The sequence below is a fragment of the Litoreibacter sp. genome (genome assembly GCF_058136045.1).
Map to the genome: position 1 here is coordinate 365545 of NZ_JBYVDD010000003.1, position 114976 is coordinate 480520.

General features: G+C 54.7%; 113 protein-coding genes, 1 tRNA gene, 1 other RNA gene and 1 pseudogene (1 of these 116 cut by a window edge). 56 read left to right on the forward strand and 60 right to left on the reverse strand.

All coding sequences use genetic code 11. The features are described from left to right. A partial coding sequence (locus AC3Y7R_RS03115; RefSeq protein ID WP_490040542.1) for a GcvT family protein occupies positions 1-2354 on the forward strand: 2354 nt, incomplete at its 5' end. Here AC3Y7R_RS03115 and AC3Y7R_RS03120 read toward each other — a convergent pair. The 9 genes from AC3Y7R_RS03120 to AC3Y7R_RS03160 all read right to left on the reverse strand — a co-directional run bounded on the left by AC3Y7R_RS03120 (position 2351) and on the right by AC3Y7R_RS03160 (position 11417). Continuing rightward, a complete protein-coding gene (locus AC3Y7R_RS03120; protein ID WP_490040543.1) occupies positions 2351-2713 on the reverse strand; it encodes a DUF1304 domain-containing protein in 363 nt (120 codons plus the stop codon). The two genes, AC3Y7R_RS03115 and AC3Y7R_RS03120, sit on opposite strands and share 4 nt — an antisense overlap. Before the next feature lie 71 nt (positions 2714-2784). Then, a complete protein-coding gene (locus tag AC3Y7R_RS03125) occupies positions 2785-4083 on the reverse strand; it encodes a branched-chain amino acid ABC transporter permease (RefSeq protein ID WP_490040544.1) in 1299 nt (432 codons plus the stop codon). 2 nt (positions 4084-4085) lie between these two features. Then, positions 4086-5096 (reverse strand): branched-chain amino acid ABC transporter permease, encoded by a 1011-nt coding sequence (locus AC3Y7R_RS03130; RefSeq protein ID WP_490040545.1) that lies wholly within the window; start codon positions 5094-5096, stop codon positions 4086-4088. Between the two features lie 55 nt (positions 5097-5151). Beyond that, the gene (locus AC3Y7R_RS03135) at positions 5152-5835 is read right to left on the reverse strand and encodes an ABC transporter ATP-binding protein (protein WP_490040972.1); all 684 of its coding nucleotides are present in this window, start codon (positions 5833-5835) and stop codon (positions 5152-5154) included. Between the two features lie 149 nt (positions 5836-5984). Next, positions 5985-6764, reverse strand: a complete 780-nt coding sequence (locus AC3Y7R_RS03140) for an ABC transporter ATP-binding protein (RefSeq protein WP_490040546.1) — start codon at positions 6762-6764, stop codon at positions 5985-5987. Between the two features lie 68 nt (positions 6765-6832). Then, entirely contained in the window at positions 6833-8014 is a 1182-nt protein-coding gene (locus AC3Y7R_RS03145) for an ABC transporter substrate-binding protein (RefSeq protein ID WP_490040547.1), read from the reverse strand. Positions 8015-8292: 278 nt separating this feature from the next. Beyond that, positions 8293-9678 (reverse strand): TRAP transporter large permease, encoded by a 1386-nt coding sequence (locus AC3Y7R_RS03150; protein ID WP_490040973.1) that lies wholly within the window; start codon positions 9676-9678, stop codon positions 8293-8295. Between the two features lie 22 nt (positions 9679-9700). After that, positions 9701-10342: a TRAP transporter small permease subunit gene (locus AC3Y7R_RS03155; protein WP_490040548.1), complete on the reverse strand. Its 642-nt coding sequence runs from the start codon at positions 10340-10342 to the stop codon at positions 9701-9703. A 58-nt stretch (positions 10343-10400) separates the two neighbouring features. Then, positions 10401-11417, reverse strand: a complete 1017-nt coding sequence (locus AC3Y7R_RS03160) for a C4-dicarboxylate TRAP transporter substrate-binding protein (RefSeq protein ID WP_490040549.1) — start codon at positions 11415-11417, stop codon at positions 10401-10403. Between the two features lie 100 nt (positions 11418-11517). Here AC3Y7R_RS03160 and AC3Y7R_RS03165 point away from each other — a divergent pair, with 100 nt between their 5' ends. Together AC3Y7R_RS03165 and gloB are read left to right on the forward strand one after the other, a co-directional pair. After that, positions 11518-12264: an HpcH/HpaI aldolase family protein gene (locus AC3Y7R_RS03165; protein ID WP_490040550.1), complete on the forward strand. Its 747-nt coding sequence runs from the start codon at positions 11518-11520 to the stop codon at positions 12262-12264. Between the two features lie 62 nt (positions 12265-12326). Beyond that, on the forward strand, positions 12327-13082 hold the full coding sequence (gene gloB / locus AC3Y7R_RS03170; RefSeq protein ID WP_490040551.1) for a hydroxyacylglutathione hydrolase: 756 nt from the start codon (positions 12327-12329) through the stop codon (positions 13080-13082). Positions 13083-13094: 12 nt separating this feature from the next. Here the strand turns inward: gloB and AC3Y7R_RS03175 are convergent, their stop codons facing one another. Continuing rightward, positions 13095-14294: an NnrS family protein gene (locus AC3Y7R_RS03175; protein WP_490040552.1), complete on the reverse strand. Its 1200-nt coding sequence runs from the start codon at positions 14292-14294 to the stop codon at positions 13095-13097. 1 nt (position 14295) lies between these two features. Further along, positions 14296-14742, reverse strand: a complete 447-nt coding sequence (locus tag AC3Y7R_RS03180; protein ID WP_490040553.1) for an Rrf2 family transcriptional regulator — start codon at positions 14740-14742, stop codon at positions 14296-14298. 92 nt (positions 14743-14834) lie between these two features. Between AC3Y7R_RS03180 and AC3Y7R_RS03185 the strand changes: the two genes are divergently transcribed. The 4 genes from AC3Y7R_RS03185 to AC3Y7R_RS03200 all read left to right on the forward strand — a co-directional run bounded on the left by AC3Y7R_RS03185 (position 14835) and on the right by AC3Y7R_RS03200 (position 18546). Then, entirely contained in the window at positions 14835-15266 is a 432-nt protein-coding gene (locus AC3Y7R_RS03185; RefSeq protein ID WP_490040554.1) for a YbaN family protein, read from the forward strand. 152 nt (positions 15267-15418) lie between these two features. Continuing rightward, the gene (locus tag AC3Y7R_RS03190; RefSeq protein ID WP_490040555.1) at positions 15419-16483 is read left to right on the forward strand and encodes a DUF4123 domain-containing protein; all 1065 of its coding nucleotides are present in this window, start codon (positions 15419-15421) and stop codon (positions 16481-16483) included. Positions 16484-16513: 30 nt separating this feature from the next. After that, positions 16514-17818 (forward strand): type I phosphoribosyltransferase, encoded by a 1305-nt coding sequence (locus tag AC3Y7R_RS03195; protein WP_490040556.1) that lies wholly within the window; start codon positions 16514-16516, stop codon positions 17816-17818. After that, on the forward strand, positions 17815-18546 hold the full coding sequence (locus AC3Y7R_RS03200) for a hypothetical protein (protein WP_490040557.1): 732 nt from the start codon (positions 17815-17817) through the stop codon (positions 18544-18546). The genes AC3Y7R_RS03195 and AC3Y7R_RS03200 overlap by 4 nt, the downstream gene beginning before the upstream one ends. A 103-nt stretch (positions 18547-18649) precedes the next feature. Here AC3Y7R_RS03200 and AC3Y7R_RS03205 read toward each other — a convergent pair whose 3' ends face one another. From AC3Y7R_RS03205 to dctP, 7 genes are all read right to left on the reverse strand, one after another. Continuing rightward, complete coding sequence (locus AC3Y7R_RS03205; RefSeq protein ID WP_490040558.1) at positions 18650-20158, reverse strand: aldehyde dehydrogenase (NADP(+)); 1509 nt, start codon at positions 20156-20158, stop codon at positions 18650-18652. 10 nt (positions 20159-20168) lie between these two features. After that, the gene (locus AC3Y7R_RS03210) at positions 20169-20894 is read right to left on the reverse strand and encodes a ribonuclease activity regulator RraA (RefSeq protein WP_490040559.1); all 726 of its coding nucleotides are present in this window, start codon (positions 20892-20894) and stop codon (positions 20169-20171) included. A gap of 9 nt (positions 20895-20903) precedes the next feature. Next, positions 20904-22637, reverse strand: a complete 1734-nt coding sequence (gene araD / locus AC3Y7R_RS03215) for an L-arabinonate dehydratase (protein WP_490040560.1) — start codon at positions 22635-22637, stop codon at positions 20904-20906. Between the two features lie 4 nt (positions 22638-22641). After that, positions 22642-22803: a hypothetical protein gene (locus tag AC3Y7R_RS03220; RefSeq protein ID WP_490040561.1), complete on the reverse strand. Its 162-nt coding sequence runs from the start codon at positions 22801-22803 to the stop codon at positions 22642-22644. A gap of 11 nt (positions 22804-22814) precedes the next feature. Then, on the reverse strand, positions 22815-24131 hold the full coding sequence (locus AC3Y7R_RS03225; protein ID WP_490040562.1) for a TRAP transporter large permease: 1317 nt from the start codon (positions 24129-24131) through the stop codon (positions 22815-22817). Then, positions 24121-24642, reverse strand: a complete 522-nt coding sequence (locus AC3Y7R_RS03230; protein ID WP_490040563.1) for a TRAP transporter small permease subunit — start codon at positions 24640-24642, stop codon at positions 24121-24123. Before AC3Y7R_RS03230 ends, AC3Y7R_RS03225 begins: the two co-directional genes overlap by 11 nt. Before the next feature lie 69 nt (positions 24643-24711). Next, on the reverse strand, positions 24712-25737 hold the full coding sequence (gene dctP, locus AC3Y7R_RS03235; protein WP_490040564.1) for a TRAP transporter substrate-binding protein DctP: 1026 nt from the start codon (positions 25735-25737) through the stop codon (positions 24712-24714). Positions 25738-25867: 130 nt separating this feature from the next. Between dctP and AC3Y7R_RS03240 the strand changes: the two genes are divergently transcribed. Then, positions 25868-26593, forward strand: coding sequence for a GntR family transcriptional regulator (locus AC3Y7R_RS03240; protein WP_490040565.1), 726 nt, complete (start codon positions 25868-25870; stop codon positions 26591-26593). Between the two features lie 19 nt (positions 26594-26612). On the opposite strand, the pseudogene AC3Y7R_RS03245 reads toward AC3Y7R_RS03240, so the two are convergent. The 8 genes and pseudogenes from AC3Y7R_RS03245 to AC3Y7R_RS03280 form a co-directional block, all read right to left on the reverse strand. After that, positions 26613-27064 (reverse strand): annotated as a pseudogene (locus tag AC3Y7R_RS03245) (IS30 family transposase); the annotation flags it as partial. Positions 27065-27374: 310 nt separating this feature from the next. After that, a complete protein-coding gene (gene phoB, locus AC3Y7R_RS03250; RefSeq protein WP_490040566.1) occupies positions 27375-28061 on the reverse strand; it encodes a phosphate regulon transcriptional regulator PhoB in 687 nt (228 codons plus the stop codon). 1 nt (position 28062) lies between these two features. Beyond that, the gene (gene phoU / locus AC3Y7R_RS03255; protein WP_490040567.1) at positions 28063-28782 is read right to left on the reverse strand and encodes a phosphate signaling complex protein PhoU; all 720 of its coding nucleotides are present in this window, start codon (positions 28780-28782) and stop codon (positions 28063-28065) included. Positions 28783-28793: 11 nt separating this feature from the next. After that, positions 28794-29588 carry a phosphate ABC transporter ATP-binding protein PstB gene (pstB, locus tag AC3Y7R_RS03260; RefSeq protein ID WP_490040568.1) on the reverse strand — a complete coding sequence of 265 codons (795 nt, stop codon included), beginning with the start codon at positions 29586-29588 and terminating at the stop codon, positions 28794-28796. 12 nt (positions 29589-29600) lie between these two features. Beyond that, on the reverse strand, positions 29601-31370 hold the full coding sequence (gene pstA / locus AC3Y7R_RS03265; RefSeq protein ID WP_490040569.1) for a phosphate ABC transporter permease PstA: 1770 nt from the start codon (positions 31368-31370) through the stop codon (positions 29601-29603). Positions 31371-31391: 21 nt separating this feature from the next. Beyond that, positions 31392-32768: a phosphate ABC transporter permease subunit PstC gene (gene pstC / locus AC3Y7R_RS03270; protein ID WP_490040570.1), complete on the reverse strand. Its 1377-nt coding sequence runs from the start codon at positions 32766-32768 to the stop codon at positions 31392-31394. A gap of 110 nt (positions 32769-32878) precedes the next feature. After that, complete coding sequence (locus tag AC3Y7R_RS03275; RefSeq protein WP_490040571.1) at positions 32879-33880, reverse strand: substrate-binding domain-containing protein; 1002 nt, start codon at positions 33878-33880, stop codon at positions 32879-32881. A gap of 127 nt (positions 33881-34007) precedes the next feature. Then, positions 34008-35045, reverse strand: a complete 1038-nt coding sequence (locus AC3Y7R_RS03280; protein WP_490040572.1) for an ATP-binding protein — start codon at positions 35043-35045, stop codon at positions 34008-34010. 153 nt (positions 35046-35198) lie between these two features. Here AC3Y7R_RS03280 and AC3Y7R_RS03285 point away from each other — a divergent pair, with 153 nt between their 5' ends. Beyond that, a complete protein-coding gene (locus AC3Y7R_RS03285) occupies positions 35199-35618 on the forward strand; it encodes a hypothetical protein (RefSeq protein WP_490040573.1) in 420 nt (139 codons plus the stop codon). A gap of 38 nt (positions 35619-35656) precedes the next feature. On the opposite strand, the gene AC3Y7R_RS03290 is transcribed toward AC3Y7R_RS03285, so the two are convergent. From AC3Y7R_RS03290 to AC3Y7R_RS03325, 8 genes are all read right to left on the reverse strand, one after another. Next, positions 35657-36925, reverse strand: a complete 1269-nt coding sequence (locus AC3Y7R_RS03290) for a glutamate-5-semialdehyde dehydrogenase (protein ID WP_490040574.1) — start codon at positions 36923-36925, stop codon at positions 35657-35659. Positions 36926-36958: 33 nt separating this feature from the next. After that, a complete protein-coding gene (gene proB / locus AC3Y7R_RS03295; protein ID WP_490040575.1) occupies positions 36959-38086 on the reverse strand; it encodes a glutamate 5-kinase in 1128 nt (375 codons plus the stop codon). Further along, complete coding sequence (obgE, locus tag AC3Y7R_RS03300) at positions 38074-39111, reverse strand: GTPase ObgE (protein WP_490040576.1); 1038 nt, start codon at positions 39109-39111, stop codon at positions 38074-38076. Before obgE ends, proB begins: the two co-directional genes overlap by 13 nt. Positions 39112-39166: 55 nt before the next feature. Further along, complete coding sequence (locus AC3Y7R_RS03305; RefSeq protein WP_490040577.1) at positions 39167-39703, reverse strand: GNAT family N-acetyltransferase; 537 nt, start codon at positions 39701-39703, stop codon at positions 39167-39169. Continuing rightward, positions 39703-40302, reverse strand: coding sequence for a LysE family translocator (locus AC3Y7R_RS03310; RefSeq protein WP_490040578.1), 600 nt, complete (start codon positions 40300-40302; stop codon positions 39703-39705). The genes AC3Y7R_RS03305 and AC3Y7R_RS03310 overlap by 1 nt, the downstream gene beginning before the upstream one ends. Then, on the reverse strand, positions 40299-41711 hold the full coding sequence (locus AC3Y7R_RS03315; protein WP_490040579.1) for an RtcB family protein: 1413 nt from the start codon (positions 41709-41711) through the stop codon (positions 40299-40301). The genes AC3Y7R_RS03310 and AC3Y7R_RS03315 overlap by 4 nt, the downstream gene beginning before the upstream one ends. 148 nt (positions 41712-41859) lie before the next feature. After that, the gene (rpmA, locus tag AC3Y7R_RS03320) at positions 41860-42129 is read right to left on the reverse strand and encodes a 50S ribosomal protein L27 (RefSeq protein ID WP_490040580.1); all 270 of its coding nucleotides are present in this window, start codon (positions 42127-42129) and stop codon (positions 41860-41862) included. A gap of 11 nt (positions 42130-42140) precedes the next feature. After that, a complete protein-coding gene (locus AC3Y7R_RS03325; RefSeq protein WP_490040581.1) occupies positions 42141-42848 on the reverse strand; it encodes a 50S ribosomal protein L21 in 708 nt (235 codons plus the stop codon). 141 nt (positions 42849-42989) lie between these two features. On the opposite strand from AC3Y7R_RS03325, the gene AC3Y7R_RS03330 reads away from it, so the two are divergent. Further along, positions 42990-43382 (forward strand): hypothetical protein, encoded by a 393-nt coding sequence (locus AC3Y7R_RS03330; RefSeq protein WP_490040582.1) that lies wholly within the window; start codon positions 42990-42992, stop codon positions 43380-43382. Position 43383: 1 nt separating this feature from the next. Here AC3Y7R_RS03330 and AC3Y7R_RS03335 read toward each other — a convergent pair whose 3' ends face one another. Further along, positions 43384-44205 (reverse strand): hypothetical protein, encoded by an 822-nt coding sequence (locus tag AC3Y7R_RS03335; RefSeq protein WP_490040583.1) that lies wholly within the window; start codon positions 44203-44205, stop codon positions 43384-43386. 181 nt (positions 44206-44386) lie between these two features. On the opposite strand from AC3Y7R_RS03335, the gene AC3Y7R_RS03340 reads away from it, so the two are divergent. The 7 genes from AC3Y7R_RS03340 (at position 44387) to AC3Y7R_RS03370 (ending at position 50412) form a co-directional block, all read left to right on the forward strand. Further along, positions 44387-44476 (forward strand) — tRNA-Ser (locus AC3Y7R_RS03340). A 161-nt stretch (positions 44477-44637) separates the two neighbouring features. Further along, positions 44638-45084, forward strand: coding sequence for a DpnI domain-containing protein (locus AC3Y7R_RS03345; RefSeq protein WP_490040584.1), 447 nt, complete (start codon positions 44638-44640; stop codon positions 45082-45084). Between the two features lie 10 nt (positions 45085-45094). Further along, on the forward strand, positions 45095-46264 hold the full coding sequence (locus AC3Y7R_RS03350; protein ID WP_490040585.1) for a tyrosine-type recombinase/integrase: 1170 nt from the start codon (positions 45095-45097) through the stop codon (positions 46262-46264). A 28-nt stretch (positions 46265-46292) separates the two neighbouring features. Then, positions 46293-47027 carry a hypothetical protein gene (locus AC3Y7R_RS03355; protein ID WP_490040586.1) on the forward strand — a complete coding sequence of 245 codons (735 nt, stop codon included), beginning with the start codon at positions 46293-46295 and terminating at the stop codon, positions 47025-47027. Between the two features lie 422 nt (positions 47028-47449). Next, positions 47450-48277 (forward strand): hypothetical protein, encoded by an 828-nt coding sequence (locus AC3Y7R_RS03360; RefSeq protein WP_490040587.1) that lies wholly within the window; start codon positions 47450-47452, stop codon positions 48275-48277. Between the two features lie 141 nt (positions 48278-48418). Then, positions 48419-48769, forward strand: coding sequence for a plasmid mobilization protein (locus tag AC3Y7R_RS03365; protein ID WP_490040588.1), 351 nt, complete (start codon positions 48419-48421; stop codon positions 48767-48769). Then, positions 48766-50412, forward strand: coding sequence for a hypothetical protein (locus AC3Y7R_RS03370; protein ID WP_490040589.1), 1647 nt, complete (start codon positions 48766-48768; stop codon positions 50410-50412). Before AC3Y7R_RS03365 ends, AC3Y7R_RS03370 begins: the two co-directional genes overlap by 4 nt. A 59-nt stretch (positions 50413-50471) precedes the next feature. Here the strand turns inward: AC3Y7R_RS03370 and AC3Y7R_RS03375 are convergent, their stop codons facing one another. Together AC3Y7R_RS03375 and AC3Y7R_RS03380 are read right to left on the reverse strand one after the other, a co-directional pair. Then, positions 50472-51032, reverse strand: a complete 561-nt coding sequence (locus AC3Y7R_RS03375; protein ID WP_490040590.1) for a metallophosphoesterase — start codon at positions 51030-51032, stop codon at positions 50472-50474. A 50-nt stretch (positions 51033-51082) separates the two neighbouring features. Further along, on the reverse strand, positions 51083-51478 hold the full coding sequence (locus AC3Y7R_RS03380; protein WP_490040592.1) for a hypothetical protein: 396 nt from the start codon (positions 51476-51478) through the stop codon (positions 51083-51085). An 86-nt stretch (positions 51479-51564) separates the two neighbouring features. Between AC3Y7R_RS03380 and AC3Y7R_RS03385 the strand changes: the two genes are divergently transcribed. Beyond that, the gene (locus AC3Y7R_RS03385; RefSeq protein ID WP_490040593.1) at positions 51565-51786 is read left to right on the forward strand and encodes a helix-turn-helix domain-containing protein; all 222 of its coding nucleotides are present in this window, start codon (positions 51565-51567) and stop codon (positions 51784-51786) included. Positions 51787-51812: 26 nt separating this feature from the next. Here AC3Y7R_RS03385 and AC3Y7R_RS03390 read toward each other — a convergent pair whose 3' ends face one another. Then, the gene (locus AC3Y7R_RS03390; protein WP_490040594.1) at positions 51813-52031 is read right to left on the reverse strand and encodes a helix-turn-helix domain-containing protein; all 219 of its coding nucleotides are present in this window, start codon (positions 52029-52031) and stop codon (positions 51813-51815) included. A gap of 126 nt (positions 52032-52157) precedes the next feature. On the opposite strand from AC3Y7R_RS03390, the gene hsdR reads away from it, so the two are divergent. From hsdR to AC3Y7R_RS03415, 5 genes are all read left to right on the forward strand, one after another. Further along, positions 52158-54512, forward strand: a complete 2355-nt coding sequence (gene hsdR / locus AC3Y7R_RS03395; RefSeq protein WP_490040595.1) for an EcoAI/FtnUII family type I restriction enzme subunit R — start codon at positions 52158-52160, stop codon at positions 54510-54512. Next, a complete protein-coding gene (locus AC3Y7R_RS03400; protein WP_490040596.1) occupies positions 54512-55990 on the forward strand; it encodes a type I restriction-modification system subunit M in 1479 nt (492 codons plus the stop codon). The genes hsdR and AC3Y7R_RS03400 overlap by 1 nt, the downstream gene beginning before the upstream one ends. Next, complete coding sequence (locus AC3Y7R_RS03405; protein WP_490040597.1) at positions 55987-57690, forward strand: restriction endonuclease subunit S; 1704 nt, start codon at positions 55987-55989, stop codon at positions 57688-57690. The genes AC3Y7R_RS03400 and AC3Y7R_RS03405 overlap by 4 nt, the downstream gene beginning before the upstream one ends. A gap of 6 nt (positions 57691-57696) precedes the next feature. After that, positions 57697-59559: an AAA family ATPase gene (locus AC3Y7R_RS03410; protein WP_490040598.1), complete on the forward strand. Its 1863-nt coding sequence runs from the start codon at positions 57697-57699 to the stop codon at positions 59557-59559. A 437-nt stretch (positions 59560-59996) separates the two neighbouring features. Continuing rightward, positions 59997-61367 (forward strand): ParB N-terminal domain-containing protein, encoded by a 1371-nt coding sequence (locus AC3Y7R_RS03415; protein ID WP_490040599.1) that lies wholly within the window; start codon positions 59997-59999, stop codon positions 61365-61367. 132 nt (positions 61368-61499) lie between these two features. Here the strand turns inward: AC3Y7R_RS03415 and AC3Y7R_RS03420 are convergent, their stop codons facing one another. From AC3Y7R_RS03420 to AC3Y7R_RS03440, 5 genes are all read right to left on the reverse strand, one after another. After that, positions 61500-61826: a hypothetical protein gene (locus AC3Y7R_RS03420; RefSeq protein WP_490040601.1), complete on the reverse strand. Its 327-nt coding sequence runs from the start codon at positions 61824-61826 to the stop codon at positions 61500-61502. A gap of 3 nt (positions 61827-61829) precedes the next feature. Then, on the reverse strand, positions 61830-63392 hold the full coding sequence (locus AC3Y7R_RS03425; RefSeq protein ID WP_490040602.1) for a lipase family protein: 1563 nt from the start codon (positions 63390-63392) through the stop codon (positions 61830-61832). An 11-nt stretch (positions 63393-63403) separates the two neighbouring features. Next, entirely contained in the window at positions 63404-64342 is a 939-nt protein-coding gene (locus tag AC3Y7R_RS03430) for a hypothetical protein (protein ID WP_490040603.1), read from the reverse strand. Next, the gene (locus AC3Y7R_RS03435) at positions 64332-65069 is read right to left on the reverse strand and encodes a DUF4123 domain-containing protein (protein WP_490040604.1); all 738 of its coding nucleotides are present in this window, start codon (positions 65067-65069) and stop codon (positions 64332-64334) included. The genes AC3Y7R_RS03430 and AC3Y7R_RS03435 overlap by 11 nt, the downstream gene beginning before the upstream one ends. Before the next feature lie 178 nt (positions 65070-65247). Continuing rightward, on the reverse strand, positions 65248-65679 hold the full coding sequence (locus AC3Y7R_RS03440; RefSeq protein WP_490040974.1) for a MarR family winged helix-turn-helix transcriptional regulator: 432 nt from the start codon (positions 65677-65679) through the stop codon (positions 65248-65250). Between the two features lie 69 nt (positions 65680-65748). Between AC3Y7R_RS03440 and hmgA the strand changes: the two genes are divergently transcribed. The 7 genes from hmgA (at position 65749) to AC3Y7R_RS03475 (ending at position 72135) form a co-directional block, all read left to right on the forward strand. Further along, positions 65749-67110: a homogentisate 1,2-dioxygenase gene (gene hmgA / locus AC3Y7R_RS03445; protein WP_490040605.1), complete on the forward strand. Its 1362-nt coding sequence runs from the start codon at positions 65749-65751 to the stop codon at positions 67108-67110. Beyond that, positions 67107-68060 carry a fumarylacetoacetate hydrolase family protein gene (locus AC3Y7R_RS03450; protein WP_490040606.1) on the forward strand — a complete coding sequence of 318 codons (954 nt, stop codon included), beginning with the start codon at positions 67107-67109 and terminating at the stop codon, positions 68058-68060. Before hmgA ends, AC3Y7R_RS03450 begins: the two co-directional genes overlap by 4 nt. Further along, complete coding sequence (locus AC3Y7R_RS03455; RefSeq protein WP_490040608.1) at positions 68057-69007, forward strand: MBL fold metallo-hydrolase; 951 nt, start codon at positions 68057-68059, stop codon at positions 69005-69007. Before AC3Y7R_RS03450 ends, AC3Y7R_RS03455 begins: the two co-directional genes overlap by 4 nt. Positions 69008-69010: 3 nt before the next feature. Next, positions 69011-70636: an FAD-dependent oxidoreductase gene (locus tag AC3Y7R_RS03460; RefSeq protein WP_490040609.1), complete on the forward strand. Its 1626-nt coding sequence runs from the start codon at positions 69011-69013 to the stop codon at positions 70634-70636. Continuing rightward, positions 70633-70818, forward strand: a complete 186-nt coding sequence (locus AC3Y7R_RS03465) for a DUF2783 domain-containing protein (protein WP_490040610.1) — start codon at positions 70633-70635, stop codon at positions 70816-70818. The genes AC3Y7R_RS03460 and AC3Y7R_RS03465 overlap by 4 nt, the downstream gene beginning before the upstream one ends. 121 nt (positions 70819-70939) lie before the next feature. Further along, complete coding sequence (gene aroQ / locus AC3Y7R_RS03470) at positions 70940-71383, forward strand: type II 3-dehydroquinate dehydratase (RefSeq protein WP_490040611.1); 444 nt, start codon at positions 70940-70942, stop codon at positions 71381-71383. After that, positions 71380-72135: a LuxR family transcriptional regulator gene (locus AC3Y7R_RS03475; protein ID WP_490040612.1), complete on the forward strand. Its 756-nt coding sequence runs from the start codon at positions 71380-71382 to the stop codon at positions 72133-72135. Before aroQ ends, AC3Y7R_RS03475 begins: the two co-directional genes overlap by 4 nt. Before the next feature lie 418 nt (positions 72136-72553). On the opposite strand, the gene tsf is transcribed toward AC3Y7R_RS03475, so the two are convergent. Then, the gene (gene tsf / locus AC3Y7R_RS03480) at positions 72554-73429 is read right to left on the reverse strand and encodes a translation elongation factor Ts (protein WP_490040613.1); all 876 of its coding nucleotides are present in this window, start codon (positions 73427-73429) and stop codon (positions 72554-72556) included. A 77-nt stretch (positions 73430-73506) separates the two neighbouring features. After that, entirely contained in the window at positions 73507-74280 is a 774-nt protein-coding gene (gene rpsB / locus AC3Y7R_RS03485) for a 30S ribosomal protein S2 (RefSeq protein ID WP_490040614.1), read from the reverse strand. Between the two features lie 284 nt (positions 74281-74564). Here rpsB and AC3Y7R_RS03490 point away from each other — a divergent pair, with 284 nt between their 5' ends. The 5 genes from AC3Y7R_RS03490 to AC3Y7R_RS03510 all read left to right on the forward strand — a co-directional run bounded on the left by AC3Y7R_RS03490 (position 74565) and on the right by AC3Y7R_RS03510 (position 78348). After that, positions 74565-74999, forward strand: a complete 435-nt coding sequence (locus AC3Y7R_RS03490; protein ID WP_490040616.1) for a hypothetical protein — start codon at positions 74565-74567, stop codon at positions 74997-74999. A gap of 155 nt (positions 75000-75154) precedes the next feature. After that, on the forward strand, positions 75155-75718 hold the full coding sequence (locus AC3Y7R_RS03495) for a hypothetical protein (RefSeq protein WP_490040618.1): 564 nt from the start codon (positions 75155-75157) through the stop codon (positions 75716-75718). Positions 75719-75774: 56 nt separating this feature from the next. Next, entirely contained in the window at positions 75775-76650 is an 876-nt protein-coding gene (locus tag AC3Y7R_RS03500; protein WP_490040619.1) for a PfkB family carbohydrate kinase, read from the forward strand. Further along, positions 76647-77552, forward strand: a complete 906-nt coding sequence (locus AC3Y7R_RS03505) for a pseudouridine-5'-phosphate glycosidase (RefSeq protein WP_490040620.1) — start codon at positions 76647-76649, stop codon at positions 77550-77552. Before AC3Y7R_RS03500 ends, AC3Y7R_RS03505 begins: the two co-directional genes overlap by 4 nt. A gap of 160 nt (positions 77553-77712) precedes the next feature. Then, a complete protein-coding gene (locus AC3Y7R_RS03510) occupies positions 77713-78348 on the forward strand; it encodes a DUF502 domain-containing protein (protein WP_490040975.1) in 636 nt (211 codons plus the stop codon). Positions 78349-78426: 78 nt separating this feature from the next. Here the strand turns inward: AC3Y7R_RS03510 and AC3Y7R_RS03515 are convergent, their stop codons facing one another. Further along, the gene (locus AC3Y7R_RS03515; protein WP_490040621.1) at positions 78427-80247 is read right to left on the reverse strand and encodes an extracellular solute-binding protein; all 1821 of its coding nucleotides are present in this window, start codon (positions 80245-80247) and stop codon (positions 78427-78429) included. 306 nt (positions 80248-80553) lie between these two features. Between AC3Y7R_RS03515 and AC3Y7R_RS03520 the strand changes: the two genes are divergently transcribed. Genes AC3Y7R_RS03520 through AC3Y7R_RS03535 form a run of 4 tightly spaced genes read left to right on the forward strand, consistent with a single transcriptional unit; the run spans position 80554 to position 83588 of the window. Then, the gene (locus AC3Y7R_RS03520) at positions 80554-81339 is read left to right on the forward strand and encodes a 3-hydroxybutyrate dehydrogenase (protein ID WP_490040622.1); all 786 of its coding nucleotides are present in this window, start codon (positions 80554-80556) and stop codon (positions 81337-81339) included. A 48-nt stretch (positions 81340-81387) separates the two neighbouring features. Then, positions 81388-82416, forward strand: coding sequence for a patatin-like phospholipase family protein (locus tag AC3Y7R_RS03525; protein ID WP_490040623.1), 1029 nt, complete (start codon positions 81388-81390; stop codon positions 82414-82416). Positions 82417-82476: 60 nt separating this feature from the next. Continuing rightward, complete coding sequence (locus tag AC3Y7R_RS03530) at positions 82477-82935, forward strand: arsenate reductase ArsC (RefSeq protein ID WP_490040624.1); 459 nt, start codon at positions 82477-82479, stop codon at positions 82933-82935. Then, a complete protein-coding gene (locus tag AC3Y7R_RS03535; RefSeq protein ID WP_490040625.1) occupies positions 82932-83588 on the forward strand; it encodes an aquaporin in 657 nt (218 codons plus the stop codon). Before AC3Y7R_RS03530 ends, AC3Y7R_RS03535 begins: the two co-directional genes overlap by 4 nt. A 4-nt stretch (positions 83589-83592) precedes the next feature. Here the strand turns inward: AC3Y7R_RS03535 and AC3Y7R_RS03540 are convergent, their stop codons facing one another. Beyond that, entirely contained in the window at positions 83593-84216 is a 624-nt protein-coding gene (locus tag AC3Y7R_RS03540; RefSeq protein WP_490040626.1) for a helix-turn-helix domain-containing protein, read from the reverse strand. 54 nt (positions 84217-84270) lie between these two features. On the opposite strand from AC3Y7R_RS03540, the gene AC3Y7R_RS03545 reads away from it, so the two are divergent. The 4 genes from AC3Y7R_RS03545 to AC3Y7R_RS03560 are packed head-to-tail and all read left to right on the forward strand — an operon-like array spanning position 84271 to position 88070. Next, a complete protein-coding gene (locus AC3Y7R_RS03545) occupies positions 84271-85767 on the forward strand; it encodes a class I adenylate-forming enzyme family protein (RefSeq protein WP_490040627.1) in 1497 nt (498 codons plus the stop codon). After that, positions 85760-86410, forward strand: coding sequence for a DsbA family oxidoreductase (locus AC3Y7R_RS03550; RefSeq protein WP_490040628.1), 651 nt, complete (start codon positions 85760-85762; stop codon positions 86408-86410). The genes AC3Y7R_RS03545 and AC3Y7R_RS03550 overlap by 8 nt, the downstream gene beginning before the upstream one ends. Continuing rightward, a complete protein-coding gene (locus AC3Y7R_RS03555; RefSeq protein ID WP_490040629.1) occupies positions 86407-86883 on the forward strand; it encodes a metal-dependent hydrolase in 477 nt (158 codons plus the stop codon). The genes AC3Y7R_RS03550 and AC3Y7R_RS03555 overlap by 4 nt, the downstream gene beginning before the upstream one ends. After that, positions 86880-88070, forward strand: a complete 1191-nt coding sequence (locus AC3Y7R_RS03560) for a multidrug effflux MFS transporter (RefSeq protein ID WP_490040630.1) — start codon at positions 86880-86882, stop codon at positions 88068-88070. The genes AC3Y7R_RS03555 and AC3Y7R_RS03560 overlap by 4 nt, the downstream gene beginning before the upstream one ends. Here the strand turns inward: AC3Y7R_RS03560 and AC3Y7R_RS03565 are convergent. Genes AC3Y7R_RS03565 through AC3Y7R_RS03580 form a run of 4 tightly spaced genes read right to left on the reverse strand, consistent with a single transcriptional unit; the run spans position 88067 to position 93129 of the window. Continuing rightward, complete coding sequence (locus tag AC3Y7R_RS03565; RefSeq protein WP_490040631.1) at positions 88067-90463, reverse strand: DUF3772 domain-containing protein; 2397 nt, start codon at positions 90461-90463, stop codon at positions 88067-88069. The two genes, AC3Y7R_RS03560 and AC3Y7R_RS03565, sit on opposite strands and share 4 nt — an antisense overlap. After that, the gene (locus tag AC3Y7R_RS03570; RefSeq protein WP_490040632.1) at positions 90464-91492 is read right to left on the reverse strand and encodes a cysteine synthase A; all 1029 of its coding nucleotides are present in this window, start codon (positions 91490-91492) and stop codon (positions 90464-90466) included. Positions 91493-91547: 55 nt separating this feature from the next. Beyond that, positions 91548-92684 carry an NUDIX domain-containing protein gene (locus AC3Y7R_RS03575; RefSeq protein WP_490040633.1) on the reverse strand — a complete coding sequence of 379 codons (1137 nt, stop codon included), beginning with the start codon at positions 92682-92684 and terminating at the stop codon, positions 91548-91550. Between the two features lie 4 nt (positions 92685-92688). Further along, the gene (locus AC3Y7R_RS03580; protein WP_490040634.1) at positions 92689-93129 is read right to left on the reverse strand and encodes a TrgA family protein; all 441 of its coding nucleotides are present in this window, start codon (positions 93127-93129) and stop codon (positions 92689-92691) included. Between the two features lie 353 nt (positions 93130-93482). On the opposite strand from AC3Y7R_RS03580, the gene AC3Y7R_RS03585 reads away from it, so the two are divergent. Further along, complete coding sequence (locus AC3Y7R_RS03585; protein WP_490040635.1) at positions 93483-95306, forward strand: BCCT family transporter; 1824 nt, start codon at positions 93483-93485, stop codon at positions 95304-95306. Positions 95307-95378: 72 nt separating this feature from the next. Here AC3Y7R_RS03585 and acuI read toward each other — a convergent pair whose 3' ends face one another. The 4 genes from acuI to AC3Y7R_RS03605 are packed head-to-tail and all read right to left on the reverse strand — an operon-like array spanning position 95379 to position 98310. After that, positions 95379-96362: an acryloyl-CoA reductase gene (gene acuI / locus AC3Y7R_RS03590; RefSeq protein ID WP_490040636.1), complete on the reverse strand. Its 984-nt coding sequence runs from the start codon at positions 96360-96362 to the stop codon at positions 95379-95381. 36 nt (positions 96363-96398) lie between these two features. Further along, a complete protein-coding gene (locus AC3Y7R_RS03595) occupies positions 96399-96878 on the reverse strand; it encodes a DinB family protein (RefSeq protein ID WP_490040637.1) in 480 nt (159 codons plus the stop codon). Between the two features lie 23 nt (positions 96879-96901). After that, a complete protein-coding gene (locus AC3Y7R_RS03600) occupies positions 96902-97543 on the reverse strand; it encodes a DUF1326 domain-containing protein (protein WP_490040638.1) in 642 nt (213 codons plus the stop codon). A 29-nt stretch (positions 97544-97572) separates the two neighbouring features. Further along, positions 97573-98310: a DUF2182 domain-containing protein gene (locus AC3Y7R_RS03605; RefSeq protein ID WP_490040639.1), complete on the reverse strand. Its 738-nt coding sequence runs from the start codon at positions 98308-98310 to the stop codon at positions 97573-97575. A gap of 118 nt (positions 98311-98428) precedes the next feature. On the opposite strand from AC3Y7R_RS03605, the gene AC3Y7R_RS03610 reads away from it, so the two are divergent. From AC3Y7R_RS03610 to AC3Y7R_RS03655, 10 genes are all read left to right on the forward strand, one after another. Continuing rightward, positions 98429-99154, forward strand: coding sequence for a FadR/GntR family transcriptional regulator (locus tag AC3Y7R_RS03610; RefSeq protein ID WP_490040640.1), 726 nt, complete (start codon positions 98429-98431; stop codon positions 99152-99154). Between the two features lie 120 nt (positions 99155-99274). Continuing rightward, positions 99275-100324, forward strand: a complete 1050-nt coding sequence (locus tag AC3Y7R_RS03615) for an ABC transporter substrate-binding protein (RefSeq protein ID WP_490040641.1) — start codon at positions 99275-99277, stop codon at positions 100322-100324. 279 nt (positions 100325-100603) lie between these two features. Further along, positions 100604-101236 carry a hypothetical protein gene (locus AC3Y7R_RS03620; RefSeq protein WP_490040642.1) on the forward strand — a complete coding sequence of 211 codons (633 nt, stop codon included), beginning with the start codon at positions 100604-100606 and terminating at the stop codon, positions 101234-101236. 259 nt (positions 101237-101495) lie between these two features. Beyond that, positions 101496-101848, forward strand: a transfer-messenger RNA (tmRNA) gene (gene ssrA, locus AC3Y7R_RS03625). 939 nt (positions 101849-102787) lie between these two features. Beyond that, complete coding sequence (locus AC3Y7R_RS03630) at positions 102788-103573, forward strand: chromate resistance protein ChrB domain-containing protein (RefSeq protein ID WP_490040643.1); 786 nt, start codon at positions 102788-102790, stop codon at positions 103571-103573. Next, the gene (gene chrA / locus AC3Y7R_RS03635) at positions 103570-104775 is read left to right on the forward strand and encodes a chromate efflux transporter (protein WP_490040644.1); all 1206 of its coding nucleotides are present in this window, start codon (positions 103570-103572) and stop codon (positions 104773-104775) included. The genes AC3Y7R_RS03630 and chrA overlap by 4 nt, the downstream gene beginning before the upstream one ends. 65 nt (positions 104776-104840) lie before the next feature. Continuing rightward, positions 104841-105362 (forward strand): SspB family protein, encoded by a 522-nt coding sequence (locus tag AC3Y7R_RS03640; RefSeq protein ID WP_490040645.1) that lies wholly within the window; start codon positions 104841-104843, stop codon positions 105360-105362. 96 nt (positions 105363-105458) lie between these two features. Beyond that, complete coding sequence (fumC, locus tag AC3Y7R_RS03645; protein WP_490040646.1) at positions 105459-106850, forward strand: class II fumarate hydratase; 1392 nt, start codon at positions 105459-105461, stop codon at positions 106848-106850. Beyond that, on the forward strand, positions 106847-107020 hold the full coding sequence (locus tag AC3Y7R_RS03650) for a DUF4169 family protein (RefSeq protein WP_490040647.1): 174 nt from the start codon (positions 106847-106849) through the stop codon (positions 107018-107020). The genes fumC and AC3Y7R_RS03650 overlap by 4 nt, the downstream gene beginning before the upstream one ends. After that, entirely contained in the window at positions 107017-107241 is a 225-nt protein-coding gene (locus AC3Y7R_RS03655) for a ribbon-helix-helix domain-containing protein (RefSeq protein WP_490040648.1), read from the forward strand. The genes AC3Y7R_RS03650 and AC3Y7R_RS03655 overlap by 4 nt, the downstream gene beginning before the upstream one ends. Before the next feature lie 12 nt (positions 107242-107253). On the opposite strand, the gene AC3Y7R_RS03660 is transcribed toward AC3Y7R_RS03655, so the two are convergent. The 4 genes from AC3Y7R_RS03660 to AC3Y7R_RS03675 all read right to left on the reverse strand — a co-directional run bounded on the left by AC3Y7R_RS03660 (position 107254) and on the right by AC3Y7R_RS03675 (position 111011). Continuing rightward, positions 107254-107766, reverse strand: a complete 513-nt coding sequence (locus AC3Y7R_RS03660; RefSeq protein WP_490040649.1) for a hypothetical protein — start codon at positions 107764-107766, stop codon at positions 107254-107256. Positions 107767-107903: 137 nt separating this feature from the next. Further along, entirely contained in the window at positions 107904-108392 is a 489-nt protein-coding gene (locus AC3Y7R_RS03665) for a DUF3592 domain-containing protein (RefSeq protein ID WP_490040650.1), read from the reverse strand. After that, positions 108385-109746, reverse strand: a complete 1362-nt coding sequence (locus AC3Y7R_RS03670; protein ID WP_490040651.1) for a cytochrome P450 — start codon at positions 109744-109746, stop codon at positions 108385-108387. Before AC3Y7R_RS03670 ends, AC3Y7R_RS03665 begins: the two co-directional genes overlap by 8 nt. Then, on the reverse strand, positions 109743-111011 hold the full coding sequence (locus AC3Y7R_RS03675) for a hypothetical protein (protein WP_490040652.1): 1269 nt from the start codon (positions 111009-111011) through the stop codon (positions 109743-109745). The genes AC3Y7R_RS03670 and AC3Y7R_RS03675 overlap by 4 nt, the downstream gene beginning before the upstream one ends. Before the next feature lie 82 nt (positions 111012-111093). On the opposite strand from AC3Y7R_RS03675, the gene AC3Y7R_RS03680 reads away from it, so the two are divergent. After that, on the forward strand, positions 111094-111321 hold the full coding sequence (locus AC3Y7R_RS03680) for a sulfurtransferase TusA family protein (protein WP_490040653.1): 228 nt from the start codon (positions 111094-111096) through the stop codon (positions 111319-111321). A 13-nt stretch (positions 111322-111334) separates the two neighbouring features. On the opposite strand, the gene AC3Y7R_RS03685 is transcribed toward AC3Y7R_RS03680, so the two are convergent. Continuing rightward, complete coding sequence (locus AC3Y7R_RS03685; RefSeq protein WP_490040654.1) at positions 111335-114721, reverse strand: indolepyruvate ferredoxin oxidoreductase family protein; 3387 nt, start codon at positions 114719-114721, stop codon at positions 111335-111337. 148 nt (positions 114722-114869) lie between these two features. Between AC3Y7R_RS03685 and AC3Y7R_RS03690 the strand changes: the two genes are divergently transcribed. After that, positions 114870-114976 carry the beginning of a LysR family transcriptional regulator gene (locus AC3Y7R_RS03690; protein ID WP_490040655.1) on the forward strand. The gene runs 799 nt beyond the window's last position, so only the first 107 of its 906 coding nucleotides appear in the window; the start codon lies at positions 114870-114872; its stop codon lies off the right edge, out of view.

A 114976-nucleotide genomic window follows, 5' to 3' on the forward strand; every position in this document is an offset into this window, starting at 1 on the left:
TGTATCACCTCACAAAACTAGGTTGGTCTGATGTCGTCTTGCTGGAGCGTGACGAGCTGACGTCCGGCTCTACATGGCACGCGGCGGCCAATATTCATGGGTTGCATGACAACAATAATATCACGCGCATTCAAAACTATACCATGGATTTATACAATGCGCTGGAGGCCGAAACCGGGCAGTCCTGCGGCGTGTTTCAGCCCGGGTCACTGTATTTGGCCCAAAGCGAAGCGCGCGAGCACCAGCTTCGCCTGCAAGCCGCCAAGGCCAAGTATTACGGGCTGAATTTCTACGAGGTGGACCGCGCCGAGGCGGAACGCTTGCATCCTTTGGTGGATTACGACGGCATTCGCTGCATAATGTTCGAGCCCTCGGGCGGCAATGTGGACCCGTCGGGCGTGACCAATGCCTATGCCTCTGGGGCGCGCCAAAACGGGGCGAAAATTTATCGTTTTACGCCGGTGACCGCGACGGATCAGCAATCGGATGGCGCATGGGTAGTGAAGACGCCGAAGGGCGATATCGTGACGCCCGTGGTGGTGAACGCCGCCGGATTATGGGGCCGCGAGGTCGCGGCGATGGCGGGGATTGAGCTGCCTTTACTGCCGACAGAGCACCAGTATTTTGTAACAGAAACTATTCCTGAGATTGCAGCGCTGCCTGATCGTTTGCCCTCGGTCGCGGACCGTGACGGTGAGTATTATCTGCGCCAAGAGGGCAACGGGTTACTGGTCGGGGCTTACGAGAAGGACGTCCGGTTCTGGGCCGAAGATGGCACGCCACAAGGTTTCGGGCATGAGTTGTTCGCGGATGATCTGGAGCGTATCGAGGACAATATGATGCGCGCGATTGACCGCGTGCCAGTGGTCGGCACGGCGGGGATCAAGCGGGTCATCAACGGGCCGATGATCTGGACACCGGACGCGAATGCGCTGTTCGGGCCGGTGCCAGAATTGAAGGGGTACTTCTGTTGTAACGGCATCATTCCGGGGTTCTCGCAATCCGGTGGGCTTGGCTCGCTCACGGCGGAATGGATCGTCACCGGCGAGGCGCATCTGGACATGTTCCCCTGGGATATGGCCCGATTTGGCGCATGGGCCGACAAGAAATTCACCAAAGCGCGGGTTGGCGACCAATACGCCAACCGCTTCTCTATCCACTTCCCCAATGAGGAGCGCTCGGCAGGGCGTCCGGCCCGTGTGCGCCCGATCTACGAGACACAAAATGCCATGGGCGCGGTGTTTGGCCTGAACTACGGCTGGGAGCATCCGTTGTGGTTTTCCGGCACGCAAGGCACACAAGACACCAATGGCTTCACCCGCCAAAACTGGTTTGAGCCGGTGGGCGAGGAATGCCGGATGCTGCGCGAGCGGGCTGGCATCATCGACATCTCGAACTTCGCCAAATATTCGGTGCGCGGGGCAGGGGCCTCGGACTGGTTGAACGCCATCTTTGCCAATAATATGCCAAAGGCTGTGGGGCGGTCCTGCCTGACACCTTTGATCGGGGTGCGGGGTGGCATTGCTGGCGATTTCACCGTCACGAAACTAGACGACGAGGATTTCCTGATCATCGGGTCAGGCATGGCGGAGCGCTATCATTTGCGGTTTTTCAACGCAGTGGTGCGCCCCAAGACGGTCACTTTCGAGAGCAAAACCGAGGCGATGTGTGGCTTCAACGTGGCCGGCCCAGACAGTCGCGCCATGCTGGAACGCTTAACCAACGTGTCACTGGCGACGGAGGATTTCCCATTTATGCGCTCGCAACAGATCACTTTGGCGGGCGTTGATCTGGTCGCTTTACGTGTGTCTTTCACCGGTGATCTGGGCTGGGAATTGCATTGCAAAACCGAAGATCAGCACCGTCTGTATGAGGCGTTGATCGAGACAGGTCGCGAATTTGGTGCGGGGCCGGTAGGGTCTCGGGCGTTGATGTCTTTGCGCATTGAGAAGGGCTACGGGTCTTGGTCACGCGAATACAGCCCTGAATATTGGCCACAGGAAGTGGGGCTGTCTGGGCTGATCAAAATGGGGAAGGATTTCTTGAACAAAGATGCCTACGCCGCACTGATGGACAATCCGCCCCGCGAGGTTTTAAGCATCATAGAGGTGCTAGAGGTCGACCGCGCGGACGCAACTGGCGGCGAGCCGATTTTCTTGCCCGATGGCACGCCAGTCGGGCGCGTCACCTCCGGCGCTTATGGCTACAGCGTGGGTAAATCACTGGCTTTGGGGTTTTTGAAAGGCGTCGAGCCGGGGACAGAGGTTGACGTGATGATCCTTGGCCGACCGCACCGCAGCGTGGTTTTGGCAGAGCCGCCGTTTGATCCTTCGGGTGAAAAATTACGCGCTTAGGTCAAATAGAGGGCCAGTAATGCAATGCTTGCTGGAATTGTTTGAACATACAATATCCGCCGTGCCGCTGTCGCCGCGCCATAAAGGCCCGCGATGGCGATGCACAGGAGGAAAAAACTTGCGACATTCGTGGCCCAAACTGGTGTTTGAATGACCAATGACCAGATCAAACCCGCGGCGAGAAACCCGTTATAGAGGCCCTGATTGGCGGCAAGCCCTTGGGTCGGCTCGAATAAATCTTTGGGGAAACTTCGAAATATTTTTGGCCCGCGCGTTGTCCATGCAAACATTTCGAACCACATAATATAGAAATGAAGCGCGGCAATCAGCGCGATTAAAATCATTGCGGTTATCGACATTTGACGTCCCCTTTTTTACCTCATGCAGAGCCGCCATCCCCCGCGTTCGAGAGCGGCGACCCCTTTGGTTTCTACCGCTCCGGGATTAAGCCTTTCGGGCTGAACCTGAGCACCAGCAACAAAACCACACCCATGGTCAGCAAGCGCATGTGTGCTGCGCTGTCGATGAGGTGGGATTTCAACGCGGATCCTTCGGCCATGCCGTAGGTGATACCTTGCATCAGCAGCAGGCCCATTGGCTCGACTTGAACCCAGAGGAACCAGATCAGGAAACCGCCCAAAACAGAGCCGAAATTGTTGCCCGATCCGCCGACAATAACCATCACCCAGATCAGAAAAGTATAGCGTAGTGGCTGGTAGCTGGTGGGCGTCAATTGGCCGTCCAGCGTGGTCATCATCGCGCCCGCAATACCGCAAATGGCAGAGCCAAGTATGAACACTTGCAAGTGGCGCGCGGTGACATCCTTGCCCATGGCCTCGGCTGCGACTTCGTTGTCGCGAATGGCACGCATCATCCGCCCCCAAGGAGAACTGAGTGCCTTTTGCGACAGCCACAGCAAGATAACCAAAACGATCGTGAACAGGATCGTGTAACCCAGTTTTACATAGAGCGTGGAAGCCGTTGCAGGGTCCATTCCCAAACTGGCCGCGCGCTCAACAAAGCTGGGCGTGTTTTGCAGGTCAATCTCGTAGGGCACGCCAGTGGGGCGTTTCAAGCCGACCACGTTTTTCACGCCACGCGACAGCCAGTCTTCATTTTTCATCAGGTAAATGATGATTTCGGCAATGCCCAAGGTTGCAATCGCCAGATAATCAGAGCGCAGCCCGAGGGCTGTTTTGCCGATGATCCAAGCTGCGCCAGCCGCAAGTAAGCCGCCAACAGGCCATGCGAATAAGATCGGCAAGCCAAGCCCACCAAGATAGCCAGTGGAGGCGGGGTTGATCGCCTCAACGGCCTCGACGCCTGCGTCAAAAACATAACGAAACAGGAAGAAACCGCCGATAAGCACAGCCAGCATTGTTAATGTGCGCGTACGCCCCTTGGGCACCCGTTGGTTGACCATGATCGCGGCAACGACTGTCCCTGCGCCCAGTAAAAGCCCTGCGACAATTTGCAAACCGCCTGCGGACCATTCTTCGGAATTGGCAGGCATGGAGGTGATAACTGTCGCCAAACCACCCAAGGCCACAAAGCCCATAATGCCAACGTTAAACAGCCCCGCGAGGCCCCATTGCAGGTTTACGCCCAAGGCCATGATGGCAGAGATCAGCCCCATATTAAGAATGGTGAAGGCTAAATTCCATGACTGAAAAAAGCCGGTAGCTACGATCAGCAGGGCGACGAAGACAAAGAGGAGAGTGTCACGCATTGTCATACGGATTGTCCTTTAAACAGGCCCGTGGGCTTGAACAGCAACACGATAATGAGGATCGAGAACGAGATGGCAAACTTGTAATCCGTGCTAACCAATTGGACGAGCCCGTCGGGTGCCATGGCATCTGGCAGCACGTAAGTTGCGACCTTTTTGAAGGCGTAGGTTACCGTCACCTCAGAGAATGCGATCACGAACCCGCCCGCGATGGCCCCCAATGGATTGCCTAAACCACCGACGATGGCGGCGGCAAAAATTGGTAGTAAGAGTTGGAAATAAGTGAACGGTTTGAATGACTTGTCTAGCCCGTACAGTGTGCCTGCAATGGTTGCCAAAGCCGCAACGATTAACCACGTATAAAGCACCACGCGCTCGGGGTTGATGCCTGATAGCAGCGCTAAATCCTCATTGTCCGAGAACGCCCGCATGGATTTCCCGGTGCGGGTTTTGTTGAGAAACCAGAACAGCACGATCACCACAATAACGGCCGTGACTAGGGTGATACCTTGGGTAGTTTTAATCGCCAAACCCTCTTTCAGGCCCGTCAACTCTTTGAAGTGGCGCGCCGAAATGATAAAGCGCTCCCCATCCGAAAACCGTTGGTCATCAGGTCCGATGATAAAGCGGGTCAACCCGTTCATGATGAACATAACGCCCAAAGATACCATGACCATGACCACAGGTTTCACTTTGCGTTCTCGGTAGAATTTATAGACGACTTTATCGGTCCCAATCAGCACCAGCCCCATCAGCATAATGCCAAAGGGCAGGGCGAGCAGGGCGGTCGGCAAGGGGCCAAAACTGATGCCCATGCTCTGGAACCCCCAGGTGATCAGGATCACAAACATGGTGCCAAAAGCCATGGTGTCGCCATGGGCGAAATTGGAGAACCGCAAGATGCCGTAAATCAGCGTCACCCCAAGTGCGCCAAGCGCCAATTGTGCGCCATAGGCGGTGCCGGGGACGACAACGAAGTTTAAGAAAGCCACGAGGGCGTTGAGATAGTCCATCAGGTTTTCACCTCATATTTGCGCGCGGTCAGCGGGAAGGGTGCAGCTTTCATACTCACCCTCCCAAAAAGCTTTTGCGGACTTCGGGATCGTTCAGCAAAGCCTGCCCAGTGTCAGTGAAGCGGTTTTTACCTTGAACCAAAACGTATCCTTTATCTGCAACTTCAAGGGCTTGGCGGGCATTTTGCTCTACCATGAGAATTGACACCCCGGTGCGGGCGATCTCGATAATGCGGTCAAACAACTCGTCCATAACGATTGGTGAGACCCCCGCGGTTGGCTCGTCCAGCATTAAAACTTGCGGTTGGGTCATCAAGGCGCGCCCGACTGCCACTTGTTGGCGTTGCCCGCCTGACAGCTCTCCGGCGGGTTGGTTGCGCTTGTCCCCGAGGATGGGAAACAACTCGTAAATCTGGGCGATAGTCTCAGACAAATCATCACGGCGCAGGAAGCCGCCCATCTCTAGGTTTTCCTCAACCGTCATCGTTGTGAAGATATTTGATGTTTGCGGCACAAAGGCCATGCCCTTGGCCACGCGGGCTTGCGGGGATAGCGATGTGATATCCTCGCCGCCCAACCGCACCGCGCCTTGGCGCACGTTCAACATGCCAAACACGGCCTTCATCGCGGTGGACTTGCCGGCGCCGTTTGGGCCGACAATCACGGCGATCTCGCCCTTGTTCACCGCGATCGTACAGTCGTGCAAAATGTCAGGGCCTTGGCCGTAACCGCCCGACATGGTGTCGCCAATTAGATATGGCTCGTTAGCGGTGCCAGTGGTGGGTGATAGCTTGGTTTTTTGTGTCTCAATCGCGCCGCCGACGGCTTTGGTCGGGTTTTTGCCCAAGGACGCATCCTTGTTGCCGCGCGTTGTGTAAGGATCGCTGCTCATGCGTTCACCACCTTGTTTTTCAGGCCCGTGCCTAGGTAGGCCTCGATCACCTGCTCGTTGGCTTTGATCTCGTCCAACGTGCCTTGAGCCAGAACTTTGCCCTCGGCCATGCAGATCACCGGATCACACAGGCGGCCGATGAAATCCATGTCATGTTCAATCACGACGAAGGTATAACCGCGCTCTTGATTGAGGCGGATAATCGCGTCGCCGATGGTGTTGAGCAGGGTGCGGTTCACACCTGCGCCCACCTCGTCGAGAAACACAATCTTGGCGTCGACCATCATGGTGCGCCCCAATTCCAGCAGCTTTTTCTGGCCACCAGAGATATTGCCCGCGCGTTCGTCGCGAATATGGTCGATGGTCAAGAATTCCAACACCTCATCGGCTTTCGCCGCTAGCGCGCGTTCCTCATCAGCGATGCGTTTGCGGCCAAACCATGTATTCCACAGCTTCTCGCCCGATTGATCGCCGGGAACCATCATCAGGTTCTCGCGCAGCGTCATCGAGGAAAATTCATGGGCAATTTGGAAGGTTCGCAGCAATCCTTTGGAAAACAACGTATGTGGCGGCAGGCCCGTGATATCTTCACCACCCATGGTAACACGCCCAGAAGTTGGTTTAAGAACGCCCGCGATCACGTTGAAAAGAGTCGTTTTTCCGGCACCGTTTGGGCCGATAAGTCCAGTGATTGAGCCCTGCTCGATCGTTAAACTTGCCCCGTCAACGGCATGGAAGCCGCCGAAATGTTTATGTAGGTCGTCTACGACGATCATTGTTATCTCCCCCTAGCAAAACAGCCCGGATGTGCTCCGGGCTGTTTGCAGATTTTCAAAAGCGTGGCTTAGCGGTACTTGACCACGTCCAGCTTGCCATCGGTGAAGGTAACTTGGCGATAGTTGCCAGCGGACTCGCCGCCACCAATCAGCTCAACAGCCGAGGCGCCAACATAGTCGATCTCTTTGCCCGCTTTAAGCAATTCCAGCCCTTTGGCCAGCTCGCCGGGGAAGATTTGCTCGCCCGGCGCATTGGCCACGTCCATGACTTTGTCTTTCAGCGCAGCCGAATCCGAGGATCCAGCAGCCTGCATCGCCAACATGATAAGCGCTGCCGCGTCATAGCTTTCAGCCGAGAAAGGCGAAGTTGCGTTGAACGCGTCGCCGATCAGCTCTTGGTACTTTTGCGCACCCGGGCTGTCTGTGCCGGGGTTTTGACCGGTAGAGCCGTTGATTTCCGCGCCGAAGTTCTCGACCAATTTGTCAGAAATCATGCCGTCAGGGAAGTGGAACGTATCGAATGCACCGGAATCCAGTGCTGCGCGAACAATGCCCGAGCCGCCTTGGTCAACATAGCCCGCAACAACCAAACGGTCGCCACCTGCCGATGCCAATGCACCTACTTCTGCCGAGTAGTCTGCTTTGCCGTCTTCGTGGCCTGCGGAGATGGTGATCGTGCCACCAGCAGCCTCGTAGGCGGATTGGAACGCATCGGCCAAACCTTTGCCGTAGTCGTTGTTGGTGTAGGTTAGGGCAACCGATTTGATGCCTTCTTCCAACAGCACTTCGGTCATCACCACGCCTTGGCGCGCATCAGACGGGGCGGTGCGGAAGAACAAGCCGTTGTCTTCGGCGGTGGACAGGCCGGGTGAAGTCGCGGAGGGCGAGATCATTACCGTGCCGTTGGCCAGCGCCACATTGGACAAAATAGCGCCCGTTACACCGGAGCAATCAGCGCCCATGATAGCGTTTACTTTGTCGGAAGTGACCAGACGCTCGGCGGCAGACGTCGCCGCAGCCGCGTCAACGCATGTGCTGTCTGCGCGAATGCCTGTGACGGTCGCGCCGTCCAGCAGCTTGCCGGATTCAGTGACTTCTTTGATAGCAGCTTCAGCGCCACCAGCCATTTGTTGAGCCAGTGACTCTAGCGGGCCAGTGAAGCCCAAAATGATGCCGATTTTAATGTCTTCAGCGAAAGCAGAGCCGGCCATCATGGCGGTTGCAGTGGTTGCAAGCAGCAGTTGTTTCATTTTTTGATCTCCCTGATCATCTATTTTTATGGCGCGATAGTACGCAGCGTTTCCCTAAAAGAAAAGGGACAAGCGCGCCTAAGTCAGGGTGCAAACTGCACCCCCCATGCCCGTTTTTGCAATGCCAATGCTACGCGCAACTGCGCCTGAATGGCCAGAAAGGATTTTCCTGAAATATATCTGCTATGCAGGGTTTATGGTTGGAAAGCGCAAGTATAGCCGATCAAATCGCGGCTCAACACGAATTGAGTAACCAATATGGCTATGTCGCCATCGTTCTACATAAGCGATGGCAACCACAACACGATGCCCGGAAAGGCAATCAACACGGCCACGGTCACGACATCTGCGGCGAAGAATGGTGACGCGCCACGGAACACATCTTGCACGGTGATGGGTAACTTTGCGTCTTGCGCCACTCCCGCTACGACAAAGCAGTTCAAGCCAATGGGCGGTGTAATCAAACACAGCTCGGCCATTTTAACCACGATAATGCCAAACCAGATTGCGCATTCATCACTGGTCATGCCCAACTCGCCCACGCCACTATCTCCAGCCCCGTTTAGGGCAATGACAGCGGGGAAGGTGACGGGCAGGGTCAAGATCAACATGCCGATCGCATCCATGAACATGCCCAAGATCACATAGGCCCCGAGGATGCACAAAAGCGTGACATAGGCCGGTTGCTCCAAGCCCGCGATGAAGGTGGCGAAGGCTTCGGGCAGCTTGGCAAAGCCCAAGAAGCGCACATAGATCAGCACGCCCCAGATCATGGTGAAGATCATCACTGTCAGCTTGGCGGCCTCCATCAAAGCGTTGGATAAATCGCCCCATTTCATGCCACGCCACAACGCCATGGCAAGCACCACAAAGGCACCCAATGCGCCGGCCTCGGTGGGGGTCGCCCAGCCGAAATAGATCGAGTAGACGATGATGAATACAACCAACAGGATTGGCGCGGCACCGGGCAGGCATTCAAAACGCTGCTTCCATGAGAACCCGGTCACAGGCGGGCCTAAATCCTTGCGCCACTTGGCCAATCCAACCACCAGTCCGGCATAGATCACGGCAGAAACCGCCCCCGGTATGAAGCCTGCCAGCAGCAGTTTCCCCACCGATTGCTCGACGATGATCGCGTAAATAACCAAGATGGCGGAGGGCGGGATCAGCGAGGCCAACGTGCCACCCGCCGCCACAACACCCGCGGCAAAGCGTTTGTCATAGCCCAGTTTTAACATCTCGGGGATGGCGATGCGCGCGAACACGGCCGAGGTCGCAACGGACGCGCCAGACACGGCAGCAAACCCTGCCGTAGCGAACACCGTCGCCACACCAAGCCCACCCGGCATCCAGCCAACCCAGCGTTTTGCCGCTTCGAATAAGGCCTGCGTTAAACCGGCGTAATAAGCCAGATAACCGATTAAAATGAAGGTCGGGATCAGCGACAGTGCATATGTGGTCGATTTGGAATGCGGCACCTGACCCGCCAGCTTCATTGCTGTGATAAGACCTTTGTCAAAGCCTTGTTTTTGCATGAAAAATAGGCACAGGCCAAGGAAGCCGATAAAGGCCGTGGCAAAGGCCACGCGCACGCCGATCAGCACGAACACCACCATCAGCCCCGACAGCCAGAGTGATACGGTGAAGATATCAACGCCCTCCATCAGGGCTTTCATGTCGATAATACTATCCATTTTGGCGGGCTTTCTGCTCTTCCAAGGCATCCGCCTCGCGTTTTGCTTGGGCGAGGGCATCCTCGATAATTGGCACCGCTACGGGGCGGGTCGCATTGGTGCGAAACGCGCGCCCGAACCCCCAGAGTTGCACCCAAAGTCGCATCCACAAAAGCGTGAGCGCCACAGGCACGATCAATTTTGCGGGCCAAAGGGGCAGGGCGATGTCGATCGAGCTATCGCGTGACCACATCGGCGCGGCAAAATCAAAGCTGCGCAGGAAGTGAAACCATGTGCCGTAAATTAACACAGTGATTAACAAAAGCATGAAGGTGGTAGATAAAAATTCGGCCAGCCACAGCATACGACCCCGCAGCGCGCCGACAAAGATATCCATACGAATATGCCCGCCCTCGCGTTGGCAATAGGCCACGCCAAGGAAGGCAAAGGCGGCCATGAATTGTTCGGTCCAGTCTACATATCCCGGCACTGGTGAATTGAATAACTTACGCCCGAACACGTTGTAGCAGGCCAGCAAAACCAGTGCGAAAATGATAATGCCCGAGGCAAGGTTGAGCACCTTCTCAAAGCGTAAAACAAGTCGGTCGATCCGTGACAGCAGACTGTCATCGGTTAGGACTGATGATGAAGACATAGAGGCAAGCCTTTGAAATTAAAGCGCCTCGGCAAGATATGCCGAGGCGCGAAACCGCTTAGTTTCCTGCGCGGTGCTTTTCCAACGTGCTGACCACAAGGTCATATAGCTCTTGGCCCGGAATGCCTTGAGCTTCCATATCCTTGATCCATTGGTCACGAATTGGGTCGGCCGCCTTGGCGCGGAACTCGGCAATGGTGGCATCAGAAACGGTTACTTTCTTGACGCCTTTTTCCTCTAGCACAGTGTCCCATTTTTTGAGCAACTCGCCGTAGTTGGACAGGTAGTGCGCAATCGCCTCGGGGATTGAGCTGTCGAGCGCTTCACGTTCCGCATCCGATAGCGCGTCATAGGCATCAGTATTAACCACAACAGGGCAATTCACGGTGCCGGGGTTAAGGTTTTCAGTCCACCATTCCGCGATATCAATCGTGCGGAAGGCCAAATGCGCGTGTTGAGCAAAGGCAACCGTGTCGACAACGCCCGATTCCATGGCGTTATAGGCCTCGGTCGCGGTCACGGATGTCGGAACGGCGCCAACGGCCTCAAACGCTTTGCCCAAACCACCGGTTGCACGCACGCGCATACCGGCAAATTCCGCCAGCTCATCGCGTATATCGCCGGTGCCAACGATGTTATATTGTGGCATCGGGCTGGTCATCAAAAGCTTTGCATTCCAGCGCGCCAGATCTTTAGTCGCAGCAGGGTGGGCGTAGACCGCACGCGCAACGGCGACTTCTTCCTCAAGGGTGCTGACGCCCAGGAAAGGCAGCTCCAGCACGGTGACGGTTGGGTTTTTATCGCGGTGATAGCCCGCGCAGAACTGCGCCATCTCAAACGCGCCAATGGAAATCCCATCAAGGTTTTCGCGGTTCTTGGAGAGGCCGCCATAGCTGACATTCATGGTGAATTCGCCATTGGTCTTGGCCGAGACCAACTCGGCCAGCTTCTCCACATGCTCGGTAAAGGCACGGCGTTTGCCCCAGACCGAGACATTCCATTCCGTCGCCGCAGCTTGGCCAACAAAGGCAAAGCTCAGCGCGACCACAGCCGTGGTTTTTAGTAGATTGTTCATATTGTCCTCCCAGACAGGATGTGCATCATCCAGTGTTATTGGCCGGAGCATGTGAGTATTCTCCAGCAGTTTCAACCATTTTGATCGGAAAGGCACGTTCATGTCATCTTTGAAAGAGCTATTAGTCGCAGGCAAAGCATTACGCGGGGTCTGGCTGGGCCTAGGAAGTGCTGCCAGTGCTGAAATGGCGATGGGCGCAGGGTTCGATTGGGGGCTGATTGATGGTGAACACGCCCCCTATGATATTGCGGTAATTGCCGATCAGGCGCGTGTGTTGGGGCCAAATGCCTGCGTGCGCATTCCAAAAGCCCGCGACTGGATGATCAAACAAGTGCTCGATTTAGGGCTGCATACCGTGGTCGTACCGATGGTGGACACGCCCGAGCAGGCCCGCGAGATGGCGCAAGCGATGCGTTATCCGACGCAGGGTTTCCCCCAAGGAACGCGCGGCATTGCGCCCGCCATAGTGCGCGCCTCGGGCTATAATCAAGACCAAAGTTATCTGGCAAATGCCAATGATCGCGTGTGTCTGATGGTGCAGGCCGAGAGCGTGACTGCACTTGAAAACCTAGAGGATATTTGTGCCGTGGAGGGCGTGGACGGGGTGTTCATCGGACCTGCGGATCTGGCCGGCTCCATGGGGTTTTCGCATGATTTAGACGCGACTGTGGTGCAAGAGGCCATTGATGACGCCATCACGCGGATCGTCAAGGCGGGCAAAATCGCCGGGTGCATCAGTTTTGATCCGACCCGTGCAGAGCATTATCTGGAAATGGGGGCCACAATGGTCGCTGTGGCCTCTGACGTGAATTTGCTTGGCACAGCGATGCGTGGGGCGATGCGTTAAGGTTGCGATAAACTGATACGCAGTTTACGCCTATGGCAAAACTTGGATGACAAAGGCGTAAAATGTTACAAATCCACCAGTTCCCGCATCCTCCACTGGAAAACTACGGCGTCTTAATCCACGATCCAGATAGCGGCGAGACAGCGGCGATAGATGCAGGTCACAGCCCATCCTATCTGGCCGCTATCGCGCAAACTGGCTGGAAGATTACCCAGATTTGGATCACTCACCACCACGATGATCACGTCACGGGGTTGGCCGATGTGAAGGCCAGCTCCGGGGCGCGGGTTTTTGGCCCCGCAGGCATTGCGGGGGTCGATCAGGTGATGGCGGGGGGCGACAGTTTTCAGTTCGCGGGGCGCGAGGTGTCAGTGCTGCACACACCGGGTCACACTATGGATATGTTGAACTTTCACCTCGCCTCGGAAGCTATTGTTTTTACAGGGGATAGCTTGTTTGTTATGGGCTGTGGCCGGCTGTTTGAAGGTGATCCTGTGACCATGTGGGACAGCCTGCAAAAGCTGATGGCATTGCCGCCAGAAACGCAGGTGTATTGTGCGCATGAATACACCCTGTCAAACACCGCTTTTGCCGTCTCGGTGGACCCGGATAACATGGCGCTAAAGGCGCGTGCAATTGAGGTCGAGCAGCTTCGCGAGCAGGGTGATCCAACGGTGCCCTCAACCATAGGGGCAGAGCTGGCGACGAACCCGTTCCTGCGCTCCTCGGACGCAGGTATCCGGGCGCATTTGGGGATGGAAGATGCCACGGATGCAGAGGTTTTCACCAAGTTGCGGCACCTTAAAGACAACTTCTAACCTACGTCCATGTCACGATTTTTCAGGCTTGGGCAGCAGGAGCATTGGCCCGTAGAGAGCTGCAAAACCGCCAAAGCTGGCGATCCAGCAAATGGCGGATATGGAATAAAGCGTCATCAGCGCGTCTGGGAATAGACCCGCCATTAATCGCGCAAAGACCGCCACGATAAAGATCAGATAAATCGCGGTGGTGGCGGCATTTGCGTGAAGCTCGCGCCCTGAATGGCCCAATGTCGCGCGCGTCATCACCGCCAATGTCATCAAGCCAATCGCGCCCGCCATCCAGACATGCTGTGCAGAGGTTGAGCCGATCAGCTCTGGGAAAAAGATGCTGCCCCCCGCGATCAATGCCCCCAAGGGGACAAAACTATAGCCTGCGTGCAGCACCCAGACCAAAGGTTGTGCGGTCGTGTGTTGGCCTTTCCAGCGGATCAGGCGGGCAGTTTGCAGCACCCCCATGAGCAGAACCAACAGTCCGGTCATTGACGCTTCGGGCCAAGTAACCCAAACTGCAAGCGCTGCGAGTGTGCTTAATAATGTTATCTTATCAAAGCGTTGCATGGGTGGGGCAGGGCGAATATCGCTGCCTACCTTGACCAACCAGTTGCGCGTAAACGAGGGCACAACCCGTCCGCCAATCACCGATACCATCATCAAGGCCGCCGCCAGTCCCAACCGCAAGCCTATGCCCTGTGCGGCATAGTCGCCGCGCGCGGCCTCTAGGTGGAAGATGCCATTCGCGATGGTCAGTACCACCAACATTGCCAGCACAATTAGGTTTTTCCAGTTTTTGCCCGCCACGATTTCGCGCAAAATAACGCCGCCAAGCGCTAGCAAAAAGGCAAGGTCCGTTAGTGCCACCAAAGCTGGCGATAGGTATTCTGAGGTGGCAACCGCAATGCGCCCCAACCCCCAAACCCCAACCAACGCGCCAAGTTTCCAGCCCACGACAGGCAAGCGCCCGGTCCAATTTGGCACCGCCGTTAGTAAAAACCCTGCAACGATGGCCCCTAAATAGCCAAACAGGAACTCATGTGCGTGCCATGAGACAGGATCAAATTGTGTTGGTAAAAACGGCCCGCCGGACAACATGGATATCCACATTATCATTGAGGCAGCGGCCCAAATGGCCCCGAACAAGAAAAAGGGGCGAAACCCGTAAGACAAGAGTGCCGGACCAGACCATGCGCGAATTTGCTCTGAGGAGGTCATATTATATAGCCTTATTCTTGGTGGGGGTGATGAAATCCGGCACGCGCGCGGGCAGGGTGCAATCGGCTAGGGAGCAGGTGTCCAGCGATGCCATAAATGCCTCTTCGGCCCGCCCTAGGTGGTCTTTCAGGCGACAGCTCGGCGTGATTGCGCAGGTGTTTCCAGTGGCTTGATTACACTCGACCAAGACTTGGTCGCGCTCCAGCAGGCGTATGATTTCGCCCAGTTTTATGTGCTTTGCAGGGCGCGCCAAAGTGGCGCCGCCGCCGCCGCCACGCCGCGTCGTCACATAGCCCGCATTGGCCAGCAGCGCGATGGCTTTGGTCAGGTGGTGGCGCGAAATATCGAACTCATCGGCGATCTCGGCGGTGCTCCATGCGCGCTCGGTGTCGCTGGCAATCCGCATCAATGCCCGAAGGCCGTAATCTGTGAAACTCGTCAGGCGCATATCCACCCCGGTGACATATGTTATGGTTTACTCTAGCTGTTGAATGTCTAAAACAGTATTGCAAATACCAATTCAAGGGGCAAAGGGTCGCAATGAGCGCCGAGCAACACTCAAAGCAGGTCACGGCGACCGCGTTAGGGCGAATGGCCCGCTTGGGCTGGCTGATTGTTGGGGGGCTGGCTTTAGTGTTGGGCGTTATTGGTGTTGTTTTGCCGCTACTTCCCACAACGCCCTTTGTTTTGTTGGCCGCCTTTGCTTTTGCAAAAAGCTCACCACGGCTGCGCCGCTGGTTGGAGGAGAACAGGGTTTTCGGCCCGATCATTACAGAATGGGAAGCGCATGGGGCGATTGCGCGGCGCTATAAGGTGTTGGCGTGCAGTCTTATGGTGTGCGTTTTGGGGGCAAGTCTTTTGGCCGGGGTGCCGCGTACCGTGCTGGTCGTGCAGCTTGTGTTTATGGGGGCGGGGGCTGCGTATATTCTGACGCGGCCGGATGCTGTCTCTGGGCCGCAGTCCGGAAAGTAGCGCCGTTTTAGCTTTGTGCAATGTTTAGCCGAAGCACAACACTTGGCCATAATTTAGATGTAAATCAATAATATAGCTTGAGCTTCGCATTGGATGTTGCGAGCCATCATTGAGTTGGGTTGCCTCAAGGTGCGTTGAGTTTAGGTATGAGTATGAACGAACTATCAGATCCATGGGCCTTGCCTGGAAATCATGGTGTCCCCACTGGGGCGACCCCTGTTTTCAACCAAGCCGAGGGGCCCGCATCACCCGTACAGGTGGATGTGATTTCAGACATCACTCCGCTTGGGCCGCGCCCCGGGCCAGATGCAGAACACGCCGCGCCCGCCCCGTTGCACCCTGTCCTTTTTGGGCCAGATGCCGCGCTTTATACAATTCTGGACGCCTCTCGAATTGCCAATTTGGACACGATCCTGGCGGCGTCTGGCCTAGAGCATAAGTGCCTTTTCCAAGGGGATGCTAAGGATGAGCTGGGCGAAGTTGCCCCATGGCTGGTGCGGCTGGAGGAGGGGGCAGCCCTGACCCGCCGCCTTTTTGTGCGTCACCCCGAAGGCAAGATCACTCCGTTTCATCTTTGGGATGCACATGTGGGTATTTTCATTCGGGCTGAGGCCTCACTTGACGAGGTGTGGCGCCATTTTCGCCGCTTTACCCGTGTCCCTGACGAAACTGGCGCGTGGTTTTACTTTCGCTTTTGGGAGCCAGAGGTGGCGGCGCTATATTTCCCGTCCATCGGGGCGGATTTGGGGCGGGCGCAGCATTGGCTACGTGGGCCAAATGAGTGCGCTATCCAAATTATTTCCTGTCGGCCTCGACTGTCAGATGCCGTGTCTGTCAAGCCCAGTGCGGCCCTGCCAATGGGGCGTCCGAATGCGCCTTTTGTGATTGGCCCGATAGAGCGTGACGTTTTCCACCGCGTGGCGTTAGGAAAATTTCAACGCGATTTAAATGATCACATGCACGCGGCGCTGCCGGAGTGGGAGCGTGGCACCGAGGTTGAGCAAAGGTTAGCCCAACTCCGCGCCTTGATCCGCGAGGCTAAAGGGGCCGGTTTGGGTGTCGAGCAAGCGACCGTGTTTTACTGTGAGGCCGCTTTGCGCATGGGGCGAAGTCCAATGCATGATCCGATCACGGCGCGTATCTTGCAAAAAGATCAACACCCGGTGGATGCAGCCCGGGCGCTACTTGCACACGCCCAAAGTTTAACGGCAAGATAAGACCATATTTTAGTAAAGGCATTTATACCTATGAACCAGTTTTCTACGTCCCAAGAGGCCGGTGGCTATTGCGCCATTTGCGAACAAGGCAACCTGTTTTATCTCGGCAATCCGTCCAATATGAGTTGCCCTGCCATTCGTGGTTCGGTCAATGGGCTGTCCACGCCTGCGCTTCCTATGTGTACGGTCGAGACGTTGCAAAATACCGCATCGGGGACTAGCGGGCAGCTTTGTCTGAGCGTGGGCGGGGAAGAGCGCATTTTGATTGATAACCTGTTGAGTTTTGGCAATGTTACAATGCCTGAGCAGCTGACAGTGAATGTGGGCATTGCTCCGGTTCCAACCCCGCGTATGAGCACACCTGCGCCTTGGGTGCCAACGGAACAGATGATGTCGCGTGCGCGCGGCGAGGGGGCGCCGATGGTGCCGATTGGGCAATATTCTTCGGCTAGGATGCCGGGGCAATTCGGCTCTATTTCACCGGGTCATGAAATGAATGGGCTCGATGTTATGGCGGAACTAAATGCGCATAACTACCCGGCCTATAATCCCCAAGGCGAAGAACATCCGGTGACGATTGTGGAGGTTGACGCCGAGCATGGCTCACCGCCCGGTGGCGAGGGGCTCAAGGATGTGGACACCATGTCCGATGCGGAAGCCGTGTGGGCGGGGACTGTGATTTCCGGCTACGCAAAGACGGTCGCAGGCCTTGGGCTTCGGACATATTACACCCTAGGTCCTGCAGAGCATCGGGCGTTTCTCAAAGAGGTCGGCCTACAAAGAATGAAGTTTTGGCGCATGAGCAATGGCACCATGATGATTGCTTTTAAAGGTAGCAACCGCTTGCGCACCATGATCACTGCGACGAGTTACGGCATGGGCGGCTTGAACGGCAAGAGTGTGACATTGCTTGATACTGCGTTTCGCGGCCCGGCTGGAAATGCAGCAGCAGGGGCAGGGCGGTTTGCCAAGGCAGGGGGCTGGGTCGGGGTTGTGATCGTCTCGGTCATCGATACCGCGACCTATTTCGCCAACCCGGACGAGAGCAAAGAATTGACTGATTTGTTTGTCGATTTGGGGATCAACATTCCCATTGCCATGCTGAGTGTGATGGCAGGCACCATTGCCACGGGGTTTGCTATCGGCGTTGCTGCAACCATCGGGGCACCCGTTATTTTGGCGATAGGCCTAGGATTTTTAGCCGGTGTTATCGTTGGCTTGGTCATTAGCAAGGCTGTCGAAGCTACAGGATTGAGGCAGGGCATGAAGGACGCTTTGCGCAATTCAGACGCCCCTAGAGATGAGCTTTATCAATCCATGATGACGGCCCCATGAGCAGAACTGGGCAACCCGTGATTACTTTGGCCAAACTGCCAAAACATGGGTTTGAGGCAAAAGTGATGTATGGATATGGGCTGGGAATACGCTTGATCATGTTGCATCCTGCTTGGCTCTGGTTGTCCTTTGAGTATGGTTTTTTGCTGGTTGGGGCTGTTTGCTCTGCTACTTTGGAGCTTGTGCTGTGGTTCGGTGTGCGTCAGCGCTCCATGCGGGGCAATGGCGTGGCGTTTTATGTGGGCACGGCTTTTAGCTTAAGCACGTTTCTATTTGGGGCAGTTGCCGCGATGCTGCTCGCGATCAGCTCGTGGGCATCGCCTGTGGGCTTTGCCCTTATCGCCGCAGTCATCGTGGTGGTTGAGATTGGGTCGTGGTGGCGGGCTAAATTGCTGGATATGCCAGCGATTTTTATCAAAGCGAAGCGTAAAAAGGTACTTGTGCCTGACGGTGATGGGTGGGTTTTCAACTTGTGGGATACGGACTTACTGACTGTGGGGTATAAGAGCGAAACGCTGTTATCTAAGATGTACCGCTACTGGTTGCCGGTCGCTGCCTTACTGCTGATCCCAGCCGCAAATATTCAAATATATAGCGAACACAATCTTGATCTCACCGCGGGAATTGCAGCAGTCTTGTGCCTCGCACTTGGCGTTGCAAGTCAGAACGGCACCTACTTCGTTCATGCCACACGAGCTTTGTTTGCCGAAGTTCGCAAACAAAGCTGAGAGCGGGAGTGAAGCATTGAGTAGGGTTCCTTCATGGCCTCTGTTTGCTTCGTTTGACCTGCTCCTTTTGCGAAAACTGAACCGTGCGGTCGCCAAACATTAATCAACCAGTTGGCACCAGGCCTTCAGGGATATTCTGATAACATACAGGCCGCAGAAAACGACGAATTGCCATGGTGCCAACAGATGTTGCCCCGAAGTTCGTAGAAGCCGGGTATGGGCCTCCGTGCACCATAGTATCACTCACTTCGACGCCCGTGGGAAAGCCATTGGCGAGGATGCGGCCTGCTTTACGCTCTAGTACGGGGAGGATTTTTTGTGCATGTGAGGCGTCATCCTCATCCATGTGAATCGTGCAGGTCAATTGTCCCTGAAGCGACTTGGCCACCTGTACCATCTCCGCAAAATCGGCCACTTTCACGATAAGTCCAAGGGGCCCAAAAACTTCTTCGCCAAGTGCGTGATTGGAGAGCCATGCCTGCCCTGTTGTGGCAAAAAGGCTGGGCGTTGCGTTGCGCAACGAGCAGGTGGATGTCAGCACGTCTTGCACGCCAGCGGTCGCGGCAATCCGGTCACGACCACTGCGATACGCTTCCGCCATCCCGTCAGTCAGCATCGTTTGGGCCGCGATTGGAGCCAAGGCCTTGGTTGCAGCGGTGACAAATGCATCTGCGTCAGGCCCTTCAATTACAATGGAGATTCCGGGGTTGGTACAAAACTGCCCTGCGCCCATTGTAAGAGATCCTGCCCAGCCTGCGGCAATTTCAGTGCCGCGCGAAGCAAGGGCCGAGGGGAGGAAAAACATCGGATTTACAGATCCGAGCTCGCCAAAAAATGGGATCGGTTCATCACGTTGCGCGCAGAGATCGAACAAGGCGCGCCCGCCGCCGAGTGAGCCTGTGAAGCCAACAGCTTTGATCAGCGGATGCTGCACAAGGCTCTGGCCAACATCGTGTTTTCCGCCTTGGATAAAGGAGAACACACCTGCATCTAGATTGCATTTTTTGATCGCGGCGTGAATGGCTTCAGCGACGATTTCGCCTGTACCGGGATGGGCCGAATGACCTCTGACAACCACAGGGCAGCCAGCAGCTAATGCCGCTGCCGTATCGCCTCCCGCAGTTGAGAAGGCGAGCGGAAAATTTGATGCGCCAAACACCGCGACAGGGCCAATCGGGCGCTGCATCAATTTCAGTTCTGGGCGCGCCAAAGGCTGGCGATCTGGCAGTGCAGCGTCAAAACGGCGGTCCAGATAGGCTCCCTCTCGGATGTGGCTTGCGAACAGGCGAAGCTGGCCCACGGTGCGGCCTCGTTCACCTTGTAGACGCGCTTCTGGAAGGCCCGTTTCGGCGCTACCAATCTCAGTTACTTGCCCGCCGCGTGCGTCGATCTCATCTGCAATGGTGTCGAGAAACACGGCCCGTTTTTCGCTGGATGTATACCCATAGGTCCAAAACGCATCTTCGGCAGCCTTAGCCGCCTGATCAACGAGCGCGGACGTGCCCGTGGAAAATGCAAATGCCTCGCCGCGCGCAGGAGCAGATAAAAACATCTGCTCGGTGCCAATCCATACACCCGCAATGAGGTGTTTTCCGTGTGGGGTAAATGTCATGTTGTTCTCCTCAGCGGCCGGTTTTCACGCGCCATGCATCAAATTTCTTTTGGTTTTCTTCTGTGGTACAGGGATAAAGGCCGATGATCGATGTGCCCCCCATGACCTCCTCCAAAACAAAATCCTCAAAGCTCTCCATGCCCGAGCAGACCTCAGCGATCTCATCCGCAAGATGGGCGGGGATTACCATCACACCGTCCCGGTCGCCGACGATCACATCGCCGGGGAAGACAGCGACATCGCCGCAGGCAATTGGGCCATTAATCTCAATCGCCTCATGCAATGTCAGGTTGGTGGGGGCCGATGCACCTGCACAAAAGGCAGGCATCGCAAGCTGTCCAATGCCGTGGGCATCCCGAAAGCCGCCGTCAGACACCACGCCTGCACAACCACGTACTGCAAGCCGTGTTACGAGGATAGACCCTGCTGTCGCCGCACGTGCGTTTTTGCGGCCATCCATTACCAGCACATGCCCTACTGGGCAGGTCTCGACGGCGACGCGCTGCGGATGATCTTCATTGCGAAACACTTCCAACGGATTGCGATCTTCGCGTGCAGGAATGTAGCGCAGGGTAAACGCTTGCCCCACCATGTTTTTATCTTTTGGCGACACGGGCGTCACGCCCTGAATGAATTGATTGCGCAAATCGCGCTTGTATAGCTGGGTTGCAATGGAGGCAGTCGAGACGCGCATCAGCTTGGCGCGGGTCTTCTCAGAGAGAACATAATCGGTCATGGCAGGCCCTTAGAAAATGTCAGGTTCGCCGGCACTGTGCCCGAACCCTGTTTCAAGAAAATCAAAATCGCAGCCTTTATCGGCCTGCGTCACGTGCTTGGCGTAGAGATATCCATAGCCGCGCTCAAAGCGCCCCTCGGGCGCGCTCCATGCGGCGCGGCGGAGAGCGAGCTCATCCTCATTCACCAGCATATCAAGGCGACGCGTGTCGAGATCGAGCCGCACGATATCACCTGTCTTAAGTAAAGAGAGCGGACCGCCGATATAGCTTTCGGGTGCAACATGTAACACGCAGGCGCCGTAAGATGTGCCTGACATACGTGCGTCAGAAATGCGCAGCATGTCACGGTATCCCTTATTTATCAGTGCCTTAGGGATCGGGAGCATCCCCCATTCAGGCATCCCCGGTCCCCCCTGTGGCCCTGCATTGCGCAACACCATCACCGTGTCTGGAGTGATGTCTAGATCTTCATCATCGACGGCCTTTTTCATTTCCGTGTAACTGTCAAACACCAAGGCAGGGCCTTCATGATTGTAGTATTTTGGATCACAGGCTGCAGGTTTTATCACTGCTCCATCCGGGCAAAGGTTACCGCGCAATACCGCGAGAGAGCCCTCTTTGTAGACCGGATTATCCAGCGGACGGATCACATCATCATTGTAGACTTGCGCGCCTTCAAGGTTCTCGCCCATGGTCTTGCCCGTCACGGTCAGGCACGATGTATCCAACATATCCTCGATCTGTTTCATCAGCGCGCGCAGGCCGCCCGCATAATAGAAATCTTCCATCAGGAAATCTTTTCCCGAAGGCCGCACATTGGCGATCAACGGAGTGATACGGCCCAATTCATCCAAGTCATCCAGCGTGAGATTAACGCCAGCGCGGCGTGCCATGGCGATCAAATGCACCACCGCATTCGTCGAACAGCCCGTGGCCATCGCAACCACCGCCGCGTTACGGCAGGCTGGTCCTGTAATGATTTTATCAGGCGTGAGGTCTTCCCAGACCATATCCACAATGCGCCGCCCGCAGGCCGAACTCATGCGTTGATGTCCGGCATCCACCGCAGGAATAGAGGAGGCGCCGGGCAGCGTAATCCCCATCGCATCGGCAATAGCCGTCATGGTGGAGGCCGTACCCATCGTCATGCATGTGCCTGCAGAGCGCGCGATACCGCCTTGCACGCCGCTCCAGTCCTCATCGCTGATATTGCCAGCGCGGCGCTCGTCCCAGTATTTCCAAGCATCCGACCCAGAACCCAAAATACGCCCCGCATAATTACCGCGCAGCATTGGCCCCGCAGGCAGGTAAATCAGCGGAACACCCGCAGAAATAGCGCCCATCACTAGCCCCGGAGTCGTCTTGTCACAGCCCCCCATCAGTACCACGCCGTCTAGCGGATGCGAGCGGATCATCTCTTCGGTCTCCATCGCTAGCATGTTGCGATAGAGCATGGATGTCGGTTTGGTAAAACTCTCATCGACCGAGAGCGACGGCATCTCAACGCCAATGCCCCCCGCCTGCAAAACGCCACGTTTCACATCCTGCGCGCGCTCGCGAAAATGCGAATGGCAGGTGTTAAGCTCGGACCAGGTATTGAGAATGCCGATCATCGGCTTTCCACGAAACTCGTCTTCGTCGTAGCCAAGCTGCATCATTCTTGAGAGATGCCCAAATGTGCGCAAATCGTCAGGTGCAAACCAGCGTGCCGAGCGAAGATCGGAGGGTAATTTTCGGGCCATAGATTTATCCAATTAATGCGAAGATAAGCCATAAAAGAAAGGCGGTAAGCAGCAAGCCGAAAGCTTCTGGCCAGTTGCCATGATCAATGCCGCCTTCTGTTTCTTCTTCAAGAAACTCGGGCGCAGAGATGTCTTCGTCTTGTTTGGTCAGCTTTGAATCACTCATAATTTACGTCCTTAATCCATCTTTGAGGGCAACCAGAGCGCCAGGTCTGGGATAAACAGCACCAGAAACAGACCAACGGCTTGGAGGGCGATGAAGGGAAGCACGGCGACGAAAATATCCTGTAATTCTATCCCTTTTGGGGCGACAGATTTCAGGAAGAAACAGGCGGGGCCAAAGGGCGGCGAGAGATAATAGATTTGGATATTCATCGCAAACAGCACCCCAAACCAGATCGGATCAAATCCAAGATCAATAACCACAGGCGCGAAAATCGGCACGGTAATAAAGATGATTGCAATCCATTCAAGGAAGGTACCAAGCAGCATGATAATCAGCATCATCACCACAATCACCATCAGTGGCGCCACATCGAGGCCGGTCAGAATGCCGCGCAGGAATTCACCGCCGCCAATGCGATTATAAATACCGATAAGCGACACAGCCCCAAGCACCAGCCAAATGATAGAGCCGACGGTTAGTACCGTCTGACGCATCGCATCGCGCGCCATTTTCCACCGCAACTCGCCCTGAATGGCCGCAATGATAAGCGCGCCGACAGCCCCGATCGCCGCGGCCTCTGTCACGGTTGCCACTCCAGAATAAATCACCCCAAGCACCGTGCCAATCAGCAGCGCAGGCAGAATAACGCCCTTCATGTATTTTAAGCGCTGCAAAAACGGCAAGCCCGTTTCGGGGATGTCATAGATCGGTGCGAGCGAGGGATTTATCCGTACCCGCACAAGGATATAGATGATGTAGAGCGTGGCAAGAATGGCCCCGGGCACCGCGGAAGCGGCAAAGAGTTTGGTGATCGACACCTGTGCGGCCAGCCCGTAAATGATCAGCACAACCGAGGGTGGGATCAGCGTCGCCAACGCGCCTGCCGCGCAAATAATCCCGATTGAGAGTTTTTTATCATAGCCAAGGCGCAACATCTGCGGCAGCGCTATAAGGCCGAGCATGACTATCTCGCCGCCCATGATCCCAGACATCGCCGCCAGCACGACCGCAACGAGACAGGTCTGCACCCCGACCGAGCCACGAAAGCGCCCCCCGAGGATTGCCATCGAGTCAAACAGTGCTTTGGCGATCCCCGATCGCTCTAACACATTGGCCATAAAGACGAAGAACGGCACCGCGATTAGCTCATATTTATGCAGCACTTCACTGACATTAGCGGCTACAATGAAAAAACCAGCCCGCACGCCAAAATAGAGGATCGCCGTTGCCAGCGAGACGGTAAGTGTGGTGATGCCGAGCGGAACGCCAAGCGCCATCAGCCCTAAAAGCGATACGACGATCAGCAGTGTGATGATTTCAATTCCCACCGGAAATATCCTCTTGTTCTTCTTGGGCCCAGCGAATGATATTCGCAGCAAGTTGGGCCAAATATAAAATGCATCCAATCACGATCATCACTTTAAAAATCGTTGGTTGGATCGAGTTGAGCGCTGTACCTGAATATTCAGTGCGCCCAATAACTTTCATCGCGGGTTTCCATAGAGCGAGCGTCAGCACCAAGATCGCACCAAAGGCGATAAGCTGTTGCAACAGGCGGAACATGCGCCAAACGCGCGGCCCTACAATCATCTCAAGCATGGTGATTGAGATGTGGCGATCCCGCTGCGTGACATAGCCGACAGACATAACCCAAGCGGTCGCGCAAAGCGTCATGGCCAGCTCGGTTGACCACACAGAGGGGCGGTCAAATCCATATCGCATCACGACCTCAAGGGTCGAAATTGCGATACATGCAAAATATAGTACTGAGCAGCTATGGCCGATAAAGACACTGATGTGGCTTATGAAATCAGCATAGCGGGCAAGCAAGCGTTTCATCGCGCCCCCGTCTGGAAATGATAAACACGCCGCCCCACCTAGAATTGACGGAGCGGCGTCTGGTGAAGATTACTCAGAGAACAAACCGATTTTGGTCATGTAAGCAAGGTGAGCGTCCAGTGCTTCTTGAGCGAGATCAGATTTTTGAGCGAACTCTTCCCATTGTGCACGCGCCACAACACGCAACTGATCGCGATCTTCTTGCGCCCAGTTGATCACTTCGATGCCCTCAGATGCGTCGTCGCGCGCTGCCAATTCTGCGTCCAGCTTGGACACTTCTTCGGTCATTGCAGACATTGCATCATACCACCAACTGCGCAAAATCACCTGATCTTCGGCAGACAATGTCTCCCACTTTACAGTGCTTACGGTAAACTGCATTGATGGCATGGAGTGGATACCCGGATAGAGTGGGAACGGTGCCACATCTTGCAGGCCTACGCGATCATTGTTCACGTATGCAGATGCGTCAGCGGCGTCCACGATGCCTTTTTCAAGCGCGCCGAAAACTTCGGAGAACGGGATTGAAACAGGGGATGCGCCCGCAGCTTGGAAAACAGCAGCCGCGAGGCCTTCTGGGGAGCGAATTTTGATCCCTTTAAGGTCTTCAAACGTGCGAATTGGCTTGGCAGCCGCAAGAGCTTCACGTGAGTAGGGCCCACAGGCAACCACATGCACTTCGCCGCCTGTGATCTCGTCAGCAGCCTTTTGCATGATGGCCTCGCCGCCACCGTCACGGCAGAAGCCGAGCATTTGTTGTGGTGTGTCATAGCCAGAGATCAAGTCGCCCATAATGGCGAATGCAGGCTCGAGGCCTGAGAAGTAGCTTACAGCGGTGAAATCTCCGTCAAGCACACCAGCAGCAACAGCCTCAGGTGTTTCACGCGCAGGAACGACAGAGCCGTTTGGCGTAAAGACGACGTCAACACGTCCGTCTGTCAGTTCGGAGATTTTTGGCAGCCAGTTTTCGGTAAGGTACTGCGTCGAAAAATCACCCGCATTGAATGATGTCTGAATGGTCAGTGTTTCTGCGCCAGCAATACACGCCGTTACAGATACGGACGCCGCCAGAAGCGCGGTTTTAGTAAATTTCATGGTTTCCTCCCAATGGATACATGTGAGTACCTAGCACTCGACTCATACATTAATATATTAGTGTATTAAGTGCAACAATGTTCTATGTTGATCTTATAGCAAGTGAACAAACTAGTGATGGCCCCTTAATATGAACGAAAATACCCTGACGATTAATGCGATGCTCACAAGCGCCAATCCCCTTGCACCACGAGGGCAGCTACGCAAAACCTCGGTAAGCCAGCAAATATACGACGCGCTACGGATGAGAGTGTTGTCGCTCGAGCTGGTGCCTGGGGAAAATCTGTCTCGTGCAGAAATTGCAGGGTACTACGGTGTCAGCCAAACGCCAGTCCGCGACGCCATGCTAAAGCTGGAAGAGGAGGGCCTTCTGGTCATCTTCCCACAATCCAAAACGGAAGTCTCACGGATCGACGTCACCCAAGCGCGCGAAACGCAGTTCTTGCGTATGTCCCTCGAAATTGAGGTTGCCAAACAACTCGCCACCTATGCCGTCAATGGGGCTACTGATACAGCGCGTGCGATCCTGATGCGCCAAAAATCGGCCCATGACGCCCATGACCTTAATTATTTTGAAGAGCTGGATCGCGATTTTCATAGCGCGCTGTTTGAAACGGCTGGCTTAAGAAATCTATGGGGGCTTATTTCGGAAAGATCTGGGCAAATTGACCGATTGCGTAAACTCAATCTCCCCGTCACAGGAAAGGCAGCGGAAGTAATTGAATCGCATAGCTCCATCCTTGATGCGATCCAAGATGGGAATGTCAGCGAAGCCGAAAACCAAGTGCGGGCTCACTTATCAGGCACACTGGCGCAAGTGGACCAGATCGTTGCCCGCAACCCAAGTTTTTTCTAATGCCATCATTTTGAGACGTTTACAGTGGCGTTATGAACTGGAGCTGAACCTGCGTTTCCTCACTCATCTTTTCGCGGAAGACCTCGGCTGGCGCCTTCCATCCAAGGCATTTGCGCGGCGTATTATTGAGCCAGTCGCAGATCTCCTTCATGTCCTGATCCGTCATCGCGCGGATGTCACGCTTGCGCGGAAGCCAGCGCCTGGCGCGGCGATGGGTGTTCTCGACGGTTCCTTTTTGCCAAGGCGACGACGGATCGCAGAACCACGTTTGAGTGCCAGTTTCGGCCTGAAGGTGTGGCCAGTTCATAGACTCTGAACCTCGATCAAACGTAATTGATCTGCGCGCGATATGGGGCAGGTCGCCGATCTCTTTGATGATCTTACCCATGACTAGCTTGGTGCGTTTGTTGGGTTCTTCAAGATGACGGTGAAGCGGCTTACACGTTCAACCAGAGTTGTGACATTCGTGCGGCACCATAGTATCCATCGCATTTGGGCATGCACTTGTTGCTGAAATGATTGCGCTTCAAAACACGCGCCATCTCATCGACAGGGGCCTTTACGTGTCTCCAGCGTTCAATTCGGTGTCGCTCTGTGTTACTGAGTTGCTTGAGATAAACTACTGTTTTCTAACAAGAGTCGCAGTTGGGGGTGGCGCGGGCCAAAAGCGAGATTGTTTCCGATAATTGGTATTATGTAAATATTTGAGTTGCGTCACGTTTGAACGGAACTTCTATTTCAGTGCAGCTTATGGCTTTAGGTATCTGAAATATAACTAAATTTACCCCAAAGAATAGCCAGACCCTCGTACGGTTCTCAAAACGTCACCACCGCCAAGTGAGCACAAAACTTTGCGCAGCCGGCCAACGTGCACGTCAACGGTTCTTGTGTCGACGTAGATGTCGCGCCCCCAGACACGATCGAGTAGCAGCTCGCGTGACCAAACTCTGCCGGGACGTTCCATGAATGTTGCCAGTAACCGGAACTCGGTCGGCCCCAGTTTTAATGGCACATCATTTCGAAAAACCCGGTGCTCTTCGATGTCCATGATGATATCTTGGTACTCTAGTCGCTGCCCCACGGATGCTGGGCGTGTTCGTCGCAGTTGGGTTCGAATGCGGGCCAGTAACTCCGCGACAGAGTACGGCTTCACAACGTAGTCGTCCGCGCCGGTCTCCAAGCCACGGACGCGGTCGGTTTCTTCCGAACGCGCTGACAGCATGATAACGGGAATACGGCTGGTCTGCGGCACTGTTTTCAACTGTCGGCAAATTTCGATGCCCGACACATTGGGCAGCATCCAATCCAGCACCACTAGATCAGGCGGGTTTTCGTGGACCTTCAATAAGGCTTCATCGCCAGTCTCGGCAATGTCCACCAAATAACCCTCGGCGGCAATGTTGTAGGATAAAATCTCCCGTTGTGAGTGGTCATCTTCTACAATTAAAACAAGAGGTTGAATGGACATGCTAAACCTCTCCGATCCCAGCGTCAAACGAGGTTCTATCTTGCTTGTCGCGGTCATCATCGGGCATTTCTCCGGTAACCAGATAGATGACTTGTTCGCAGATCGAGGTCACATGATCCCCCATGCGCTCTACGTTTTTGGCAATGAAATGCAGGTGCATGCAGGCGGTGATTTTATGCGGATCTTCCATCATATGGGTTAAGAATTCACGAAACAGCGCATTGTACATCTGGTCCACATCGGTGTCGCGGTGACGGACATCTTCTGCTAATTCCACGTCGCGCTGAACATAGGCGTCGAGCGCATCTTTCAACATTACATTCACCAGTTGCGTCATCCGGCGCATGGCCCCGCCAGAGCCGCTGATTGCAGGCATTTGGGACAGTATCGACGTGCGTTTTCCTAGGTTTTTGGCGTAATCCCCGATCCGCTCCAAATTCGCGGATATTTTTAGCACCGCGAGGACAGAACGCAGGTCCCCCGCCGTCGGGGATCGCGTCGCAATAACCCGTGCGACGGAGGCGACGATTTCTTCCTCTAACGCATCAATTAACTTGTCATTACGGCGCACTTGCTCGCCCAACTCGGTGTCGCGCATTTCCAGTGCGCGGGCGGCGTCGGCCATGGCGGTTTCCACCATGCCCCCCATTTTCATGATCTGCGCCTGAATGCCCTCAAGGTCGCGGTCAAAGGCCGATGCGATATGTATTTGGTCTGTCATAGCTATGCTCCCTACCCGATCCGGCCGGTAATGTAACTCTCGGTGCGGCTGTCTTCGGGGTTGGTGAAAATCTTATCAGTATCGCCGTATTCGACAACATGGCCGAGGTGAAAAAACGCTGTCTTCTGGCTGACCCGTGCGGCTTGTTGCATCGAATGGGTCACGATTATCACGGTGTAATTGGCCCGCAGCTCGTCGATCAGCTCTTCTACCTGAGCCGAAGCAATCGGGTCCAGCGCCGAGCATGGCTCGTCCATGAGTAAAACTTCTGGTGCGGTGGCAATGGCGCGCCCGATGCACAGGCGTTGTTGCTGGCCACCGGATAGACCCGTTCCCGGCTGATGCAGGCGGTCCTTTACCTCGTCCCAGATGGCAGCACGGCGCAGGGATTGCTCGACGATCTCGTCAAGCTCGCCCTTATTGCGCGCCAACCCGTGGATCGTCGGGCCATAAGCCACATTGTCGTAGATCGACTTTGGAAACGGGTTTGGCTTTTGGAACACCATGCCGACGCGGGCGCGCAATTGCACGGGGTCCACAGTTTTGGCGTAAATATCTTGGCCTTCGAGTAAAATATCACCGGTGACCCGACAGTTATCAATCGTGTCATTCATCCGGTTGATGCACCGCAGAAAAGTGGATTTGCCACACCCAGACGGGCCAATGAAGGCGGTGACAGCCTTGTCTTCAATCTCTACATCCACGCCCTTGATTGCATGGGTGTCGCCATAGAATACGTCCACGCCTTTGGCACTAATCTTGATGTCATTTGACATGGTTTGCTCCGGTTGAATTTGTTGCGTCATATCGAGCATGGTCTACCACCGCCTCTCAAAGCGTTTGCGCAGAAGGACGGCGATCAAATTCATCGCCACAAGGAACAGCAGCAACACGCAAATGGCGGCTGCGGTGCGGGCTTCAAAAGCGCGCTCGGGGAAGTCGGACCAGCGGTAGACCTGCACGGGCAACACGCTGGCGCTGTCGGTGATCGAGCCGGGAATATCGACGATAAACGCCACCATGCCGATCATGATCAGCGGCGCGGTCTCGCCCAAGGCCTGCGCCATGCCAATGATGGTCCCGGTTAAAATGCCGGGCATCGCCATCGGAAAGACATGGTGAAAAGTGGACTGCAACGGCGAGGCGCCAAGGCCCACGGCGGCGTCGCGGATTGAGGGCGGAACAGCGCGGATGGCGGCCCGCGAGGCGATGATAATTGTTGGTAAAGTCATCAGTGCCAACACGATCCCCCCCGCCAATGGGGCGGAGCGCGGCACGCCAAAGACGCCAAGGAACACAGACAAACCCAACAGGCCGAACACGATCGAGGGCACCGCGGCGAGGTTGTTGATATTGACCTCCACGAAGTCGGTGAATTTGTTCTTTGGGGCAAATTCCTCAAGGTAGATGGCCGACATAACGCCAATGGGAAAGGCCAGTGAAAACGTCACCAACATCGTCCAAAATGACCCCGCCGCCGCGCCCCAGATACCGGCTAATTCAGGCTCGCGACTGTCACTGGCTGTAAAGAATCGGGTGTTGAATACCACGTCCACCCTGCCCTGAGATTTAAGCTGTTCGATCCAGATGATTTGATGGTCGGACACTTTGCGCGAGGCCTGTGGCAACTCGGTCGAATACAGGCTCCACGCCTCGGCCTTGGTTACCGTTTGGCTTAGCGGGACCACGGCTTCTGCTCTGCCGCCATTTGGGGTGATTGAGGTCATTTTCAGCCACCCGCCGCCGGTTTTGATCAGGATTGAGCGGTTATCTTCACTCAAGGGTTCATTGCCGCCTGACGCTTCGGCGCGCGTGACCAACTCCTGCGCCTCTGACAGCAAGGCATCGCGCTTGGTGGCGCGGGCCGTGGCCAGATTTAGGTTTTCTTGCCGCGCGCTGTCAGTCGTGGCAGCCTTGGCGCGGCGGGTGAACTCCACCACGCCGTTGTGTTGCAGATCAGCAAGGCCGCGCTTGCGCTTTGCCTCGATCAGAAGCCCTTGCTTAACCCGCTCTAAAGGCTGCGAAAAGTCATTACTGGCAGAGCTTACAATGTAGTCATCGCCGTCGCGTGTCAGGGTTAATTTGCCATGGGCTTGCTGCTCTGTAAGGCCGCCATACGCGCCCTTTAGGTAGAGGTCGGTCACGTCAGAGGCGAGGAACCGATACTCGATTTCTTGCCCCACCAGAGACGGATCAGCCGCGACTTTATCGGCCAATTCAAACGGTGCGCCCGAAGATGTTAGGTCGTAAAGCTGGCGGCGCAATTTTCGTCCTTTGGCGTTGGGGAATTGCATTTTCAGCATGTCCTTGGTCAGCCCGGTGAAATCTGCGCGGCGGATAATCTTGGAATCCTTCGTGCCGTCAGGATCAATTTGAGCAGCGTCCAAGGTGATCGGTAACATCAGATATGTCTCGCTCATGGCCCCGCCAACTTTGGTGAAAACCGAGCCTAGCAAAGCCACCAACGCGCCAGCAGCAAAGAGCAAGGCAACGATGCCGTACAGCTTTAGCCGCATCTCGGCAGCGCGCCGTTTGCGGATGCGCTTGTCCGAGGCCTTGCCCGAATGTCGCGCTGTTAAGTCTGCCATATCAACCATTTATCCAGCCCCCTAGTCGTAGAGTTCGCGGTATTTGCGCACCACACGTTGCGCTGCGATATTCATCAAAAGTGTCATGCAAAACAGGGTGAACCCCAAGGTGAAAGCTGGTCCTGCCGCCGTCGATGCCTCGGTGTCGCCGGTGATCAACATTACGATTTGCACAGTCACAGTGGTTACAGCCTCCAGCGGGTTGCCGGTCAAATTGGCCCCCTGCCCTGCGGCCATCACCACGATCATGGTCTCACCCACAGCGCGCGATATGCCCAGTAAGACCGCCGATACAATCCCCGGCAATGCGGCGGGCAACACCACTTGGCGGATGGTTTCCGCCTTGGTCGCGCCCAACCCGTAAGAGCCATCGCGCAAGGATTGCGGCACCGCGTTGATCACGTCATCAGACAGTGACGAGATGAAGGGAATAATCATGATCCCCATGACAATGCCCGCCGCTAATGCGCTCTCGGAGGCGATGTTCAGCCCGATGGCCTCGCCGGAGTTTCGCAACAGTGGCGCCAGTGTAATGGCGGCGAAAAAGCCGTAAACCACGGTCGGAATTCCCGCCAATAGCTCCAACATAGGTTTGGCCCATGCGCGGACCCGGTGGCTGGCAAAATCCGACAGATATATCGCCGCCAGCAGGCCCGTCGGCACGGCCACCAGCATTGCAATTACGGTGATCATCAAGGTGCCGGCAAATAGCGGGATCGCGCCCACTTTGTCGGGGTCCAACTTGCCTGCTTGTACACCGGATAAGGGCGACCAAGTGGTGCCGAACAGGAATTTATGTATCTGCCATTCGATGTTGTTAAAGAAATTGACCGTCTCGAAAACCAGTGACAGCACGATGCCCACAGTCGTCAGCACCGCAATCGCGGCAGTGGCCATGAGGATGACACGAATGATGGCCTCGGAGCGGTTGCGCGCGCGCCACTCTGGCGTGATGTTCTGCAACGCCCAAAGGCCGCCTAAACAGGCCACGAGTACGGAAACAGCGACCGTGCCCCAATCGTGCAACAGGCCCTTTTGGGTAACCTGCGCGGCGATCTCAAGGCGCAATTCATCGGTCTTGGAGGCGATGCCACCGTCCGCCAGCGCCCGTGCGTCTGACAAGATCAAATCGGCCTCAATCGGGGATAAATCCGGGCTGGTCGCGTTGATTCGCGCCATCAGGCTGCTCTCGACCCAGATGCCCCAAACCGTGCCAAGCGCTATCAATATTGCGACGCCCCCGATCGCTGTGACCAAGAATGCCAATGCCCCGTGGGAGCCAGGTCGCGAATGAAGGTGCCGCGTCTCACCGCCGACCACCGCAACCGCACGACGGCGGGCCAGCAGAAAAAAGGCCAATGCGAGCAGCAAGATCGCGAAGAAGGTGAGTGTCAGCATTCGTCCCTCAAAAGAGTTGTGACTGAAGGGGCTGGCCCCTCAATTCTATGGGTAGGCAAGGGCCGTATTTTGCGCCGCCCCTGCCCTGTTTCTTAGCTAATCCTGCCGGATTATTTCCACGCGTCACCTGTCATCTTGATCAGGGATTTGACGTCGCCGGAGATCACTTTGAAGTCATCTTCTGGCAATGGAATCAGACCCTTGTCGACCAGATAGCCCTCTTCTCCAGCAGCACCTTCAGAGAGGAATTCATTGGCGTAGTCCTGCAAGCCGGGGATCACACCGACGTGGGCGTTCTTGATGTAGAAATACAGCGAACGCGACACCGGATAATCGCCAGATGCGATGTTGTCGAACTCAGGCGCTACGCCATCGACCACTGCGCCTTGCAACTTGTCGGAGTTCTGATCGAGGAACGAGAAGCCGAATACGCCAACCGCGTCAGGGTTCGCTTCCAGCTTGGAGACGATCAAGTTGTCGTTCTCGCCAGCCTCGATATAGGCGCCATCCTCGCGAATATGCGCGCCTTCTTTTTTGCAGTATTTCTTATCGCCAGCTTCAGCGCTTTTGCACCCTTTTTGCATGACCAGCTCCTCGAAGGCATCGCGCGTGCCCGATGATGGTGGCGGGCCAAGCACTTCGATTTTGATCGCTGGCAAGGACGGGTCAACATCGGACCAATTGGTGGGCTTTGGACCCTCAGCGGCCAAGGCTTGCCATAGCTGCGCGCGCGAGATTGAGAACTCAGGACCGCCCTTTGCATTGGCGATGACAATGCCGTCAAAGCCCACAACGGCCTCGGTGATTTCGGTCACACCGTTCTCGGCGCAAAGCTTGAATTCCTTTTCTTTCATCCGGCGCGAAGCATTGGTGATGTCAGGGTGCGCGGTGCCAACGCCTGCGCAAAACAGCTTCATGCCGCCGCCGGATCCGGTCGATTCAACGACAGGGGTCTTGAAATCTGTCGAGCGGCCGAATTGCTCGGCAACAGCGGTGGAGAATGGAAACACGGTGGACGATCCGACGATGCGGATTTGGTCCCGCGCATCGGCAGCAGTTGCAGCAGCGACAGCAAGAATTACGGCAGATGCCACGGTTTTAATGAACGACATGAGGTCACTCCTTTGATGTCATTGACGCGCCCCACCCCTTGGTGGCAGCGCATGACAGAGGATTTACGCACCTCATGCTGTGCTTTTGTGAACCTTTCGTAACAGTTTCATGACAAGGGCGAATTTCTCATAGATTTATCTGCTCACCATTGGGAAAAATCACTGAGAAACAACTCCCAACACCTTGGGTAGATTGAATTTTTAACCTCCCACGATGGCGATTAACTATATGCTTAACAATCGCTAGGCCCAATCCCGTTCCGCCCTGATCCCGACTGCGATGATCGTCAACACGGTAAAATCTCTCGGTCAGGCGTGGCAAATGGATGGCGTTGATGCCCTCGCCCTCGTCGCGCACATCAACTCTGAGCGCCGCTTGGCGCAGGGTTGGATCACGTTTAATGGCCGATATTTCTACATATATCGTTTTGGAGGACCCGCCGTATTTGAGTGCGTTCTCAATCAGGTTCAAAAACAACTGGGTGAGCTGATCCCGATCGCCAAGGATCATGCGGCCCTTAGAAAATCCGGTGGCTTCGATCACCACCTGCGCCTCGGCCAGTTTCCCCTCCAGCGTTGCCAGTGCAGAGCGCAGGACAGCGGCCAAATCAACAAGGTTGCGCGGACGTACCCGCTCGTCGATTTCAACGCGGCTCAGGGACAAAAGATCACTGACCATACGGCTCATGCGCTGCGCCTCTTGCTCCATGATCGCCAAAAACCGATCTTGCGCCTCGACATCCCCGCGCGCAGGCCCACGTAAGGTCTCGATGAACCCCATGAGGCCGGTGAGCGGCGTGCGCAGCTCGTGGCTGATGTTGGATACGAAATCGCGGTGCATGGTTTCTTTTTGATCGCGCAGAGAGTGGTCCTCAAAGCTCAAAACCGCCCCGCCGTTTTCTAATGGGTGGGCCTGAAACGAATAGTTAACCTCGCCCATAGCCCCCGACAGCAAAAACCGCGACGTCTCCACCTGCCCTTGGGTGAGACAGGCCTCCATCGCGGCCAGTACGGGTGGTTGACGTAGCAACAAATTGGCGTTCACTCCGGTGACATCGCGCCCGAACATCTCGGTGGCGGGTATGTTTGCCATGGTGATCCGATGCTCGGCATCAATCACCAAAATTGGGAGTGGAACGCCCTCCAAGATTGCTAAGACTGTCATCATTTCCCCTCAACTGGCGAGTAATTGCCCCTCGCCCGATAGCTTAAAACGCCGATGCAAGACAGGGAAACCTGTCTTGTCCGGTATTTCTGGGCTGATAGTCTGCAACTGTAACGTAACGATAAACTTCAATGAACCCGCAGGTGATTGGCCTTGGGCCCGAAATATACACGATCAACGTCTGACGGCGTGATGCCGGTACCGGATGCGGCCTGCAATGCTGTGCCGGATGCTTTGACGTCTGTGACTTTGATCTTGGGGTTCACGCATTACGACCTGCCCCGCCTGCCCCATGAAGCGATCCCGAAAGGCACGACGGTATATTTTTCCAACATGCCTGCGATCTCGTCCGAGGTGTTGTCGGATATTGAGCCGGATATGATCATCTCTCCGCTCATCGTTCCCGAATTTGATGCCGTGGATATTGCCAAGAAGCTGGCTGAGTTGCGCTATCGTGGCACCTACCGTGTGTTGAGCCAGCGGCTGCCAAATACCAAGATGGTTTGCCGCGAAATCTCTAACTGCGGACACGATCTTAGGATTGAATTTATGGAGCTGGCGTCACAAAGTTAGCGCGCTCCCTGCCCCGCCGACCGCCTCTTGGCCCTGACTTAATCGCGGACGGTGCCATCACCGATGACGATATACTTGAAACTGGTTAACTGCTCGGCGCCAACGGGGCCGCGCGCGTGCATCTTTCCTGTGGCGATGCCAATTTCCGCCCCCATGCCAAATTCCCCACCGTCAGCAAACTGGGTCGAGGCATTGTGCATCAAAATCGCGCTATCAAGGCGCGACAGAAACATATCCGCCGTGGCTTGGTCCTCGGTCATGATGCAATCGGTGTGGTTCGAGCCGAATTCGCGGATATGCGCCATGGCATCCTCCACGCTATCGACCACTTTGGCGGCAATTTCCATGTCTAGGAACTCACGTCCCCAATGCTCAGGCGCGGCGGGCGAGGTGCCGTCAATTTCAGCCAGTTTCATATCCGCATCCACGGTCACGCCCTTGTCTAACAGCGCGCGGATCACGCCCTGCCCGATGGTGTCGGCCACGTCTTTGTGGATCAGTAGGCATTCCGCCGCGCCACATATGCCAGTACGCCGGGTCTTGGAATTTAGCACCACATTGAGCGTTTTCACCGGATCCGCCGCCTTGTCGATGTAGATGTGCACGATGCCTTCCAGATGGGCAAAAACCGGCACGCGGGCCTCGCGCTGCACAAGGCCAACCAACCCTTTGCCGCCGCGCGGAACAATCACGTCGATATAGTCGATCATCGTTAACATTTCGGAGACCGCCGCGCGGTCGCGCGTTGGCACCAGTTGAATAGCCGTCTCTGGCAGGTTCGCGTCGCGCAGCCCTTGCACAAGGCATGCATGGATCGCACTTGCCGAATTGAAGCTCTCGGAGCCGCCGCGCAAGATCACCGCATTGCCAGCCTTCAGGCACAAAGCCCCTGCGTCCGCGGTGACATTGGGGCGGCTCTCGTAGATCACGCCAATCACGCCCAAAGGTGTGCGCACCCGTTTGATATGCAGGCCCGATGCCATGTCCCACTCCGTAATCACTTCGCCCACGGGATCGCGTTGCTTAGCTACCGCGCGTAACCCGTCGGCCATGGCGCGGATACGGTCGTCATCCAGCATCAAGCGGTCCATCATCGCAGGGGACAGGCCTTTTTTACGGCCGAATTCCATGTCGAGCTTGTTGGCCTTGATAATCTGGGCGCGCTGCTCCCAAACCGCATCGGCGGCGCTGATCAGGGCCGCGTGTTTCCGCTCGGCAGAGGCAAAAGACAGCTCCGCCGCAGCCGCGCAGGCGTTCTGGCCGATTTGAGCCATCAGGGCGGGAATGTCTGTCACATCATCGGTCATACTACTGGGCCTTATATGTAAATTCTTATGTGTTTAGAGCACCATGTCATCGCGGTGCACAAGGGCAGCGCGCCCCGGATAGCCGAGGATCAGAGAAATTTCACCGGATTGGTGGCCTTTCAATTGCTCGGCTTCTTCAGCGGTATAGCGCGATAAACCAAGGCCGATGCTGGTGCCATCTGGGCGCTGTAGCGACACCGGATCACCGCGATGAAACTGCCCGATTACTTGTGTAACCCCCGCCGGTAGCAGGGATTTCCCGCGCCCAAGGGCTGCAACCGCGCCGTCATCTAAGACCAGTACACCTTGCGGCTTCATCGCGGATATCCAGCGTTTTCTAGCCAATTGCGGGTCGGTTTGTGGCACAAACCAGCTGGCGTTCGCCCCCTCTTCCAAGGCGCGCAACGGGGACAGTGCGCTGCCTTCCGAGATCACCAAAGCAGCCCCGCCCGCCATGGCGGTCTTTGCGGCCATAACCTTGGTTTTCATCCCGCCCTTGGACAGGCCAGAGCCCGCATCTCCGGCCATGGCCTCGATCTCGGGGGTAATCTCTGTGATCCGGTCCAGCCGTGTGGCCGTGGTATCCTCATTCGGGTTGGCGGTGTAAAGCCCGTCCACATCGGACAGCAACACCACCAAATCGGCGCCAATAGTTACCGCCACCTGAGCCGCCAAACGGTCGTTGTCGCCATAGCGGATCTCGTCGGTGGCGATGGTGTCATTCTCGTTCACAATAGGCACGACATCCATGCTTAGAAGCTGTGCCATCGTGGCGCGTGAATTGAGGTAGCGGCGACGGTCACGACTGTCTTCTAATGTCACTAAGACCTGCGCGGTGGTGATCGCATGCGGCGCAAGGGCCTCTTCATAGGCGCGCGCCAGCCGGATTTGACCGACGGCAGCGGCGGCCTGCGATTTTTCCAGTGGCAAAGCCCCGTTCCCAAGGTCCAGCACCCCACGCCCAAGCGCGATGGAGCCAGATGAGACCAACACCACGTCCTGCCCGCGCTTTTTCATGCGCGACACATCTAGGGCCAAGGCATGCAGCCAGTCTTCGCGCAATGCGCCGGATTGGCGGTCCACCAACAGGGCCGAGCCAATTTTGACAACAACCCGTCGGGCGGACTTAAAGGTGTCGCTGATGGGGGTTACGGGCGCCATACTTGAGGTTCCTCCTCCTCGGCGGCGATGCGTAGGCGGTCCTCCTGAATCTGGGCGCGCACGGCTCGAAGCACTTCAATCAACCCCTCACGTGACACGCCGGACATCATCATCACGGGGCCACCACAGGCGGCTTCCAACTCGGCCTGTCGCTCGGCCCGCTCGTCGTCGTCCAAGGCGTCAATTTTATTGAGCGCGGTCACGCGGGGCTTGTCCGCCAACGCGCCGCCATAGGCTTCTAGCTCGCCAATAATCGTGCGGTAATCGTCTGCGACGGTCTCGGAACTGCCGTCAACCAAATGCAACAACACGGCGCAGCGCTCAACGTGGCCAAGGAAGCGGTCGCCAATGCCCTTGCCCTCAGACGCGCCCGCAATCAGGCCCGGAATATCGGCCATAACAAATTCGGCGTTGTCCACACCCACGACGCCAAGGTTCGGGTGTAGCGTGGTAAACGGGTAGTCTGCAATTTTCGGGCGGGCATTGGAGGTTGCCGCAAGAAAGGTGGATTTCCCCGCATTCGGCAGCCCCAACAGGCCGGAATCTGCAATCAGTTTCAGGCGCAGCCATAGCGTGCGCTCGACCCCGGGCTGGCCCGGATTGGCACGACGCGGTGCGCGGTTGGTGGCTGATTTGAAGTGCAGGTTGCCCCAGCCGCCGTTGCCGCCCTGTGCCAGCACAATGCGTTGGCCAATTTCGGTCACATCGGCGATCACGGTTTCCTCATCCTCGTCAAGGATCTCGGTGCCAACAGGCACGCGCAGAATGATGTCGTCGCCCCCATGCCCCGTGCGTTGCTGGCCCATGCCGTATTGGCCGGATTTGGCAAAGAAATGCTGCTGGTAGCGGAAGTCGATCAAAGTGTTCAACCCTTCGACCCCTTCGGCAATCACGTCGCCGCCTTTGCCGCCATCGCCGCCATCCGGGCCGCCATATTCAATGTGTTTCTCGCGCCGGAAGCTGATGCTGCCTGCGCCACCGCCGCCGGAGCGGACAAATACCTTGGTGAGGTCGAGAAATTTCATAGTCGTAGGCCTTTCAACGCGGGTAGTTCTGCCTTAACGCAACGCCTTGCTGCGCTCAATCCAGCTTCTTAATATAGGTCCAAGTTTGTACCAATGCATCACGTGCAACCGAGAAGATTTCCGCGTCACCGATATACTTGAAACCTGCGTTGGTCAAAACCCGTGCCGAGGCGGGGTTGTCTTGGAAGACCGAGCCAAACAATGTCCGGCAAGCCTGCGGGTTAGCCGCCACCAAGGCCTCGACCGCCTTGGAGGCCAGCCCGTTGTTCCACAATTGTGGTGCGACCCAATAGCCGATCTCGGACTGCTCGCGGTCCATACGGGTCAACCCAATCACACCCAAAACTTGGCTGCCATCGTCCGAGGGGTCGATAACCCACACGTCCTCGGCCCGCTCATCCGCCAGGCTGCGCTTGATAAATGCCTCGGTGGTGCCGGGTGGCAATGGATGCGGGATCGAGGACGTCGCTTTGGCGATCCGCTCATCCGCCGTATAAAGTGCAAGCTGGCCCGCGTCGGCCTCAATCAAGGGGCGCAGCACGAAGCCGTCCGCTTTGATGGTGGGTTGGGTGTAGGTTTCTTCAAAACTCATTATTTGCCTCCCGCAAATAGAACGAACAGGACGCTTGCAACGGTCAGCGCTGCCAGTGTCCACATTAAATATTTCTCCGCTGGGGTGCCTGCTACGCTGCGTGCAATGCGCTCCCCACCGTAGGTCCAGATTGGGTGCAAAACGGTTTGCACCCCCAAAAGTATAGCAGCGATCGTTGCCGTTGCTTCAAGGCTGGGTGTTCCGGGCACCGTAAATGCCGTAAACCCAGCCGTTATCATCGCCCATGCTTTGGGGTTCAGCGGATGCACGATCAAACCAGCCGCAAAGCCCGGTGCCTTGGCTTCTATATTGGTGCTCAGGCGCATATTTGCCACCCGCCATGCGAGCCAAATAATATAAAGTGCCGAGACCCATTTCAGGGCCTCGAACACCCAAGGTGCGCTTTGTGCTAGCTGCATTAAGCCAAAGCCCACGGGCCAGATCACCAACTGCTTGCCAAGGGCGACGCCTGCCACAAAGGGCAGTGCCGCGCGCAGGCCATAGCGCGCTCCTGTGGCCAAAAGCGCCATGTTTGCGGGCCCAGGTGTTCCCACCTGAGAGGCCGCAAACACGGCAAAAGAGAGCACCGCGACGCTCACCTTGTGGCCTGATGCAGCGCGCGCTGCTTTTGAGCATATTTGGCCTGAGCTTTCAGGCGCCAAGGCGCGTCACGTTCCCAATCGCCAGACATGATCGAGCCATAGGGCGTGATCTCATCGACCACCTCCGCCAGCTTGAACTTGGCCATCTGCGCGCGCACCGTATCCGCAGGTTTATAGGCTGATGGCAGCTCCGAGACGTCGATATTGCCCGAGAAGAACCGCGCATCAATATGTGCGGTTTCACGATCAAAAATAGCCTGATCAGTCTCGCCAGCCAGCGATCGTTTATGCGCTGTGCGCGAGAAATTACGCCCTGCCCCATGTGGTGCAAAACCAAGGTTATTCTCGCGGGTCTCGCCACGGATCAACAACACAGGTTGCCCCATATTCAGCGGTACAATTTGGGTGCCGTTGGTGTCAGGCATGAACTCGGCATCCACCGGGGTAGCCCCTTTGGCATGGTAGTACAGATCACCCTTGCGGAAGACGAAGTTATGCTCGTTCCAGAACCGATCCAGCATTTTAGCACCGGCAAAGACGGTTGCGGCTTGGTGCAGGCAGTTATGGTTGGCCTTGGTCCATTTGCGGATCAATTGCAGGGCTTCCCAATAGGATTGCCCCTCGTCGCTATCGGCTGGAATCCACGCGTTCTGCTTTAGAACCCCTGTCGACAAACGCTTGCGCCAAATCTCGGCCGCCTTCATGCCCAACTTGTACAACCCGGCCCCCGGCCCCCGCGAGCCGTGATGGGTGACAAGACAGGTCGTGCCGCGGGCCTTGGAGACCCCGACATAGGCAAAATGATTGCCATCGCCTTGCGTGCCCATGTGCTCTTGCGCGGCTTGCAAGATTTTCTTGTCCGACAAGAAGCTGTTCTCGCGGAACCCATCATAGAGAGTTGGCGACAAAGTATAGCGCTGCCCGTTTGGACGCCCACCGGGTCCAAAATGCGTCGCCTTATGGACGGCATCAAGCATCGCTTTAGGCTCCGCGTCCTCGAACTCTGTGACCATGACCGAGCAACAAATATCGGCCGAATGCATGCCGGGATGGATCGCGTTTTGCGCCGCAACAACAGCCCCCACAGGGATCGTGCCTTTAGGACCCGCGGGACAGGCATCAGGCATAACCGCACCGGCGCGGATTGTTGGCGTGCGCATCAAAACATCCATGGTCGCGCGGACATCATCAACGTTTTGTTGCTCTAGCTCATTCTCGGCTTCGATATTTAAGTGATATCCGGGGTTGTCTTGCAGCCCTATGCGCGGTGCTGGCTTGTTTGCCTCCACCCATGCGCTTAGCGCAGCGCGATCAAAGCCCTGCCCGTTCACATAATCCAAGGCTTTGCCAAAGGCTGGCCCTTGTTCAAAACCTAGATCAATCAGATCTTTGCCGGAAATAATCATTGTCTTAGTCCATTCTTCCTCGTGTCTAGAATGCATCCTTGAAATCGGGATGCGCTATGTGACCGGGTCCTGAACTTTTTCAACATCGAAAAAGAAAAGGGACCGGCCGTTAAAGCCGATCCCTAAAATGTTTAACCTTGGGAAAGGCTTATTCTGCTGCCTCGGCTACCGGTAATACGGATACAAAGGTACGGCCTTTGAGGCCCTTGTGGAATTTCACGTTACCTTCGACTTTTGCAAAGATAGTGTGATCGCGGCCCATGCCAACGCCTTCGCCCGGCCACTTAACTGTGCCGCGCTGACGAATGATGATGTTGCCGGGTATGACAAGCTCGCCGCCATACTTTTTCACGCCAAGACGACGACCCGCTGAGTCGCGACCGTTCCGGGATGAACCACCTGCTTTTTTATGTGCCATTGTGCTTCTCCTTAACCTTTAGCGAATTCAGTAGCCTGCTCGAGCCAGTTATCCCGGTCGATGCGGCCTTTGAAATTCAGTTTCTCGTCCATATCAGCGATGTCCTCTGGGGTCCATGCTGCGATTTGGGCGAATGTTGTGACGTCCAAGCCGTGAAGCTTCTTGACGATAACCGGGCCAACGCCGCTGATGCGCGACAGATCGTCGGCGCCATCAGCCTTAGCAGCAGCCTTTTTAGGAGCAGCAGCCTTCTTAGGCGCGGCTTCTTTTTTAGCAGCAGCTTTTGGTGCGGCAGCTTTTTCAGCTTTCGCAGCAGGCTTGGCTTTGGCTTTCTTAGCCGGAGCAGCAGCATCGAGTGCAGCGAAAGATACGCCAGCACCGTTGATTGCAGCTTTAACACCGGACTTACCTGCGCCTTTGGCGAGGATGTCAGTTACGCGAAGCAACGTCAGTTGTTGACGGTGGCCCTTGGTGCGTTTGGACGAGTGCTTACGACGACGCTTAACGAAGTTGATCGTTTTAACACCTTTGATTTGGTCGATGACTTCGGCTTGAACGCCAGCATCTTCAACAAATGGTGCACCAATAGTGCTACCAACCATCAGAATTTCATTGAATTGGATTGTCTCGCCAGCGGCGGCATCCAGTTTCTCGACACGCAGAATATCGCCAGAGGCGACCTTGTACTGCTTGCCGCCGGTTTTTAGAACCGCGAACATATCGCATACCCTTTTATCTTTCGCGTCCTGTGGCCCCGCTTTCGCGGCGTTCATGGGCTCTGTGTGAGCCACCTCGGACAGCGCGCCCCCGGATCGGGACGTCATTGCAAAAACCTACGCATCATGCGCAGATGGCGGCTTATGTTGGAATTATGCACCTCTGTCAACAGGCTAAGCCCGCTAAAGCACGCTAAACTTGTGGCGACGTTGCTGGCGCTTGTCGGATGCAGCCCCGATACGGCTTCGCATGTGCCAAACCCGCTGTTGTTGCCCGGCTATGCCTTGGGGAATGTGGTCGGCAATGCCAGCTATAATGCACGCCGCGCGCGGGTGAAACACTATATTACGGCCAATTTTGACGCGCTTCTTTTGGACATCAAACTTGGCGGGGGGGCGACCCTGACGCAGGCCAGTGATTTGGCCCGCATCCCCCAAGGCAAGCGTCCTGCCCTTATTGCCGTATTGGCCCAAGAGCCGAACCTGTCGCGTGATCCCGAGGCTCTGAGCGTCACGCTAATGGTTCACGGCCCATAAATCAGGTGTCTTCGCCGATCAGAAACTCTGCCGTGGCCCGACCTAACTCAAAGCTTTGCGCCTCAAACATCTGGTCAAACCCCGCAAACAGCACCGAATTCAGCCGTTGCCCTGCGGGCGTCTTGGAGATGTCGATGTAGCGTTGCAACTCGGCTTTGCTCAGCGTGCTATAGGCCATCGAGGAGAAGTTCATCGTCCATTCCTGCATTTCTTTGCGGATGTCCGGCTCCTGCTCCCAGACCGAATTCAACATGAAACTCTCGGTGATCCCTTCGGCGTATTGCTCATTGGTGGCCATGCCGCGATAGAATGCCAGATTGGAGTTCAGCGCCCCGGCCACATTGCTTTCCACCAGATCGTTTACCTTAATGAACTCTTGATACATCAGATATAGCGCGGGATCGTCCTTGCGCAGCTGTGCAACGGTGAGCGTTGCGGCATCTTCGCCCCCATCAGCGCTTAAGGCGCGGCGGGCGTCGATCTCGATCTGAACAATGCGCGCGCCCAGCTCCCCCTCAAAGAATGCCAGCGCGGCCTCCGAGCCCTCAATGTCCTTAATGCTGCGCATCCCCTCGCCAAACAACTTCTTGGCGTTTTCACTGCCATAAATGCGCTCCAGCCGGGCGGTCCATGCAGGTGACGGCGTAACCCCGCCATCCTCTGGCACATCTTGGCCGGCGGCCACGCCCTCTTCGCGCAACACCTCAAAGACTGTATCCATGTCCAAGGCCACATAGTAGCGCTCGATCATTGACGAGGTTTGCGCCGACACAAGTCCGGCAGTCAGCATAAGGGCGGCAAAGGTGGCGGTCAGCAGGCGCATGGCAAATCCTTCAAGGGCGGTCCAGCCCCTAAGATATGCCCCGATCCGCTGCGTCACAATGGTGAAGGTGCTGAATTTGTTGTGTTGTGCGGCTGGTTGAGACGAAAACCGCCATAGTTGGGCTTGCAGCGCATGAGTTGTGCCGCTAAACCGCGCCCACCTGATCACACATCAGCCTTGCGGAGAGGTGCCGGAGTGGTCGAACGGGACGGTTTCGAAAACCGTTGAGCTCGAGAGGGTTCCCAGGGTTCGAATCCCTGTCTCTCCGCCAGCCACCATTTTTTCTCAATTACGTTGGCACTCATTCAATCCCTTATGGGGCTGTTTTTGTTGATTTATCCGCATTCGTTGTTGCTTTTGGTTTCTCTTCGATTAGACTCGTTTCTATTCATTGCGTGGTAGAAATTGTGGTATTTTAAGTGAGGACTCATCGTGAGCGAAAAGATTGAACTGGGGAATTGGGGTGAGGAGTTGGTGGCGAAGAATGCCAGTTGTCCCAAATGCAAAAATGATCGCACTCTCAAGAAACTTGTCCAAAATTTCAAGTGTGCAGACCTCATCTGTGATTTTTGTGGTTTCATTGCGCAAGTTAAGACGGCACGCGTTTCCGACATTGAGACTATGCCTAAGACGATTTTAGGAGCTGCGTGGGGACCACAGAAAGCAAGAATGGACGCCGGAATTTACACAAGCCTTTTTGTTGTATTGCGATCCAAAAAGGACAAATCTTTTAGTATTTCGTTCTTGGCGTCTGAGCTTCAAACGCCAGAAATGTTCGTTCCGCGCAAGCCTCTCTCGGAAAATGCTAAACGCGCGGGATGGCAAGGTTTCCTGATCGATACGTCAGCGGTCGCTGATCGTTTCGTTAGATTCCATTGAGGTGTCAAAGATGGCAGCCATTTCAGGAAAACTGACAAAGAATTTGGTCCGAACCCTCGGTGCCGGTCGTCATGGCGACGGGAGCGGCTTGTATCTTGTGGTCGATCCATCGGGTGCGAGACGCTGGATCGTACGCGTCACGGTGAAGGGGCAACGCAACCGTGAAGGCAAGCCCCTGCGAACTGACTTCGGCCTTGGTGGTGCTGATGTTGTGACGTTGAATGAGGCGCGTGACCGAGCTTTGGAATATCGACGTTTGGCGAAGCGAGGCATCAATCCGCGCTATAACGGGCGACAGGAAATTCCGTGTTTCGAGGAGATCGCACGACAAGTCCATATTGAGCGCCTGCCGACATGGAAGAATCCGAAGCATGGTCAGCAGTGGATCAACACTCTGGCTGAATATGCCTTTCCTAAGATAGGTCGCCTGCCAGTTTCTGAAGTAGGTCAGCCCGAAGTGTTGCAGGTGCTTCTTCCAGTTTGGACTGTAAAGCACGAGACAGCAAAGCGGCTGGCTCAACGGATGAAGGCCGTGTTGGATGTGGCAAAGTCAAAGGGTTTTCGCGAAGGAGAAAACCCAGTCACCACCATTCGCGATGCTCGCGTATTGCCGCAAGTCAAACAGAAGGTGCAGCACCACAAGGCAATGCACTGGAAGGTCGTGCCTACCTTTTATGCTGAACTAGCCACCAAAGATGCGATGGCGGCGAAGGCACTAATGTTTACGTGCCTGACAGCCAGTCGGACCAGTGAAACGTTGAACGCGCGGTGGGAAGAGTTTGACTTTGACCAACGTCTTTGGACAGTTCCAGCAGAGCGTATGAAGGCTGATCAAGAACATCGTGTCCCTCTGACGCTGGCTATGATTGCCATAATCGAACCACTCAAGAACCTAAGATCGGAGGTTGTTTTCGAAGGTCAGAAACGCCACAGACCGATGTCAAATATGGCGATGCTGATGCTCCTAAGGCGCATGAAAGTTGAAGGCATTACAGTGCATGGATTTCGTTCAACCTTTCGAGATTGGGCGTCAGAACAACCCGGGTTCAGCCGCGAGCTTGCTGAGATGAGTTTGGCGCATCAGGTTGGTTCTGACGTTGAGCGCGCATACGCAAGATCCGACCAATTGGAAAAAAGACGCGAACTTCTTGAAGATTGGTCAGTTTATGTCGTCGGATGAATTTTCAAAGCCGACAGGGCGTGTCTTCTTGAAAAGCGACGATCGGGATGTGATGCACTTTATGCGGCGTCTTCACGAGGTGCTTGATTGTACTACTGAAGTTCTTTGTCATCACCTGGATCGAAGTTTCGACGGTGACGCTCAATACGTGCCAGCAACGCTAATCTTTAATCCATTGGTGCCAGATCATGCGTTTTGGATTAACCTAGGCAACGGTTATGGAAAGACCATGACCAAGGATGCTTTAGAAGAGTTGAAGCGGTTTGAAAGGTGGCTGCTTAAGCGCGAATTTTTGGATATTCCCTTTGATAAGCAAACGAAGATCACAACGCGGTTACCAATCTTGTCAGGGCCATTGTTCTATTTTGTCGCCGATGCCATTCAGTCGGTGGAAACCAACCGACTGTTGTCAGCAATAGGATTGGTCATTGAGCATCTGGAGCAATGTGTTTCAGCGGAGGTCGGCGTTGGAGGCGATTACCGCGCATTTAGGACCGCAATGGCGTTAAGAGCGATATTTGAAACTTACAGCGACTTAACGGCTCGTTCGGGGGACAAGGACGGCAATCCCACGGGGCCATTTTGCAAGAGCCTCGAGGAGATTTTTAAGATTGGGGGCATTAAAGGCGGGTTTCGTCACTTTGCTGCCAAGGCTCAGAAGCGACCACCCTGCGATCCGTTGTTGGTTTACCTCAAACAAGAGCTACAGGACGGGCCTGCACGAGTAGCAGCCCAAAAAACGTCGAGTTTTACTGCCCAATAGTTTCGACATTCTTATTCACTTGGTCTCAATTGGTGGAAGTTGGTTTCTCTAGGAGACAAAGATGAACATTGAACCGTTTAAGCCCGCCATTTTCTACGATGATACGGATAAGGAGCTCGATCTCATTGCTACTCGTGCGATGCGCGCGCAATGGAGACACAGACGTGTCGGCCCAAAATATACAAAATTTGGTCGGAGGGTGAAGTATCGCGGCTTCGATCTAAATTCTTGGATAGAAAAGAGAACGGTCCAGACAAACGAACTCGCCTAAAACAACAAAACCCCGCTTTCGCAGGGCTTCGCTTAGTTGATTTGAATACTCTGACGATAGCAAATATCCCCCTGCGTTTCAATAAAAATTTGGCCTTTAAGGCTCGTTTTTCCCCGAGTTCCCCCTCGGGCAAACGGAGGAGATGTGACGCATGCCCAAGAAAGATTTCGTAATGATTGGAACTGATATCCTTGAGTGGGAGCCGTTTCGAAATTTGAAGTCGTGCTGTGAGAGAAACGCCTACTTGACTGTTAATTTGAGCAGCCCAGCCAACTACATTGGAACATTCCGGCACCCACTAATTCTGTTTTCTCGCGAAGCTAACATTCCAGTAAATGATTTGCTGTCTGTGATTGAGTTGCTGGAGGCAGCGGAGCTTATCGAATATGACAAAAAGGAGGAGTATGTTCGGCTCTCCGAGTGGTTCTACTCCTCAAATATGACAATTAGTTTGAACACTGTGAAAGGTGTTGCACGTGATTTTTTGAAGCGGGGCGTGCCTAAGATAGAGATGGTTTCAAGATCGATTGCCGAATTTGTTGTTGCCTCGCTCTTGGGCGTGAAGGCCTATCGCGAAGATAGCGAACACGGACCTAAAGTCACCGAAGAACTAAGGGAATTCGTATTCGAAGCAATGCTGTCATTTCCGAAACTTGAACAATGCCTTTACAATGAAATGCTGCGCAAAGGATCGCCGGTCAAAGTCTCATACAGTGAAGTTTTTATGGGCGTCACTATGGGGGACGCTGTTGATGGAAGACGTGTGGATTCCACTTGGGAAAATCCGTCTCCAGGGGGCTTAGGAACCCCTTCGAAGCACAAAACTAAACCTTACCTTACCCAAACCTATTCGAATCTTGAACCTGCGGTTGCTGGTCCATCGTCGACCACGAAGGACAAGCATGAAAAGGTTCAGTCTGGGCCGATGCAGTCAACGTTGAATAGCGAGTTAGTGCGTAAATCAAAGAAGCAGGGATGATCGTGATGGATATATTTTCTGGGAGCAAGGTTACGCTTGTGGCTACGCCACCGCAACTTGTGAAGGAAGGGATGCTGCGCCCCTTCCCCTCAACCCCAACCCAAATTCACGTTGCCCAAAGCACTCCAAAGGGGGTGACCAATGAGCGGAGCTAACATCCAAGAACCGCGTGACTTGTCGCTGCACGTGAAATGCTCGCGGAAAGAACGGGAGCGTTGGGGTGCCAAGGCGAGATCCCATGGCCTTAGTTTGTCAGATTACCTTCGGGAGTTCCTTGAGGCATCACGGTCGTCGCGGCGTAGGACAGCTCCGGCAGTCAACCCTCAGCTCATGGATCAGATTGGGCTGACGGGGAATAACATGAACCAAATCGCCAAAGCGGTTAATGGCACCCTTCGTTTTGGAGACGAGATTGATACGCTCGCAATCCACGCAGAGCTTGTCACCATTGAGCGTGCTCTCAAGCTCTTTCAGCGCGAGCATAGCAAATGATTGTGCGGTTCTTTCACCATGGCGACGGTAGCGGACAATCGGCTGTCGACTACCTGATGGCTGAAGAGGTTCCAGAATTCGACGAGAACCGCAACCGCATCAAAGGCGCAACTGTTAAACGTGACCCGCTACCCGAGTGCCTTGATGGCGATCCTGAACAGATGGCCTTGTTGATTGATAGCGATCATCGCAAATGGCGCTACACGTCACTGGTCGTTGCCTTCGCTGACGATGATGCGCCGTCTGATGATGAACAGCGGGAAGTTATGGCATCCTTTGAGACCGCAGCATTTGCTGGCCTCGCCCCAGATCAGCCGAAGACATTGTGGGTTAGGCACACTCATATGGGCAACGTCGAGTTGCACTGCCTAGTGCTTCGCCGAGAGCTACACAATGGACGTGCCCTGAATATCGCGCCGCCAGGTGCTGAGCGGTATTTTAATGCTTGGCGCGACTATTGGAACGCAAATATGGGTTGGGCTGATCCTGAAGCTGTAGAGCACCACCGACCGCTTCGGGACGTCATCGAAGGCAAAGATAGAAAAATGCTCCGCGACCATATCAATGGACTTGTTATCGGCGAGATCGAAAATGGTACGATCAGAGATCACGCTGATGTTCGCGCGTATCTTCAGACGCTTGAAGAAGATGGTTTGGAAATCAAGCCTCTGACCGAAAAGCAAATCGCAAGACGAGCCAAGAAAGAGGCGCTGGCTAAAGCCGAAGGAAAATTAAGACCGCCAGACAAGCGGATTACAATGCGCCAAATGGGGTTGTCGACATCGGCTGGAACCTTTCGACTAGAGGATCGGATTTATCATGAGCAATGGACTGCCGCAGAATACTTTGCTGGACAGGCTGCAAAAGAAAGCCACAGCGCAGGCCAACGAAAGCCAAGAGCAACTTCAGAACGCATTGAACAACTTCGATGCACAATGGAGCGCGCAATTGACAACCGTGCTGCGAAAAACCGTGAACGATATGGAGAGCCTGCATCAAACGGCAGAGCATTTGTACAAACGGACGAAAACACAGATCGAGGCAGAAATGTCCGACTTGTCGGAAACGACACAGAAAGCGGGCAAGGCTTTGAGCTTCACACTTTGGAAGACGGCGATGCTGAGCGGCGCATCATTGACCTTGGGGGCCTGCGCCGTAGCGCTCGGCGGCTTCGTAACCTATGGCGCGATGACGCTGGAGCCACCTCCGAGGGTCATTCCACAGATACCACTCGCGCTGAACGAAAGTACGGTCATGCGTGGCATCAGCGGCCTTGGGACCATCGTTCTCCTACCAAACGGCGTAGAGATAACAGTTTGTCCGATCGGAACGCCGCCCAATCGCATTTGCATCAAGAAAAGATAAAGGAGCAGATAGATGAGCAATGGCCTGACACCGTTAGAGAGAGAATTATTACGCTGCGTCGAAGATTCGCTAACGCGGATAGAGCAATTGGACAAACGCTTGAAGAGCTTTGGCGACGAGCTGAAGCTCTTAGAGAACGGATTACCGAAGCCTTCAAAGAAAGCTCTATGATCGTGACCGCTGGTCGTTCATCGATGAAGCCAAACGAACAATCTTTAGAGGGCAAACTTTTGGTTCAACGAAGGCACCTGTACCCAGGTAATGAACCTGAGATCTAGAGCCATAAAGCCCATCCATCCCTTGCCATATCAGGGGCGATGTCAGGAGGGGCTTTAAGCTAGTGCTGTTTGCGCTCAACATCACCCCAATGCTTATTTACGGGCAAACTTCGAGCGCGGCGCTCAATGTCTTCAAAGTGTACCGGTGAAAACCCCCAAACATCCACACCAACATTCACTGAGTTTTGGCTGCCACGCCAATTGTTATGGACGTGGCCAAAAAGCTGGAGCGCGCCTCGGCGTGCGTGATTCCACGTGATCATTGGATAATGGCACAAAGTGTTATTTTGTTTAAGCGATCCATCACGCACTTCCGCTAGGTTGCTAACGGAATTCCAAGGCAATTCCAACGTCAGTGGGCCATCATGGTTTCCAACGACGAGATGTTTGGATGCACTAGGGAGTTGTTCGAAAATTTTACGCAAATATGTTTCGTCCTTTGATGACGGGCCAAACGCGAAGTCACCGATGATCCAAAGATCATCCTCGGGCTTAACTAACGTCCACATGTTTTCAATCAGCGCCCCGTCCATGTGTGATGCTGATTTAAAGGGTCTTTTGCAAAAACTAATTACGTTCTCGTGACCGAAATGCGTGTCCGCAGTATACCAAATTGTCATTTTGAGCTTTCATTGACGTCCTAAGCGAACAGAAATTACTGCGCATAGTGTTACAGTATTCCGAAACGATGACGTTCGTGATAGGGAATTTCGCGTCCAGTTCGAGGATCTACCAATTTGCCCGAGCTTATATACCACTTACGCGCCTTTTCGTTTATCTCTGCGATGCTTCCTGGAATTGGCACAGGTTCTTCACTACAATTATTATTAGCCGGATCATTACGAACCCAGACTTCAAGCATGGAGCCGTTCCGTCGAATGGCCCAGCCGTAAAACGACAAAAGCGTATTGAGCGCTGAAAAAGAGACATGCTTACTTAGTTTTGCAATTAACCCGCTGCCACTGCGACGTTGAATGGCGTCTAAGTGAACTCGGGCGATTTTACACATCTTTTTGTGGTCGTCGGTTCCGTCAAGTACTTTTCCCGTGGGTATGCCATCAAACATATATTTATCCTCATTTAGCTTCGGTGTTCGCCATGTGATACGATAAGTCCGTAGACGATTAAACATCTTTCTTGCCCAAAGGGAAGATGGAAACCAACTTCACAGTTATAGATTTCGGCAAAAATTTGAGAGCAGCCCGCAAAGCGCAAGGCTATTCTCAAGAAGGCTTTGCGCATATCGTTGACTTGGATCGCACCTATATTGGAGGGATCGAGCGAGGAGAGCGAAACCCTGGTCTTAAAACAATTGTACGGATTGCCGATGCGCTTGATATTAGCGTGGTAAAATTATTTTCAAAGCAAACCTGACGAAGAGCTAAGTTTAGTCAGATTTATTATTGCCTAGGGCGAACTAGCAATTCTAGATTATGGGCTTCCAAAAGCGACAGAACCGTTTCCAGCCGAATGCCTTGATCCCCGCTTTCAACTTTGGAAATTGTAGCCTGCCTCAAATTCGCCTTTTCGGCCACTTCAGCTTGGGTTTTTTCGGCGAGTTTCCTGGCGTCAACCAGTACCAGTGCAAGATTTTCAACGCTCGAAATCAGAGTTTCCATGGCCAGTCCTCTCGAGATAAAGATCGCACTTTGAATTATACGCTTTTGCGTATAAACGTAAAGCTAAGCTATTGTGAACCCTGCATCTAAAATGCAGAAACAAATTATACGGAGTGTAAGCGCTCAATGTCATTGCCCCCTGAAGAGAAAAAGAAGCTCAGCGAGTCTGACATTTGCGACCTGTATATCACACCCGCAATAAAGGACGCCGGTTGGGACCCTTTCACACAAATCAGACGAGAAGTGACACTTACGCCTGGACCGATAATTGTACGAGGCAATTTATCGTCGCGAAACAAAAAGAAGAAAAAGTTTGCTGACTACGTATTGTCTTGGGAGCCAGCACTGCCTGTTGCGGTGATAGAAGCAAAGGACAACAACCATTCCGTTGGGCATGGAATGCAGCAAGCTCTTGGATATTCTGAGATAATGCAAGTTCCAACCGCATTCAGCTCAAATGGCGATGGTTTTGAACAGCACAATAAGTATCCTGCGTCTAGCGAGGAGACCGAGACTTCGCTTGCTTTAGATCAACTGCCCTCGCCTAGTGATCTTTGGAAGCGGTACAAGGCGTTTCGAGGGATCGAAGACGACGAACAAGAGTTGTTGATGCAACCGTATCATGATGACGGTTCGGGTAAAGAGCCTCGATATTATCAAGCTGAGGCAATTAACCGAACGATTGAAGCTGTATCAAAAGGTAAAAACCGCGTGTTGCTGGTTATGGCCACGGGAACGGGTAAAACCTATACAACTTTCCAAATCATTTGGCGTCTGTGGAAAGCGGGCGCTGCAAAGCGTATTCTTTTTCTAGCTGATCGCAATATTTTGATTGATCAGACGTTGGTCAACGATTTCAAGCCGTTTGGATCCGTGATGACGAAGGTTGGCGGCCGCAAAATCGATCCGTCCTACGAAATCCATCTTGCCTTGTATCAATCGCTCACTGGTAAAGAAGAAGCGGACAAAACCTTTAAATCGGTTTCTCCCGATTTTTTCGACCTAATTGTCGTGGATGAATGCCATCGAGGTAGCGCATCAGAAAATTCTGAATGGCGTGAAATTTTGGAATATTTCGGAGGTGCTACCCAGATTGGCCTTACAGCTACCCCTAAAGAAACAAAGGATGTTTCAAGTAGTACCTACTTTGGAGAGCCCGCCTACACCTACACCTTAAAACAAGGAATCGAAGACGGTTTTCTTGCACCGTACAAGGTGGTCAGGATTGATATCGATAAGGATGTTGAGGGCTGGACACCGCCACCGGGTGCCGTCGACGATTTGGGAAACCCTCTTGAAGATCGACAATATAATCAAAAAGACATGGACAGAATTCTCGTCTTAAATCGACGTACAAAGTTGGTTGCGGCAAGAGTAATGCAGCTCCTCAATGCAACCGATCCCTACAGCAAAACCATCATTTTTTGCGAAGATATCGATCATGCTGAAAGAATGCGTAAAGCCATCGTAAACGCTGCCGGACAGCTCGCGATTGATCATCCCCAGTACGTTAGACGAATAACGGGTGATACGAAGGAAGATGGGAAAATAGACCTAGACAATTTCATCGACCCTGAAAGCAAGTTCCCCGTTATCGCCACAACATCCGAAATGCTGACGACTGGAGTTGATGCAAAAACCTGTAAGCTGATTGTCTTGGATAAAAACATCTCTTCAATGACGTCGTTTAAGCAAATAATCGGTCGCGGTACCCGTGTAGATGAGGAGCATGGCAAATGGTACTTCACAATCATGGATTTTAAGAAGGCTACTGAGCTTTTTAACGATCCCGATTTTGATGGTGAAGCAGTGGTCATATATGAACCTGACGATGATGAACCACCAGAGCCACCCGACCCGCCAATCGATCCAGAAGATGATGATGACGATAGCCCTGAAACACCTGGGGTAACCAAGCTGGTAGTAAGCGGCGTAGAGGTTCAGATCATAGCCGAGCGTGTCAGTTTCATAGGGCCTGACGGCGCATTGATCACTGAGTCGTACAAAGAATTTGCTCGGAAGCAGATGCTTATAGAGTTTTCATCTCTCGACGATTTTATCCGAAAGTGGAACGAAGCCGACAAAAAAGAGGCGATCATTAGCGAACTTGAGGAATATGGTGTTCTACTCGAAAACTTGGCAGAGGAAGTGGGCAAAGACTTTGGTGACTTCGACCTCCTGTGCCACATCGCCTACGATCAGCCGCCCCTAACGCGAGCTGAACGCGCTAACAATGTGAAAAAGCGTAACTATTTTACCAAGTATGGCGAACAAGCACGACAGGTTTTAACGGCTCTTCTCGATAAATACGCCGATGAAGGCATTCGCTCCATTGAAGACGCCCGTGTTTTGCGACTACATCCCTTCGATGACATCGGCACCCCCGTTGAGATCATCAAAGATGTATTCGGCGGCAAGCAAAAATACGAACAAGCCATCAGAGAGCTTGAAGAACAACTTTACAAACAGGCGGACGGCTAATGGGAGACATCTCAGGTATAATCAAAGCAATTCAGGACATCATGCGCAAAGACGTGGGTGTTGACGGCGATGCGCAGCGCATCGGCCAGATGGTTTGGATGTTCTTTCTTAAAATTCTCGATGACCGTGAAGAAGAGCTCGAGCTCATTGATGACAACTTCAAGTCTGCGCTGCCAGAGCATCTGCGCTGGCGGAATTGGGCAGCTCACCGCGAAGGCCTGACCGGCGAAGGCCTATACGACTTTGTTCAGGACACGCTTTTTCCAAAGTTAAAACTGTCTGTCCAAGTACAGGGCCCACAGCGTGAGCAAGCTTTGATCATCCAGCGCGTTTTCGCAGATGCTTACAACTACATGAAATCTGGCACGCTTCTGCGCCAAGTTATCAACAAGATAAACGAGGTCAATTTTAACAATAAAGATGACCGACACACTTTTGGCGATATCTACGAACAGATACTTCGCGACCTACAAAGCGCTGGAAACGCGGGTGAATTCTACACGCCTCGTGCTTTGACCAAATTCATCGTGAACCGTGTGGACCCCAAGCTAGACGAAATAGTCTTTGACCCAGCCTGCGGCACAGGCGGCTTTCTTACCTGTACGATTGACCATAAAAAAGAACATTACGCTAAGACCAGCGCAGAGCGTAAAAAGCTCAACAAGACTATCCGAGGCGTCGAGAAAAAGCCGCTTCCATTCATGCTGTGCATGACCAACATGATCCTACACGGGATCGATTCACCATCGAATATCAAGCTCGATAATACGCTCGCGAGACCCTACAAAGACTACGGCGATAAGGACCGCGTTCACTGCATCATTACCAATCCGCCATTTGGCGGCATGGAAGAAGACGGCATTGAGCAGAACTTTCCGGCAGGGCTGCGCACACGCGAGACCGCCGATTTGTTCATGGCTGTGATTATCAAGCTTCTTAAAAAACATGGGCGGGCCGCTGTGGTGCTTCCAGACGGCTTCCTGTTTGGCGAAGGTAAAAAGACCGCGTTAAAAGAAATGCTTCTCTATGAATGCAACCTTCACACCATCGTCCGCCTGCCGAACGGTGTCTTTGCCCCCTACACGGGCATCAAGACCAACATCTTGTTCTTCACTAAAGGCGAGCCAACCAAGGATGTTTGGTTCTACGAACACCCCTATCCAAAAGGTATAAAAACCTACAACAAATCTAAACCGATGCGGTTTGAAGAATTTCAACCCGAAATTGACTGGTGGGGCGACGAGGCCGATGGTTTCAAAGCACGAAAAGAAACCAATCAGGCGTGGAAGCGAAGCGTCGAATACCTTGAGGGGCGTGATTTCAACTTTGATGACAAGAACCCATATGAGGCGCAGAAGAAGGACCTGAACCCTGACGACCTGTTGCAGGAGTATCAGAGCGCCCAAGACGACATTCAAAAGCTGCGCGACCAACTCAAGACGATCCTATCAGATGCGCTAAACGGGGGGCGCCCGTGACGGATGTGAATCAGCTCATCACCGATCATCTGGATATCTGGACTTCGGCTACTGAGAAAACGTCTAGCGCAGGGCGTGGAAACGCTGGTGCCATCCGCCTCTATGGCATCAAAAAGCTGCGAGGCTTGATCATGGATCTTGCTGTGCGAGGGAAACTTGTAGCGCAGGATGAAAACGAGGGAACTGGCATGACGCTCGTTGATATGTCGTTTCGCGAGCGCACCAGAGCAGTCCGGGAGAAAAAAACCCGGAAACAGAAAACTCTTCCTGAAATAGAAAAAACTGAATTGATGCATTCTATCCCAGATTCTTGGGCTTACATCCGTCTCGGCGACCTCACAAATTATGGCATAACGGACAAGGCCGAGGCCTTCAATGCAACGGAAGATACATGGATCTTAGAATTAGAGGATGTAGAAAAAGAAAGTTCGAAACTTCTACAGAAGGTATTTTTCTCAGAAAGGCGTTTTAAAAGTTCAAAAAATCGCTTTCGAGAAGGTGATGTTATTTACGGAAAGCTTCGGCCATACTTGGACAAAGCACTAGTCGCAGACCTTGAAGGAGTTTGTACCACTGAAATGATTCCGATGAGACCATATGCCGATGTTTCCTCCAAGTTTCTGCGGCTTGTGCTCAAATCCCCTGAATTCATTCGATATGCAAATGACTCAACGCACGGTATGAATCTGCCACGTCTTGGAACTGAAAAAGCTCGTATGGCTGTCGTGCCTCTTCCCCCAACCGCTGAGCAACACCGCATCGTGGCCAAGGTGGATGAGCTAATGGGGATTTGCGATGCGTTGGAGGCGCAGGCCGAAGGCAGCCTCAAGGCGCACCAAACCCTCGTCGAAACCTGCCTCGCCACCCTCACCAACAGCCAAACCCCCGAAGACCTCACCCAAAACTGGACCCGCCTTGAGGCCCACTTCGATACGCTATTTACGACCGAGGCGAGCGTTGTTTGCCTGAAAGAAGTCATGCTGCAACTAGGCGTACGCGGAAAATTGCTTCCACAGAACGAAGACGACGAAGTTGCATCTGTTTTGTTGCAAAAATTGTTGCGTGGGAAGTCGCATAAAAAGAAGAGAGGACGTGGAGCTGTTGGTGAAAGTACTGCAACTGAGCCACCGTGTTCGCTGCCGGAAAGCTGGATTTGGCACCGGTTTGGTGATCTTGTCGAGTTTCAATCAGAACTCGTTAAGCCAGATGGGTACCAAGATTTTTTACAGATCGCCCCCGATATAATTGAAAAAGGCACAGGTAGACTTGTTGATCAAAGAACTGTTGGCGAGTCAGGAATCCGTGGCCCAAACAATCGCTTTTATGCTGGGCAGATACTCTACTCCAAAATTCGCCCTTCACTGTCGAAGGCTGTCATCGCTCCTTACGATGGATTGTGCAGTGCAGATATGTATCCTTTAAAGTCATTGATCGACCCTGACTTCCTTCTGCTTTCTATTTTGTCAGAGGACTTCTTAGTTCAGGTTCGCAAACTCGAAAATCGCATAAAGATGCCAAAATTAAATGTCGGTAGCCTTTCTAGCATTTATGTGGCGGTGCCGCCGCTGTCCGAACAGCCTAGAATCGTTGAAAAGGTCAAAAGTATGTTCGGGATATGTGATCAGATAAGAGCAAACATCGAAAAATCCCGACAATCTAATATTCAAATTGCCGACACCCTTACCTCCAAAATTCATTGAGAAATCATGCGCCTTAAATCTGTCTGGATCAGCGAATACAAAAACCTTCGTGACTTCACCCTCACCTTTGAGGGCGAGAGTTTCCTCGACATCTTTGTCGGTAAAAACGGGACTGGCAAGTCCAACTTCTTCGAAGCACTTGTCGAGATTTTCAGACACATCTTTGATAGCCGCGACGCGCAGGACCAAATCTCGTTCAGCTACGAAGTGACCTATGAAATCGCGAGTAAAGAGACGGTTATCCGCTTTGAAAATGAACTTTTCACAATCAACGGACGCGAGCAGAAGACGGTTGGCCAAGCGCCAGTGCCTGACAATGTCCTAGTCTACTATTCAGGGCACAATGCTAACATAAACCGAACGGTTTCACGGTATGAGAAGCGTTTTGCTGATCAGAGCAAAAACTGGCAAGCTGACGCTGCACGGAGATTTGTTGGTATACGATCTGATTATAAGGAGATGCTGCTCTCTATCCTTCTTATGCAGGGCGATGAATGCATGGCCAGGCAATACCTGTGCGAAAAGCTGCAGATTGATGTCGTGCCGCGTGAGGCATTTGTACTCACTTTGAAACGCCCATCTTTTGCCTCGCGCATTGACGTTGATGTAGCCGTTGCTGAAACATTTCTTTGGGGTGCAGTTGGTACGGCGCGCGCCTTCTTGGATGAGTTGACAGGCTGCATTACTGGGGGATTCACCTTTGGCGATATCTACGATCGAGATAAAGACCAATATGAGATCAAGATTGACCTTGGTCGATTTCAGGAACGATTTGGTGGGAGAAGCGCTTCGGAGCTTTTCAGAAGCTTTGATCGGCTTAAAGCCATCGACATGTTTGCCGGGCTTTCTATCCCACTAAGACTGACGAACGGTGATGTCGCAAAGGTTGGGGATTTCAGTGATGGCCAGTTCCAATCGGTTTACATCTTCGCTATTTCTGAGCTGTTTAAAGACCGCAACTGCATCACACTACTGGACGAGCCTGACTCATTTCTTCATCCAGAATGGCAGTTTGGATTTTTGAAACAAGTCGCCGACATTACTGGGACAGACGCTGCCAAAACCAACCATGTTTTGTTGAGTAGCCACAGCGCATCGACCATAGCCAGGTCGAATGAATCTGAGATCCGGATGTTTGAATTTGGAGCCAATGGCGTGAATGTCGTAATGCGAGACAAGGCCAGCATCGTGAAATCCTTATCGGCAGGATTGATCACTTTTTCAGAGAAAGAAGCCAAGCTGAGTATTGATGAAGTTCTAGAAAACACGACTGATGCCGTGCTTTTCACGGAAGGGATGAGCGACCAAATAATCTTGGACGCCGCAATCGAAAAACTCTTTCCCGAAGAAAAAAATGGGCTTGTTGTTCAAGGTGCTTTCGACAGAATTTTCTTGCGGAATTTGTTCTCACGAGAGGAACTTCGCAAAAACTACAGGGGGCGAAAGATGTTTGCCCTTTTCGACTTCGATGAAGCGTACAACGATTGGGACGGCCTGAAACACTCGGAACTGTTGGAACAAGACCCGCATCGAGGTCTAAGTAAAAGGCTCGTGCATAAATCTCATTGTGCTTTTCTGCTGCCAGTGCCTCAGCGCGAGTCTCTAAGAAAGCAGGCACTGTCTGGCGACGGCCAGCCATTCAAGGATGGCAGTGCGTGTATTCCGATAGAGCTTATGTTTTGTGATGCTGAAGGACTTGCAGATTATTTTGAGTCCAAAGAAGTTATGGGAGGGGGCGAGGTTGTTCAGTTTGTTGGTGACAAGGTTGCGTTCGCCAAGAACGTTGCAGACACATTGCCGCCCAATGCATTTGAGTGGTTCCGTCCAATTTTGGAATTTATCAGAGCTGAGGTTGCTACAGCAAAGTAGCGTTCATTTTCACCTTTGTGTGGTGTGAATTGTGGTATGAGTTAAAATATTATTGTAATTAATGCTTAATATCAATGTATTGTAGCGTTAATTGGTAAGACTGTCTCTCCGCCATTTTACATCTTTCTATGAAGTTCCCACCTAACCTCTTGAATAGAAAAGTAGTTTTGGGGTCCGAAGCCTTTCATCCCTGCCCCCTGCAATACGCTTAAAAATGGCCAACCTCAGCATTAATCGTCCAAGCGTTAACGGATCAGATATCTATAGCCAGCATGGGTTTGCGAGGAAACTGGTGGCGAGTTCGAACGATCATCAAAGCTATGTTCTATTGCGAGAAGCAAAACAGTAAAAAACCTAACGTGCACTGCAAGCTGTGTTTTGTATTACAAAACGCTTAAGGGGTGCTATGCTCCGTTGCATCCCTTTAGAACGAAGTAGTGGAAAACTACTTTAAGTTGACCCGCCCTCTTTGTGTATGGCACGTTGTTGTGAATTGGGAAAAAATTATGAGATTAGAACAAATAAAAATTTGTGACTTACAAATAAATCGGGCAAACGATCGCCACGGAGAGCTTGAAAACGAAACGGCAGCGATATCCTGGCTGTTTAATACACGCAGAACTCATATGAAGAACCTCGCGAAAGACATAGTCGATGAGGGGAGAATATTTGAGCCGCCGCTGGTGACACAAGAAGGCAGTGTCTATTTAGTTTTTGATGGTAATCGACGGGTGACATGTTTGAAGTTGCTTGAAAAGCCAGAGAGAGCTCCAACTGTCCAGTTGCAAGATCATTTTAAATTGCTGCGAGGAAATTGGGAAGGCAATTTCCCCAGCACTATTCTTTGCCAAGTGGAAGAAAACCGAGATGACGTAGATAGCATCCTATATCGTAGGCACACAGGAACACAAAATGGTGTTGGTCAATCCAATTGGGATGACCGAATGAAAGACAATTTTGTCGCTCGATCAGGAAAAGCAGCAGGCTTTAATTTGGCAGATGAAATTGAGCAGCGATTGAAGGCTGCCGAATTGCTTCCTGAAAAGAAAATCCCTCGATCCAATCTAAATCGGTTTTTGTCTTCCGAAGCTATTCGGAACCGTATTGGTATTAGTGGCAAGAATAAGGAATTTAGCTACACACATAAACCGGAAGTTGTTCTTGAAACTCTCCGAGATATCACAGAGGATTTTGCCAACGGGCGCGTTGTCCTTGGCGATATATGGGATAATTCTGGCAAGCTTTCATACCTTGAAAGGTTAGAGGACAGCGAGAAACTCCCAAGAGATGAAGATATTTTAGATACAGATGGCAACAACTCACCTAGCAAAGCAAAAGCAAAAGCAAAACCAAAGGCAAAACCAAAACCTACAAGGCGAATAACTCTTATTCCACAAAAAGAGTTTGGCATTCTCTGGACAGGTAAGCAGCAACGACACCATGCCATTTGGGAAGAGCTTCAATTCCACCTGAATACCGAAAAGCATCCAAATGCGGTGTCGGTGTTATTTCGAGTGCTTTTAGAGCTATCCATTGATTATTATGTAGATGAACACAGTGTTCAATTGCAAGAAAATGACAAGCTTGCGCGCCGTGTCGAAAAGGTTGGTGCGGCACTTTTTAGCCACGACAAAATCGGTAAAAAACAATTAGATGCTACAAAGAAGTTTTCTCAAAGTTATCAACTTGTGTCAGCAGACACGTTAAATCGGTATGTACACTCAAATAGTTTCGCACCTTCGCCAAAGGACTTGGAGGCTTTGTGGGATACAATGGCTGATTTGATAGTTGCGTGCTTGAAGGGCTAGTTTCGGAAAGTTAAGTGGGTTCGAAATTCCACCCTGTCTCTCCGCCACCAACCTAAACAATACTTTTGTGTTACACGTAGTTAAGCGAGCTTACTTCGGTGACTTACCCTATGTGTCCTCCCGGTAGGATATTCACTCACCCGTGTTGTGCAGCTTTTCGAATTGATCTTTCAGCCAAAGTCTACGCCCGTACCATTGGCCTCGCGTTTGGCATTCCTTAAACTGTGGTGCGGTGATTAATGGCAGGTTTTGGATGAAGCCGATCCTCAGGAGCAATATGATGTCTGCCCCGCTGAGGGCTTCCAACCTCTCTGTCACGTAATGGTTTTCGTCAAAATATTGACCTGAGCGTGGATCATTCTCTTCAAGGTCAACAAACTCGGCCCGTAGCGCTGACATACGCCGAGTGTAGTCCTTGGCGCGTAGCGCGTTTACTTCGGCCTCCGTCAGTTTAAACATTGCTTAATACAACTCGCAGTCACCCAAGACTGTGACCATCGTGTCGCGCACCCAATTGATGACAATTGAATCGTGGATCGCGGGCTCATGTTCATATCCTCTTGTGTGGGCGGTGCGACGTGAGGATGAGATGCCCAAAGCGTAGTAGCTTGCCGATGCGGGGACGGTGCGGTCTCCGGCTCCATCTGCCAACTCGATCACCCAGTCTGCGCCAAGGATTGGACCGTCAATATGTTTGTCATCCTCTGAGCCGGTCCTTAGGTGCTCTCGGTGGTAATCCGGCGTGTCACCGGTGGCGACACGCACGTCGCGTTCCGACACCGAGCGCCCCAGTGAGCCGCCCGTTTTATCGGGCCGCCACCGGATTGCGTCATAGGTTTTCATGGCCGGATCCGCAGAGTGGCACGTGTAGGTCAATTCGTGAAAATCTCCCGAGCCGATGATTGCATCATGCCAAGCCTCGGCGGTTTCATTGTGCTTGACGAATTCGTCAAACGGATCTTGCGTGGCGGCCCCAGCCCCCATGCCTTCGGGGAACATCCACTCAGGGTTGGCGGCGCGCCACATGCGGTCTTCGCGGCGGTAAATTTCCGTATACGGGTTGCTGTTTGGAAGGTTTGCATAGGCCCCACCTCCAGAAATCAGGTTGCCGATCATGTTGCGCTCCGGGTTCATTACCGCAAGCCATTTGCGCGATCCACTATTGGTCTTGTAGCGTTTGTTCGGCAGCAATTCCTGAGCACCGGGCATATTTCCTAGCAACGAGGTAACCAATGCCCCTTGGCGCCCCAAGACAACATAGCCCACCATGCCCTCGACCGCCGCTTTGCTCATGGACCAGCCGGTGTTTTCAAAGCCGAAGTGGAACCGTTTGTAGGTTGCGGCCGCGCCGTCCGTCGGCATAACCGTGCTCATAACGGCCATAACATCGCTTGCGGCACCGTGACTAAGGCACGCAGCACGCGCCACAAATCCGCCCATAGAGTGGGTCACAAGGACCGCGCCGGGGCATTGCGCGTTGTTCTCTGCGGCCCAGTTCTTGGCCTCGTCCACCCATGTTTTAATATGCGCCGCCGCAGCTTTGCCGCTGTCGTCATTTGACTGTGACCAATTATAGCCGCAGGCATAGACAGGCATTTTCACCAGATTGAACTTGGGATTTATTTCCTTAATTCGATTGTTCAGAACGATTGGAAAGCTGTCCTCCATATCCTTCATGATCTTGCCGTAAGTCCCCAAAGCGACCGAGGACCAGTTGCGATCAATCCGGTCTTGGCTGAGCCCATCAACAGGGCCGAACTCAACAGGATTGAGGAAGGATTTGGAAAACCGCGACCCCACCAACAGGCGCTTTCGCACTGCCGCGGCGGCGCGGACCTTGCTGCTTTCGCGCATGCGAAACAAATCCGGCCCAACCACGGTGCCTGCATTCGCGCCGTACAGACGCACCATGAGCATGCTGTCGTCCGGATCCCAGACAGTGCTGCCTGAGTGTTCCAAGCGCGAGCCCATAATTCCAGGCAATAGAATTACAGGAACAATGACGTCTTCGGGGCAGTCACCCATAAACTTTCTCCCTAATTCACACGCAGACCGGAAAGTATGCCAAGCATCAATTCGCGACTGTCTGCCGGATCAAGGCGGGAATTTGTGTACTGAATTGAAATCACCAAGGGTTCTGAAACGGAGCCAGCCTTGCCAAAATACGCGGCGTCATACCAATGGCCCTCTTGCTTCCCGTCGTCGAAACTGGTTGTCGCCAAGCCGACATCGCCCCCCATGAGGCGTAGCTTTTCCGACGATACGCTTACGCCCGGTTGCGTTGAAATATCCGTTTGCGGCGCAAGCTGGCGATCGGATGCTTCGGCTTCATCCGCGACCAAAAAATGCAAGCTTAAGCTATTGTCGCTGCGTGCGCGCCTTACCCCGCGACTGTCCGGCAGATCGAGTTCCGCCAAGGAGGCGGAGAAGCTCGCTTCCCCTTCAGGCGGCGGGCCTGCAAAGAACATGCCATCATAGCAAAACCCTTCCGCGCCCCCGCGATCAGCCAGTGGCAGCGGGTTTGTTCTGGAGTGGAAGGCCCATAGCCGCGGATCATTGCCACCCCCTGCGATCCGGCTTTTCGACGCCCCTGCCCGCGTCAACGCAATCTGTGATCCGACCCGTCGTGCGCCGTAGACAACAACAGTACGGCTGGAGACGGTGAGCCCAAGGTTCTCCGAGGCGACGATCACCAACCAGTCGTTTACCTGCTTGATCACAAGCGCCTGACCGAAATCTTCTTGCGCTTCAATGAATTCGCGAACTGGCGCGGGGGTCGTCACCACGCTCAACTCTTCGGTGCCAACCTGCGCACTGCTGCTTGTCAGGCTAAGGTCCGGAGGGGCAATAAAGCTGTGGTATCCGAGGCAATGTCTGGGCCAGCTTGAAGTATCAATCGTCACGGTAATCTCCTCGGTTCGACATGACATGAGCGCTAGGCTCAATAGAAAAATGGTGACTATGCTACGCGTCATGGGGATCGGGTTTCATTAAATTTTGCTCTTGGGCTGGTTCCCATGAAAGAGCCATCGCCGTCCCGTCGGGAAGGCAGGATATAACGCGGTGAGGCCCAAGAAATTTCGCCAATGAAGCTGGCGCAAGGCAGTCGGAAAAATCACGAAGAACGATGGGCTCCCAAAACCGAAAGTAGAACCACGCGCCGTGATCACCTTTGGCTTTCGTGAATTTACGAAAATGCCCCCAGACATCCGAGAAGGGTGAGGCCGACCGAATAAAAATACCCGGTGCGTCGTCCCAAAAGACCCATGGTTGCGGGCCTGCGGTAAACAAATTGCGTGAAAAGCTGTTGTTTTCTTTCAGGCGAACAAGCCAAGGTGCTACGGTCTCAAGCTCGTCATAGGCGGCTCCCTTGAAAAGGCAGCGAAACTCAAGCCCCGATGGTTCTAGTAACGGCAGTAGCCCCGTCATCTTGGCTGCATCGAGAATGGCGTAAGTATGCACAGGTGGCAGTTTTTCGAAATCCGCCACTCCCTGTTCTTGCTCTGTGCGTGCTGGGCATTGCGCTCCAAACAACATCTCATAAAGTGCGTCAGGCACAGTCTTGGGCATATCGGTGCCGAATTGAGCATCCAATGGCTCAACCCCCTCGATCATCTCAATGGTCAGATCAGATTTGGGCGGCGCGTCTCGTGCCGTGGGCTGCTGCGTCCAATAGTCATCAATACGACTGTCTGCACTCACGTTTTGGCAACCTGTGAATAAGTATAAATTGTAATATACTAAAGGTACCCGGATTATTGGATAATGCAAGAGTTGCCCGCGCGAATTCAAAACAGAAAAGCCCCAAAGGGAAGCCCATACTTTGCAAACAAGCGAAAGCAGAATGGTCACAATCCGCCCGCCTTCGTTCCGAAGACCTCTAAAGTTTCGCGATCTTTAGCAAGCTTTGGCGTAATTGTTCTACCTCTTCCGCCCCCAAGTTTTCAGCCAGCTTGCTATCAAATCTCTGGGCTGCTCCGGACAAATCCTGATAGGCCTCAAAGCCGGCACCAGTAAGCGTTAATATTTCCTGCCGTCGGTCTTTTTGTACAGAAGATCGGTTCAAAAATCGTTTATTTTCAAGAGCTTTAACTCCGCGGCTAATCTTGGTTTTATGTATCTTGGCGCGATCGCAAATCTCTTTGGCTGTCATCGCGCCATAGTGTCCAAGGTGAAACATCACACGCCATTCCGTGCGCAACATAGCATATCGGCTTTTATAGTAGCCTTGAAATTCCAGACTAGAGGCCTCTGCGGCCTGATTAAGTAAATACGGCAGAAATACTTGTAAATCGAATTCATTAGTCACCATCATAACCTCAAGTTACGGGTTGTTAGTTACAAATACAACTAATACTCAGGAGTTTCGGAGGACAGTTCTATGACCAAGACCCCTACCCCTTTGGGCCTGCAAAGCGCCCCAACACCTGTTGGCACTCATGCAGGCTATATGCCCGGTTTCGGCAATGACTTTGAGACTGAGGCGCTGCCCGGTGCGCTGCCGCAAGGTATGAACAGTCCGCAGAAATGCAACTATGGCCTCTATGGCGAGCAACTCTCTGGCACGGCCTTCACCGCGCCCTCGCACCAGAACGAGCGCACATGGTGCTATCGTATCCGCCCCTCCGTGAAACACACCCACCGGTTTGAGAAAATCGACCTGCCGTACTGGAAATCCGCGCCACATGTGGACCCGGATGTGATCTCACTGGGCCAGTATCGCTGGGACCCTGTGCCGCATTCTCAAGGCAGCCTGACATGGCTCACCGGTATGCGCACAATGACCACGGCGGGCGATGTGAACACCCAAGTTGGCATGGCCAGCCATATCTATTTGGTCACCCAAAGCATGGTAGATGAATACTTCTTTTCCGCCGATAGCGAGTTGCTGGTTGTTCCCCAAGAAGGCCGCTTGCGGTTTTGCACAGAGTTGGGCGTGATTGATCTGGAGCCGCAAGAAATCGCTATCCTGCCGCGTGGGCTTGTCTACCGTGTCGAGGTGCTGGAAGGCCCTGCGCGGGGCTTTGTGTGTGAAAACTACGGTCAAAAGTTTGAGCTACCGGGGCGCGGCCCGATCGGGGCGAATTGCATGGCAAACCGCCGCGATTTCAAGACCCCCGTGGCCGCGTTCGAGGATCGCGATGCGCCCTCGACTGTCACCGTCAAATGGGCGGGTCAATTCCACGAGACCAAGATCGGCCATTCACCCTTAGATGTGGTCGCATGGCACGGCAATTATGCGCCAGTGAAATACGACCTGCGCACCTATTGCCCCGTTGGCTCGATCCTGTTTGACCACCCTGACCCGTCTATTTTTACCGTGCTAACCGCCGCTTCCGGCGTCGAAGGCACCGCGAATATCGACTTCGTTTTGTTCCGCGAGCGCTGGATGGTGGCCGAGGACACCTTCCGCCCGCCATGGTATCATAAAAACATCATGTCAGAGATGATGGGTAATATTTACGGCATCTATGACGCCAAACCCAAAGGCTTTGTGCCGGGTGGGTTATCCTTGCATAACATGATGATACCGCACGGCCCCGACAAGGCGGCCTTTGACGGCGCGTCGAATGCAGACCTTGGGCCAGAGAAGCTCGACAACACCATGTCGTTCATGTTCGAGACCCGTTTTCCGCAGCATTTGACCGCCTATGCCGCCACCGAGGCCCCGTTGCAGGATGACTACATTGACTGCTGGGCTGACATCGAGAAAAAGTTCGACGGGACGCCGGGTAAAAAATGATTCTCGCCAGCTATAACGACGGCCCCGACGGGCAACTGCGCATCGTATCTGCGGATCGCGCGACCTCGACACGCATGACACGGCGCAGCTTTCAACACATGCTGGATGAGGGCCCCGGCGTGCCAGATGGCCCCTCTGAGTTGCTGGATTTAAGCCGTTGCCACAGCCCCCTGCCCCGCGCCTATCAGTTCCTCGATGGCTCGGCCTATGTGAACCATGTTGAGCTGGTGCGCCAAGCCCGCGGGGCCGCGATGCCCGATACGTTTTGGACGGATCCGCTGATGTATCAAGGCGGCTCTGACAGCTTCATTTCCCCAACGGCCCCCGTCACTGCCGACCCCGCTTGGGGCGTCGATTTTGAGGCCGAAGTTGCGGTGATAACTGGCCAAGTTGCGATGGGGGCCAGCCTTGACGAGGCCCGCGCGGCCATCCGTTTTGTGATGATTTGCAACGACTGGTCGATGCGCAATCTGATCCCCACTGAGCTAGGCAAAGGGTTTGGTTTTGTACAATCCAAGCCGGCCTGCGCGTTCTCGCCTTTCGCCGTGTCACTGGATGAATTACGCGGCTGGGACGGCGGAAAACTTGCGGCCACCATGTGCGTGGACTTCAACGGGCAGCCCTTCGGGCGCACCAATGCGGCGCAAGACATGACCTTTGATTTCCCCACCCTGATCGCCCACGCAGCCAAGACCCGCCACCTCGCGGCAGGCACGATCATCGGCTCCGGCACCGTGTCCAACAAGCTGGACGGCGGACCGGGGAAAACCATTCCCCAAGGCGGCGCGGGCTATTCATGCATCGCCGAGCAGCGCATGGTCGAGACCATCACCAATGGCGCGCCCAGCACGCCGTTTATGCAGCCCGGTGATCGGGTGGAAATTTGGATGGAGGACGCGCAAGGCCGCGACCTCTTTGGCCGCATCACACAGAAAGTAGAGGCACTATGAGTAAAGCATTCGCGTCGCAAGGCGACCTGAGCGAGAAGAAAATCACCTTTGACGAGGTGGGCCGCGACCTTTGGGCCTTCACCGCCGAGGGCGACCCGAACTCCGGCGTGATCATCGGCGATGACAGCGTTATGATCGTCGAGGCACAAGCCACCCCGCGCCTTGCCGGCAAGGTGATCGAGAAAGTGCGCGAGATCACCGACAAGCCGATCTCTCACGTTGTTTTGACCCATTATCACGCCGTTCGGGTGCTGGGGGCCTCGGCCTATGGTGCCGATCAGATCATCATGGGCGACACCGCGCGCGCCATGGTTGTGGAACGCGGCCAAGAGGATTGGGATAGCGAATTTCAACGTTTTCCCCGCCTGTTCGAGGGCCACGAGAGCATCCCCGGCCTGACCTATCCGACCACCACATTTTCCGATGCGATGACCGTTTATCTGGGCAATCGCCGCGTTGACTTGATGCATCTGGGGCGCGCGCATACCGCCGGAGATATCGTGATCCATGTGCCCGATGAAAACGTCATGTTCACCGGAGATATAGTTGAAGATCACTCTGCATGTTATTGTGGAGATGGACATTTTTCCGATTGGGGAAATACGCTTGATAATATTGCCAGCTTTGATTTGGACGCCATCGCGCCCGGTCGCGGCGGCGCATTAATTGGCAAGCCAGCGGTCGAGCGCGCAATCGAGAGCACGCGTGATTTCGTCTACTCCACCTACGCCCCCGCCGCCCGCGTGGCAGCACGCGGCGGCACACTCAAAGACGCATGGGACGCAGTGCGCGCCGAGTGCGACCCAAAGTTCAAAGACTACGCCATCTACGAGCACTGCCTGCCCTTCAACGTCGCCCGCGCCTATGACGAGGCCCGCGGCATCGACACCCCCCGCATCTGGACCGCCGCGCGCGATTTGGACATGTGGGCCGCGTTGCAGGGGTAGCGGATGGTTGAACCCCGCTATCAAACCGCCTTCACCCTCTACCCCTATGCGCGCGTGGCCTCTCAGGATCGTGTCGCGCGCCACCGCGTTGTTGTGGTCGGGGCTGGGCCCATTGGCCTCGCGATGGCCTTGGATCTGGGGCAGAAAGGCACGCCGGTCTTGGTTCTCGATGACCATGAGGGGCCGGGGCTTGGCTCGCGGGCAATCTGCTTCTCCAAGCGCAGCCTCGACATTGCCACCCGCCTTGGCGCGCAGGCCTCTATGGTGGATAAAGGCGTGGTGTGGAATGTTGGCAAAGTCTTCTACGGCGATGGGAAGCTGTTTGAATTCAACCTGTTGCCGGAAGAAGGTCACCGGAACCCTGCCTTCGTAAACCTGCAACAGCCTCACTTTGAAGCGTATCTGATCGAGGCTATTCACAAGGCTCAAGCCGGTGGTGCTCCGATTGAAATTCGCGGTGCCAACCGTGTCTCGGGCCTGCGTGATCACAACGATTACGTCACCCTTGATGTTAATACGCAGGATGGCCCCTATCAGCTTGAAGCCGATTGGTTGATTGCCTGCGATGGCGCGCGCTCGCCTGTTCGCGATATGATGGGCCTTAGTTTTGATGGCCGCGTGTTCGAGGATAATTTCCTGATCGCTGACGTCAAAATGAAGGCTGATTTCCCGACTGAGCGCTGGTTTTGGTTTGAGCCTCCCTTTGCCAAGGGCTGCCAATCGGCCCTGCTGCACAAACAGCCCGACGACATCTGGCGCATTGACTTTCAGCTTGGCTGGGACATCGACCGCGAGCAGGAATTAGACCCAGACCGCATCGGCGCCCGTGTCGATGCCATGTTGTCATCGCAAACCGGCACCATTCCCGACTACACGCTTGAATGGACCTCCATCTACACGTTCCAGTGCCGCCGCATGAAAAAATTCCGCCATGGATCGGTGCTATTTGCGGGCGATAGCGCGCATCAGGTGTCGCCCTTTGGCGCGCGTGGGGCCAACTCTGGCATGCAAGATGCCGATAACCTTGCGTGGAAGTTGGATTTGGTTTGCAAAGGGCTGGCGGATGCGCGCTTGCTTGATAGCTATGCGACGGAGCGAGAATTTGCCGCCGATGAGAACATACTTAATTCATCACGCGCCACGGATTTTATGACGCCCAAAACAGGCATTAGTCAGGTCTTTCGTAACGCGGTGCTTGATCTTGCCCGCGAATATGAATTTGCCCGCCCCATTGTGAATTCTGGCCGCCTGTCGGTGCCCTGCACCTATGATGGTCATGACGGGTTTTGCGCTGATACACTGGAGGCCCCCAAAATCAGTCGCCCGGGTTCTGTCTGCCCTGACGGCCCGCTGAATGACGGGTATCTTTTGGATCAATTAGGGGGGCACTTCACCATTTTGAGTTTTGGCGACCCTTCTTTTACTCCTGCTCCTCTGGCTGATTTGGCGGTTCAGGTGCTTCACATCCCTTATCCGACTGAAGAGTTAATTTGGCGTTATCTCGGGGCCAATAGTGCGGCCACATACCTGATCCGACCGGACCAACATGTGGTGGCCAGATGGGCGGAATTCAACCTTGAAAAGGTTTCTGCGGCACTCAGGAACAGCTTGGAAGGAGCCTGTAAGTGACATTATCTTTGCACCCTAACCTACTGAACGTTGACGCATTTTATAGCAAACTCATCGACTCCCATGATGGGCTAACACAAGATGAAAGCGCGCAGTTCAACGCCAGACTGATCTTACTACTTGCAAACCACATTGGTGACCTACCCGTGTTGCAAGAGGCGCTAGAAAAGGCGCGGTCTTAGCCGCAGATCCCCTGTTCCAAATGTTTAAATCTGAGGAGAGTTCGGTGAAATAATGCGTAAAAAGCTCGACAGGTCGGGTATCTCCACCTAGGTGTTTATGCATTATCTCAAGGAACTGTCGATGACCTCCGTACTTGTCCTAAATGGACCCAACCTGAACCTCCTCGGGACGCGTCAGCCCGAAGTCTATGGTTCTACTACATTATCTGACGTTGAAACCCTATGTGTGACCCACGGTGACACCCTTGGAATGGCCGTAACATGCCTGCAATCCAATCATGAAGGCGTATTGATCGACGCCATTCATGCGGCCAAAGGGGTTCATGGGGGGATCGTGCTAAATGCCGGTGCCTTCACCCACACCTCTGTCGCGCTGATGGATGCAATCTCGTCCGTTGAGCTGCCGGTGGTCGAAGTCCATCTTTCGAACATCCATGCGCGCGAGGCGTTCCGCCATAAATCGTATATTGCCCCCGTCGCATTGGGCCAAATCGCGGGCTTCGGCGCGCAGGGATATGTGTTGGCGCTAGAGGCCCTGTCGAGCCACTTTGGGTCCGCTACATGATCCAAGACCACTTGAACTTGATTATCACCAGCAATTCTCTTGAAGAAATGTGGTCGATACACACGGCTAAGATGGCCGAATTCGGCTTTGACCGGCTCGTTTACGGCTACACCCGTTTCAGGACCGGGACCACCTTGGGCGACTTGCAGGATGCTTTGATCCTCACCAATCACGACCCTGCTTATGTTGAGCATTTCGTTGGTGATGGGGCTTATTATCAAGGGCCAATGGTGGCATGGGCCGCGGATAACGTCGGCGCGTGCAGTTGGCGCATGATGCAAGAGTTGGCGATGTCTGGCCAATTGAGCGAAGGGGAGCTTGCTGTATTGGCTCTCAATCAGAGGTTAGGTGTGACCGCGGGCTACACGATCAGCTTTCACGATGTCTCCACGCGCGCCAAAGGTGCGATCGGGCTTACCGCTCGACACGGCTTGAGCCAGGATGACGTGGATGGTATTTGGAAAGAGCACGGGCCTGATCTGGAATTGGCCAACAAGGTTATGCACCTCAAGGTTACGCAGCTTCCTCACACCACCGGCCAGCGTCGCCCATTAACCGCGCGCCAGCGTGAGGTTTTGGAGTGGGTCGCAGATGGGAAAACGATACAAGACACGGCGACAATCATGGGGTTGAATCCGGCGACAATCGAGAAACACCTACGATTGGCGCGAGAAACTTTGGATGTTGATACAACAGCCCAAGCTATCCTCAAGGCTTCCAGCCAGAACCAATTCTTCCTAATCGAGCGATGAGCTTTTAATTTTTCCTAGGAAATTCAATGAGATGCGGCCTCTTGGCTCCCATGATAGCCTGCCTGTTGATCACGTATCAGGGGCGTTGGCCCCATTCTTGGCGCCTATTATGTTTCAAAAGGTAGGGAAACCCGTACTTTGCTTTCCTGCACTGCAGCGTAAATATTAACACATGCTCTATGAGTGGCAGTCTTGGCTGCAGGGCAATTTCAGTGTGCACCTTGAAATACCAAGGATAGCAGCGGATTGAGGCTTTGGCCTTGATCGGTGGTTCGTTTCTTACGGTTAGTCACCGTAAAAGATGTTAGCTTTCCTCCCAGTCGGGCACCATCATCCCCAGCATGGGGCCCGAAATTAGAAACGGCGCGTAGGTACTTCCCCCACGCGCCGTTTTTATTTTTAGACTTGAGAGTAGGCCTTAGCCTTTCAGCGTCGCCGCCACTTCCTCTGCAAAGTTTTCAACTTTTTTCTCAATGCCTTCGCCAACTTCCAAGCGCTTGAAGCCTACGATTTCAACGCCAGCTTCTTTGGCCGCAGCCCCGACAGTCAGGTCAGGGTTCACCACAAATTGTTGGTTCAGCAAAGTTACTTCAGCCATGTATTTTTTCATACGACCGATGATCATCTTCTCGATCACAGCCTCTGGCTTGCCGCTTTCGCGCGCGATATCAATCTGAACGGCTTTTTCTTTCTCAACGATAGCCGCGTCTAGATCCGCCTCGGACAAGGACGCAGGGTTCACAGCTGCAACGTGCATCGCAACCTGTTTGCCGAAAGCCTCGTTCTCGCTCGACAGGGCAACCAGAACACCGATTTTACCCATGTCGCTGGTGACCGAGTTGTGCACGTAAGACACGACAGATGGCCCTTCCAAGCGCGACATGCGGCGCAGAGACATGTTCTCGCCGATGGTCGCAACCTTGGCGGTGATCACGTCAGCCACGGATTTTCCACCCATGTCAGCCGCAGCCAATTCTTCGGTGTTTGCCACACCAAGGGCCACGTCCACTACGCCTGAAACCATAGCTTGGAATTCGGCGTTTTTACCAACGAAGTCGGTTTCCGAGTTCACTTCGACAGCGACACCAGCGCCGTCTTTAACTTTGACAGCCACAAGACCTTCCGCCGCGGTGCGGCCGGATTTCTTGGCGGCTTTGGCCAAACCTTTGGTGCGCAGCCAGTCAACAGCGGCTTCCATATCACCGTCAGTTTCGGTCAGCGCTTTCTTAGCGTCCATCATGCCTGCGCCAGTTGAATCGCGCAGTTCTTTCACCATTGCAGCAGTAATTGCCATCTCGGTATCTCCTAAAGCAAAAGTTGGTCCCGAAGGCGGTTAGCGCCTTCGGGTAAACGATGTAAAGCGAAAGCTATTTAGCCTTCAGCCGGAGCCTCAGCAGCAACGGCTTCTTCTGCCGGAGCCTCATCCATAGCGCCCAAATCAACGCCAGCGGCGCCCATTTGCGCCTGCATGCCGTCCAGAGCCGCACGGGCAACCAGATCGGTGTACAGGCCGATTGCGCGCGATGCGTCATCATTGCCCGGGATCAGGTAGTCGATGCCGTCTGGCGAGCAGTTCGTGTCCACGACCGCAATAACCGGAATGCCCAGTTTCTTGGCTTCAGCGATGGCCAGGTCTTCTTTGTTCACGTCGATAACGAACAACAGATCAGGAACGCCGCCCATTTCACGAATGCCGCCCAAGGACGCTTGCAATTTGCCTTGGTCACGTTCCATGCCCAAGCGCTCTTTCTTGGTCAGACCTTCAAAGCCAGATTCCTGTGCTTCGTCGATTTTCTTCAAGCGGTTGATCGAGTTGGAAACAGTTTTCCAGTTCGTCAACGTGCCACCCAACCAACGGTGGTTCATGTAGTATTGTGCGCATTTCTCTGCGGCTTCTGCGACGGGGCGTTGTGCCTGACGCTTGGTGCCGACGAAGAGAACGCGGCCACCTTTTGCAGTCGTATCACGTACAACTTGCAACGCTTGGTCCAGCATTGGAACTGTTTGTGTCAGGTCCATGATGTGGATGCCGTTTTTAGCGCCGTAGATATACGGGGCCATACGGGGGTTCCAGCGTTTGGTTTGGTGACCAAAGTGAACGCCAGCCTCAAGTAGCTGACGGAGCGAAAATTCTGGCAATGCCATGTCCGTTTTCCTTTCCGGTTTAAGCCTCAGCGGGGTGTCAGAGGCATGTGCCTCAACCGGTGGACGTCATGGGATTTCTCCCCCAATCGGCCCGACCCCGCCTGCGAAGTGAGCGCCAAATAGCCCAGATACTTGCCTGTCGCAAGCCCCAAAGCCTCCAAAGGTGAGCACAGCGTGAGAATGCAGTGAAATAACGGCATTTTAGCGCCAAAAGCCTAGGAGAACGCGTATTTTTAAAGTATAAGCCAGAGCATTAGGAAGATTTTATTTTAGGAGTATTTACTGTGATTAACCGCACTCTTTACGTATTCTGCATTGCCAGTGCCGCCCTGTCCTTGAGCACACCAGTGATCGCCGCCGAAGCCATGCGCTGCAACGCCCAAACCAAGCCGGGATTGTTTCAGCCTGTGTTGCGGGTGGTGAGCCAAGGGGCGCAACGCGACATTGCCTTGGGGCAAGATGGTATGACCCGCAAAATTTTCTACCGTGACCGCGCGGTCATTGCCTATATGGCGCAAAAAATGGGCATCCCTGCAACGCAGCTCCCCTCCTCGGTCTCATCGGTCTGTGGCGCGGCTGAAGAATTTGCTGCCGCCCCTGCCGCCGCCCCTGCTCCGGCAGCAGTTACAGCCCCAACCGCCGCACCGGTCTCTGATGGTGGCAGCGGCGACGGTGGGTCTGGCAGCGTGTCAGATGGGGATGGCGGTGAGGTCCGTTAACTACACTTGCCTGACGCAGCCCCTTTGCATCCCGCTCTGACCTGCCCCCAACCCTAGCAGTTGGTCTAGGGGGCAGGTTGTGTTACGATAGCGCCATTATAGACGACCTGCTTTTTCACGACCTGCTTTCGGGTTCTATTTTCGGAGCTATCATTATGAATTTATTTGTCCACGGACGCCTGTTTGAATTACGCCTTCATCGCTCGCTTGAGCGCAACGATCTCTCTGTTACCAAAGACCAATGCGGCAAAATTCAACGCTCTTTGTCGGCCGTACCCCCCGAGCATCTTACCGGGCTGCAATATGTTGAAATTCGCCAGCGCGAGGGCGCGGGTGGCAGCTCGAACCCCCTGCATTGCGAAGACACATCGACCGGTGATCAGTACTTTATCGTCCTTGATATCGACTGTTTTTCCAAGCCATGGAACAACCGCCCCCACGGGCTGCTTTATACATTGCTTCATGAAATGGGCCATGTGCGCGACTGGCGTACGCGGGCTTTTGACTGGGTGCGCCGCAATGACCGTGACGGCTACAGCGCTATAATCGCCCGCACGCATCGGGGCCGCACGCAACACAACCAAGAAAAATTCGCGGATTGCTACGCGGATATTTTCACGCAAACAGACGGGTTTTCCTCTACAGATCCGGCTTTGGTTGCGTGCCGCAACTCGCCTGCGTTTTCACCCGTTGGGCGCGCCGCCCCCGGTGGTGTCTGAGCACATCTGCGTAACGCCTCTTGCACAGATGCGCATGGCCTGCCCATAAAGTGGCCATGAGCAAAACACCTGACATCTTGTGCATCGGTGCCGTCCTTTGGGACATTATCGGGCGCCACGACAATGACATGCAGCGCGGCCACGACCGTCCCGGTCGCATCACCCGCCTGCCCGGCGGTGTGGCGATGAACATTGCCATGGCCCTGCGCGCCTATGGGATGACCCCCGCGTTACTCACCGCCATCGGGCAAGACGCTGAGGGCGCTGCCTTGATCTCTGAGTGTGAAAATCTGGGCATGATTTGCGATCATATCCATCGCCCCAAAGACCTGCCCACTGACCGCTACATGGCCATTGAGGGGCGCAACGGCTTGATCGCCGCAATCGCTGATGCGCATTCTCTGGAGCAGGCTGGCGATACAATCCTGCGCCCGATGCAGGCTGGTCTCAAGGGCTGGTCTGGGCTGGTTGCGCTGGATGGGAATTTGACCCTGCACCTTTTGAGCCGCATCGCCAAGGATCCGGCATTTGCGCAAACCGACCTGCGCCTCGCCCCCGCCTCGCCCGGCAAGGCCGAACGTCTGCGCCCGTTTCTGATGCACCCGACTGCGACGCTTTACGTCAATCTTGAAGAATCCGGCCTGCTGCTGGACACCGTTTTCCATGACAGCGCCACCGCCGCCGCGGCTCTGCTGGGCCAAGGCCTGCACCGCGCAGTTGTGACCAATGGTGCGCAGCCTGCCGCACTGGCCAGCGCTGAGGGCGTGCTTACATACGCCCCGCCCCAAGTGCAGGTGAAACGCATCACGGGTGCGGGCGATACCTTCATGGCGGCTCATATTGCTGCCGAGGCCGGCGGGGCTGCCCCCGCGGCTGCTTTGCAAAATGCCATCCACGCCACGGCCACCTATATCTCTGGAGATAGCTATTGATACCCGTCCATTACGCCCCCGAGGTTGAGACCGCCCGCACCCAAAATGCGCCCATCGTGGCGCTTGAAAGCACCATCATCACCCATGGTATGCCCTACCCGCAAAACGTCGAGACCGCGCGCCGCGTCGAGCAGGTTATTCGCGATAACGGGGCAGTGCCTGCGACCATAGCCGTTATATCTGGCAATCTGCACATCGGCCTGACCGACGCGCAGCTTGACACTTTGGGGCAGGCCCAAAACGTCGCCAAACTGTCGCGCGCAGATATTTCCGCCTGCATAGCCACTGGCGGCACTGGCGCCACAACCGTGGCCGCAACCATGATTGCCGCCCATCACGCAGGCATCGAGGTTTTTGCCACGGGTGGCATTGGCGGTGTGCATCGCGGGGCGGAGCTTAGCTTTGATATCTCCGCCGACCTGCATGAATTGGCCCAAACGCCTGTGACGGTAGTTGCCGCCGGACCGAAGGCCATACTCGATTTGCCAAAAACCCTCGAAGTGCTGGAAACATTGGGCGTGCCGGTCATCGCATATGGCCAAGACGCCCTGCCCGCGTTCTGGTCGCGGCACTCGGAGTTGCAAGCCCCGTTGCGCATGGATGATGCCGCAAGTATCGCCAAGGCGCATAGGATGCGGGCTGCATTTGGGCTGTCTGGCGGGCAGCTAATCGCCAACCCGATCCCGCAAGAAGCCGAGATCGCCGCGCAAATCCTGTCGCCTATTATCGCCCAAGCGCTGGACGAGGCGCAGGCCCAAGGCATCGGCGGCAAATCTGTGACGCCATTCCTTTTGGGGCGCATTTTTGAGCTAACAAAGGGCGCATCGCTGGAGGCCAATATCGCGTTGGTGCTCAACAATGCCCGTCTAGCGGCCGAGATTGCCCGCGAATTGCAGGAATAATCAGCGAAATCGCAGCACAAAGCATGGATAGCTTGTCGAGGCGAGGTCGGCGACATAGATAGGGTCGGTAACCTCAGGATATTATACCGTGCCCAAGCTTTCCGAAGACCATGAAGAGATCGCCAAGAAACCTTTGCGCAAGCCGAGCCTTTTCGCGCGGATGCGGGGGAATTTTCTGGCGGGTCTCATTGTTATTGCCCCCATTTTCCTGACGGCTTGGCTGATTTGGGGCTTTGTCGGCTGGATTGATGGCTGGGTGCTGCCTCTTGTGCCCTACAATTACCGCCCCGAGCAATATATCGGCATCAATCTGCGTGGCGTCGGCGTGCTGCTATTCTTGCTGGTCACCATGGTTATTGGCTGGATGGGCAAGGGCATTCTGGGCCGCTCGTTCCTGCGGTTGGGCGAAGGTATCGTGGACCGGATGCCTGTGGTGCGCTCAATCTATAACGGGCTAAAGCAAATCGCCGAGACGGTGTTTTCGCAGCGCGAAACCTCGTTTGAGAAAGCCTGTTTGGTGGAATATCCGCGCCGGGGCATCTGGGCGATTGCCTTCATCTCAATCCCCGCCAAGGACGAGATTGATCGCGACATCAACGTCGAAGGCGAGATCATGTCGGTGTTTTTGCCGACCACGCCGAACCCGACCTCTGGGTTCTTGCTGTTCGTGCCGCGCGTGGATGTGATTGAGCTGGATATGAGCGTCGAAGATGCGGCCAAGCTGGTGATCTCCGCCGGGCTGGTCTATCCGAACAAAGATAATCCGGCTGAACCCGTGGCGGTTGCGGCTCAATAATTAAATAGTAAACGGTGACACCTGAGATGCCGCCGTTGGATTTTGAGTATTTTTGGCAAAAAGAAACCTAGGGCGCCGTTATTGCGACCACCACACGTCTGGCTGAAACCCGATCCAGTCGCCATAGGCGGGCAAGCTGGGCGAGTATTTCAAGTTGGCATCATGCGCCAGCATCGAGAATTCGGAATACCACAAAGGCACTACATAGCGTCCAGCAGTCAGGATGCGGTCCAGCGCTTTGACGGCGGCGCGATAGTCGTCTTGGCTCTGCGATGTCAGCATGGTTTGGATCATCGCCTCTGCGGCAGGACTGGCCATACCCATCAGGTTGCGCGAGCCGGGGTTTGCCACTCCGTCGCTGCCCCAATAGGCCAGTTGTTCGTTGCCGGGGCTAAGGGATAATCCGCGTATAAAATGCGTCATATCAAAGTCATAACTGTCCAGCCGCTCGCGGTATTGCGCGCTGTCGACCACGGTAACTGTTGGAAAAATGCCGAGCCGTTCCAGATGTTCTTTGTAGATGCTGGCGATGGATTGATGCTCCGAGCTGCCTTGCTTGAGCAAGATTTCAAACACAAACGGCTTGCCCTCTGGTCCGGTCAGTACGCCATCTTTGACCATCCATCCAGCGTCTTCCAGTAGGCGCGTGGCCTCTTTGATGCCAGTGCGATTGCGCTCCGAGCCATTGCCTTTGGGCAGCTCGTAGCCCTTCAACGTGCCGGGCAGCAGGGTTTCTTTATACGGCTCTAGCAGGGTCGCGACTTTACCCGTTGCCGCACCGGGGGTCATGCCCAACACCGAGTTGGAAAAGTAAGAAGAGATGCGCGGCAGGCCCTCGCCGTTTTGATCTCCGTTCAACTTGCCGTTGATGAATTCGTAGTTGAACGCCTGCAACATCGCCTCGCGGACACGCCAGTCTTTGAAAACACCGCGACGGGTGTTCATCACGAAACCGGTCATGCCGGTGGGGCGTTGGTGCGCGATCTCGGACTGGATCACTTCGCCAGACGTCACCCTTGGGAAGTCGTATTGCTGCGCCCATTTGGCGGCATTGCCTTCGCGCAGGGTGTTCAACTCTCCGGCTTTAAAGGCCTCAAACATCGCCGTTGCGTCGCCGAAAAACTCCATGCGCAACTCGTCAATGTTATGGGTGCCACGCCGAAAAGGAATGTCGCGCCCCCAATAGTCCGGGTTGCGTTTGAGCGATACAAAACGGCCCGCCTCAAAGTCATCAATCACATAGGGTGCGGATGAAATCGGGATCGTGTCCAGCCCGCTGCTGGTGAAATCGACACCATCCCATTGCGCCTTTTTCAAGATCGGGCGCATCCCCATGATCAGCGCCAATTCGCGGTCCGGCTCGTTAAAGGTGAAGCGGACATTGCCCTCGGAAGTGATCTCGGATTTGGCAATTTTCGCCCATGTCCCAGCATAGCGCGGATGACCTTGCGTGCCCATGGTCTCGTAGGACCAGATCACATCCTCGGCGGTCACTGGTGTGCCGTCAGAGAATCGGGCCTCGGGGCGCAGGGCAAATTCCACCCACAGATTCGTCGAATCGGTCTCAACAGTCTCGGCCAACACGCCATAAAGGGTGAAAGGCTCATCCCATGAGCGGCCCATAAGGCTCTCATATGTCAGGAATCGTAGCTGCCAAGGCACACGTCCTTTGCGCACATGTGGGTTCAGCGAATCGAAGCCACCGACCTCTCCGGTGACAATCTTGCCACCCGTGGGCGCATTAGGGTTAACGTATGGGAGGGACACAAAGTCTGGTGGTAAAGCAGGCTCACCATACATAGCTATGCCATGTTGAGGATCAGCAAAGGCTGTCGTCCCGGCAAGGATCGCCGCGACGGTTAACCCATTGCGCAGGGTTTGGAAAAAGTTTGACTTCATTTTGGCAACAATCCTTCGTGAGCCTGCATTGGTTGTCTGTCATGATACTCAGGGTTTTCAACCTTTTCAAACTTTTAGCTTGGCGTGTGAAGGTGCGGCGACTATAAAGGGGTCACTGCTCGATAGGTTTCTTGCCTGTATGAAACCTGCCTCAATAACTTAACGCCAGCTTCGTGCTGGCGTTTTTTTTTGGCCAAGCGAGGGAAATATTCACCAAACTGTGCGCCCTGCTTTGCGCCTTTCGGGTGCACTTTGCAGGTGCAGCATGTAGTGTCCGTGCAAAGTTGTTCAAAAGGAGTCTGGCCAATGTCACACGCAACACCCCTTCTAGGAAAAACCGCAGTTATCACCGGGTCCAATTCGGGCATCGGTCTAGGTATTGCCCGCGAGTTGGCCAAGTCTGGCGCCGACGTGGTTTTGAACTCCTACACCGACCGCGACGAGGACCACGCCCTTGCCGCCAAGATTGGCAAAGAGACCGGCACCAACGCGCGCTACATTGCCGCCGACCTATCCAATGGCGACGCAGCCCGCGCATTGATCAAGCAAGCTGGAAAATGCGACATCTTGATTAACAACGCAGGCATCCAGCATGTGGCCCCGATTGACGAGTTTCCGGTCGAGAAATGGGACGCGATCATGGCGATCATGTTGAACTCTGTCTTTCACACCACCGCCATGGCCTTGCCGATGATGCGCGCTGCGGGCTGGGGCCGGATCATCAATATCTCGTCGGCGCATGGGCTAACCGCCTCGCCGTATAAATCTGCCTATGTCGCTGCCAAGCACGGTGTTGTTGGCATGACCAAAGTTGTGGCACTGGAAACTGCGCGCGAGCCGATCACGGCCAATGCCATTTGTCCTGGCTATGTGATGACCCCGCTGGTCGAGAGCCAAATCCCCGACACCATGGCCAAATACGGCATGGACCGCGAGACGGTGATCGAAGAGGTCATGCTGCTGCGCCAACCATCGCGCGAATTTGCCACCACCGAGCAATTGGGCGGTGTGGCGACGTTCCTGTGCTCGGACGCGGCGACGCAGATCACTGGCACGACAATATCTGTTGATGGTGGCTGGACGGCGCTTTAAACGCCACTTGATCCTAGCCCCAATCCCCTAAGTGAAGTGCAAAATAACATGGTAAAACAGATCAATCTGGCCTTGCAGGGCGGTGGTGCCCATGGGGCATTTACTTGGGGGGTCTTAGATCGCCTGTTGGAAGATGAACGCTTGGAGATCGGTGCGATAACTGGCACCTCAGCGGGCGCGTTAAATGGCGCCGCGCTGAAGTCGGGCCTGCTGGAGAATGGCCGCGACGGGGCAAAGGAAAAGCTCGACTGGCTTTGGGGTGAAATAGGCGCGACCGATCAATCCCACCTGAGCAGTTGGATGAGCGGGATGAGCGCCGGGGCTGTCAGTCAAGCTCTTGAATCTTCGCCATTTTATCAAACTATTGACATGATCAGCCGTCTGGCCAGCCCCTACACTATGGGGCCGCTTTATTCGCATCCTCTGCGCTCGATCGTGGAGCAGTTCAATTTTGACGAGGTTTGCGCGCCAGAAGGTCCCGAGCTGTTTGTATGCGCCACCAATGTGCGGTCTGGCAAAATCCGCATCTTTGCCCATCACGACATTAGCACCGATGCGATCCTTGCCTCTGGCTGCCTGCCAACGATCTTTCAGGCAGTGGAAATTTTCGACCCAAAAACCGATCGGGTTGAGGCCTATTGGGACGGTGGTTACATGGGCAACCCTGCCCTGTTCCCGCTGTTCGTGCCAGAGTTGTCGCAAGACGTGGTGATCGTGAATATCAACCCGCTCTACCGCGAAGACTTGCCGCGCACGGCCTCGGAAATTCAAAACCGGATCAACGAGATCAGCTTTAACGGCTCGCTGTTTCGTGAGCTGCGCGCGGTCCAGTTTGTACGCGAATTGATCACCAGCGGTCAGGTCAAACCCGGCTCGATGAAGGATGTGTTGGTGCATATGATTGCTGATGATGCGTTGATGACGCAGCTTACTGTCGCCACAAAATCCGTGCCAATGCCCTATGTTTTGTCCGAGTTGAAAGCCGCGGGGCGCACCGCGGCGCATGGTTTTCTGGATGCTCATTTCGATGATTTGGGCGTGCGATCCTCAGTCGATTTGCGTTCCATGTTTGAGTAGTCGTAAAAGCGTCATATGGGGGCGCTATGCCCGCCGGATGATGCTTTTGGGGGGCGGTACATGAACATTTTGGTGCTCTGCACAGGCAATTCGGCCCGCTCTATAATGCTTGAGGCAATATTGGACGACTTGGGCTACAACAGCTTTTCGGCGGGCTCTAGGCCTGCCGGTCTGGTGCACCCGGTGGCACTGGAAACCCTAAGCCACCATGGCATTGCGCCAATGGCTCCGCGCTCCAAAAGCTGGGACGAATTTGCGGAGGCACCCGCCATGGATTTGGTTGTCACCGTCTGTGGCAACGCGGCCTCCGAGGTCTGCCCTATTTGGCCTGCAAGGAACGGTGTGGCCCCGATCCGCACTCATTGGGGTGTTGACGATCCCGCCGCTGCCGCGCCAGATAAACAGCCACAAGCGTTCGAGGATGCCTTCCAAATTTTGCGCCGCCGCGCCGAGGCTTTCCATGTATTAGCTGACACACAAGATACCACTGCGCTGGCCCAAATAGGAGAGTTGTCATGAGTGCGCGCAAACTGGTGGCCGAGGCGCTCGGCACCGCGCTATTGCTGATCTCCGTGGTAGGCTCCGGCATCATGGGCGACAGCCTCTCGGGCGGGAATACTGCCATCGCGCTGCTGGCCAACGCCATTGCCACGGGCTGCATGCTTTATGCCATCATCACGGTGCTTGGCCCGATCTCGGGCGCGCATTTCAACCCCGCGGTGAGCCTTGCCTTTGTGCTGCGCGGCGAATTGGCCGTGCCGCTCGCCTTGGCCTATGTCGCGTGCCAAATTGCGGGTGGAGTGCTGGGCGTTTGGCTCACTCACATCATGTTTGGCCTTGATATCATACAGTTTTCTACCACGTCGCGCACGGGAGTTGCGCAATGGGTGGCGGAAGCTACCGCCATGTTCGGGCTGTTATTTGTGATCCTCGGCGGGTTAAAATCACGCCCCGAGGCGGTGCCAATGCTGGTCGCGATCTATATTACGGGCGCCTATTGGTTCACTGCGTCCACGAGTTTCGCCAACCCCGCGGTGAGCATCGCGCGCAGTTTTACCGATACATTTTCAGGCATTCTACCCGCCCATGCACCCGGCTTTGTCGCGGTGCAATTGGTCGCCACATTGCTGGCGGTTCCGGTGCTGCGTTGGCTGTTCAAATTCGAAAAATAGGCCGCTAAGCCATCGAGGTGACCCATAAGATCAGCGCATCCTCGGCGCTGGTCGAGACCACATTATGGCCCATGGAGGCATCATAATAGGCGCTGTCACCGCGCTTCATCTCTACGGGTTCGTAGAACTCGGTGTACAGTCGCAACATGCCGGTCAGCACATATAAAAATTCCTCGCCATCATGGCGAATCCAGCCGTCAAAGTCGTCAAAACTGCGGGCGCGAACACGGGCGCGATAGGGTAACATCGCCTTCTTGGTCAGGCCGGAATTTAACAGCTCGTGTTCGTAAGTTGGCGTCACATGATGCGCCCCTTCATCCGAGCGGGTGATGTCCATCCGCCCGTTGACCTGCGCTTTTTGAGGCGGCGTAAACAATTGTGGCATGTCGATACCCAAGCCATCGGCCAGCTTTTTCATCAGCTCGAATGTTGGCGACATTTGCTCGTTCTCGATCTTGGAGAGGGTCGAGCGCGCCAGGCCTGCCTCTTTTGCCGCCTGCTCCATCGTCCAGTCGCGCGCTTTGCGCAATTCGCGAACGCGCTCTCCAAGGTTTAGCGGCTCGACAGAGCCGGTTTCGCCACTGGCACGCGCAAGTCGGATAAGGCTGGGTTCATCATGTGATGTCATGGCCTCTCATAGCGCCCCCTTGCGGCTTGTTGCAATGGGGGCTAGCTCTTGGCCATGCAATCTGTGTTTACCCAAGACCCCGCCGCAGCCTCTTTTGCGCCCTGCCCCAAGCCGTTCAATATGGCGCAATATGTCTTGTCCAAAGCACAAAACATGGGCGACAAACCGGCATTGGAACTGGTCGGCGGCGCCCCTCATGCCATCAGCTACACACAGCTACAAGCGCGGGTCACGGCGGTCGCTGGTGGCCTACGTGCTCGCGGCCTGAAAGACGGCGAGCGTGTGCTGTTCCGGCTGGGGAATACGCCGGAGTTTCCTGTGGCCTATCTGGCCTGTATCTGGGCCGGATTGGTGCCAGTTCCGGCCTCCTCACAGCTTACCAAACCCGAGATTAACCATATCGCAGGACAGACCAAACCCGCGCTGATATTGCACCAAAACGGTATCTCCTTGCCGGATCATGATTGTCCAGTTTTGAAAATCCTGCCCGAGGCCGCGCCGATCCCGCCCGTGATGGGGGATCCAGACCGCTTGGCCTATATTATTTTCACCTCCGGGACCTCGGGGCAGCCCAGCGGTGTGCGCCACGCGCATCGTGCCATTTGGGCGCGGCGGATGATGTGGGACGGCTGGTACGGGTTGCGCGAAACGGACCGGGTTATGCATGCGGGTGCGTTCAACTGGACCTATACGCTTGGGACGGGGTTGATGGACCCGTGGAGCATCGGAGCCACGGCGCTGATCCCCGTAGATGGGGTGAAATCTGACGCGCTGACGGGGCTGATCTCTAAGCACAAAGCCAGTATATTTGCTGCTGCGCCGGGGGTTTACCGTCAAATGCTAAAGTCGAATATAGCTGAAACGCCTGACCTGCGACATGGGTTGTCAGCGGGGGAAAGCCTGCCCGAGGCCTTGCGGAGCGAGTGGCGCAGCAGAACCAAAACCGATCTGCACGAGGCGCTTGGCATGTCGGAATGCTCCACCTTTGTTTCGGGCAGCCCGAGTGCTCCGGCGCGCGCAGGCACCTCTGGAAGGCCACAGAATGGGCGCCATATTGCGGTGATGAAAGACGGCAAACCAGTGCCCTTTGACACGCCCGGCTTGCTGGCTATCCATCGTGACGACCCCGGTTTGATGTTAGGCTATCTGGGCGCGGATTTGCCCGCAGGAGACTGGTTTATTACCGCCGACACCATCACCATGAGCGCGCAGGGTGACATCACCTATATGGGCCGTAATGATGATATGATGAACGCTGGTGGTTACCGCGTCTCGCCGCTGGAGGTCGAGGCCGCCTTTGCCCCCTTCCCGCAGATGACTGCGAGTGCTGCAACCACCGTGCAAATCAAGGCGAACACAGAGGTTATTGCCCTGTTTTACAGCGCCCCCGCCCCCCTGCCTGAGGAGGCATTGCGCGCCCATGCACAGGCCCTGCTCGCGCGCTATAAGCAGCCGCGCCTTTACATCCACCGCGACCCGTTGCCTAAAGGGGGAAATGGCAAGCTGAACCGACGCTTGCTGCGCGAAACATTTGAGGCCCCCCATGGTTAAGCTTGATATTATTTCCGACGTAATTTGCCCGTGGTGCTACATCGGCAAGGCCCATCTGGACCGCGCATTGGAAGCCCATCCAGATCACCCGTTTACGATTGAGTGGCACCCGTTCCAGCTCAACCCGACGATGGCCGAGGGCGGCATGGATCGGCACGAATACCTAGAGCATAAGTTTGGCGGAAAAGACGGCGCGCTGCGCGTTTATGGCCAGATAGCCGAGGCCGCCGAAGCTGCGGGGCTCGATGTTGATTTTGGCGCAATTCAGCGCACGCCCAACACCGTCAATGCCCATCGGCTGATCCATTGGGCCGGGCTTGAGGGGCGCCAAACGGCGGTGGTTTCCAAGCTGTTCAAAGCCTACTTTAAAGAGGGCCGCGACATTGGTGACACAGATGTGTTGCTCGAGATTGCCCAAGCAGCCGAGATGGGCGGCGATATGATCGCGCGCCTGTTGGCGTCCGATTCGGACGCGCAAGACATCCGCGACCGCGACGCCAATGCGCGCGCCAAAGGTGTCACTGGCGTGCCAACCTTCATCGTCGCAGGCCAACATGTGCTGCCCGGCGCGCAGCAACCCGACCTCTGGGCGCGCGTGATCGAAGACATTGCCGCGCAGCAGCAAGACAGCTCCAGCACATGATCACAGCACACCTGCCCGCAGGCTATATCGTTGGCCGTACTGCAAAACGCTATGGTGTTGACCGATGGTTAATGGCTGCGGCTCTGCTTGGCTCTGTACTGCCCGATTTTGACCTGATCTGGTTCTACTTCATCGACGGTCGCGCCATTCATCACCACCATTACTGGGTCCACATTCCCGGCTTTTGGCTTATTGTGGCCACGGTCACGCTTCTTGCGCTACGCAGATGGCGGCCAGAGTTCAGCCCTGCGGCGCGGGCATTCTTTGCGGCCATCTTCGTGCACCTGCTGCTAGACACAATCGCGGGATCAATCGCCTGGGGTTGGCCCTTCACCGATAGGCTTTTCGAGCTGTTTACCGTGCCTGCCACCCAAAACTACTGGGTTATGTCCTTCATATTGCATTGGACATTTCTGTTTGAAATCGCTGTCTGGTCACTGGCCATCTATCTGTACAAAAAAGAAAAAACATGAACATCACCCCATCACGGCGGCTTTCTCAACCCGAATTTATCGCCTTAATCGCCATGAACTTCGCCCTCGTGGCCTTTAGCATCGACTCGATGCTTCCCGCCCTGCCCGAGATCGCGCAGGCCCTAACACCCGATGCCCCTAATCGCGCGCAATTGGTCCTGACCAGTTTTGTGCTGGGCATGGGGTTAGGCACCTTGGTGACAGGCCCGCTGTCAGATAGTTTCGGGCGCAAGCCAATCATTTTGGTCGGCGTTGCGCTTTATATGGTCGGCGCCACCCTCGCGGCACAGGCGCAAACCCTTGAGAGCATGCTCGCCGCGCGCATCATTCAGGGTCTTGGAGTTGCGGGGCCACGGATTGTGGCGCTTGCCATTGTGCGTGACCTCTATGAGGGCCGCCCAATGGCCGCGATCATGTCCTATGCGATGATGATCTTTACACTGGTTCCCGCCGTTGCACCGTTGCTGGGCAGCTTTATCATTGCGGGTTTTGGCTGGCGCGCAGTGTTTGTCAGCTTTGTCATCTTCGCGACGATCGTGACCTCATGGATGATGCTTCGCCAGCCGGAAACCCTGCCACCAGAGGCCCGCAGACCGTTCCAAGCCTCCGCCATCATCGCGGCTATTAAGGAATGCTTTACCTATAAGGTCTTCGTGCTATCGACCTTTGTGCAAGTGCTGGCGTACGGCATGTTGTTCGCCTGCCTCAGCTCTACCCAGCAAATTTTCGAGACCAGTTTCAACCGCGCCGAGAGCTTCCCTTTGTGGTTTGCACTCATCGCAGTCGTGGCAGGGAGTGCTTCTATCTTCAACGCCCGCATGGTTGTGCGACTGGGGATGCAGCGCATTGTGGCGGCGGGAATGGGGATGCAAATTGCCTTCTCCGTGGCGGTGTTGGTGGCGGCGATGCTCGGGCCAGTTCCGTTTTGGCTCTATATCTTATGGACGATATCGCTGTTCTTCATGGCCGGTTTGGTGATCGGCAATCTGAACGCGCTCGCGATGGAGCCTGTGGGCCATATCGCGGGTCTTGCCGCATCCGTTATCGGGGCCGTTGCCACGGTTGTGGGCGCCGCCATCGCCATGCCCATTGGACTGGCGTTTGACGGCACGCCACTGCCACTGGCCATCGCAACATCGGTGCTGGCCACGATAGGCTTTGTGGTGGTCCGGCGCGGCTTGCGTTAAACTTTCTTAACACGAGGTTTGCGTGCGGGCTTTGCCGCAGGCGGCGACTGCAACGCTTCCGGATTTCGCAGCCATACATCGCGCTGAGCGAAGGGTATTTCCAGCCCCTCTTCGGCAAAGCGTTGCGCGATTGCATGGTTAATATTCGAGACTACAGAAAGTGAATAATTCACGTCGCGAAGCACGGCCCGGATCTCGAAATCCATCGAATCCGCGCCAAAACCACGGAACAAAACCGAAGGTGGCGGGTTCATAATCACCAATGGCTCGGCCTCGGCAATTTCGCGCAAAATCCCCTCGACCTTTTTGGTGTCGGAGCCATAGGCCACCCCCACCGGAACAATAACGCGGCCCGTCAGATTGCCCTTGGTCCAGTTGGTCACCGAGGTCGAGATCAGGTCGGCATTGGGCACGATCACATCACGGCGATCAAAGGTCTCAACGCGCGTGGCCCGCACCGAGATATCACGCACCACGCCCATGGTGCCGCCGACCTCGATCCAGTCGCCCTCTGATATGGGGCGCTCGACCAGCAAAATGATGCCGGAGACAAAGTTTGACACGATCGTTTGCAGGCCAAAACCAATGCCCACTGACAAGGCCCCAGCCACAATCGCCAGTGACGACAAATCAATGCCCGCACTGGTGATGGCAATGACAGCGGCTAGAAATATTCCGATATATCCGGTGCCTGCGACCATCGCATTGCGCCCGCCGGTATCAAGTTTAGTGCGCGGCAAGACCTGCGTTTTTAGGGTGCCTTGAAGCAGGCGGGTCAGCCCGTATCCAAGTGCAAAAACCACGGCAAACTTCATGAAATCTACCGGCGATATGCGCGTCTCGCCCAGTGGAACGCCCGCGGCAATGACTGTCCAAGCTTCGCTTAAATCGGTCACCCGCGCGCCCCAAATCAGCGCCAAAATCGGGAGGGACAGGACTGCAAGGGCGAAGCCAAGTAGTACCGGTATAAGCCCTTCTGAGCCGGCCTCCTCGCCCCTTAATGTGCCGTAAATATCGCGCACAAGCCTTTGTAGCGTGGCAACGAACGCAATCAACGCCAAGGTTAAAAAACTGGAAAAAACCAACATGTTACCGGCAAATGTATAGCCGATTGCTGCCAAAATCGGCCCGACAACTGCCACGATGCGCAATGCGCGGCCAAGGTAGCGTAATATCAGGCCCGACGGGGCATCCGAGCCAGGATCTTCCCCGTTACCGTCATGTTTGGAGCTTGCCGCGCATTGCACCATGATTTGCCCAATGCGAAACAAAACAAGCCCCGCCAGCGCGATCAATGGCAACCCGATCACCGAGGCCGCCGTTTCAGAAATGAACTTCCCGCTCAACGCCCCGTTGACCACCAGATTGCCCGCCATCAACAGGCCTGACAGATTGGACAATAGGCGTATCTGGATGCTTTGGCGTTCGGTCAATGTAAGGATCGGATGTGGCGGATATGCGGGGGGGGCCACTTGACGGCCAAGCCAACGCGCCACGTAAATTCCAAGAGCCGACGCGCCAAGTAACGCCAATAACTCGGTCCCCGATGGGCCCAGTAGCTCGCTTTGCTCTGCGGCGATGATCAGGGACATCACCCCGACCAAAGGCAGCAATAATGAGGCCAGAGAGATGAGAAACACCACGACCCGCACCCGCGCACGGCTTGCATGGCGGCTGCTGCGCAATAAGGATACGCCATGCTCGACCCACGCCCCGCCACGCGTCACCAAAGCCGCGCCAATGATCAGTAAAATCACAATAAGCGGCAGGTTGTCACGCAGGGTTTCAGCCCTGAATGGCGAGTGGTAATTCGTTTTCACCTCATTGGAGATCTTGCCAAAAAACTCTACCACCGAGAATGCAGCTTCTGGCCAAAGGCTTGGGTTGAGCGGCGTCGGATTCAACTCTAAAATCTGGTTGGTCTGGCGGTCGCGCACAATGCTGTCGAGCTGGGTGACAAGCCCTTCCGAGCGCGCATATGCCTCCTCGGCACGCCGAACCGGAGAGGTCATCTGTTCCAGAATCTGTCCCAATTCCTCGCGCCGTTGTGCAATCTCAGAGGCCTCTGCTTCACCGTCCTCTGGGATCGGTCCCAAGGCTTCGATCTGGCTTTCCAGCGTGGTGATTTGATCTTGGTTAACCTCTTGGCGTTCCAAAAACAGGTCGCGCCACGATACCAATTGTTCCCGAAGTGCGCCAAGCCCCTCGGTCGAGGCACGGTTGGCATCTAAGACCCCGGCACCGCGCACTGCGTCGCGCTCCCAAGCCGTATAATCAGGCGCGCCATCTTGCGTGACCACCGATTGCGCCCAACCCATTCCATGCGGAACGGCCCCGGCTAACACAAGGAAGAAAGCCGTTAGAAGTATTCGTAACACACTGAAATATTTCATTTATTCGTAAACACTTGGCATAAGTTGCGGGTCGTCATCCAGCCATTTGGGGTATGGCAGGCCTTTTTCTTTCAAGAATTCCGGGTTCCACAGTTTGGACTGATAGCGCGAGCCATAATCGCATAGGACCGTCACAATCGTGTGCCCCGGCCCCATGTCTTTGGCCAAGCGAATGGCGCCTGCGATGTTCACCCCGGTCGAGGCGCCCATGCAAAGCCCCTCATCGGCGAGCAGGTCAAACACAACCGGCAGCGCCTCCTCATCGGGGATTTGGTAGGAATAATCTGGCGTCAACCCTTCAAGGTTTTTGGTGATCCGGACTTGCCCGATCCCCTCGGCGATCGAGCCACCATCCATTGTCAACTCGCCCTTGGTGTACCAATCAAACAGCGCGGCCCCCATCGGGTCGGCCAGCCCTATTTTCACGCCTTTCGGTTGCAACGCCATGGCAATGCCAGCCAAAGTGCCGCCAGAGCCAACGGCGCAGATAAAGCCATCAACCTTGCCGTCAGTTTGCGCCCAAATCTCGGGACCTGTGGTCTCTATATGGGCTTGTCGGTTGGCCACATTGTCAAATTGATTGGCCCAGATTGCACCGTTCGGCTCGCTCTCGTTCAACCTTGCTGCCAGCCGCTCGGAATAGCGCACAAAGTTGTTGGGGTTGCGGTATGGCGCGGCGGGAACCTGCACCAATTCCGCGCCCGCCAAGAGCAACATATCTTTCTTTTCCTGACTTTGGGTCTCGGGGATTACGATCACTGTTTTGAACCCCATTGACGCGCCCACAAGCGCCAAACCGATTCCGGTGTTGCCTGCGGTGCCTTCCACAATCGTGCCACCGGGTTTCAACGCGCCAGAGGCCATCGCCGCGCGGATAATATACAGCGCAGGGCGATCTTTGACGGATTGGCCGGGGTTCATGAACTCGGCCTTGCCAAGGATTTCGCACCCCGTCGCCTCGGAGGCGGCATTCAGTCGGATCAAGGGCGTGTTGCCCACCAATTCGGCCAGATTTTGTCGGATGGTCATCTGCGGCAACTCCTATACAACGCTTAGGCATTGATAGGCATGGCGCAGCATGAACTCAAGCGGCTGTTGCGCCAGCGCGCAGAGCATCGCGTGTTCGATCCAGACAAAGTGCCAAAATCAGCAAGGGGCCGTTTTGCACCTCGCCACGATGGACTGCCGCCATCAACGCCTCAAATGGGACCACCATGGAGCGGATATCCTCGGCTTCACTGGCCAAACCACCCAAGCCTGCTGCGGATTGGGGCAACTCGGAAACGCCAATGTAGCAGTATAGATATTCGAGCGCGGCCCCCGGGGATGGATAGTATTCTGCCGCAGCAACCAAGTCTTTGATGTGCAGCCCGCTTTCCTCCAAAGCCTCGCGATGGGCGGCTTGCTGCGGTGTTTCGCCACCGTCAATACGGCCTGCAATGGCCTCCAGCGACCATGGGTTAGCCTCGCCACGCGCATAGGGAATCGGGCGAAACTGCTCAATCAACAGCACCGTATCGCGCACCGGATCATAGGGTAGTACCACGACGGCATCGGCCATCACAAAGATCGCGCGCTCGATCGTATTTTCACCGCCGTCGAACCTGCGGTGGCGCAGGGTCAATTCATCCACAGCAAAGAATTTCGAATAGGGCCTATGCGTGGCCTCTAGCACAACGTCTTTGCGCGAAAACCCGTGCCGCAAAGTGTTCTCAACATTGCGCGCGCGCCCATTCAACTGCGCCTGTGCGCGGCTGGAAATCGGAGCAAGCATCTGGATTATTTCCGCTACAGAATGAGTGTTAAACATCCCCATGACCTCGCGGGCAATCTCACGGGCAAGCGGGCCATGTTCTTGTTGCCACTGGGATAAATCCCACAGCGCGCCCTTCATAAGCTGCGCGCCGGTGGGCCGGTAGATCCACGCGTCTTGGCTGCCGGTTAAGGTGATTGGCTCCAGCTCATAGCCAAAAAGCCGCTCATAGAAATCGAGACGCGCCACTTGCTCATCCGTCAAGCCTTGCAGGAGCAGCCCCTCTGCATGAGCCGCCTCAACGGGGAAAACCAGCGGAAAGCTCTCTCCTTTGGCGCTAAATACACCGTACCCCGGCAAGCTGACAGGTTGCGCATCTGCCACAGTGCCCAGCACCACACCCAGCAATTTTGGGTCGCGTAAGGTGCCAAATAAAACAATGTCGGTTGGGCGGACGCGTGCGGTCATTTGGTTACTCAAACTTGCGGTGTGCCCACTCAGCCGCAACGCCCCCGATGAAGCCACCGCAAACCAAAACCACTAAAACGAACGGATTTAGCAGTAGCAAACCATACTCCAGCATCAATGCGAAGACGTCGACCAAAGCCTCCATTGGGCCATCATATTGTAGCCGCCGTGACTTCTTGATCATTAAGGCAACGGCAAAAATGAAAGTCACAGAAACTGTAGACAGAACAATGCCATAGAAGCCGGAGTTCATGGCTGCCCCGTAGTTTTTGCCAACCAGTTTCCCCATGACCCGCCAGCCAATAAGCAATGGAATGATCACGCAAATTTTGACCAACCACTTCAATGGTTGACCCTCGGGAAGATCCGCGCGGATCAATTCGGATACAAAATACCCGGTGATTGCAAAGATGATCGCGGCAACAAGTTTGGCGGCGGTGGGCATGGGCTGGCTACTCGGTTTATTCGTGTGATTGCTTTGGTGCGCAGTTTCCACCCCAAAACAGATTGGTGCAAGAGGTCGGCGTGAAGTTTGCCCGCATTAAGTGCACCGCGGACACGCCCTTCGGGCTTTGGGGCAATAGCCCATCCGCACAAAAATTATATTCTGGTCGCACAATAAGCAACATTCTGTCGCCATCAGACCTAATCATTTCGCTTTCAGACGTTGCGACATTCTGTCCATCTGGCAAAATATTGCCAGAGCTTGCCCGACGAGGGCGGGAAGTCGAGGCGTATACAAAAACACGATTTTTCTACATCGGACATGACGCCCCGCCAATTCAAGGACAGGGAAATATGAGTGTCAAACCACCATTCACCGACCTAAATATCAAGACTGCTGATGACGGGTTTTACGAGGGCAACAGCGTCCCAATCGCATTAGTTTCCAAGGGGATCATGGTCGCCTTGGTTCTTTGGGCGCTGGTCTTTCCGGGCAATGCAAACAGCACATTGGGCAGTTGGAACAGCCTAATTCTATCAGGATTTAACTCTTTCTACATCGTCATCGTCGGCATCTTCCTCTTGTTCCTTTTGATCGTGGCGGCCATACCCGCCACAGGGCGCCGCATCATGGGTAAACCCGGGCAAAAGCCGGAATTCTCCAACTTTTCATGGTTCTCGATGATGTTTGGCGCCGGTCTGGGTGTGGGCTTGATGGTGTTCGCCACCGCCGAGCCGCTTGGCTTGTGGGGGTCCAACCCCGTTGTGCTGGCCGGAGACGTCGCGGGCACCACCGAGGAGGCTTTGACCGCCACCTACCGCTACACCTTTTTGCACTATGGCTTTCACGCTTGGGCCATCTATGTGGTGACCGGGCTTAGCCTCGCCTACTACTCTTATACACGCGACATGCCTTTGACGATCCGCTCGGCGCTGTCACCACTGTTTGGCAAAGCATTGAACGGTGTGCTTGGGCATATCGTCGATATTTTGGGGGTCGTTGCCACGATCCTTGGTGTCTCGGTGACGATCGGGTTCGGGGTCAGCCAGTTTATTGACGGGGTCTATGCGATCACCGGCATGGAGTGGATGATGAACATGGAGGGCGACGCCCCCACGCCGGGCAAAGTCGGTCTTGTGGCTGGTCTGATCATGATCATGGCAATGTCGATCCTGTCCGCCGTATCTGGAGTTGGCAAAGGGGTTAAGTACCTCTCGAACCTCAATCTGGTGCTGTCGCTGATCTTGCTGATTGTGTTCGTTGTTTTTGGGTCGTTCACCTTCGCGCTGTCCACCTATGGCTCGGCCTTCATCGACTACATCTTGCACCTCGTGCAGTTGTCGTTTGGCGCTTATGGCCCGCAATCAGCCGACGCCTTTGCCGCCGCCTTGCCGGAAGCAGCCAAACCATTGGCGGGTGATCTGATGGCTGGGGCAACCAACGCTTGGGGTTCGTTTGATGGCTTTAAATCCGGCCTTGAAGGTGCCGCCGCAGCGCTGCCGGATGATGTTTTGGCCGCGGCTTATGATGCGGGCAACCAAGGTCGTCAATTTGGCTGGCAGTCCGGTTGGACCACTTTCTACTGGGCTTGGTGGATCGCGTTCTCGCCATTTGTTGGCTTGTTCCTTGCGCGTATCTCCAAAGGTCGCTCCGTGCGCGAATTCATCATCGGCTGCGTTATCGCACCGTCGCTGGTGTGCTTTGCATGGATGACCATCCTTGGTGGCACGGCGATTAACCTAGAGCTAACTGGCGGTGCAGAAGGTGCCATTCTTGGGGCCTCCAACACTGCCAAGCTGTTCGTGACACTGGGCGAGATGATCTCGGGCGGGTTCTTGTCGGCTATCACCATCATGTGCGTGGTGCTGATCATGACCTTCTTGGTGACCTCTGCGGACTCGGGTATTTTGGTGATGAACACCATCATGTCGGGTGGCGCAGAAGAAACCGGCATCAAGCACCGCATCGTTTGGGGCATCGTCCTGACTTTGGTGATCGGCACGTTGTTGTTGGCCGCTGGTGAGAACAACCCGATGGATGCGCTGAAAAATGCGATGATCATCGGGGCGTTGCCCTTCACAGCAGTCATGGGGCTGATGATGATTGCGCTGACCAAGGCGCTGTATCGTGACAGTTTGCGCGATAAGCACGCGGCGGAAAACCCACCTGCCGAATAGCTATTTCGATAGAACAAAAAGAAACGGCGCCCTCAATTGGGGCGCCGTTTCTCGTTTCTCAATATGGAGCGCTTAAGCGTTCACATCAACCACAACGCGGCCCTTGATCTGCCCTTTCAGGATGTCGCGTCCAAGTTGTGGTAAGTCCGCCAGCGTCGCGGTTTGCACCATCGCCTCTAGCTTATCCATCGGCAGGTCTTTGGCGATCCGGTCCCAGGCGCGCACGCGGTTGTCATAGGGCTGCATCACGCTGTCGATGCCCAGCAGGTTCACACCGCGCAGCAAGAACGGGATGACTGTCGCAGGCAAGCCCGCGCCACCCGCAAGCCCGACCGCCGCGACCGAGCCGCCGTATTTGATCTGGCCCAAAAGGCGTGCCAACATCTCGCCGCCGACCGCATCGACGCAGCCGCCCCACGTTTCGGCTTCCATAGGGCGTTTGATCGCCTCGTTGATCTCTTCGCGCGCTACGATTTGCGTGGCCCCAAGGGATTTGAGGTAATCCGCCGCTTCTGGCCGCCCGGTCACGGCTGCAACCTCATGCCCCAGATTGGCCAAAATCGCCGTCGCCACCGAGCCAACGCCGCCTGCGGCCCCCGTCACCAAAACAGGGCCGTCTTTGATGCCGTGATCTTCCAACGCCATCACCGCCAACATCGCCGTGAAGCCCGCCGTGCCAACCGCCATCGCTTGGCGGGTATTCAACCCGTCGGGCAACGGCACCAGCCAGTCGGCCTTCACGCGGGCCTTTTGCGCATAGCCGCCCCAATAGGCCTCGCCCACGCGCCAGCCGGTCAGCACGACCTTGTCGCCCGCCTTGTAGCGTGGATCATCCGAGGCCTCGACGGTGCCGGCGAAATCAATCCCCGGTACATGGGGGTAAGTGCGCACCAAACCGCCGCCCGGCCCAACACATAGCCCGTCTTTATAGTTCACGGTGGAGTAGTCCACCGCCACCAATACCTCGCCCTCGGGCAGGCGATCTTGCGATATGGCTTGAACCGAGGCGCTGGTTTTTCCCTCGTCATTTTTCTCTACAATCAATGCGTTAAACATGGTTTTTCCTCTAGTCTTCGTATTCATTTGTGCGCATCAACCCGCCTCCGGCATCAAAACCAGATCGGTATCATCGGGCTTATATCCTGCCGCGGTCAGCATGGCGTGAATTTGCCCGCGATGATGGGTTTGATGGTTGAAAAAATGGGTGACGCACATGGCCTTAGGCTTGCTCAACTCACGCTTCGACAGGCCGGAGTACCATGTCAGCGGGCCGCTTAGCTGCGCCTCGCTCAGCCCCTGCGCCCAACGGTTGATCCGCGCATCTGTGCTTTGGCGGTCCTCCAGAAAGCCCTGCAACTGCGCATGCAAACGCACGCTGTCGGCACCCTCGACCTCGGGCGCGGGTCCGCCGTCAAAGCGCGACATCCACAGGCGATCTCCCCAAAGCAGGTGGTTCGCAGTCGCAAAGATAGAGCCGAAAAACGCCTGCCGATCCATGGCCAAATCAGCGGGCGTGATGGCGCTCATTCCCTCCATCATACCCTTGTTTTGCCACGCATTATAGCGCGCCATGGTCTGGCAATAGTCAGGGCTTATCATTGTGGCACCGGCCCGCCCCAGTTGATCTGGCAGATCTCGGCGGAGCGCCCGTCAAAGTCCCAAACCCGACCGTAAGCCCGCACTTTGCCACGGTTCGCCGTGGCCACCGTGATGTCCTTGCCCATCCAGTATTCGGTGTTGGTGATCACCATATCGGCACCGTCTTTGCCGGCTACCGGTACGACTTCACCTTGGATTTTCTTGCCGACCATCAGACGGCGCACGTTGCCCTCGGTGGCGAATGAAATCGGAGCGCGTTCGGCCCCCAGAAATTCGCCAACCAACATGCGAAACAAACCCGTCGTGCCTTTGGCCGCCCCCGACAGGATCGCGATCAACCCGTCATAGGCCGCCTCGCTGGCTTGGTCGTCAATGTAGGCCGCCACTTTCCAGTTGCCGCGCCCCATGTTGCCCGGAATATCCATCACCATGCCAACGGCAAGCCCCGAGAGGGATTCGTCGCCGTAATGCCCCTCGTCGATGCGAATGCCCATCCAGGCCTGACAGTAGCCTTCCGTGGGCGGGTGCTTGCCCAGCGAGACCACGCAGGGGCAAAACACCGTGCAGTTACAGTTCAAAATCAGCTCGCCCTTGATGTTCCAAGGGACGGTGCCAAGCTCTTGTGTGTCGCGTGCCATGTGGTTTTCCTTAGCTTCGTTAAAGTTCGTTAAATTGCACCCGCAAGGGTCAATGCGCTTGCTGCCAGCAATGCCACCCCCAGCGGTTTGGTAATATATCGCCCCAGATCGGGCAGCTTTTCGACCACCATAATCAGCGTCGCGAGGCCCATGAAAGCGACGTTCATCACGCCGCCCACAAAGCCTAAAAGCATCAAGGCCCAGCAGCATCCCAAGCAGACCAGTCCAAGGCGGATGCCATTGCGCCACGGGCCCTCCTCGAAATGCTGCATGAAGAAAGTCATCGGCTGGCGGCACTTGGACAGGCACGCCTCTTTATGGGTTGAAAACTGGTACGCCCCCGCCACGGCCAGCAGTCCGGCCGATAAGATAACAGAGAGGCTGCCGCCGAACGCGCCAAGTAAGCCAGCTTGAAACAAGAGCATTTGCAGCCCCGCGGCCAAAAAGGAAAATCCAATCCAAACAAACATATAGCCAGCAATAAGCGTGCCAAACCCCGTGTTTTGGCTGACATTGGATAAGTCTTCATACGTCGCTAAGGCGGGCAAGATCGTCGGGGCCATCATTGCCGCAGACATTAGAACCCACATCAACACAACGCGCGCAAATCCCGCCGCGTCGGGCGTTATCGTGCACAAGCCGGTCCAAAAGTCGCGCCCGTAGAGGCCCTCCAACAGGCGCAGCTCGGACGGGATCGACAGGGCATATAGCGCGGCCCAAGACGCAAGGATTACCCCGAACAGCACGATCCAATGCGCCCCTGCCATTGCCCTGATCCGATCCGCCCACATCCGCGTTGCGCCTCCCGCTGTCGCTGTTAAGTTAGGGTGTCAGATTTTTATATGTCTGACAATTGATTAAATGCCCGCTGATGAAAATTAACTTATGAAAAAATCTGAGCCCGCCCGCGATCTTTCCAGCACGATAGCCGCCTCGATCCGCAACGCGATCATGGCGGGAGAGCTGATCGTTGATGCCCGCCTGCCCTCCGAGGCAGAGCTGGCCGAGCAGTTCAAAGTGTCCCGTCCCACCGTGCGCGAGGCGTTGAAACGTCTGGCCGCCCAAGCCCTGATCCGCACGCAGCGCGGTGCCACTGGCGGGGCTTTTGTGAACCGGCTGACCTTTGAAGACGCCTACGCGCAGCAGATCACCACCTCCACATTGCTCCTTTCAATGAACGAGGTCAGCTTCGAGACCGCTTGCGAGGCCCGCTTCACCCTCGAGCGCGCCTGCACCCCCCTGTCAGCCAAGCGCCGCAGCGCCGATCACCTTGCCACCATGCGTGCCGAAATATTTCGCCAGACCCAAGCAGGCCTCAGCGACGAAGCCTTTTGCGCCTCGGATGTGGCCTTTCACCGTGCCTTGGTGGACGGGGCGCAAAACCCGGTGATGTCCTACCAATTGGCCGGCGCGGTCGAGGCGATGCAGCCGTTGATGAACATGATCACCTTCACCGCGCGCTCGCGCGAGCGCATCGTCGCCTTGCACACACAGGTCGCCGATGCGTTGGAGGCCCAAGACGCCACGGCTGCTGATGCGGCCCTGACCGAGTTGGAAGCCTACACCATCTTGCTGGCCCAAGACGTGATGAGCGCGCGCGCCGCTCGCTAACCCGCCCAGCCCTGCCTTGTCCCGCCCCGCCCTGTCGCGCAGTTTTATCTTGCTGGACACAGGTTGCTCGCCTAGGCTCATCCCCCAGTATAGCCTTCACACATCCGGGAGCCTCCACCTATGAACCGCTTGACCAAATTGCTGGGCACTGCCGCCCTCACGCTTGCCTCCACCGCCGCATTTGCCGCCGATCCCGACCTTCTGGTTTTTGACTGGTCCGGCTACGAGGAAGACGGGTTTTTCATCAAATACGCAGCCACACACGGCGCTGGCCCCACCTATGCGTTCTTTGGCGAAGAGGAAGAAGCCTTCCAAAAACTGCGCTCCGGCTTCAAGGCTGATGTGGCACATCCGTGCTCGCAATCTATTGATAAGTGGTTCCAAGCGGGCCTGCTGGAGCCTTGGGACCTGTCAAAAGTCCCAAGCTATGACACTTTGGCCGATATCTACAAAAACGATCCGACATTTGTGCGCGATGGGGACGTATACTTCATCCCCGCCGATCTGGGCATGACGGGCATCGCCTATAATAGCGATAAAATCACCGCCGATCAGATCGCCACGCTAGAGATTTTCGTCGATCCAGCCATGGCAGGTCGCATCTCCCTGCCCGACAACGTCGAAGACGCTTACGCGTTGGCCTATCTGGCCACTGGCACCGCGGATTGGACCAAAGCCACCGAGGAGGATTTCAAGAAAGCCTCGGAATGGATGCGCAAGGCCCACGCCAACACCCGCGCCTATTGGGCCGACGGCGCAGAGCTGGCGCAACTGATGGCCACCGGTGAAGTTTTGGTGGCATGGGCGTGGAACGAGACCCCGGTGCAAATGGTCGCCGACGGCTATAACATCGGCTTCCAGCGCGAGGCCAAAGAAGGCTCCTCGTCGTGGTTTTGCGGCTATGTGAACCTGAAAGACGGCCCCGGCTCCGAAGATAAAGCGCATGATTTCATCGAGTCGTTCCTCAGCCAAGAGACCGCCGATTACATCGTCAATGAATGGGGCTACGGCCACTCCAACACCGCCGCCATGGGAACATTTTCCCAAGAGGTACTGAGCGAAGTTGGCCTAAACGAGATCACCGCGCCGCAACTGGCACAACTGCCAATGGACATCACCCTGCGCGAAATGATGATCAAAGAATTCGAGCGCATCAAAGCCGGGTTCTAAAGGTTTTCAGCAGCCGTCATTGCTTGGCGGCTGCCCTTTTCTACGCCCCTGATCTAAGCAATGTCTGCTTTGCGGACTTTGTTGACATTCGCTGAAGGTGCGTCAATGGCCGGTTCGGTGAACCGTTCAACAAACGGTCGTTTTTGGTGGTATATCTGCTGTTACAAAGGTTCTGCTCGCGCAAACCTTCAATTAGGATGCCGACATAAACTCTAACACAAAAACATAGTGATGGGGCAGAGTGACGTATCGATTGGGTGATCTAGAAAGTGAGGCGATATGGCGGAATTTCGCAATAGTGAGAAGTTTTCAGCATTAATGGTTTCTCTAGGTCGGATCGAAAATGTTAATCAGACTGCATTCGAAGCAGCTCAGGCTTCAGAGCGCCAACCTCAAGATATTAACGATAGACGTCGCTTGGAATTGGAAAATAAATTACTAGCTCGTCAGTTGCGCTCAGCGTTGCTTTGCTCTGCATATTCGATGGCCGAAGCCGCTATCATAGGTCTTACTCCTGAGGGTAGTGCGCCCGCCGCAGATGTGAGAAGGAAATATGAGCTCACCAAAGATGGCCGTATTCCTCCATTGTATCGCTCTCAATACATCCTGCAACACGTTGCAGATTTATGCAAAACCACAGAATGGGACCGCGACTGGGCCAGTTTGCATCGACTACGAGGTTTGCGTAACAAGATAATTCACGAGGGCGGACTTGACCAAGAGAGTAAACTTACAGCTGCAATAGATCGTGATGACGGCTTTGGTGCTTGGATTGAGCCCTTTTTTGATGGTTCAGAAGTTACGATATCTGTACTCGTCGTCGGTGAAATGCACTTCAGACAATGGCTACAACGGCTGCAAAGAATGATCTTCGATATTGATGCTGAGTTGTCGAAATTGATCATCAAATAATGTAGTTAAAATTTGGGTTCATAACGTGGAAATTCACCAAAACGATGCCGAGCGTACCAGAACGTTACCAAAAACGCTCGTTTTTGGCTCACCCGCAAAGCACCTCGTTTAACGCTGCCACAAACCCCGTTCCAAACCTAAGCAGTTGTTGAAGGTTTTTGGCTCTTTCGTAAATAACGGACCTTAGTGCAACATGCAGTATTCAGTAACTTTGGGCTCCAAGCAGCCACCTCAGAACCTCACCCAACTCAGCATCACAGAGATTGTATATCCCCACACCCCGCCCTATATATAAACCGTCCCCTCGGGGACTATGGACATAAACGCGCTCGTAATACACGGATCGGACCCGGGGGCGGTACCCGGCGACTCCACCAACACATCGCTCATTTGGCGATCATGGGGTCGAAATAGGATCGACGGACGTCTAAAGGGGTTTGCTTTGTTTCGGTGAGTTACCACCGTTATCGGTACATACAAGCTAGTTGCAAATGACAACAAAGCTCCAATGGCGATGGCTGCGTAAGCAGTCGGATCTATTGAAAACTTAAGTCCTCTCGCTTAGCAGCGTTTGGCGGGGTTTGCAGGTACCTGGCAACAGAAACCTGCGCTAATCTCCAACCATTGCACCTTACCACTTCGTAGGTTTGCACAGTCAAACGGCTCTGTCATGTAGTGAACGCTTCCGCCACTTTTTGGCGTGCGGTAGCTTGGATTGACTAATTCACATCTACAGGCCTAACATTCACCATTAAAAATATACAAATTTAAATAAAAACTGCAATAAACATGGGATACTTTCCAATGGTGAAATTCAGCAGCACTAAACCTCCAAAAAATACCTACTCGGCCAAAAGCGTAGCCGAGTGGATCGTACTTAATGTAAACACAGTCATACTTGAGACACCATGCCAAGTCGACGGCCCATCGCCCAATCAACGAAAAATGATATTTCTATACCTAGTATATGATTTAAACTTGAGTCTGTCTGTCGTAACCGAGGCAGTAAACATCGTTTACGGAACCCCAAAAGTTCCCGATCTTAGCAAACCCCGGGGCCCCGAGATGAAACCCCAGACAGTACATATTGGGCACACGTTTGCTTGGTACGAGGAACGCTTCAAGAGAGCCCTTCTTCGCAGCGATTATCAAGAAATGGATGCCGTTGTGACCGCTTGTTTGGAAATTCTCATTGCCAGTGCAACAAGAACAAGTAAGGAATTTGAGAGAGTAAGAAGCCTCCTGATTGATTACGCCGCGAACATTTCCAAGCAATTACGTGACAAAAATCAAGAGGGTTTGCGCCGCCTAAGAAACACCAGAGGCAAGGCGCTTAGAAGTCACGTAACCCGTGCAAGAATGAGGCCGCAACGACGTCAGCAAAGGCGCGGGAGATGATCACCACGCCTATTTGGGCTCACTAAGCCAGCCTCCCTCTTGACGCCGCCCACAAGCAAAGGCATTTTAGCCTCATGGGGACACCGCGACACCCCGTGAGGCGCCAGCCGATTGCTCGCATCCCTTCGACACAAACATATTAGGGGTGCCACCATGGCCAGTTTTAATGAAATTACCTGCTCCGCACTGATGCGCCTTATCGGCACGTCCGATGCACCGCACATTCTAGACGTGTGCATCGAGCCAGACTTTGCCGAGGACCCGCGCCTTGTGCCCACCTCTCAACGCTGGAAGCATACTGAGATTAACCAATATAGCGGCACTGGCCCAGTGGTTGTGATCTGCCAAAAGGGGCTAAAACTAAGCCATGGCGCGGCCGCAATTCTGCGCGCCAAAGGCCTCAAGGCCGAGGCCCTAGAGGGCGGTATATTTGCGTGGCGCGACGCAGGCCTGCCGCTGATCCCCGCGCATGAAATTCCCGGCCCCTTATGGGTCACACGCCACCGCCCCAAGATCGACCGCATCGCCTGCCCATGGCTGATCCGCCGCTTTGTCGATCCGGGCGCACAATTCATGTTTGTACCCCCCTCAGAGGTGCTGAACGTGGCCGAAAAGTTCAACGCCACCCCATTTGATGTGGAGGACAGCGCCTTCTCGCATAAGGACGATTTATGCAGTTTTGACGCCATGATGACCGCGTTCAAACTAGACATGGCACCGCTGCAATCAATGGCCAAAATCATCCGCGCCGCTGATACAAACCGCCATGACTTGGCCCCCGAGGCCACAGGCCTACTGGCACTATCAGTCGGGCTATCGCGCCAATATAAAGACGATAATGCACAGCTTGATGCAGGCATGATGATCTATGATGCGCTCTATCGTTGGGCGCGTGATGGTCAGGGCGAAACCCATGCATCTCAGGTGGCAAGCACATGATTTCTTACCGTGATATGGCACGCATTTTTGGGCGCATTGGCGTGCTATCCTTTGGTGGCCCTGCGGCACAAATTGCCTTGATGCACAAAGAGTTAGTCGAGGACCGTCCCTGGCTAAGCGAGGCACAATTCCTGCGTGCACTGTCATTTTGCATGGTCCTGCCCGGGCCAGAGGCGATGCAATTGGCCACCTATTCAGGCTGGCGCATGCGCGGCGTTCCGGGTGGGCTTTTGGCCGGGCTGTTATTTGTCATTCCGGGTGCGGTCGTGATTGCAATATTGGCGCTGGCTTACGGCGTTTACGGCGCACTCCCTTTGGTGCAATCGCTGTTTTTGGGCGTGAAGGCCGCCGTGGTGGTGATTGTGATCCAAGCCCTGATCAAGGTTGCCAAGAAAGCGCTAAAAGGCCCGGTGCATTACGCAATCGCAGCACTTAGTTTCGCCGCGTTGTTCTTGCTTAACGCGCCGTTTCCATTGGTCATTATACTGGCCGCAATCATCGGCACTTTGACCTTAAAGGGCGAGGTCGAAGACACGCCCCCTGCCCCAAAAACACCCCTCATAGAAACGGTACGTACAATCGCCATCGGCCTCGCCATCTGGCTGATCCCGGTCGCGGTATTGGCGCTCATTTCACCGGGTATTTTGCTGGATATGGCAAAGTTTTTCTCGACCCTTGCGGTGGTCACATTTGGCGGGGCCTACGCGGTTTTGACCTATATGACACAGACCGTAGTGGGAGATTTCGGCTGGCTCAGCACCGCGCAAATGGTTGACGCCTTGGGCTTGGCCGAGACCACACCGGGGCCACTGATATTGGTGACGCAATTTGTGGCCATGGTGGTTGGATTTTCCACGGGAGGGCTAACGCTTGCGCTAGCAGCCGGGATTGTGACGCTTTGGGTAACCTTTACCCCATGTTTCCTTTGGATTTTCGCGGGTGCCCCTTATATTGACCGGCTCGCGCATATGCCGCGCCTGTCGGGCGCTTTGGCAGCAATCACGGCCGCGGTGGTTGGCGTCATTGCCAATCTGGGGCTTTGGTTTGGCGGCGCAGTGTTTTTCGAGAGTGGCGCGCCACATTGGGGGGCGTTTTTGATTGCCGTAATCGCGGCGGTACTTCTGCTGTGGCGCAAATGGGATATGCTACTGGTTTTGCCAATTTGCGCGGTACTCGGTCTGGTTTTAAGCTATCTGGCCTGAGCCCCCCTTCCCCTCGCCTGCGAATCCGCGCATGGTGGAGCCGCGTCTAACCGGGGGCTAAAAACATGTCCGACAGCATCGACTATGGCAACAAAATGCACCGCGCTATGCGTGGGCTGATTGCGGAAGTATTGGAAGATGTCGGCGCGAATGGCCTGCCCGGCGAGCATCACTTCTTCATTACGTTTGATACCCGTCACCCGAATGTGGAAATGGCCGACTGGCTGTTTGACCGCTACCCGGCAGATATGACAATCGTCGTGCAACATTGGTTCGACAACCTGATTGTGGCTCCTGATGGCTTCCAGATCACGCTTAACTTTGGCGATAATCCCGAGCCACTGTCGATCCCATTCGAGGCGTTGCGCACGTTTGTCGACCCCTCGGTTGAGTTCGGCCTGCGGTTTGAGAGTCACGATGATGACGAGGACGAAGCCTTGCACGAAGTGGTGGAATTGCCCGACCTTGATCTGGCCGAAGCGCTCGATCTGAAGAATCCCGAGGATGATGCCGAGCTTGAGGAAGACGCGAACGAGCCTGCAAAAGAGGCAGATGTCGTCTCGCTGGACGCTTTTCGCAAGCCTTAGGCCTTTGTTTGCGCAACCGCGCGCTCCTGCCCAATTGCCAAGCCCGCGTCGCACCGCTACATCAGTGCCGAGTTTGCTTTTGGAAGGACAATTCCCATGACCGCCACCCGTACCGAGACTGACAGCTTTGGCCCGTTAGAGGTTCCTGCAGATAAGTATTGGGGCGCGCAGACGCAGCGCTCGATCATGAATTTCCCGATCGGTTGGGAGCGCCAGCCCGTGGCCATCGTGCGCGCACTTGGCGTTATCAAGAAAGCTGCCGCCGCCGTGAACCTTGAGTTCGGTGATTTGCCCGCAGACTTAGCACCCCATATCCAAGCCGCCGCCCAAGAGGTGATTGACGGCAAGCTGGACGACAACTTCCCGCTGGTCGTGTGGCAAACCGGCTCTGGCACGCAAAGCAACATGAACGCCAACGAAGTTATCTCGAACCGCGCGATTGAAATGATGGGCGGCGTGATGGCATCAAAATCCCCCGTCCACCCCAATGATCACTGCAATATGGGGCAGTCCTCCAACGACACCTTCCCCACTGCGATGCATGTGGCCATCGGCATGGTTGCACGCGACACCTTGCTGCCGGGTCTGCGCAAATTGCACGCCGCTTTGGACGCAAAGTCAGTTGAATTCAAAGACATCATCAAGATCGGGCGCACGCATACGCAAGACGCGACACCGCTGACCTTGGGCCAAGAATTTGGTGGCTATGCGCATCAAATGGCCAAAGGCATCGCCCGCGTCGAGGCCTGCCTGCCCGACATCTACGAGCTGGCTCAAGGCGGCACGGCAGTTGGCACGGGCCTAAACACCCGCAAAGGTTTTGCCGAGAAAGTCGCGGCTGAGATCGCTTCGATCACCGAGCTGCCATTCGTGACCGCCCCCAATAAATTCGAGGCCTTGGCCGCACATGACGCGATGGTGATGTTCTCGGGCGCGCTGAAAACTGTCGCCGCCTCGATGTTCAAAATCGCCAATGACATGCGCTTGCTTGGCTCTGGCCCGCGCTCGGGTCTGGGCGAGCTGATCTTGCCAGAAAACGAGCCGGGCTCGTCCATTATGCCCGGTAAAGTGAACCCGACACAGGCCGAGGCGTTAACCATGGTTTGCATCCATGTGATGGGCAATGATGCGGCCGTGGGCATGGCAGGCTCACAGGGTCATTTCGAGTTGAACGTCTACAACCCGATGATGAGCTATAACGTGATCCAGTCGATGCAACTTTTGGGCGATGCAGGGTCTAGCTTCACCGACAACATGGTGGTTGGCACGCTGGCCAATGAAGAACGCATTGATAAATTGATGAAGGAAAGCCTAATGTTGGTCACAGCACTGGCGCCGACCATTGGCTACGACAACGCTACAAAAGTCGCTAAAACGGCGCATAAAAACGGGACAACATTGAAGGAAGAGGCCATCGCCCTTGGGCTGGTGGACGCTGAAACCTTCGACCGCGTTGTGCGGCCCGAAGATATGATTGGACCGAAATGAAAGCTGGAAATCTGAGCAAGGCTCGCAAAGAAAGAACCCGCGCTGGCAAACGCGTACAGGGTGACGCCAACGCGCTTAAATTTGGGCGCACCAAAGAGCAAAAGCAGGCTGATATGAAGGCGCAACTGGCCGCGAGAACCAAACTCGACGGCCATAAGTTGGACAAGTGAGCCGGCCCAAGAAACGATCCTTAACCTTAAAGGGGCACCGCACGTCGGTGTCCCTTGAGGATGAATTTTGGGCGGCCTTCCGGCGCATGGCCTCCGAGCAAAACATTCCCATCAACGAGTTCGCCGCGCGCATTGATAAAGACCGCGGGCTGGATCTGGGGCTGGCCTCGGCCATAAGGTTGCGGGTGCTAGACTGGGCTTTGAACAGGAATAAAGCCTAACAGAGACAGGACTTACTTGTTTTCAAGGAAGTGATAAGCCTCAAGAATTGTTGCGCTTAGCCCGTCAAAAAATCCCGGCACAGTGACATCAACAAGGCCTACGGCGGGGCGCGCCTCATCGACGATAATATCCTCAGATGGTTTCACCACAAAAAGAGCGCTTGGGCTTTCAAGCAATTCGCGATGACTGGCACCTTTGCCATGCTTCAACACGTTAATCGCTAGATAATATTGGTGAACCCTATCGGCGAGATCAACTTTCTCTGCCTTCAACAATAGGGCTTTCAATTTGCGTGAAAACGGGCCGCGCTTAAAGTGGTTTTGCATCCGCGCCTCGAACACGCAAAAGATATCGACCGCCGCCAGTTCAAGCGAAACAGTCGCATCACGAAGCTCTTCAGCTTGGGCCTCAGACGCGCTCTGCCCATCTATAAGTTTGACGACTTCTGAAATGCGATCTTCAAACGCCTTTGCATTGGTCTGCGCCGCCGCAATCAGGTCAAGTAAGCTTGGTGAAGCTCCCATTAGTCATTCTCCTTAAGACACCGCTTTTCATAAGCTATCGGGCTAGGAATGATAGTGGGAGCAAGGATTAATTCTGTTTGAAAGTTCAGATTTTTTGGTCAGATCACAGTATCGGTTTGAAGCCCTAAAATGCCTGGCTACATGTCGGCACGCCTTGCACGTCGCGCACGCCATGCCAAAAATATGCGGAGCAAAACAAACCAAAACGCCGCCAGCAGCAGCACAATCCCAACAGCCGTAAAAACCCACATCACAATCGCCACCGCCCAATGACGCTGAAACGGCAATTGTATAGAAATCGTCTGGTTTTCTGCGCGCCAAAGAACTGTCACGCGATCACCTTTGCGGAAATTATAATCAGGCGAGCCAGCCTTGACGGTAATTTCTCGATCAATGCCACCGGGATCAGTGAAACTTACCCGTGGTAGGAAGGACAAAGTAGGATCACCGGACGTGGCCCTAATACTATGCATGTCAATCACCCGCCCGGCAACTGGCTCCCCATATGATGACATGCTCCAGATCGCGCGATCCACATTACCCAAAGACATCAACACCACGCCCAACGCAAAGCAAATCCCAACAACCAGCCACGATCTTGGTGCTGCACCTTTGCCTTTACTCATCTGGGTCTCTCCTTGTCAGCTTTAACCATATCCCATCCTTGGAGCGCACGGTCAAATGCGCAACAGGCACCGGCGTGCGGTCCGTCAGCTCAAAGCGGAACGCACGCACCAACATTGATAGCAGCAACGGCCCCTCAACCATCGCAAACCCCGCCCCTGTGCACACCCGCGGCCCACTGGAAAACGGGATGTATGCGTTGCGCTGGCACTCTTTGCCATTCTCGGTCGCCCACCTTGTTGGGTCGAACCCGTCGGGGTTGTCCCACAGGCGCTCGTGGCGGTGCAAATGCCATGGCGAGATCACCACCTGCGCGCCAGCCTTCACTTGACGGTCGCGAAATGTCACGGGGCATGTGGCCTCGCGCACCATCATCGGCACAGGCGGGTAAAGGCGCAAGGCTTCGCGGAATACGTCGCGCGAGGCACGCAGTTTAGACATCACTTTGAAGTCACAGCCACCATCCAACGCCTTTGCTTCTTGTGCTAATTTGTCCTGCCACTCAGGGAATAAAGCTAGTAAATACAAGGTCCAAGCCAAGGCAGAGGCGCTGGTTTCGTGACCTGCCAGAAAGAAAATCGCCACCTGATCGACCATTTCTTCAGTGGTGAAAACCTCGCCGGTCTCGGGATCAGCGGTGGTCATAATCTTGGTCGCGAGATCATCAGGCGCAGTGCCTGCCTTAATCTTGACCATGCGCGCTTCGGTCAATTGCGTGATCAACCCGCGAATGGATTTGGCCGTTTCCTTGGTGCGCTTGCGAAACAGGCGCGGCATCCATTTCGGGCCTTTGATGAAGGCCGCAAGGTTCAAGATCGGCTGGGTTCTCTGATAGTCGCGGAACTCGTGAAACACGGCTTGCGCCGTTTTATCCTCAATCGGGATCGAGAAAAGCGTGCGAAAAATCACATCGGCTGCGGCAAAACTGGTGATGGCCTCGACCTCTTGCACCCCATCGTTAAGGCGCGCAGTCGCCGCTTCCCCAGCCTGCCACATGGCAGGGAAAGTATCGCGCAAACGCCCCCCCTCAAAGGCCGGATCAATAATGCGACGCTGACGCTTCCAAACCTCACCATTGGTCAAAAATACCGAGTTGCCCAGCAAGGGGCGCAATCCCGCGCCTATACGATCTGATTTGGGGAAATCTTGCGGGCGATCTTTTAGAACGGTCTTCACCAGATCTGGTTGATTGATCATGTAGCTGTGAAAAAAAGGCGTCTTAAACTCCGCCATCCACGCGCGATACAGCTTGGCCGGTTGTGCCGACAAAATGTCTTGGCGAAACAGCCGCAGATATTTAAGCAAAGAGACCTTATCCGGGCGCGCGGTTGGTTTTGGCGGGATGATTTCACTCATGACATAGAGGTATAGCCAGAGGCGGCGACGTCAATGCGGGATTTGGACTGCGGGCGATCGTGATAGCGCTCATGCAGCGTTATTGGTCCAGCGGTGATTTGAAAGTAATCGTAGTCCTTAGGGCGATCAAAAGCGCAAAGGTATTGAAAATGCAGCCGAAAAAAGCGCCATCGCAATTCCTTCCACCGCGCGGGGCTAAGGCTTTGGGTGAATGCGGCTGAGAAAATCAGTGGCCATTTTTTGCCCTTAGGCTCCACCCCAGAGACCGAAACCGGGTCACACAACGCAAAAGCGCAGCCATCACCGGGGGCTGTGACATCAATCCAAGTGATCTCATCTCGGGTGGAAAGATAGTGTAAATCTGCCCGCAATCGCGTGGCTTTGGGCAGGAACGAGACCATCGGAACCACTTGTCCAAGGCTCAAAAATGCCAGTTTCGGGCCGTCTGGCGGCACCTCACCCGCACGGATCAAATCGGCCAGAATTGACACTGCCAAATGTGCGCCCGAGGAATGGCCAACGATTAAAACCTCGTCCACATCTTCATGCAAAGCCTGCGCTATCGTAGCGCGAAATTCCGTCATGCGGCTTTCCAACTCCGGTGGGTTTGCCCCCATCCAGCGGGCTGAATAGGCGAAGTCATGCATCAAATAATAGGCGAAAAACTTACCGTCTTTGGCCTGAAACCAGCGCAATATTTTGAATGCCGCAGTGGCAACGACAGCCCACCCAAACAAAGCCATTACCCAAGGGAATACCCCGAAACCAATGGCCTCAACCGCTTTGGCCACACCAAACTTCAATAGGTTTGCCAACAGCGTGCCCAGTAATATCGCGAGGCCAAGCTGCGCAAGTAACATCCCAATCGGGTATAGCGCTGCAATAATTGGCCCTTTGCGCAGACGCATCAGGCGAAACAAGGCACCGGTGCCGATGTAGGTTGCCGCCGTGCGTAGCAGTTGAAAGTAGGTCGCAGGGATCGTGTTCGACATTGAACCGCGCACGATATCAGACCAGATCAGCACATCAATCTGGGCGTCAGTTTGTGCGCCATTGATCTCTGAATGGGCGTGCCATCCGTAAATTTCTTTGCCAGATTTTGATTTTAAATCAATGCTATACCCGCTTATATTGGCCTGATCCGCACCTTCTTTTCGGTACAATTCACGGTATCGGCGTGGGGGAATAGGGTCATAGCCGGGAATGTAGAACACCCGCCTTTTGCGCACGGTTTGCACCTGCGCTTCATTTGCCACCACTTCCATGGCCGCACGATACCCCGCGTTTCAGGCAAAAGTAAGAAGGCTGCGCGTGGACAAAGGCGTGCGTGTCGCCTAGATCACGCATATGGATTTTGACGCGGAACTTGACGCAATTGGGCTGCTCTGCCCCCTGCCCGTCTTAAAGGCGCGCAAGCGCTTACAAGCGCTGTCTTCAGGACAAGTTTTACGCGTGTTGGCAAATGACCCGGCAGCCGTGATCGACATGCCACATTTTTGCGCCGAGGCCGGTCATGAATTGATCTCATCAACCGATGAAGACAAGCACCAAATTTACCTTTTGCGTAAAGGTTAAGCGCCTACGGTGCTCATTGCGCCGCGAGTGCGGGTTCAGATAAATTCAGCACGGAAATAAGCTCCTCGCGTCGTTTTTCTGCCTTCTCAATATTGGCTTTCTTGACCGGACCAAAACCACGAATTTGCAAGGGCAATTCAGCCAATGCAATCGCCGCATCACGGTTCGTAGCCGCGATTATCTTGGGTAAATCTGCCTCATACTGTTTGATCAAAGCGCGCTCTGTTTTGCGCTCCTCAGTGTAGCCAAACGGATCAAAAACTGTGCCGCGCAGGGGTTTCAGTTTAGCCAAAATGGCAAAGCCGCGCGCCATCCATCCCCCGTACTCTTTCTTAAGGGGGCGCCCGTCAGGCCCCATCTTGCTCAGCATTGGCGGCGCAAGGTGGTAGGTCAATTTCAACTCACCATCGAAAGCCGCACGCACCTTGGCTTCTGTTTCTAAATGAAGTCGTGCAACTTCATATTCATCCTTGTAACTCAATAGCTTATGATACCCATTAGCAACAGCATCCTTCAATTGAAGGTCATCAACTTTAGCCAATTTCTTCTCATAACGCCTAGCTAAACGCGACGATTGATAGGCTAGTAAATGAGTGCGCCTGAAGCTGATTTTCTCATCTAATGTCTTGGGTAGATCAACCAGCGGATCGCCAATATAACCAGCCGCCTGATCCGGGAATTCTGCGGCCCAACGGCCCAACTCGAAGGCGCGCTTATTACGCTCTGGCGCGGCACCGTTCAACTCGATCGCCCCTATCAGGGACGCATAGGTGATTGGTAAAAGCCCTCGTTGCCAAGCCGCCCCGAAAATCATCATATTTGAATAGATACTATCGCCCATCAACACCCGCGCCAGCTCGGAGGCATCAAAGAATTGCACATCCTCTTTCAGGCGTGCCTGAAGCGACAATTGCAAGCGATCCGAGGGGATTGTGAACTCTGTATCCCGGGTGAAATCACCTGTCGTAATCTCATGATTGTTAACCACTGCCGCCGTGCGCCCTTGGGTCATTAACCCTAGGGTTTTGGCCCCTGCCGTCGTCACCAAATCACCGCCAATAATCGCGTCAGCCTCGCCTATTGCAACGCGAATGGCGCTGATATCGTCAGGATTGTTGGAAAGGCGGCAATGGATGTGCACAGCGCCACCTTTTTGTGCCAAACCTGCCATTTCCATCATGCCAGCCCCCTTACCGTCGATATGAGCAGCCATTGCCAAAATAGCCCCAATCGTGACGACGCCAGTGCCACCAACACCTGTGATCACAACGTTATGCGTACCTGTGATCACAGGCAGTTTTGGTGTGGGCAAATCGGGTAATTCCACCTCTGCGGTGGCCTGTTTTTTCAACTGCGCGCCTTGAATCGTCACAAAGGATGGGCAGAAGCCGCTGACACAGCTAAAATCTTTATTGCACGACGATTGATCAATCGCCCGTTTTCGGCCAAATTCAGTCTCGAGCGGAACGATAGAGACGCAGTTAGATTGCACCCCACAATCGCCACAGCCTTCGCAAATTTCGGCATTGATAAACACCCGTTTATCAGGGTCAGGAAATAGTCCACGTTTACGGCGTCGGCGTTTCTCTGCGGCGCAAGTTTGAACATAAACAATGACCGATACGCCTTTGAATTTACTAAAATCTTTCTGAACAAAAAGAAGGTTAGCTCGTTCATGGCGCTCTAAACCTGACGGAAATTGGCTGAAGTCTACATCCTCTTTTTCGTCGTAAACCAGCGCTAGTTTTTCAATCCCCATGGCACGCAACTCATTCACGATACGCGGCGCATCTAGGCCACCCTCATTGCCCTGCCCACCAGTCATGGCAACGGCATCGTTGAACAACAGCTTATAGGTGATGTTGGTTTCCGCCGCGACAGCCGCACGAATGGCCTGAATTCCCGAGTGATTATAGGTGCCGTCCCCGAGGTTTTGAAAAACGTGATCACGTTTGCTGAACGGAGCCTCGCCGATCCAGTTTGCCCCCTCGCCGCCCATCTGCGTAAAGCCCACAGTTTCGCGGTCCATCCACTGCACCATGTAGTGACAGCCGATGCCCGCATAAGCGCGCGAACCCTCAGGCACTTTGGTCGAGGAATTATGTGGGCAGCCCGAGCAGAAATACGGCAAACGGGCCGCGATATCTTGGGCATTATCCGCGCGCTTGGCCTCATCCAGCTTTACCAAACCCGCATCCATACGCTCAGTACGCCGCCCTTCCTCAATTAAGATGGCGCCAATTTTCTCTGCAATTTCAATTGGGTTCAAGGCCATGCGTGGCGAGAACAACTCCTCCCCCTCTTTGAGGCCGCCATAGACGCGCCGCCCCCGACGATCATCAAAAATCGCCTCCTTAATTTGCACTTCGATCAGTTTGCGTTTTTCTTCGACCACCACGATCAAATCCAGATCACGCGCCCAATCGTTGAAACTGTCCATGTCCAACGGCCAAACCTGACCAATTTTATAGGTCGCAATGCCAAGGCGCGCTGCCTCGGCCTCGTCAATGCCCAGCAATGACAGCGCATGGGTCAGGTCGAGCCAGTTCTTGCCAGCCGCCACAAACCCGATTTTAGCCTTGGCATTACCAAACATCGGGCGGTCAATTTTATTAGCCTTTGCAAAGGCTTCCGCCGCCACGCGCTTATAATCAATCACCCGCGCCTCTTGTAGTTGTGGCGTGTCGATCAGGCGAATATTCAACCCATCCTCGGGCATATCAAACTTAGGCTCAACAAAGGACACGCGGTTGGGATTGCCATCAATGACCGAGGTGACCTCGATCGTATCCTTCATGGTTTTCAAGCCCACCCAAAGGCCGCAAAAGCGCGACAACGCCCAGCCATACAGGCCGTAATCAAGGATTTCCTGCACGCCAGCAGGCGACACGATGGGCATATAAGCGTCCACCATGGCCCAATCAGATTGGTGCAATGTGGTCGAGGATTCGCCAGTGTGATCATCGCCCATCGCCATCAATACGCCGCCATGTACAGACGTTCCCGCCATATTGGCGTGGCGCATCACATCACCGGACCGGTCCACGCCGGGGCCTTTGCCATACCACAGGCCAAACACGCCATCGAAGCGTCCCTCTCCGCGTAATTCCGCCTGTTGCGCGCCCCAAATCGCGGTGGCGGCAAGATCCTCGTTAAGACCCAACTGAAAGGTGACATCCGCGTCATCCAGCACTTTAGAGGCACGGCTCATTTGCATATCAACCGCCCCTAAAGGCGAGCCGCGATACCCTGTGACCAGCCCGGCAGTGTTCAACCCAGCCGCCGCATCACGGGCCTTTTGCATCAATACGAGGCGCACCAGCGCTTGCGTGCCGTTCAACAACACAGGCGATTTCGTCAGGTCATATTTATCGTTTAGTGAAATGGATTGAGTACCCATGTCGCGCCTCCCAGTGCTCATGATTTAATCATTATAGGTCACAAAACCTGACCTACCAAGCAATTTTTACGAAACTTCCCTTTGCGACCACCACTCCACAGGGTTACAAATAAAAAACACTGTATTTTATGATGAAAGAGCGTCCAAAATGGATTGGGACAAGCTAAGAGTATTTCACGCAGTTGCCGATGCAGGCAGCCTGACCCACGCCGGAGACACGCTACATCTGTCTCAATCGGCCGTTTCGCGGCAGGT

Coding starts and splice junctions, on each gene's coding strand:
- AC3Y7R_RS03120 (WP_490040543.1), bottom strand. CDS start 2,713: ATGTCGATAACCGCAATGATTTTAATCGCGCTGATTGCCGCGCTTCAT.
- AC3Y7R_RS03125 (WP_490040544.1), bottom strand. CDS start 4,083: ATGCGTGACACTCTCCTCTTTGTCTTCGTCGCCCTGCTGATCGTAGCT.
- AC3Y7R_RS03130 (WP_490040545.1), bottom strand. CDS start 5,096: ATGGACTATCTCAACGCCCTCGTGGCTTTCTTAAACTTCGTTGTCGTC.
- AC3Y7R_RS03135 (WP_490040972.1), bottom strand. CDS start 5,835: ATGTCGGGCGGTTACGGCCAAGGCCCTGACATTTTGCACGACTGTACG.
- AC3Y7R_RS03140 (WP_490040546.1), bottom strand. CDS start 6,764: ATGATCGTCGTAGACGACCTACATAAACATTTCGGCGGCTTCCATGCC.
- AC3Y7R_RS03145 (WP_490040547.1), bottom strand. CDS start 8,014: ATGAAACAACTGCTGCTTGCAACCACTGCAACCGCCATGATGGCCGGC.
- AC3Y7R_RS03150 (WP_490040973.1), bottom strand. CDS start 9,678: ATGGAGGGCGTTGATATCTTCACCGTATCACTCTGGCTGTCGGGGCTG.
- AC3Y7R_RS03155 (WP_490040548.1), bottom strand. CDS start 10,342: ATGTCTTCATCATCAGTCCTAACCGATGACAGTCTGCTGTCACGGATC.
- AC3Y7R_RS03160 (WP_490040549.1), bottom strand. CDS start 11,417: ATGAACAATCTACTAAAAACCACGGCTGTGGTCGCGCTGAGCTTTGCC.
- AC3Y7R_RS03165 (WP_490040550.1), top strand. CDS start 11,518: ATGTCATCTTTGAAAGAGCTATTAGTCGCAGGCAAAGCATTACGCGGG.
- gloB (WP_490040551.1), top strand. CDS start 12,327: ATGTTACAAATCCACCAGTTCCCGCATCCTCCACTGGAAAACTACGGC.
- AC3Y7R_RS03175 (WP_490040552.1), bottom strand. CDS start 14,294: ATGACCTCCTCAGAGCAAATTCGCGCATGGTCTGGTCCGGCACTCTTG.
- AC3Y7R_RS03180 (WP_490040553.1), bottom strand. CDS start 14,742: ATGCGCCTGACGAGTTTCACAGATTACGGCCTTCGGGCATTGATGCGG.
- AC3Y7R_RS03185 (WP_490040554.1), top strand. CDS start 14,835: ATGAGCGCCGAGCAACACTCAAAGCAGGTCACGGCGACCGCGTTAGGG.
- AC3Y7R_RS03190 (WP_490040555.1), top strand. CDS start 15,419: ATGAACGAACTATCAGATCCATGGGCCTTGCCTGGAAATCATGGTGTC.
- AC3Y7R_RS03195 (WP_490040556.1), top strand. CDS start 16,514: ATGAACCAGTTTTCTACGTCCCAAGAGGCCGGTGGCTATTGCGCCATT.
- AC3Y7R_RS03200 (WP_490040557.1), top strand. CDS start 17,815: ATGAGCAGAACTGGGCAACCCGTGATTACTTTGGCCAAACTGCCAAAA.
- AC3Y7R_RS03205 (WP_490040558.1), bottom strand. CDS start 20,158: ATGACATTTACCCCACACGGAAAACACCTCATTGCGGGTGTATGGATT.
- AC3Y7R_RS03210 (WP_490040559.1), bottom strand. CDS start 20,894: ATGACCGATTATGTTCTCTCTGAGAAGACCCGCGCCAAGCTGATGCGC.
- araD (WP_490040560.1), bottom strand. CDS start 22,637: ATGGCCCGAAAATTACCCTCCGATCTTCGCTCGGCACGCTGGTTTGCA.
- AC3Y7R_RS03220 (WP_490040561.1), bottom strand. CDS start 22,803: ATGAGTGATTCAAAGCTGACCAAACAAGACGAAGACATCTCTGCGCCC.
- AC3Y7R_RS03230 (WP_490040563.1), bottom strand. CDS start 24,642: ATGAAACGCTTGCTTGCCCGCTATGCTGATTTCATAAGCCACATCAGT.
- dctP (WP_490040564.1), bottom strand. CDS start 25,737: ATGAAATTTACTAAAACCGCGCTTCTGGCGGCGTCCGTATCTGTAACG.
- AC3Y7R_RS03240 (WP_490040565.1), top strand. CDS start 25,868: ATGAACGAAAATACCCTGACGATTAATGCGATGCTCACAAGCGCCAAT.
- phoB (WP_490040566.1), bottom strand. CDS start 28,061: ATGTCCATTCAACCTCTTGTTTTAATTGTAGAAGATGACCACTCACAA.
- phoU (WP_490040567.1), bottom strand. CDS start 28,782: ATGACAGACCAAATACATATCGCATCGGCCTTTGACCGCGACCTTGAG.
- pstB (WP_490040568.1), bottom strand. CDS start 29,588: ATGACGCAACAAATTCAACCGGAGCAAACCATGTCAAATGACATCAAG.
- pstA (WP_490040569.1), bottom strand. CDS start 31,370: ATGGCAGACTTAACAGCGCGACATTCGGGCAAGGCCTCGGACAAGCGC.
- pstC (WP_490040570.1), bottom strand. CDS start 32,768: ATGCTGACACTCACCTTCTTCGCGATCTTGCTGCTCGCATTGGCCTTT.
- AC3Y7R_RS03275 (WP_490040571.1), bottom strand. CDS start 33,880: ATGTCGTTCATTAAAACCGTGGCATCTGCCGTAATTCTTGCTGTCGCT.
- AC3Y7R_RS03280 (WP_490040572.1), bottom strand. CDS start 35,045: ATGACAGTCTTAGCAATCTTGGAGGGCGTTCCACTCCCAATTTTGGTG.
- AC3Y7R_RS03290 (WP_490040574.1), bottom strand. CDS start 36,925: ATGACCGATGATGTGACAGACATTCCCGCCCTGATGGCTCAAATCGGC.
- proB (WP_490040575.1), bottom strand. CDS start 38,086: ATGGCGCCCGTAACCCCCATCAGCGACACCTTTAAGTCCGCCCGACGG.
- obgE (WP_490040576.1), bottom strand. CDS start 39,111: ATGAAATTTCTCGACCTCACCAAGGTATTTGTCCGCTCCGGCGGCGGT.
- AC3Y7R_RS03305 (WP_490040577.1), bottom strand. CDS start 39,703: ATGAGTTTTGAAGAAACCTACACCCAACCCACCATCAAAGCGGACGGC.
- AC3Y7R_RS03315 (WP_490040579.1), bottom strand. CDS start 41,711: ATGATTATTTCCGGCAAAGATCTGATTGATCTAGGTTTTGAACAAGGG.
- rpmA (WP_490040580.1), bottom strand. CDS start 42,129: ATGGCACATAAAAAAGCAGGTGGTTCATCCCGGAACGGTCGCGACTCA.
- AC3Y7R_RS03325 (WP_490040581.1), bottom strand. CDS start 42,848: ATGTTCGCGGTTCTAAAAACCGGCGGCAAGCAGTACAAGGTCGCCTCT.
- AC3Y7R_RS03330 (WP_490040582.1), top strand. CDS start 42,990: ATGTTGGAATTATGCACCTCTGTCAACAGGCTAAGCCCGCTAAAGCAC.
- AC3Y7R_RS03335 (WP_490040583.1), bottom strand. CDS start 44,205: ATGCGCCTGCTGACCGCCACCTTTGCCGCCCTTATGCTGACTGCCGGA.
- AC3Y7R_RS03350 (WP_490040585.1), top strand. CDS start 45,095: ATGGCAGCCATTTCAGGAAAACTGACAAAGAATTTGGTCCGAACCCTC.
- AC3Y7R_RS03360 (WP_490040587.1), top strand. CDS start 47,450: ATGCCCAAGAAAGATTTCGTAATGATTGGAACTGATATCCTTGAGTGG.
- AC3Y7R_RS03365 (WP_490040588.1), top strand. CDS start 48,419: ATGAGCGGAGCTAACATCCAAGAACCGCGTGACTTGTCGCTGCACGTG.
- AC3Y7R_RS03370 (WP_490040589.1), top strand. CDS start 48,766: ATGATTGTGCGGTTCTTTCACCATGGCGACGGTAGCGGACAATCGGCT.
- AC3Y7R_RS03375 (WP_490040590.1), bottom strand. CDS start 51,032: ATGACAATTTGGTATACTGCGGACACGCATTTCGGTCACGAGAACGTA.
- AC3Y7R_RS03380 (WP_490040592.1), bottom strand. CDS start 51,478: ATGTTTGATGGCATACCCACGGGAAAAGTACTTGACGGAACCGACGAC.
- AC3Y7R_RS03385 (WP_490040593.1), top strand. CDS start 51,565: ATGGAAACCAACTTCACAGTTATAGATTTCGGCAAAAATTTGAGAGCA.
- AC3Y7R_RS03390 (WP_490040594.1), bottom strand. CDS start 52,031: ATGGAAACTCTGATTTCGAGCGTTGAAAATCTTGCACTGGTACTGGTT.
- hsdR (WP_490040595.1), top strand. CDS start 52,158: ATGTCATTGCCCCCTGAAGAGAAAAAGAAGCTCAGCGAGTCTGACATT.
- AC3Y7R_RS03400 (WP_490040596.1), top strand. CDS start 54,512: ATGGGAGACATCTCAGGTATAATCAAAGCAATTCAGGACATCATGCGC.
- AC3Y7R_RS03410 (WP_490040598.1), top strand. CDS start 57,697: ATGCGCCTTAAATCTGTCTGGATCAGCGAATACAAAAACCTTCGTGAC.
- AC3Y7R_RS03420 (WP_490040601.1), bottom strand. CDS start 61,826: ATGTTTAAACTGACGGAGGCCGAAGTAAACGCGCTACGCGCCAAGGAC.
- AC3Y7R_RS03425 (WP_490040602.1), bottom strand. CDS start 63,392: ATGGGTGACTGCCCCGAAGACGTCATTGTTCCTGTAATTCTATTGCCT.
- AC3Y7R_RS03430 (WP_490040603.1), bottom strand. CDS start 64,342: ATGACGCGTAGCATAGTCACCATTTTTCTATTGAGCCTAGCGCTCATG.
- AC3Y7R_RS03440 (WP_490040974.1), bottom strand. CDS start 65,679: ATGGTGACTAATGAATTCGATTTACAAGTATTTCTGCCGTATTTACTT.
- hmgA (WP_490040605.1), top strand. CDS start 65,749: ATGACCAAGACCCCTACCCCTTTGGGCCTGCAAAGCGCCCCAACACCT.
- AC3Y7R_RS03450 (WP_490040606.1), top strand. CDS start 67,107: ATGATTCTCGCCAGCTATAACGACGGCCCCGACGGGCAACTGCGCATC.
- AC3Y7R_RS03455 (WP_490040608.1), top strand. CDS start 68,057: ATGAGTAAAGCATTCGCGTCGCAAGGCGACCTGAGCGAGAAGAAAATC.
- AC3Y7R_RS03460 (WP_490040609.1), top strand. CDS start 69,011: ATGGTTGAACCCCGCTATCAAACCGCCTTCACCCTCTACCCCTATGCG.
- aroQ (WP_490040611.1), top strand. CDS start 70,940: ATGACCTCCGTACTTGTCCTAAATGGACCCAACCTGAACCTCCTCGGG.
- AC3Y7R_RS03475 (WP_490040612.1), top strand. CDS start 71,380: ATGATCCAAGACCACTTGAACTTGATTATCACCAGCAATTCTCTTGAA.
- tsf (WP_490040613.1), bottom strand. CDS start 73,429: ATGGCAATTACTGCTGCAATGGTGAAAGAACTGCGCGATTCAACTGGC.
- rpsB (WP_490040614.1), bottom strand. CDS start 74,280: ATGGCATTGCCAGAATTTTCGCTCCGTCAGCTACTTGAGGCTGGCGTT.
- AC3Y7R_RS03495 (WP_490040618.1), top strand. CDS start 75,155: ATGAATTTATTTGTCCACGGACGCCTGTTTGAATTACGCCTTCATCGC.
- AC3Y7R_RS03500 (WP_490040619.1), top strand. CDS start 75,775: ATGAGCAAAACACCTGACATCTTGTGCATCGGTGCCGTCCTTTGGGAC.
- AC3Y7R_RS03510 (WP_490040975.1), top strand. CDS start 77,713: ATGCGGGGGAATTTTCTGGCGGGTCTCATTGTTATTGCCCCCATTTTC.
- AC3Y7R_RS03515 (WP_490040621.1), bottom strand. CDS start 80,247: ATGAAGTCAAACTTTTTCCAAACCCTGCGCAATGGGTTAACCGTCGCG.
- AC3Y7R_RS03520 (WP_490040622.1), top strand. CDS start 80,554: ATGTCACACGCAACACCCCTTCTAGGAAAAACCGCAGTTATCACCGGG.
- AC3Y7R_RS03525 (WP_490040623.1), top strand. CDS start 81,388: ATGGTAAAACAGATCAATCTGGCCTTGCAGGGCGGTGGTGCCCATGGG.
- AC3Y7R_RS03530 (WP_490040624.1), top strand. CDS start 82,477: ATGAACATTTTGGTGCTCTGCACAGGCAATTCGGCCCGCTCTATAATG.
- AC3Y7R_RS03535 (WP_490040625.1), top strand. CDS start 82,932: ATGAGTGCGCGCAAACTGGTGGCCGAGGCGCTCGGCACCGCGCTATTG.
- AC3Y7R_RS03540 (WP_490040626.1), bottom strand. CDS start 84,216: ATGACATCACATGATGAACCCAGCCTTATCCGACTTGCGCGTGCCAGT.
- AC3Y7R_RS03545 (WP_490040627.1), top strand. CDS start 84,271: ATGCAATCTGTGTTTACCCAAGACCCCGCCGCAGCCTCTTTTGCGCCC.
- AC3Y7R_RS03550 (WP_490040628.1), top strand. CDS start 85,760: ATGGTTAAGCTTGATATTATTTCCGACGTAATTTGCCCGTGGTGCTAC.
- AC3Y7R_RS03555 (WP_490040629.1), top strand. CDS start 86,407: ATGATCACAGCACACCTGCCCGCAGGCTATATCGTTGGCCGTACTGCA.
- AC3Y7R_RS03560 (WP_490040630.1), top strand. CDS start 86,880: ATGAACATCACCCCATCACGGCGGCTTTCTCAACCCGAATTTATCGCC.
- AC3Y7R_RS03565 (WP_490040631.1), bottom strand. CDS start 90,463: ATGAAATATTTCAGTGTGTTACGAATACTTCTAACGGCTTTCTTCCTT.
- AC3Y7R_RS03570 (WP_490040632.1), bottom strand. CDS start 91,492: ATGACCATCCGACAAAATCTGGCCGAATTGGTGGGCAACACGCCCTTG.
- AC3Y7R_RS03575 (WP_490040633.1), bottom strand. CDS start 92,684: ATGACCGCACGCGTCCGCCCAACCGACATTGTTTTATTTGGCACCTTA.
- AC3Y7R_RS03580 (WP_490040634.1), bottom strand. CDS start 93,129: ATGCCCACCGCCGCCAAACTTGTTGCCGCGATCATCTTTGCAATCACC.
- AC3Y7R_RS03585 (WP_490040635.1), top strand. CDS start 93,483: ATGAGTGTCAAACCACCATTCACCGACCTAAATATCAAGACTGCTGAT.
- acuI (WP_490040636.1), bottom strand. CDS start 96,362: ATGTTTAACGCATTGATTGTAGAGAAAAATGACGAGGGAAAAACCAGC.
- AC3Y7R_RS03595 (WP_490040637.1), bottom strand. CDS start 96,878: ATGGCGCGCTATAATGCGTGGCAAAACAAGGGTATGATGGAGGGAATG.
- AC3Y7R_RS03600 (WP_490040638.1), bottom strand. CDS start 97,543: ATGGCACGCGACACACAAGAGCTTGGCACCGTCCCTTGGAACATCAAG.
- AC3Y7R_RS03605 (WP_490040639.1), bottom strand. CDS start 98,310: ATGGCAGGGGCGCATTGGATCGTGCTGTTCGGGGTAATCCTTGCGTCT.
- AC3Y7R_RS03610 (WP_490040640.1), top strand. CDS start 98,429: ATGAAAAAATCTGAGCCCGCCCGCGATCTTTCCAGCACGATAGCCGCC.
- AC3Y7R_RS03615 (WP_490040641.1), top strand. CDS start 99,275: ATGAACCGCTTGACCAAATTGCTGGGCACTGCCGCCCTCACGCTTGCC.
- AC3Y7R_RS03620 (WP_490040642.1), top strand. CDS start 100,604: ATGGCGGAATTTCGCAATAGTGAGAAGTTTTCAGCATTAATGGTTTCT.
- AC3Y7R_RS03630 (WP_490040643.1), top strand. CDS start 102,788: ATGGCCAGTTTTAATGAAATTACCTGCTCCGCACTGATGCGCCTTATC.
- chrA (WP_490040644.1), top strand. CDS start 103,570: ATGATTTCTTACCGTGATATGGCACGCATTTTTGGGCGCATTGGCGTG.
- AC3Y7R_RS03640 (WP_490040645.1), top strand. CDS start 104,841: ATGTCCGACAGCATCGACTATGGCAACAAAATGCACCGCGCTATGCGT.
- fumC (WP_490040646.1), top strand. CDS start 105,459: ATGACCGCCACCCGTACCGAGACTGACAGCTTTGGCCCGTTAGAGGTT.
- AC3Y7R_RS03650 (WP_490040647.1), top strand. CDS start 106,847: ATGAAAGCTGGAAATCTGAGCAAGGCTCGCAAAGAAAGAACCCGCGCT.
- AC3Y7R_RS03660 (WP_490040649.1), bottom strand. CDS start 107,766: ATGGGAGCTTCACCAAGCTTACTTGACCTGATTGCGGCGGCGCAGACC.
- AC3Y7R_RS03665 (WP_490040650.1), bottom strand. CDS start 108,392: ATGAGTAAAGGCAAAGGTGCAGCACCAAGATCGTGGCTGGTTGTTGGG.
- AC3Y7R_RS03670 (WP_490040651.1), bottom strand. CDS start 109,746: ATGAGTGAAATCATCCCGCCAAAACCAACCGCGCGCCCGGATAAGGTC.
- AC3Y7R_RS03675 (WP_490040652.1), bottom strand. CDS start 111,011: ATGGAAGTGGTGGCAAATGAAGCGCAGGTGCAAACCGTGCGCAAAAGG.
- AC3Y7R_RS03680 (WP_490040653.1), top strand. CDS start 111,094: ATGGATTTTGACGCGGAACTTGACGCAATTGGGCTGCTCTGCCCCCTG.
- AC3Y7R_RS03685 (WP_490040654.1), bottom strand. CDS start 114,721: ATGGGTACTCAATCCATTTCACTAAACGATAAATATGACCTGACGAAA.